Origin of the sequence: uncultured Brachybacterium sp. (assembly GCF_947500705.1) — a bacterium.
Taxonomy (GTDB): Bacteria; Actinomycetota; Actinomycetes; order Actinomycetales; family Dermabacteraceae; genus Brachybacterium.
The window spans coordinates 398,432-512,235 of the sequence record NZ_CANMSY010000003.1 but is presented as its reverse complement, the minus strand read 5'-3'; the positions used below and the strand labels follow the sequence as shown (position 1 = coordinate 512,235).

99 protein-coding genes, 1 tRNA gene and 4 pseudogenes (1 of these 104 cut by a window edge) are annotated in these 113,804 nt (G+C 70.6%); 51 read left to right on the top strand and 53 right to left on the bottom strand.

Annotated elements, in window-relative coordinates:
• The 3 genes from Q0937_RS08415 to Q0937_RS08405 form a co-directional block, all read right to left on the bottom strand.
• Positions 1-1,278: the 5' portion of an ABC transporter substrate-binding protein gene (locus Q0937_RS08415; RefSeq protein WP_299302246.1), read on the bottom strand. 117 nt of this gene lie to the left of the window's left edge; 1,278 of the gene's 1,395 nt are visible here — the first part of the coding sequence; the start codon lies at positions 1,276-1,278; the stop codon falls past the left edge of the window.
• A gap of 253 nt (positions 1,279-1,531) precedes the next feature.
• The gene (locus tag Q0937_RS08410) at positions 1,532-2,437 is read right to left on the bottom strand and encodes a carbohydrate ABC transporter permease (protein WP_299302243.1); all 906 of its coding nucleotides are present in this window, start codon (positions 2,435-2,437) and stop codon (positions 1,532-1,534) included.
• On the bottom strand, positions 2,434-3,459 hold the full coding sequence (locus tag Q0937_RS08405) for a carbohydrate ABC transporter permease (RefSeq protein ID WP_299302240.1): 1,026 nt from the start codon (positions 3,457-3,459) through the stop codon (positions 2,434-2,436). Before Q0937_RS08405 ends, Q0937_RS08410 begins: the two co-directional genes overlap by 4 nt.
• A 557-nt stretch (positions 3,460-4,016) precedes the next feature.
• Between Q0937_RS08405 and Q0937_RS08400 the strand changes: the two genes are divergently transcribed.
• Both Q0937_RS08400 and Q0937_RS08395 read left to right on the top strand, forming a co-directional pair.
• Positions 4,017-5,120: a LacI family DNA-binding transcriptional regulator gene (locus Q0937_RS08400; protein WP_299302237.1), complete on the top strand. Its 1,104-nt coding sequence runs from the start codon at positions 4,017-4,019 to the stop codon at positions 5,118-5,120.
• 150 nt (positions 5,121-5,270) lie between these two features.
• Complete coding sequence (locus Q0937_RS08395) at positions 5,271-5,792, top strand: ferritin (protein WP_299302235.1); 522 nt, start codon at positions 5,271-5,273, stop codon at positions 5,790-5,792.
• Positions 5,793-5,832: 40 nt separating this feature from the next.
• Here Q0937_RS08395 and Q0937_RS08390 read toward each other — a convergent pair whose 3' ends face one another.
• Positions 5,833-7,449 (bottom strand): BCCT family transporter, encoded by a 1,617-nt coding sequence (locus tag Q0937_RS08390; RefSeq protein ID WP_299302232.1) that lies wholly within the window; start codon positions 7,447-7,449, stop codon positions 5,833-5,835.
• A 268-nt stretch (positions 7,450-7,717) separates the two neighbouring features.
• On the opposite strand from Q0937_RS08390, the gene Q0937_RS08385 reads away from it, so the two are divergent.
• The 6 genes from Q0937_RS08385 to Q0937_RS08360 all read left to right on the top strand — a co-directional run bounded on the left by Q0937_RS08385 (position 7,718) and on the right by Q0937_RS08360 (position 16,204).
• Entirely contained in the window at positions 7,718-8,785 is a 1,068-nt protein-coding gene (locus tag Q0937_RS08385) for an LLM class flavin-dependent oxidoreductase (protein ID WP_299302229.1), read from the top strand.
• A 40-nt stretch (positions 8,786-8,825) separates the two neighbouring features.
• Positions 8,826-9,806: an exodeoxyribonuclease III gene (locus Q0937_RS08380; protein ID WP_299302226.1), complete on the top strand. Its 981-nt coding sequence runs from the start codon at positions 8,826-8,828 to the stop codon at positions 9,804-9,806.
• Positions 9,807-9,936: 130 nt separating this feature from the next.
• Positions 9,937-10,902 carry a hypothetical protein gene (locus Q0937_RS08375; protein ID WP_299302223.1) on the top strand — a complete coding sequence of 322 codons (966 nt, stop codon included), beginning with the start codon at positions 9,937-9,939 and terminating at the stop codon, positions 10,900-10,902.
• Positions 10,903-11,045: 143 nt separating this feature from the next.
• Positions 11,046-11,825, top strand: a complete 780-nt coding sequence (locus tag Q0937_RS08370) for an S-layer homology domain-containing protein (protein WP_299302220.1) — start codon at positions 11,046-11,048, stop codon at positions 11,823-11,825.
• A 95-nt stretch (positions 11,826-11,920) separates the two neighbouring features.
• Positions 11,921-15,490 carry a S41 family peptidase gene (locus tag Q0937_RS08365; RefSeq protein ID WP_299302217.1) on the top strand — a complete coding sequence of 1,190 codons (3,570 nt, stop codon included), beginning with the start codon at positions 11,921-11,923 and terminating at the stop codon, positions 15,488-15,490.
• A 189-nt stretch (positions 15,491-15,679) separates the two neighbouring features.
• Positions 15,680-16,204, top strand: a complete 525-nt coding sequence (locus Q0937_RS08360; RefSeq protein ID WP_299302214.1) for a hypothetical protein — start codon at positions 15,680-15,682, stop codon at positions 16,202-16,204.
• A 58-nt stretch (positions 16,205-16,262) separates the two neighbouring features.
• On the opposite strand, the gene Q0937_RS08355 is transcribed toward Q0937_RS08360, so the two are convergent.
• Positions 16,263-16,553, bottom strand: a complete 291-nt coding sequence (locus Q0937_RS08355) for a DUF1905 domain-containing protein (protein ID WP_299302211.1) — start codon at positions 16,551-16,553, stop codon at positions 16,263-16,265.
• 144 nt (positions 16,554-16,697) lie between these two features.
• Here Q0937_RS08355 and Q0937_RS08350 point away from each other — a divergent pair, with 144 nt between their 5' ends.
• The 7 genes from Q0937_RS08350 to Q0937_RS08320 all read left to right on the top strand — a co-directional run bounded on the left by Q0937_RS08350 (position 16,698) and on the right by Q0937_RS08320 (position 23,727).
• Positions 16,698-17,702 (top strand): universal stress protein, encoded by a 1,005-nt coding sequence (locus Q0937_RS08350; RefSeq protein WP_299302208.1) that lies wholly within the window; start codon positions 16,698-16,700, stop codon positions 17,700-17,702.
• A gap of 155 nt (positions 17,703-17,857) precedes the next feature.
• The gene (locus tag Q0937_RS08345; protein ID WP_299302206.1) at positions 17,858-19,348 is read left to right on the top strand and encodes a gluconokinase; all 1,491 of its coding nucleotides are present in this window, start codon (positions 17,858-17,860) and stop codon (positions 19,346-19,348) included.
• Positions 19,349-19,408: 60 nt separating this feature from the next.
• Positions 19,409-19,579 (top strand): hypothetical protein, encoded by a 171-nt coding sequence (locus Q0937_RS08340; protein ID WP_299302203.1) that lies wholly within the window; start codon positions 19,409-19,411, stop codon positions 19,577-19,579.
• 99 nt (positions 19,580-19,678) lie between these two features.
• Complete coding sequence (locus tag Q0937_RS08335; protein ID WP_299302200.1) at positions 19,679-20,671, top strand: CPBP family intramembrane glutamic endopeptidase; 993 nt, start codon at positions 19,679-19,681, stop codon at positions 20,669-20,671.
• Positions 20,668-22,029: a sensor histidine kinase gene (locus tag Q0937_RS08330; RefSeq protein WP_299302197.1), complete on the top strand. Its 1,362-nt coding sequence runs from the start codon at positions 20,668-20,670 to the stop codon at positions 22,027-22,029. Before Q0937_RS08335 ends, Q0937_RS08330 begins: the two co-directional genes overlap by 4 nt.
• Entirely contained in the window at positions 22,026-22,691 is a 666-nt protein-coding gene (locus Q0937_RS08325) for a response regulator transcription factor (RefSeq protein WP_299302193.1), read from the top strand. The genes Q0937_RS08330 and Q0937_RS08325 overlap by 4 nt, the downstream gene beginning before the upstream one ends.
• Before the next feature lie 502 nt (positions 22,692-23,193).
• The gene (locus Q0937_RS08320; protein WP_299302190.1) at positions 23,194-23,727 is read left to right on the top strand and encodes a DUF559 domain-containing protein; all 534 of its coding nucleotides are present in this window, start codon (positions 23,194-23,196) and stop codon (positions 23,725-23,727) included.
• A gap of 338 nt (positions 23,728-24,065) precedes the next feature.
• On the opposite strand, the gene Q0937_RS08315 is transcribed toward Q0937_RS08320, so the two are convergent.
• The 12 genes from Q0937_RS08315 to Q0937_RS08260 all read right to left on the bottom strand — a co-directional run bounded on the left by Q0937_RS08315 (position 24,066) and on the right by Q0937_RS08260 (position 35,605).
• Complete coding sequence (locus Q0937_RS08315; protein WP_299302188.1) at positions 24,066-25,337, bottom strand: mannitol dehydrogenase family protein; 1,272 nt, start codon at positions 25,335-25,337, stop codon at positions 24,066-24,068.
• The gene (gene uxaC / locus Q0937_RS08310) at positions 25,337-26,773 is read right to left on the bottom strand and encodes a glucuronate isomerase (RefSeq protein WP_299302185.1); all 1,437 of its coding nucleotides are present in this window, start codon (positions 26,771-26,773) and stop codon (positions 25,337-25,339) included. Before uxaC ends, Q0937_RS08315 begins: the two co-directional genes overlap by 1 nt.
• A 79-nt stretch (positions 26,774-26,852) precedes the next feature.
• Positions 26,853-27,848 carry a LacI family DNA-binding transcriptional regulator gene (locus Q0937_RS08305; protein ID WP_299302182.1) on the bottom strand — a complete coding sequence of 332 codons (996 nt, stop codon included), beginning with the start codon at positions 27,846-27,848 and terminating at the stop codon, positions 26,853-26,855.
• 196 nt (positions 27,849-28,044) lie between these two features.
• Positions 28,045-29,232 carry a hypothetical protein gene (locus Q0937_RS08300; RefSeq protein WP_299302180.1) on the bottom strand — a complete coding sequence of 396 codons (1,188 nt, stop codon included), beginning with the start codon at positions 29,230-29,232 and terminating at the stop codon, positions 28,045-28,047.
• Positions 29,229-30,053, bottom strand: coding sequence for a cytochrome c biogenesis CcdA family protein (locus tag Q0937_RS08295; RefSeq protein ID WP_299302177.1), 825 nt, complete (start codon positions 30,051-30,053; stop codon positions 29,229-29,231). Before Q0937_RS08295 ends, Q0937_RS08300 begins: the two co-directional genes overlap by 4 nt.
• A 1-nt stretch (position 30,054) precedes the next feature.
• Positions 30,055-30,837 (bottom strand): thioredoxin domain-containing protein, encoded by a 783-nt coding sequence (locus Q0937_RS08290; RefSeq protein WP_299302174.1) that lies wholly within the window; start codon positions 30,835-30,837, stop codon positions 30,055-30,057.
• A gap of 211 nt (positions 30,838-31,048) precedes the next feature.
• Positions 31,049-31,804 carry a nickel pincer cofactor biosynthesis protein LarB gene (gene larB / locus Q0937_RS08285; RefSeq protein ID WP_299302171.1) on the bottom strand — a complete coding sequence of 252 codons (756 nt, stop codon included), beginning with the start codon at positions 31,802-31,804 and terminating at the stop codon, positions 31,049-31,051.
• Entirely contained in the window at positions 31,797-32,747 is a 951-nt protein-coding gene (gene larE, locus Q0937_RS08280) for an ATP-dependent sacrificial sulfur transferase LarE (protein WP_299302168.1), read from the bottom strand. The genes larB and larE overlap by 8 nt, the downstream gene beginning before the upstream one ends.
• The gene (locus Q0937_RS08275; protein ID WP_299302166.1) at positions 32,744-34,096 is read right to left on the bottom strand and encodes a lactate racemase domain-containing protein; all 1,353 of its coding nucleotides are present in this window, start codon (positions 34,094-34,096) and stop codon (positions 32,744-32,746) included. Before Q0937_RS08275 ends, larE begins: the two co-directional genes overlap by 4 nt.
• Positions 34,097-34,163: 67 nt before the next feature.
• Entirely contained in the window at positions 34,164-34,832 is a 669-nt protein-coding gene (locus tag Q0937_RS08270; RefSeq protein ID WP_299302165.1) for an MFS transporter, read from the bottom strand.
• A gap of 5 nt (positions 34,833-34,837) precedes the next feature.
• Positions 34,838-35,215, bottom strand: a complete 378-nt coding sequence (locus tag Q0937_RS08265; protein WP_299302163.1) for an MFS transporter — start codon at positions 35,213-35,215, stop codon at positions 34,838-34,840.
• 81 nt (positions 35,216-35,296) lie between these two features.
• Complete coding sequence (locus Q0937_RS08260) at positions 35,297-35,605, bottom strand: helix-turn-helix transcriptional regulator (RefSeq protein WP_299302162.1); 309 nt, start codon at positions 35,603-35,605, stop codon at positions 35,297-35,299.
• A gap of 100 nt (positions 35,606-35,705) precedes the next feature.
• Between Q0937_RS08260 and Q0937_RS08255 the strand changes: the two genes are divergently transcribed.
• The 3 genes from Q0937_RS08255 to Q0937_RS08245 all read left to right on the top strand — a co-directional run bounded on the left by Q0937_RS08255 (position 35,706) and on the right by Q0937_RS08245 (position 38,650).
• Positions 35,706-36,797 carry an NADH:flavin oxidoreductase/NADH oxidase gene (locus tag Q0937_RS08255; protein WP_299302160.1) on the top strand — a complete coding sequence of 364 codons (1,092 nt, stop codon included), beginning with the start codon at positions 35,706-35,708 and terminating at the stop codon, positions 36,795-36,797.
• Between the two features lie 13 nt (positions 36,798-36,810).
• Entirely contained in the window at positions 36,811-37,065 is a 255-nt protein-coding gene (locus Q0937_RS18005) for a hypothetical protein (RefSeq protein WP_363323214.1), read from the top strand.
• A gap of 196 nt (positions 37,066-37,261) precedes the next feature.
• Complete coding sequence (locus tag Q0937_RS08245) at positions 37,262-38,650, top strand: amino acid permease (RefSeq protein WP_299302158.1); 1,389 nt, start codon at positions 37,262-37,264, stop codon at positions 38,648-38,650.
• 169 nt (positions 38,651-38,819) lie between these two features.
• On the opposite strand, the gene Q0937_RS08240 is transcribed toward Q0937_RS08245, so the two are convergent.
• Positions 38,820-39,461, bottom strand: coding sequence for an NADPH-dependent F420 reductase (locus tag Q0937_RS08240; RefSeq protein WP_299302156.1), 642 nt, complete (start codon positions 39,459-39,461; stop codon positions 38,820-38,822).
• Entirely contained in the window at positions 39,458-40,060 is a 603-nt protein-coding gene (locus tag Q0937_RS08235) for a GNAT family N-acetyltransferase (protein ID WP_299302154.1), read from the bottom strand. Before Q0937_RS08235 ends, Q0937_RS08240 begins: the two co-directional genes overlap by 4 nt.
• Before the next feature lie 115 nt (positions 40,061-40,175).
• Here Q0937_RS08235 and Q0937_RS18000 point away from each other — a divergent pair.
• Positions 40,176-40,805, top strand: a pseudogene (locus Q0937_RS18000) (DNA alkylation repair protein); the annotation flags it as partial.
• A 243-nt stretch (positions 40,806-41,048) separates the two neighbouring features.
• Here the strand turns inward: Q0937_RS18000 and Q0937_RS08225 are convergent.
• Positions 41,049-41,210, bottom strand: a pseudogene (locus Q0937_RS08225) (NAD(P)-binding domain-containing protein); the annotation flags it as partial.
• 114 nt (positions 41,211-41,324) lie between these two features.
• Between Q0937_RS08225 and aqpZ the strand changes: the two are divergent.
• From aqpZ to Q0937_RS08210, 3 genes and pseudogenes are all read left to right on the top strand, one after another.
• Positions 41,325-42,125 (top strand): aquaporin Z, encoded by an 801-nt coding sequence (gene aqpZ, locus Q0937_RS08220; RefSeq protein ID WP_299302153.1) that lies wholly within the window; start codon positions 41,325-41,327, stop codon positions 42,123-42,125.
• A 242-nt stretch (positions 42,126-42,367) separates the two neighbouring features.
• Positions 42,368-43,330, top strand: a pseudogene (locus tag Q0937_RS08215) (aldo/keto reductase).
• Between the two features lie 69 nt (positions 43,331-43,399).
• Positions 43,400-43,570, top strand: coding sequence for a hypothetical protein (locus Q0937_RS08210; protein ID WP_299302151.1), 171 nt, complete (start codon positions 43,400-43,402; stop codon positions 43,568-43,570).
• A 119-nt stretch (positions 43,571-43,689) separates the two neighbouring features.
• Here Q0937_RS08210 and Q0937_RS08205 read toward each other — a convergent pair whose 3' ends face one another.
• On the bottom strand, positions 43,690-44,103 hold the full coding sequence (locus Q0937_RS08205; RefSeq protein ID WP_299302149.1) for a VOC family protein: 414 nt from the start codon (positions 44,101-44,103) through the stop codon (positions 43,690-43,692).
• Positions 44,104-44,249: 146 nt separating this feature from the next.
• Here Q0937_RS08205 and Q0937_RS08200 point away from each other — a divergent pair, with 146 nt between their 5' ends.
• Both Q0937_RS08200 and Q0937_RS08195 read left to right on the top strand, forming a co-directional pair.
• Complete coding sequence (locus Q0937_RS08200; RefSeq protein WP_299302147.1) at positions 44,250-44,681, top strand: VOC family protein; 432 nt, start codon at positions 44,250-44,252, stop codon at positions 44,679-44,681.
• A gap of 147 nt (positions 44,682-44,828) precedes the next feature.
• Positions 44,829-45,491: a carbonic anhydrase gene (locus Q0937_RS08195; protein WP_299302144.1), complete on the top strand. Its 663-nt coding sequence runs from the start codon at positions 44,829-44,831 to the stop codon at positions 45,489-45,491.
• A gap of 12 nt (positions 45,492-45,503) precedes the next feature.
• On the opposite strand, the gene Q0937_RS08190 is transcribed toward Q0937_RS08195, so the two are convergent.
• A complete protein-coding gene (locus tag Q0937_RS08190; protein WP_299302143.1) occupies positions 45,504-46,997 on the bottom strand; it encodes a glycoside hydrolase family 32 protein in 1,494 nt (497 codons plus the stop codon).
• Positions 46,998-47,100: 103 nt separating this feature from the next.
• On the opposite strand from Q0937_RS08190, the gene Q0937_RS08185 reads away from it, so the two are divergent.
• Entirely contained in the window at positions 47,101-47,949 is an 849-nt protein-coding gene (locus Q0937_RS08185) for an aldo/keto reductase (RefSeq protein ID WP_299302141.1), read from the top strand.
• 12 nt (positions 47,950-47,961) lie between these two features.
• On the opposite strand, the gene Q0937_RS08180 is transcribed toward Q0937_RS08185, so the two are convergent.
• The 5 genes from Q0937_RS08180 to pabB are packed head-to-tail and all read right to left on the bottom strand — an operon-like array spanning position 47,962 to position 53,407.
• Positions 47,962-48,822 carry a sugar phosphate isomerase/epimerase gene (locus Q0937_RS08180; RefSeq protein WP_299302139.1) on the bottom strand — a complete coding sequence of 287 codons (861 nt, stop codon included), beginning with the start codon at positions 48,820-48,822 and terminating at the stop codon, positions 47,962-47,964.
• Positions 48,823-48,851: 29 nt separating this feature from the next.
• A complete protein-coding gene (locus Q0937_RS08175; RefSeq protein ID WP_299302137.1) occupies positions 48,852-49,286 on the bottom strand; it encodes a hypothetical protein in 435 nt (144 codons plus the stop codon).
• A gap of 22 nt (positions 49,287-49,308) precedes the next feature.
• Positions 49,309-50,754: a hypothetical protein gene (locus Q0937_RS08170; protein ID WP_299302135.1), complete on the bottom strand. Its 1,446-nt coding sequence runs from the start codon at positions 50,752-50,754 to the stop codon at positions 49,309-49,311.
• Positions 50,754-51,527 (bottom strand): hypothetical protein, encoded by a 774-nt coding sequence (locus tag Q0937_RS08165; RefSeq protein WP_299302134.1) that lies wholly within the window; start codon positions 51,525-51,527, stop codon positions 50,754-50,756. The genes Q0937_RS08170 and Q0937_RS08165 overlap by 1 nt, the downstream gene beginning before the upstream one ends.
• 47 nt (positions 51,528-51,574) lie before the next feature.
• Positions 51,575-53,407: an aminodeoxychorismate synthase component I gene (gene pabB, locus Q0937_RS08160; RefSeq protein ID WP_299302132.1), complete on the bottom strand. Its 1,833-nt coding sequence runs from the start codon at positions 53,405-53,407 to the stop codon at positions 51,575-51,577.
• Positions 53,408-53,452: 45 nt separating this feature from the next.
• On the opposite strand from pabB, the gene Q0937_RS08155 reads away from it, so the two are divergent.
• Both Q0937_RS08155 and Q0937_RS08150 read left to right on the top strand, forming a co-directional pair.
• Complete coding sequence (locus Q0937_RS08155; protein WP_299302130.1) at positions 53,453-54,901, top strand: LarC family nickel insertion protein; 1,449 nt, start codon at positions 53,453-53,455, stop codon at positions 54,899-54,901.
• A gap of 44 nt (positions 54,902-54,945) precedes the next feature.
• A complete protein-coding gene (locus Q0937_RS08150) occupies positions 54,946-55,380 on the top strand; it encodes a hypothetical protein (protein WP_299302128.1) in 435 nt (144 codons plus the stop codon).
• On the opposite strand, the gene ppsA is transcribed toward Q0937_RS08150, so the two are convergent.
• The 7 genes from ppsA to Q0937_RS08115 all read right to left on the bottom strand — a co-directional run bounded on the left by ppsA (position 55,381) and on the right by Q0937_RS08115 (position 64,987).
• Positions 55,381-57,780 carry a phosphoenolpyruvate synthase gene (gene ppsA, locus Q0937_RS08145; RefSeq protein WP_299302126.1) on the bottom strand — a complete coding sequence of 800 codons (2,400 nt, stop codon included), beginning with the start codon at positions 57,778-57,780 and terminating at the stop codon, positions 55,381-55,383. It lies immediately after the preceding gene.
• Positions 57,781-57,794: 14 nt separating this feature from the next.
• On the bottom strand, positions 57,795-58,706 hold the full coding sequence (locus tag Q0937_RS08140) for a pyruvate, water dikinase regulatory protein (protein WP_299302123.1): 912 nt from the start codon (positions 58,704-58,706) through the stop codon (positions 57,795-57,797).
• A gap of 190 nt (positions 58,707-58,896) precedes the next feature.
• Positions 58,897-60,219, bottom strand: coding sequence for a hypothetical protein (locus Q0937_RS08135; RefSeq protein WP_299302121.1), 1,323 nt, complete (start codon positions 60,217-60,219; stop codon positions 58,897-58,899).
• A 37-nt stretch (positions 60,220-60,256) separates the two neighbouring features.
• Positions 60,257-61,477 carry an MFS transporter gene (locus Q0937_RS08130; protein ID WP_299302118.1) on the bottom strand — a complete coding sequence of 407 codons (1,221 nt, stop codon included), beginning with the start codon at positions 61,475-61,477 and terminating at the stop codon, positions 60,257-60,259.
• 244 nt (positions 61,478-61,721) lie between these two features.
• A complete protein-coding gene (locus Q0937_RS08125) occupies positions 61,722-62,762 on the bottom strand; it encodes a hemolysin family protein (protein WP_299302115.1) in 1,041 nt (346 codons plus the stop codon).
• Positions 62,759-64,132, bottom strand: a complete 1,374-nt coding sequence (locus Q0937_RS08120) for a hemolysin family protein (protein WP_299302112.1) — start codon at positions 64,130-64,132, stop codon at positions 62,759-62,761. Before Q0937_RS08120 ends, Q0937_RS08125 begins: the two co-directional genes overlap by 4 nt.
• Positions 64,133-64,315: 183 nt before the next feature.
• Entirely contained in the window at positions 64,316-64,987 is a 672-nt protein-coding gene (locus Q0937_RS08115; protein ID WP_299302107.1) for an alpha/beta hydrolase, read from the bottom strand.
• Positions 64,988-65,656: 669 nt separating this feature from the next.
• Between Q0937_RS08115 and Q0937_RS17995 the strand changes: the two are divergent.
• Together Q0937_RS17995 and Q0937_RS08105 are read left to right on the top strand one after the other, a co-directional pair.
• Positions 65,657-66,894, top strand: a pseudogene (locus Q0937_RS17995) (DUF4091 domain-containing protein); the annotation flags it as partial.
• A 30-nt stretch (positions 66,895-66,924) separates the two neighbouring features.
• Positions 66,925-67,101, top strand: a complete 177-nt coding sequence (locus tag Q0937_RS08105) for a hypothetical protein (RefSeq protein WP_299302512.1) — start codon at positions 66,925-66,927, stop codon at positions 67,099-67,101.
• Positions 67,102-67,104: 3 nt separating this feature from the next.
• Here the strand turns inward: Q0937_RS08105 and Q0937_RS08100 are convergent, their stop codons facing one another.
• The 3 genes from Q0937_RS08100 to Q0937_RS08090 form a co-directional block, all read right to left on the bottom strand.
• Positions 67,105-67,398, bottom strand: coding sequence for a hypothetical protein (locus Q0937_RS08100; RefSeq protein ID WP_299302104.1), 294 nt, complete (start codon positions 67,396-67,398; stop codon positions 67,105-67,107).
• 21 nt (positions 67,399-67,419) lie between these two features.
• Positions 67,420-67,974 (bottom strand): type 1 glutamine amidotransferase domain-containing protein, encoded by a 555-nt coding sequence (locus Q0937_RS08095; protein WP_299302102.1) that lies wholly within the window; start codon positions 67,972-67,974, stop codon positions 67,420-67,422.
• 80 nt (positions 67,975-68,054) lie between these two features.
• The gene (locus Q0937_RS08090; RefSeq protein ID WP_299302099.1) at positions 68,055-69,458 is read right to left on the bottom strand and encodes a YdiU family protein; all 1,404 of its coding nucleotides are present in this window, start codon (positions 69,456-69,458) and stop codon (positions 68,055-68,057) included.
• 104 nt (positions 69,459-69,562) lie between these two features.
• Here Q0937_RS08090 and Q0937_RS08085 point away from each other — a divergent pair, with 104 nt between their 5' ends.
• From Q0937_RS08085 to fdhA, 12 genes are all read left to right on the top strand, one after another.
• Complete coding sequence (locus Q0937_RS08085) at positions 69,563-71,008, top strand: sodium:alanine symporter family protein (RefSeq protein WP_299302096.1); 1,446 nt, start codon at positions 69,563-69,565, stop codon at positions 71,006-71,008.
• Between the two features lie 17 nt (positions 71,009-71,025).
• Positions 71,026-72,027 carry a proline racemase family protein gene (locus Q0937_RS08080; RefSeq protein WP_299302093.1) on the top strand — a complete coding sequence of 334 codons (1,002 nt, stop codon included), beginning with the start codon at positions 71,026-71,028 and terminating at the stop codon, positions 72,025-72,027.
• A 59-nt stretch (positions 72,028-72,086) separates the two neighbouring features.
• The gene (locus Q0937_RS08075) at positions 72,087-72,800 is read left to right on the top strand and encodes a GntR family transcriptional regulator (protein ID WP_299302091.1); all 714 of its coding nucleotides are present in this window, start codon (positions 72,087-72,089) and stop codon (positions 72,798-72,800) included.
• Complete coding sequence (locus Q0937_RS08070; RefSeq protein ID WP_299302088.1) at positions 72,797-73,966, top strand: FAD-binding oxidoreductase; 1,170 nt, start codon at positions 72,797-72,799, stop codon at positions 73,964-73,966. The genes Q0937_RS08075 and Q0937_RS08070 overlap by 4 nt, the downstream gene beginning before the upstream one ends.
• The gene (locus Q0937_RS08065) at positions 73,963-74,244 is read left to right on the top strand and encodes a (2Fe-2S)-binding protein (protein WP_299302084.1); all 282 of its coding nucleotides are present in this window, start codon (positions 73,963-73,965) and stop codon (positions 74,242-74,244) included. Before Q0937_RS08070 ends, Q0937_RS08065 begins: the two co-directional genes overlap by 4 nt.
• The gene (locus Q0937_RS08060; protein WP_299302081.1) at positions 74,237-75,661 is read left to right on the top strand and encodes an FAD-dependent oxidoreductase; all 1,425 of its coding nucleotides are present in this window, start codon (positions 74,237-74,239) and stop codon (positions 75,659-75,661) included. The genes Q0937_RS08065 and Q0937_RS08060 overlap by 8 nt, the downstream gene beginning before the upstream one ends.
• Positions 75,662-75,762: 101 nt before the next feature.
• A complete protein-coding gene (locus tag Q0937_RS08055; protein WP_299302078.1) occupies positions 75,763-77,238 on the top strand; it encodes an aldehyde dehydrogenase in 1,476 nt (491 codons plus the stop codon).
• A gap of 28 nt (positions 77,239-77,266) precedes the next feature.
• Positions 77,267-78,151 (top strand): dihydrodipicolinate synthase family protein, encoded by an 885-nt coding sequence (locus Q0937_RS08050; protein WP_299302075.1) that lies wholly within the window; start codon positions 77,267-77,269, stop codon positions 78,149-78,151.
• A gap of 116 nt (positions 78,152-78,267) precedes the next feature.
• Positions 78,268-79,380, top strand: a complete 1,113-nt coding sequence (locus tag Q0937_RS08045) for an ROK family protein (protein ID WP_299302072.1) — start codon at positions 78,268-78,270, stop codon at positions 79,378-79,380.
• A gap of 34 nt (positions 79,381-79,414) precedes the next feature.
• A complete protein-coding gene (locus tag Q0937_RS08040) occupies positions 79,415-80,296 on the top strand; it encodes a sugar phosphate isomerase/epimerase (protein WP_299302069.1) in 882 nt (293 codons plus the stop codon).
• 52 nt (positions 80,297-80,348) lie between these two features.
• Positions 80,349-81,410, top strand: a complete 1,062-nt coding sequence (locus Q0937_RS08035; protein ID WP_299302066.1) for a Gfo/Idh/MocA family protein — start codon at positions 80,349-80,351, stop codon at positions 81,408-81,410.
• 275 nt (positions 81,411-81,685) lie between these two features.
• Positions 81,686-82,912, top strand: a complete 1,227-nt coding sequence (gene fdhA, locus Q0937_RS08030) for a formaldehyde dehydrogenase, glutathione-independent (protein WP_299302063.1) — start codon at positions 81,686-81,688, stop codon at positions 82,910-82,912.
• Between the two features lie 58 nt (positions 82,913-82,970).
• Here the strand turns inward: fdhA and Q0937_RS08025 are convergent, their stop codons facing one another.
• A complete protein-coding gene (locus Q0937_RS08025; RefSeq protein ID WP_299302060.1) occupies positions 82,971-84,722 on the bottom strand; it encodes an HNH endonuclease signature motif containing protein in 1,752 nt (583 codons plus the stop codon).
• A 581-nt stretch (positions 84,723-85,303) separates the two neighbouring features.
• Here Q0937_RS08025 and Q0937_RS08020 point away from each other — a divergent pair.
• Positions 85,304-85,855 (top strand): NYN domain-containing protein, encoded by a 552-nt coding sequence (locus tag Q0937_RS08020; RefSeq protein WP_299302057.1) that lies wholly within the window; start codon positions 85,304-85,306, stop codon positions 85,853-85,855.
• A 22-nt stretch (positions 85,856-85,877) separates the two neighbouring features.
• Here the strand turns inward: Q0937_RS08020 and Q0937_RS08015 are convergent, their stop codons facing one another.
• Together Q0937_RS08015 and Q0937_RS08010 are read right to left on the bottom strand one after the other, a co-directional pair.
• The gene (locus tag Q0937_RS08015) at positions 85,878-86,993 is read right to left on the bottom strand and encodes a magnesium and cobalt transport protein CorA (RefSeq protein WP_299302054.1); all 1,116 of its coding nucleotides are present in this window, start codon (positions 86,991-86,993) and stop codon (positions 85,878-85,880) included.
• 41 nt (positions 86,994-87,034) lie between these two features.
• Positions 87,035-87,859: an alpha/beta hydrolase gene (locus Q0937_RS08010; RefSeq protein ID WP_299302051.1), complete on the bottom strand. Its 825-nt coding sequence runs from the start codon at positions 87,857-87,859 to the stop codon at positions 87,035-87,037.
• 204 nt (positions 87,860-88,063) lie between these two features.
• Between Q0937_RS08010 and Q0937_RS08005 the strand changes: the two genes are divergently transcribed.
• Positions 88,064-88,678, top strand: coding sequence for a cytidylate kinase-like family protein (locus tag Q0937_RS08005; protein ID WP_299302048.1), 615 nt, complete (start codon positions 88,064-88,066; stop codon positions 88,676-88,678).
• Between the two features lie 49 nt (positions 88,679-88,727).
• Here the strand turns inward: Q0937_RS08005 and Q0937_RS08000 are convergent.
• The 3 genes from Q0937_RS08000 to Q0937_RS07990 form a co-directional block, all read right to left on the bottom strand.
• A tRNA-Leu gene (locus Q0937_RS08000) sits at positions 88,728-88,811 on the bottom strand.
• A gap of 131 nt (positions 88,812-88,942) precedes the next feature.
• Positions 88,943-90,376, bottom strand: a complete 1,434-nt coding sequence (locus Q0937_RS07995; protein ID WP_299302045.1) for an amino acid permease — start codon at positions 90,374-90,376, stop codon at positions 88,943-88,945.
• A gap of 70 nt (positions 90,377-90,446) precedes the next feature.
• Positions 90,447-90,725: a hypothetical protein gene (locus Q0937_RS07990; RefSeq protein ID WP_087486148.1), complete on the bottom strand. Its 279-nt coding sequence runs from the start codon at positions 90,723-90,725 to the stop codon at positions 90,447-90,449.
• 66 nt (positions 90,726-90,791) lie between these two features.
• On the opposite strand from Q0937_RS07990, the gene Q0937_RS07985 reads away from it, so the two are divergent.
• Positions 90,792-90,923, top strand: coding sequence for a hypothetical protein (locus Q0937_RS07985; RefSeq protein WP_299302035.1), 132 nt, complete (start codon positions 90,792-90,794; stop codon positions 90,921-90,923).
• Positions 90,924-90,932: 9 nt separating this feature from the next.
• Here the strand turns inward: Q0937_RS07985 and Q0937_RS07980 are convergent, their stop codons facing one another.
• The 6 genes from Q0937_RS07980 to Q0937_RS07955 form a co-directional block, all read right to left on the bottom strand.
• Complete coding sequence (locus Q0937_RS07980) at positions 90,933-91,715, bottom strand: hypothetical protein (RefSeq protein WP_299302032.1); 783 nt, start codon at positions 91,713-91,715, stop codon at positions 90,933-90,935.
• A gap of 137 nt (positions 91,716-91,852) precedes the next feature.
• Entirely contained in the window at positions 91,853-92,326 is a 474-nt protein-coding gene (gene rplI, locus Q0937_RS07975) for a 50S ribosomal protein L9 (RefSeq protein ID WP_299302029.1), read from the bottom strand.
• A 17-nt stretch (positions 92,327-92,343) separates the two neighbouring features.
• Positions 92,344-92,580 carry a 30S ribosomal protein S18 gene (rpsR, locus tag Q0937_RS07970; protein ID WP_299302026.1) on the bottom strand — a complete coding sequence of 79 codons (237 nt, stop codon included), beginning with the start codon at positions 92,578-92,580 and terminating at the stop codon, positions 92,344-92,346.
• Positions 92,581-92,664: 84 nt separating this feature from the next.
• Positions 92,665-93,234 (bottom strand): single-stranded DNA-binding protein, encoded by a 570-nt coding sequence (locus tag Q0937_RS07965; RefSeq protein WP_299302023.1) that lies wholly within the window; start codon positions 93,232-93,234, stop codon positions 92,665-92,667.
• Between the two features lie 56 nt (positions 93,235-93,290).
• On the bottom strand, positions 93,291-93,644 hold the full coding sequence (gene rpsF, locus Q0937_RS07960) for a 30S ribosomal protein S6 (protein ID WP_299302021.1): 354 nt from the start codon (positions 93,642-93,644) through the stop codon (positions 93,291-93,293).
• A 176-nt stretch (positions 93,645-93,820) separates the two neighbouring features.
• Positions 93,821-94,024, bottom strand: coding sequence for a TFIIB-type zinc finger domain-containing protein (locus Q0937_RS07955; RefSeq protein ID WP_299302018.1), 204 nt, complete (start codon positions 94,022-94,024; stop codon positions 93,821-93,823).
• An 80-nt stretch (positions 94,025-94,104) separates the two neighbouring features.
• On the opposite strand from Q0937_RS07955, the gene Q0937_RS07950 reads away from it, so the two are divergent.
• Positions 94,105-95,436 carry an APC family permease gene (locus tag Q0937_RS07950; protein WP_299302015.1) on the top strand — a complete coding sequence of 444 codons (1,332 nt, stop codon included), beginning with the start codon at positions 94,105-94,107 and terminating at the stop codon, positions 95,434-95,436.
• 12 nt (positions 95,437-95,448) lie between these two features.
• Here Q0937_RS07950 and Q0937_RS07945 read toward each other — a convergent pair whose 3' ends face one another.
• The gene (locus Q0937_RS07945) at positions 95,449-97,668 is read right to left on the bottom strand and encodes a catalase (RefSeq protein WP_299302012.1); all 2,220 of its coding nucleotides are present in this window, start codon (positions 97,666-97,668) and stop codon (positions 95,449-95,451) included.
• A gap of 206 nt (positions 97,669-97,874) precedes the next feature.
• On the opposite strand from Q0937_RS07945, the gene Q0937_RS07940 reads away from it, so the two are divergent.
• On the top strand, positions 97,875-98,948 hold the full coding sequence (locus Q0937_RS07940) for a hypothetical protein (RefSeq protein ID WP_299302009.1): 1,074 nt from the start codon (positions 97,875-97,877) through the stop codon (positions 98,946-98,948).
• Here the strand turns inward: Q0937_RS07940 and Q0937_RS07935 are convergent.
• The 3 genes from Q0937_RS07935 to Q0937_RS07925 all read right to left on the bottom strand — a co-directional run bounded on the left by Q0937_RS07935 (position 98,887) and on the right by Q0937_RS07925 (position 104,092).
• Positions 98,887-99,798 (bottom strand): MBL fold metallo-hydrolase, encoded by a 912-nt coding sequence (locus Q0937_RS07935; RefSeq protein WP_299302006.1) that lies wholly within the window; start codon positions 99,796-99,798, stop codon positions 98,887-98,889. The two genes, Q0937_RS07940 and Q0937_RS07935, sit on opposite strands and share 62 nt — an antisense overlap.
• 114 nt (positions 99,799-99,912) lie before the next feature.
• Positions 99,913-102,537, bottom strand: a complete 2,625-nt coding sequence (locus tag Q0937_RS07930) for a transglycosylase domain-containing protein (RefSeq protein ID WP_299302004.1) — start codon at positions 102,535-102,537, stop codon at positions 99,913-99,915.
• A gap of 142 nt (positions 102,538-102,679) precedes the next feature.
• Positions 102,680-104,092 carry a CCA tRNA nucleotidyltransferase gene (locus Q0937_RS07925; RefSeq protein WP_299302503.1) on the bottom strand — a complete coding sequence of 471 codons (1,413 nt, stop codon included), beginning with the start codon at positions 104,090-104,092 and terminating at the stop codon, positions 102,680-102,682.
• A 193-nt stretch (positions 104,093-104,285) separates the two neighbouring features.
• Between Q0937_RS07925 and Q0937_RS07920 the strand changes: the two genes are divergently transcribed.
• The 5 genes from Q0937_RS07920 (at position 104,286) to trxB (ending at position 112,973) form a co-directional block, all read left to right on the top strand.
• A complete protein-coding gene (locus tag Q0937_RS07920; RefSeq protein ID WP_299302001.1) occupies positions 104,286-106,652 on the top strand; it encodes a DUF6049 family protein in 2,367 nt (788 codons plus the stop codon).
• Positions 106,649-108,388 carry a murein biosynthesis integral membrane protein MurJ gene (locus Q0937_RS07915; protein WP_299301998.1) on the top strand — a complete coding sequence of 580 codons (1,740 nt, stop codon included), beginning with the start codon at positions 106,649-106,651 and terminating at the stop codon, positions 108,386-108,388. Before Q0937_RS07920 ends, Q0937_RS07915 begins: the two co-directional genes overlap by 4 nt.
• A gap of 55 nt (positions 108,389-108,443) precedes the next feature.
• Positions 108,444-111,245 carry a hypothetical protein gene (locus Q0937_RS07910; protein ID WP_299301995.1) on the top strand — a complete coding sequence of 934 codons (2,802 nt, stop codon included), beginning with the start codon at positions 108,444-108,446 and terminating at the stop codon, positions 111,243-111,245.
• On the top strand, positions 111,242-111,808 hold the full coding sequence (locus tag Q0937_RS07905) for a hypothetical protein (RefSeq protein WP_299301992.1): 567 nt from the start codon (positions 111,242-111,244) through the stop codon (positions 111,806-111,808). The genes Q0937_RS07910 and Q0937_RS07905 overlap by 4 nt, the downstream gene beginning before the upstream one ends.
• Positions 111,809-111,905: 97 nt before the next feature.
• Positions 111,906-112,973, top strand: a complete 1,068-nt coding sequence (trxB, locus tag Q0937_RS07900; protein WP_299301989.1) for a thioredoxin-disulfide reductase — start codon at positions 111,906-111,908, stop codon at positions 112,971-112,973.
• Positions 112,974-113,804 lie beyond the last annotated feature (831 nt).

The window sequence follows — 113,804 nt, the reverse complement described above, 5'->3', positions numbered from 1 at the left end:
TACCTGGCCCATGGCGGCGCCGATCTCGGTGACCGCACCCGCGTTCCAGTTGGTGTAGTCGGCGGTGCGCGCGTTCTCGAGCTGGTTCAGGGCGACCAGGTAGTTCGGGTTCTCGGCGACCAGATCCTTGACGCCCTGGGTCTCCTGCGCGGCCTGGACGATCGGCACATAGCCGGTGCCGATGTGCCAGTCGGCGGACATCTCCGGCTGTGCGAGGAAGCGAAACAGCTCGGCGCAGGCATCCTGACGCTCCTGCGACTCGGTGCGCACCATCTGCAGCCCGGACCCGCCGGTGGGGACCTGCTTCTGCTCGCCCTCCTTGGACAGCATGTAGGCGGTGCCGATCTCGAAGAGCCCCTCGGTGGCCTTGGTCTGACCGGTCAGCGAGGCGGTGGAGCCGCGCCAGCCGGCGGCGAGGCCGGAGGCGAAGTCGGTGCCGGAGGCCTGGGCGAGGTAGCCGTAGCCGTCCTCGTGGATGAACTTGCGCATCCACTCGAGCCACTCCACGCCCTTCTCATCATTGATGGTGACCTCGAAGTCCCGGCTGGCGTTCGCGCCGCCGAAGCCCCAGATGTCGGCCTGGCCGTGCCAGGCGTCGGGGCCGAAGGCGATCGCGGACAGCGGACGGCCCTCGACCTCGATCTTCGCGAGCTCGGGCGCGAAGGCCGCGAGATCCTCCCAGGTCTCGGGGCCCTCCTCGGGCAGGCCGGCCTCGATGTAGCGGGTCTTGTTGTAGTAGAACAGCGGGGTCGAGCGAGCGAAGGGGACGGTGAAGGTCTCCCCGGCCGCCCTGCCCTCAGCGACATAGTTCTGGATGTAGACGTCCAGGTTCCACTCGTCGTCGAAGTAGCCGTCCAGCGGGGCCAGGGCGTCGGACTGGTAGAACTGCAGCCACTGCATCTCGGGGAAGCACACGATGTCCGGCACGGTGCGGGCCTGGAGGGAGGCGGTGAACTTCTGGGTCAGATCGGCGTAGGAGCCGACAGACTCCGCGATCGCGACGATCTCGTCCTGGGACTCGTTGAACGCGGTGAACTGCGCCGAGAGCACCTCGTAGTTGTTGCCGGTGAAGGGCGCCCAGAACAGGATCGGGGTGCGGCCCTCGTACTCGGCGGGGACGGTGAGGTCCGCCTGGGCGAAGCCGCCACGGAGGTTGCTCTCCGCGGCGTCGCCGCCGCCGGCGGGGGCGCCGCAGGCGGCGAGGCCGGCCGCGCCGGCACCGAGGCCCATGGCGGTCAGCAGGCCGCGACGGGAGAGGCTGAAGGGGCTGCGAGACATGCGAATCGCTCCTTGGGAGTGGTGCGGTGGGGTCACCGGGTGGGGTCGGTCTGGGGGTCGGTCGGGGTCTGGCGAGGGGTCTGGCGAGGGGTCTGGCGGGTCTCGTCCCGCGGGACGAGGTGCGGGCCGCGTGCGGGATGCGCACGCCGGCACCCGCCCGGGCCGGGGCCCGGAGCTGGTGGGGTCCGGCCTGCGGGGCAGGGGGACCGGGTGGGGTGCGAGGCTGCGGGATGACTGCCCCGCACCGTCGGGCTCACTTCATGGCGCCGGCGGCGAGGCCGCCGATGATGCGCTTCTGGGCGAGGAAGAAGAGGATCAGCATCGGCAGGGAGACGAACACGGCGCCAGCCATGATCACGCCCCAGTTGCTGTAGCCCTCCTGGCTGCGCAGGAAGAGCAGGCCGATGGGCAGGGTGCGCATGTCCGCGGTGGAGGTGACGATCAGCGGCCAGACGTATTCGTTCCACTTGCCGACCATCACGATCAGCGTGGCGGTGAGGATCATCGGACTGGACAGCGGCGTCACGATGGTCAGCATCCGGCGGAGGTGCCCGGCGCCGTCGATCTCCGCGGCCTGCAGGATGTCCTTGTCGATGGTCCGCATGTACTGGAAGAGCAGGAACATCGCGAAGGCGCTGGCGATGCCCGGCAGGATCAGGCCGGCGTAGGTGTTCAGCCAGCCCAGGTTCGCCACGGTGATGTAGTTGACGATCAGGGTGACGTGACCCGGCAGCATCAGCGAGCCGATGATCAGCACGAACGCGATCTTCTTGAACTTGAAGTCGACGAACACGAAGGCGTAGGCGCACAGGATCGCGAGCGTGATCTCCAGGAAGGTGCCCACGCCGGTGGTGATGATCGAGTTGAGGAAGAAGCGGTCGAAGGGAGCGCTGTTCCAGGCCTCGGCGAAGTTCGAGAAGGTCAGCTCGCGCGGGATCCAGGTCAGCGGCCAGGTGTATATGTCCTGGTGCGGCTTCAGCGCGGAGGAGAACAGCCAGTACAGCGGGACGAAGAAGACGGCGATGGTGGCGAGGACGCCGGCGAACAGCAGGCCGGTCTTCCACGCCGGACGGCGGGGTCCGCGGTTCCGCCCCTTGTTGCGCGGGGTGGAGCTGCCAGCCTCGGCGATCTGGTCCTTGTCGACGGTCAGAGTGCTCATGAGTCGTAGTTCACCTTCTTGTCGCCGTAGCGGACCTGCACGTACGTGATGATCAGCAGCAGCACCAGCAGCACGGTGGCGGCGGCCGAGGCGTTGCCGATGTCGAACTTCTGGAAGGCCTCCTCGTAGACCATCCAGCTCAGGGTGCTCGAGGAGGTTCCGGGGCCGCCGCTGGTCATGATCGAGATGATGTCGAAGGCCTGAGCGGCGGAGATGATGCCCGTGATCGAGAGGAAGAACGTGATCGGGCTCAGCAGCGGCAGCGTGAGGTGGCGGAACAGCTTCCAGCCGTGCGCACCGTCCAGAGCTGCGGCCTCGTAGAGGTCCTTGGGCAGGTCGAGGATCGCGGTGTAGCAGATGACGGTGACGAATCCGAGCCGTTGCCAGGTGTAGGCGATGGTGATCGCCCACAGCGACCAGTCCGAGGTGGTGGTCCAGGCCGGGGAGTCGGCGCCGAACAGGGAGAACGCCCAGCGCGAGAGGCCGTAGTTCGGATCGAACATGAACAGCCACAGGATGCCCACGGCCGCGCCGGGGAGCATGTGCGGGGCGAAGGCCATGGTCTGCGCGAACCCGGTCAGCGGCAGCTTCGTGGCCAGCAGGCTTCCAAGCAGCAGGCCCAGGACGAGCGAGCCGATCACGCTCACCCCGGTGAAGATCGCCGTGTTCTTCATGATCTGGCCGAAGCTCGGATCGGTGAACAGGCTGGTGTAGTTCTCCACCCCCACCCACTCGGGGGCCGGGGCCACGAAGTCCCACTCGAAGAAGCTCAGCCCGATGTTGTAGAGCGCCGGGTAGTAGGAGAAGACGATGATCGCGATGAGGTTCGGGGCGATCAGGGCGCCGAAGAGCAGGGCATCTCGGCGCACCCGGCGGCGACGCTGTGGTGAGCGCCGGCGCTGCTCGCTGCGCGCCAGCGGCGCACGGCCGACGGACCCAGCGGGGTCCGCAGGCGCACCCTGCGTGTCGTCCTCGGCCGTGGCCTGCTGGCCCGGGCGAGATGAGCGGACGATGGTTGTCATGGGAGCGCTCCCAGCTTCCTGATCGAGGGGCGGCCCGGGGGCCGACGCGGTGCGGATGGCAGTCTCGGCGGCGCTCCGCAAAGCGGCGGCCGACAGTCGGACCGAGCGGTCCGGGGTGCCGTCCACGGTGGGAACACGGACGGCAGAACGTGACGCGGCAGGCGGCTGGCTGCCGCTCCGGCGTCATCGACAGCACTGACGCTAGGCATCGCCCGCCGATCTCGCCAGATGGCATCGGCGCAGGTGAACCGCATATGAACAGGGGCTGTCACCGCAGGTGGGAGCGCTCCCACGAGGCGCTGGCAGCTGGCTTCCCACCCCCTCCGCCCGATTCGCAGGGCCGGGTCCATCCGATGTTCATCCGGCCGTCGGCAAGTGTTCCCCGGTGGCGGGTTCTGGTCGATCGACCACGAACTCGGACTTCACCGGCCCGTCATCCACTCGACCTGGTGGGCGTCATCCGCTGGTCTATCGTGCGCCCAAGCCTCCCGCACCGCTCGCGCGAGCTCGTGCGAACAGCTCGGAACCACCGCCCCACTGTCAAGGGAGCATCGCAGATGCCTCGACCACCCACGATGGAAGACGTCGCGCGCACCGCCGGCGTCTCCCGCTCGACCGTCTCCCGGGTGTTCCAGAACGGCGGGGAACGGGTGTCCGCCGACGCGATGATCCAGGTGCATGACGCGGCCCGACGGCTGGGCTATGTGCACAACCTCGTCGCCAGTGGGCTCGCGATGCGTCACGGGAGGCAGCTCGGGCTGCTGATCCGCGACGCTACCAACCCCGCCTACGGCCACCTCCATGCGGAGATGAATCGCGCGGTCGAAGCCGTCGGCCGCACCCTGATCTCGGTCACCGCCTTCCGGCACGACTACGGCACGGCGGAGGTCGAGGGCCTGAACCGGCTGATCGGTCAGCGGGTCGCCGGAGCCTTCGTGGGCACGGGGGTGACCGCGGCGGAGGATCTCGTCGAGACCGTCACTGCGACGCCGATGATGATCCTCGGCCGCCCCAATGATCACCCGCAGATCGAGTCGGTGAGCTACGACGAGCGTGTGCACGGCCGGGTGATGGCAGAGCAGATCGGTGCCCTCGGTCACCGTCGGATCGCTGTGCTCACCGCGCCGCTGCTCTACTCGCGGGTGTTCGACCTGCGCATACGCAGCCTGGTCCAGCGCGGCGGGGAACTGGGCATCATCACGGTCCCGGTCGATCTTCTCCCGGTGGAGAAGGGTGTGGCCCGCGCACTGGACATGGCCCGGGACGAGGCGCTCAGCTGCATCGTCTGCCCGGTGGACTACGTCGCCCTGGAGCTGATGCGCGCCGCCGCCGCCCGGGGTGTGCGGATCCCCGAGGAGGTCAGCACCGTGGGCTTCGACGGGCTCGGCGACGGGCTGGACCTGCTGGGGCTGGCGACGATGCGCCTGCCGGTCGAGGACCTCGCCCGGCAGGCGGTGGCCCGGATGGAGGAGCTGCTGGCGCGGGCTCAGGACAATCCGGAAGGCCCGCCGCCAGGCCTCCCAGGGGGCGGCGACCAGGACGTCGATGGCGACGGTGAGCGGCCGGACCTCGGGCGCCCAGCACCCCGGCACACGGTCGTGGCGGGAGATTTCGTGCCCGGCCGCACCCTGTCAGCGGTGCCCGAGCAGCTGCGCGGCTGACCGCGTCCCGGACGGTCCCGCGCCGGATGCGAGGAGCCCGGCGCGGTGCCTCACCGTTGGTCAGACACGCCGCCGCGAACTCCATCTCTGCAGTTCAGGCTAGCCTTTCCATGTGTGACAAGCGGGATCGAGGGGGCTACTGTCGAGGCCATGAAGATGAGCGATGACCTAGAGAAGAAGTTCCAGGACCAGATCACCCTCGAGTTCGCGGCCTCGATCACCTACCGCCAGCTCGCCATCGAGGCGGATGAGCAGGACCTCTCCGGCATCGCCGCGTGGCTGCGCCACCAGGCGGACGAGGAGATCGTCCACGCCAACAAGTTCATCCAGCACGTCTCGGACCGCGGCAACCACGCCGCGATCGGCGCCATCGCAGCCCCCGCAGTGGCACCCGGGCTCTCGGTGCATGAGATCTTCGAGGCCGCGCTCGCCCACGAGCAGAAGGTCTCCGAGTCGATCCGCGAGCTGTACCGCAGCGCAGACAAGGAGGGCGACTACGACTCCCGCCCGCTGCTGAACTGGTTCGTGGACGAGCAGATCGAGGAGGAGGCGACCGTCTCCGAGATCATCGGGCGCTTGAGGCGGAGCGGCGCCGACGGCTCCGGCCTGCTGCGGCTGGACTCCGAGCTCGGCCGGCGCCCCGCCGAGTCCACCGAGGCCGACGAGAGCTGACGGGACGCCCGAGCTTCCCGAGCGCCATGAGCGAGTTCGCTCAGGGCGCTCCTTGCGTGATCAGCGGATCGCGCCGCAGCATCATCACCAGCGAGACGCCCAGCGCCAGGATGACGATGATGAACGGGGCGGCCGAGAGCATCACGGCGGTCTGCAGCGCCTCGAGGCCACCGGCGTACATCAGCACAACGGCGGTCGCACCGGTCAGCAGGCCCCACATGAGCATCACGGGGCGTCCTGGTTCCATGCGGCCGTCCGAGGAGATGACCCCGAGCACGTAGGTGTTCGAGTCCGCGCCGGTGATGAAGTAGAGCACCACCAGGATCACGGCCACCACCGAGGTGATACCGGTCAGCGGCAGCTCTTCGAGCAGGGCGAAGAACGCGGTGTTGACGTCCTCCGAGGCGGCCTGGCCGATGGCGGTTCCGCGCTCGAGGTCCATGAACATCGCCGACCCGCCGAACGCCGTGAACCAGAGGGAGAACACCAGGCTCGGCACGCCGAGGACGACCAGGACGAACTGTCGGATGGTGCGGCCCCGGGAGATGCGGGCCAGGAAGACGCCGACGAAGGCGCCCCAGGAGATCCACCACGCCATCATGAAGTAGGTCCATCCCTGCATCCACTCGAGGTCCCCGCCCTCCAGCGGCAGCAGCAGGCTGATCTCGACGAAGTCGCCGAGGTAGCCGCCCAGCGAGCGCAGGAACAGCGAGATGAGCCAGCTCGTCGGACCCGTGAGCAGCACGAAGACCAGCAGGGCCGCAGCGATCACCATCGTCGCCTGGCTCAGGTGGCGGATGCCGCGGCCGATGCCGCTCAGGGCGGAGGCGGTGAACAGCACGGTGAGCAGTGCGATCACGATGATCTGCACTCCGGTGGAGGTCAGATCGGTCCCGGTGATGAGGCTCAGACCCTGACTGATCTGCGCCGCGCCGAGGCCGAGGGAGGTCGTGGTGCCGAACAGCGTGGACAGGACCACCAGCACGTCGACGGTCTTGCCGATTCCGCCGTCGGCATGGCGACCGATCAGCGGCCGCAGGATCGGTGAGACCAGGCCCTTGTTCCCGAGCCGATGGGTGGAATAGCCGATGGCGAGACCGAAGATGGCGAAGACGGCCCAGGCCTGCAGGCCCCAGTCCAGGAAGGTGAAGCGCATCGCGTCCACGACCGCCTCGCGGCTGCCCGCCTCGGTGAGGCCGTGCGGCGGCCGGACCAGGTGGGATACCGGTTCGGCGACGCCGTAGGTGATCATCCCGATGCCCATCACCGCGCCCAGGAGCATCGCGATCCAGGCCAGGGTGGGGTACTCGGGCCGGGAGTCGTCGGGCCCCAGACGGATGCGCCCGAACGGGCTCAGCGCGATCACGAGCAGCAGGCCGATGAGCCCCAGCGGGATCATCAGCAGGGACCAGCCGCTGGTGGCGGTCACCCAGCGCATCGCTGCGCCGGCGGCGGCGTTCATCTGCACCGGGAAGACGGCACCCGCCGCGAGGATGGCGACGATGAGCGTCACCGATACCCAGAACACGCTGTTCAGGCGGCGTCCGGGCAGATGCGGGCCGGTCGCGAAGCGCTCGGCCTCACGGCGAGCACGGCGCGCGGCGGAGGAGTCGGAGGTGTGCTCCGGGCGCAGTTCGGCAGGGTCGTCCAGCGTCATGGCGCGGTCCGTTCGTCGAGGATCTGGGGGCGGCGGCGTGAGCCACGGGGCGTCGAGTGGTCGGCATCGCCAGGTCCCCAGACGTCAGGCGCAACGCCCGGGACGGCAGGGAGGAGCCCGTGCGCGCAGAGCGGTTCACAGTACGCGGCCGACGGGCGCAACCCCTCCACGGGGGCGAGATGTGGGGTGCAGATCTCGTGCGGGGCACGAGGCCGCAGCACCGAGTGAGGCGCTAGTTAAATACTCAACCATCTAGTATGGTGGGGCCATGCGTGCCTTCGGATTCCTCAGTTTCGGCCATTACGGCGGCAACCCCGCCCAGGGCGGCCTCAGCGCCCGCCAGATGCTCCACGATGCGATCGACATCTCCGTCGGCGCGGACGAGATGGGCGTCAACGGCGCGTACTTCCGCGTGCACCACTACGCCAGGCAATCCGCCTCGCCGATGCCGCTGCTCGGGGCGGTCGCAGCGCGCACCCAGCGCATCGAGGTGGGCACCGGCGTGATCGACATGCGCTATGAGAACCCTCTGTACCTCGCGGAGGAGGCCGCAGCTCTGGACCTCCTCGCCGATGGCCGGGTGGCGCTCGGCATCTCCCGCGGCGCCCCCGAGGCGGCGGACCGCGGCTGGGAGTCCTTCGGCTACACCGGCTCCACGGATCCACGCGGCGCTGACATCGCCATGTCGAAGTTCGAGGTGTTCCTGCAGGCCATCCAGGGCCACCCGATGACCCGGGCGGCTGCGCAGCCCTATATGTCCGATGCCGCACCGCATGCCCCGCTGCGCATCGAGCCGCAGTCCCCGGACCTCTTCCAGCACATCTGGTGGGGCGCAGGTTCCCGCGGGACGGCCGAGCGCACCGGCACCCAGGGACTGAACCTCATGAGCTCGACCCTGCTCACCGAAGCCACGGGCGCCTCCTTCGGCGATCTCCAGGCGGAGCAGATCGACGTCTACCGCGAGGCCTTCAAGGAGGCCGGACACGCGCACACCCCGCGGGTCTCCGTCTCCCGCAGCGTCTTCCCGATCGTCACCGAGCAGGACCGGCAGCTCTTCGGCATGCGGCCGGGCGAGGACTCCGACCAGATCGGCATCATCGACGGCACCCGCTCGACCTTCGGCCGCTCCTACACGGGCGAGCCGGATCAGCTGATCGAGCAGCTGAAAGCCGACGCCGCCGTGCAGTCCGCGGACACCCTGCTGCTCACCATTCCCTCGCAGGCAGGGGTCGAGCTGAACCTCCACATCCTCGAGAGCTTCGCGACGCACGTCGCTCCTGCGCTCGGCTGGAAGCCCAATACGGAGGGACCGGTGCAGGGCGACCAGATCGTCTGAGGGCGCGCAGTCGCTCTGACCAGCACGTAGCCTCGAGGGCATGCTCCGCATCGCCACGGCCAACATCAACGGGATCCGCGCCGCACAGCGACGGGGGTTCGAGGACTGGCTGGCCGTGCGGGGATGCGACGTGGTCGCGCTGCAGGAGGTCCGGGCACAGGCCGACAAGATCCCCGCGGGCGCCTTCGGCGACTATCACGTCGCCCTCGACACCGGCACGCTCCCGGGACGCAACGGGGTCGCCGTGCTGACCCGTCGGCCTCCGGCGGCGATCCGCACCTGGAGCGGGACCGCGCTGGCGGGCACGCCGTCAGCGATGTCGGCCGGCGGCGCCGCGGTGAGCGGGATGCCGGCCGCCGCAAGCTCCCCTGCCGCAGCTGCCCTCATCGCCGTCCCCGCTCCCGACCGGGTCCCCCTCGCACGGGGCCTGGGGCGCTTCGCGGCCGAGGGCCGCTATCTCGAGGTGGATCTCGCGGACGCACCGCTGACGATCGCCTGCCTCTACCTGCCCAAGGGCGGCCTGCCCGCCGATCTGCAGCGGCCCGAGCGGATGCGCGAGGCGCCCGACGGCGGTGCACGCTATGCCCGGAAGATGGGCTTCATGGCGGCGTTCTCCCGCTACCTGGTGCGTACCCGGCGCGCGGCCGCGGCGACCGGTCGCGAGTACCTGCTGATGGGCGATCTGAACATCGCCCACACTCGGCAGGACCTCGCGGCGTGGCGCCGCAATCAGCACAGCGACGGGTTCCTCCCCGAGGAGCGCGAGTGGTTCGGGCAGCAGCTCTCCCCGCGCACGCTCATGGACGTGGTCCGGCATCTGCACCCGGAACAGGACGGCCCCTATTCGTGGTGGTCATGGCTCGGACAGTCGTTCGCGAAGGATGCGGGCTGGCGCCTGGACTACCACCTCGCCACGCCCCGCCTCGCACGTTCCGCCCACCGCGCGGAGGTGGACCGGGACCATCACGGCATCCGGCTCTCGGACCACTCACCGGTGGTCGTCGACTACGACTGGCCGTGATCGCGGGTCGCCCCGCAGACCACTGCAGATCACCTCCCCCGCCCCTGTTCGGCGCACCCAGGTTCCCGTAGGGTAGGGAGCCGTGGGCGCCGGACGGTGCGCTCGTTCAGCACCACCGTGAAGGACCACGATGCCCTCGCCGCAGTTCGCCGCCGTCCTGGCCGCACCTGCCGCACCCGTCCCCGCAGAAGCCACCTCGGCCGTCACCGGCACGGAGGCCTCACGGCGTCTGCTCGCCCCCGAGCTGGATGCCCGGCCGCTGACCCTGTGGGGCTCCTCCTCGATGAGCTCGGAGGGCGGGAGCGCCGACACTCCGCTGGCGGTGCGCATCCATGAGCATCTCGCCCTCGCGGCGACCCCTGCGGTGGTGCACGCCTACGGTGTGGGTGCCACCCGCTCCGCCCACACCCTGCTGATGCGGGGCCTGGACACTCCGCAGCTGCGCCCTCTCGGCGAGCCTGCCAGGGGCACCGGCGCAGTCATCGTCGCGCTCGACTCCGGGCTGGGTCCGGTGGGCCCGCTCACGATCCCCGGTGACGTGGACGGGGTGCCCGGACTGCTCGACGGCACCGGTGGCAGCTGGATCTTCCTGCCCGATCAGCCCGGCAGCACCACCGGTCGCGGCGTCTTCCGCTCCGCCCTCGCCGCGGTCGCGGAGGGATCCCGGCAGGTGCTGTGGATGGGCAAGAACAACATTCTGAATGTGACGGACGTGCTCGAGGACACCCAGCGGATGTGGGATGCCGCGACGGACCCCGAGCAGGACACGCTGGTGCTCGGGCAGTGGCCGACCTCCTTCGATCCGGTCGGCTCCGCGACCGCGGACGCGGTCGCCCAGGTCAACGCGGAGCAGCAGCGCCGCTATGGCGCACACTTCCTGGACCTCGGGGGCCTGCTCACCTCCGAGGAAGGGCTCAGCTGCCCGCCGCTGGCCCCGTTGCGCCTGCGCGAACAGGCCACCACCCAGGGCGCGCTCGAGCAGCAGATCGTGACGTCGGACCTGTGCGCTCCGGACGGGATCCACCTCAACGGCTGGGGGAACCTGGCTGTGAGCTGGGCGATCATCCGACGGATGCGGGAGCTGAGATGGCTCTGAGACGACCGTCTCCGCCGCGCCTGCAGGCCGGGCGTCCCGGAGCGGCCCCGCCACTGGCACCTGCGCAACCCGTGCCGTCGCAGCCTGTCCCGACGCAACCCGTCCCGACGCAACCCGTCCCGCCGCCGGGGGCGAGCACCCCGGTGCTCATTATCCCCGTCGGCCCGGAGGCTGCGGATCCGCGCCCGAACCGTCGGGCCGGGCGCCGCCTCGTGCTGCTGGCCGGCGCGGCGGCGGCCGTCGTGGTGCCTGTGACCGCAGGGACGCTGCTGCGCCGTGAGGACTCGGAGGCGCTGTCTGCCGGGCCCGCGCAGAGCGTTCCCGGCACCGGAACCGACGAGGAGCCCGTGTTCGAGGACGTCGCCGCCGGTGCCCCCGGGGCCGAGGCGATCCACTGGGCGCACCGGACCGGGGTGCAGCCGTCCCTGTCCCCGACCGAGTACGCCCCCGACACCGAGGTCACGCGGGGGGACGTCGCGGTCGCCCTGCATCGCCTCGCCGGCTCTCCGGCGGTGGATCTCGGCACCGTCCCGACCCTCTTCACGGACCTGGGCGAGGATCCGGCGCGGATCTCCGCGGTGCTGTGGCTCCATGGCCGCGGCGCGCTGTGGGGCGATGCGGAGCTGCGGGCGCATCCTGACGAGCCCGCCACCCGGGATTGCGCGGCGATGATGCTCGCGGCGCTGATGCGCCCGGCGCTGGCCGGGATGGGGGTCAGCTGGGACGCCTCGGCGGAGGTCTCGCTGCCGCTGCCGGAGGAGCCGGGCTCGGCACTGCCGGACGTGGCCTGGCTCGCCGCCGCCGGGATGGCTCCGGACTTCCTCGCCCCCCAGGACTGGGCCGGCGAAGAAGGCGTGACCCGGGCGGAGCTCGCCGTCTCCCTGCACCGGGCGGACTCCGTCATCACGAGCGCCCTGGGCTGACCGCAGGTTCGGACCCTCCCCTGCCCGGCCCTCCCCTGCCCTGCCCTGCCGGAATTCCTGTACGTGATGTCCGGCGTCGGACATAGGGTTGACGCATGTCGACGACGCCTGCTCATGCCGCTTATCTCCGCCACCCCGATGTCCGAGGCGACATCGTCACCTTCACCGCCGCGAACGACGTGTGGCTGGCCCCGCTGGCCGGGGGTCGCGCCTGGCGGCTGACGGACGAGGGTGCGCCGGTCGGCTACCCCCGCTTCTCGCCCAGCGGCGAGCACATCGCCTACACCTCCCGCACCTCCGGTGGGCCCGAGGTGTGGGTGATCGGCGTCGAGGGCGACACCGCTCCGCGCCGGCTGACCCACTGGGGCCGGCCCAGCACCAAGGTCGTCGGCTGGCTTCCGGATGGCCGGATCATCGCCACCACCAGCTACGGCGCCCCGATCGCCCGCGACGCGCAGCTGTGGGCGATCGACCTCGAGGGCGGGACCGAGCTGCTGCCCCTGGGGCGCAGCGGCGAGGTCGCGATCCACCCCTCCGGCGCCACCGTGGTCGCCACCCCGTGGCGCCGTGACCAGGCCTCCTGGAAGCACTACCAGGGCGGCACCGCGGTGAAGCTGTGGCTCTCCCGCGAGGATGTCCCGCTGGACGGCCCTGCCGACGCCCGCGCCGCGGACCATGCAGGCCGGTCCTGGGAGCCGCTGCTGGACGAGATCCTCGCCTCGAAGCTGCGGATCGCCTGGTACGGGGACCGGCTGCTGTTCGCCTCCGACACCCCCGGCCCCGGTGCGGCCCTCACCGACCGCGCCTCCGCGAACCTCTGGTCGGTCGCCCTCGACGGCTCCGACCTGCGCGCACACACCTCGCTGAGCTCTGCCGAGGGCTACCTGCGCGAACCGGCGACCGACGGCTCCACCATCGTGTTCAGCTCCCGCGGCCGGCTCTTCGCGATGGACTCCCTGGACGCCGAGCCTCGGGAGATCGAGATCCTGGCCTCCGGGGTCGGCGCCTCCCGACTGCCGCGGCCCGCCTCCGCGAGCGAGAACCTGCTGGCCATGCGCCCGCTCCACGACGCCCGTGCGAGCGTGGTCGAGTGGCGGGGCAGCGCCCACGCGCTCACCCACCGCGGCGGGCCCTCCCGCCTGCTGGCCGGGACCTGCGGGCTGCGGCTGCGCGAGGTGCGCCCGCTGGGCCGCTCCCCCTTCGCCCTGTTCGTCTCCGACGCGGAGGCGCTCTCGGATCGGGAGGACGGCGGCGTCGGCTCCGACGTGCTGGCCCTCGCGCGGCTGGACGGCGGCGGCGCGGAGATCCGGCTCGACCTCGGCGAGGTGGGCCGCATCCTGCACGCGATCCCCTCCCCGGACGGCTCGAAGGTCGCGATCTCCTCCCACGACAATGTGGTGCGCCTGGTGACGCTGCGCGGGATCGAGGATCCGGCGAAGGTGTCCTCCCCGGCGGCGTCCTCTCCCGCGGCGAAGGATCCGTCGGCCTCCGCCTGGGAGCAGGACGCCGAGACGGCGGTGGAGGTCCCGCACCTGGATCACGTGCGGGAGGTCGGCCGCTCCGTCGGCGGCGAGGTGAGCGATCTGGCCTGGTCGCCCGATGGGCGCTGGCTGGTGTGGGCCGAGCCGAACTCCTGGGAGCTCAGCCGGCTGATGCTCTCGGACACCGAGGATCAGGAGCCGACGGGCCGGGCGCTGACCTCCGGGAAGTACCAGGACGCCTGCCCCGCCTTCAGCGCCGACGGGAAGCACCTCGCGCTGCTGAGCCTGCGCACCTTCGAGACGGTGTACGACGACATGGTCTTCGACCTCGGCTTCGTCAACGCCGAACGGCCATTCCTGCTGCCGCTGGAGCGGACCACCCCCGACCCCTTCGGACCGCACCCCGACGGCTGGGGTCCGGCCGGGCCCGACCAGGACGCCAAGGACGGCCCCGCCGGCCCCGGCGGGAAGAACGCCGCACGCAGCGACGGTGCCGAGACCGACAGCGCCGCAGGCACCAGCGCCGACAAGAGCGCAGCGGCCGCAGCCTCCTCCCAGCCGGCCACGTCCCACAGCGCCGCCGGCGCCGAGGAGGCCGGTCGCCCGCCCCGCACCCGCGTCGAGCTCGACGACATCGAGTCGCGCCTGGTCCCGTTCCCGGTGATCTCCGGCTACTACTCCCATCTCACCGCCGTGAGCGACGGCTTCGTCTGGCTGCGCCATCCCCAGCAGGGGGTGCTCGGCAGCACCCGGGCCGGGGTCGAGGGCGACGCCCCGACGCCGACGCTCGAGCGCTGGAGCCTCACCGACCGCAAGCTCACCGTGCTCGCCGAGGGCGTCACCGATCTCTCCGCCTCGGGTGATGGGGAGACCCTCGTCGTCAAGCAGGGCGAGAGCTGGGTGCAGATCCCCGCCACCCGCAAGGCCGAGGACGAGGACCCCGCCCGGGTGGTGATCGACACCGGGCGGATGCGCCTGACCGTCGATCCGGTCAAGGAGCGTCGCGGCATGCTCTGGGACAACTACCGGATCATGGCCCAGCAGTACTGGCGTGCGGACATGGACGGCATGGACTGGCATGCGATGACCTCCTGGTACGACCCGGTGATCGAGCGCCTGGTCACCGAGGACGACTTCCAGGACATGATGTGGGAGGTCCAGGGTGAGCTGGGCACCTCGCACGCCTATGTGCAGGGCGGGGTCTACCAGGCCGATCCGCCGATGCTCCCCGCCTACCTGGGCGCCGACTTCGCGCTCCGGGACGGGCGCTGGGTGATCACCCGGATCCTGCCGGGCGACTCCTCCGACCCGGATGCCCGCTCTCCGCTGCTGGCCCCCGGGGTGGGCGCCGAGGTGGGCGATGCGGTGCTCCGCGTCGACGGCCGTCCGGTGCACTCCGAGGGGGTCGAGGCCGCTCTGGTCGGTGCGGCGAACAAGCCCACCGAGCTGGTGCTGCTGCGGGACGGCGCCGAGCATCGGGTGGCGGTCACGCCGCTGGCCGATGACTCCGCGCTGCGCTACCAGGCCTGGGTCGCGGCCCGGCGGGCGCTGGTCGAGGAGCGCTCGGGGGGCCGGCTCGGCTACCTGCACATCCCCGACATGGTCTCCTCCGGCTGGGCGCAGATGCACCGTGACCTGCGCGAGGCCTCCACCAAGGAGGGTCTCGTGGTGGACGTGCGCTACAACAGCGGCGGCCACACCTCGCAGCTGGTCACCGACCGGATCGCCCGCCGGGTGCTGTCCTGGGGCTACCCGCGCCACCAGCGGCCCGGCACCTACCCGGCGTTCGCGCCGCGCGGTGCGGTGGTGCTGGTGACGAACCAGGAGGCGGGTTCCGACGGCGACATCGTGGGCGCCGTCTCGCGCGCCCTGGAGATCGGGCCGATCATCGGCACCCGCACCTGGGGCGGGGTGATCGGCATCGACGGCCGCTTCGACCTGGTCGACGGCACCGGGGTGACCCAGCCGAAGTACGCCAGCTGGTTCGAGGGCGAGGACTGGGCGATCGAGAACTACGGCGTGGAGCCCGACATCGAGGTGCCGCTGCCGCCGAACGCCTGGGTCGGCGGGGAGGACCCGCAGCTCGAGCGCGGCATCACCGAGGCGCTCGCGCTGCTCACGCAGAAGCCCGCCGCCTCCGCGCCCCCGCTGCCCGCACCGCGCTTCGGCCACCGGGAGGGCTGAGCCGGCCCCCGGCCAGCGTCCGGAATCGGTCGGTTCCGAGCCAGATCAAGCACCGAAATGGCTCGGAATCGACCGCTCCGCGTACACCCGGGCTCAGCAGGGCGGCGCGGGCCGGGACCTGCGGGTGGACAATGGCGGGACGACGTCTGCGCCGCCGCTCCTGCCGCGGCGCCCGGAAGGAGCACCACTGTGAACGCATCCGCCATCGACCAGCGCATCGCCGACCTCCCCGTCGCGGTGGACCTCACCGAGGACGCCGTGATCCTCGAGGTCGACCTCTCCGGCACCGGCGCACAGATCTGGGCGCTCCACACCGATCCCGAGCTGCTGGCGACCTGGTCGCCGATCGTCCCCGAGCGGCCGCTCACCGAGGTGGGGCCGGTGCTCTCGCGGGAGACCCCCGAGTCCGATCCGGTCGCCACCGATGTGCTCGCGACCGCCGGCGATCACGCGCTGAGCCACCGCTGGGGCGATGACGTCCTGGAGTGGCTGATCGACGAAGCCCGGCTGACGCTGCTGATGAAGCTCTCCGCCCCGCAGCACGCCCCCACCCACCTGGCCGGCTGGCAGGTGTGCCTCGCCGTGCTCGATGCCCGCCTGGAGGGCCTGGACCAGGAACGGATCGTGGGGTACGACGCCCTCGAACACGGCTGGACGCAGCTGCGGGACCGCTACGCGCAGGAGCTCGACCTGCCGGACCAGCCCGAGGTCTGAGGACGTTACGGGGAACCTGCATCAGCACCCGCGCCGGCGGGGGCTCAGCGCGCTGCACTCAACGCACGTCGAGACGCAGCGCCACCTCGATGCGGTCTCCCACCCCGACCTGCTCGGCACGCTGAACGGCGGCCTTGACCGGCACCAGGTAGCCGCCGTCGCGAGGGAACAGCGAGGTGGTGAAGTCGGTCCCCCCGATGCGGACGGACACCGGGATGCAGCCCCAGCCGTAGGTCGCCGAGCGTGCGATCGCGGCGATCGCGTCGGCCTCTTCGTCGGGAACCGCGGCGAAGACGAAGGGCGCCGGGCCACGCCATTCCACGGTGATCGCGGTGAAGGACAGGTCCATGCCCAGAGCGTAGACCCCCTGCGGATCCGGACCTTCGCCCCTCCCTGCGCCCTCGTGGCGGGCCTACGATGAGATCACCGGTGACGGACTCATCGACGGGGGCACCGTCGTCGGCCGCTGAAGCCCCCGGCCCAGGAGGTCACGATGCACAACGACGGCGTCACCTCGCAGTCCTCACCCGCCACTGATCCCGGTGCACACCCCCTCGGGGTGCTCCTCGGCTTCGACGCCTCGGACCACTCCGTGCGGGCTCTCCACTATGCAGCGCGCGCCGCCCAGCGCATGGGCTGCCCCCTCACGGTGGTCACCGCCTACACGGTCCCCACGATGGCGTACGCGGATGCCGCCCTGGTGCCCAGCGTGCCTGCCGAGGTCGCCCGTCTCGCCGCCGCCCAACAGCTGCTCGACATCGCACAGGAGCACCTGCGCGGCTATCCGGGCGTGCTCGATCTGCGCACCGAGCACGGCGACGCGGCCGGGGTTCTGGTGGGATTGTCCGCGCAGGCGCAGCTCGCGGTCGTCGGTGCCCGTGGCCAGGGCGGATTCTTCGGTCGGCTGCTGGGCTCGGTGTCCTCCGCCCTCCCTGCCCACGCCCACTGCCCCACCGTGGTGGTGCCGGAGCAGTACGAGATCGGCTCCGGCACCGGCGCCGAGCGCTTCGCGCCGCTGCAGCTCGATGCCCCGGTCGTGGCAGGGGTGGATCTGTACCAGCTCAATCAGCCCGCGCTGGAGCACGCGGTGGTGGCGGCACGCCTGCGGAAGGCACCGCTCGAGCTGCTCGCGGTGATGCCGCGCCCCGACGCCTGGGGCACGGCCTATATGGCCTGGCTCCCCGACGCCAACATCTTGGAGAAGCATCAGCAGGAACTTGCGAAGGAGCTCGAGGTCATCGTCGAGTCGCTGCGCACGGCCCATCCGGACCTCACGATCAGCGGGACAGCGCTCGTGGCCGATCCGGCACCGTCCCTGCTCGCCGCCACGAAGACGGCGCAGCTCACCGTGCTCGGCACCCGGGGGCATGGACGCGTGGTCTCCAGCCTGCTCGGCTCGGTCTCCCGAGCGGTCCTGTCCAGGGCGCAGGGCCCGGTGATGGTGGTGCCGCCCACGGCACCGGAGCACAGCGGGAAGGATCCGAAGCACTCCCGCTGATCCCGGACCCGCGAGAGACGGGCGGTTCGCCATGGCAACCTGTGGCGAACCGGCCGTCTCACGCGGGTCCCCTCGTATGCTGGCCGGACGACCGCCGCGTCGCCGCATCGATGCAGTGCGAGCGGAGGTGGCCCCGACGAGCGCAGGAGATCCCCATGCCCCGCTTCAACATCCCGGCCGAAGACGCCCAGGGACCGCTCGTCGTCGGGATCGACATCGGCTCCGGCGGCACCCGTGCCGCGGTCTACGACGTCTCCGGCCGCGAGCTCGGAAAGCTGAACCACAAGGAAGCGCACGAGTTCACCGTCGCGGATGACGGCACCAGCACCATCGACGCGGACCAGATCGTCGAGGAGATCCGCGCCTCCCTCGCCGCCGTGCTCACCGCCGAGCCGCTGCCCGGCGAGGTGACGGCGATCGGCTTCGACACCTTCGCCTCCTCGCTGGTCGCGGTCGACGCCGCCGGCAATGCGCTGACCCCCTGCATCACCTACGCGGACACCCGCTGCCACACCCAGGTCGACGCGCTCGCCGGCACCCTCGACGTGGAGGGCCTGCACGAGCGCACCGGCGCACGCCTGCACTCCTCCTACACCGGGCCGCGGCTCGCGTGGCTGCGCGAGACCCAGCCGGACGTCTTCGCGCGCGCCACCCGCTTCATGGCGCTGGGCGAATACGCGGCGTTCAAGCTGCTGGGCACCCCGGCGCTCGGCACCGCCTCGGCTGCCTGGTCAGGCATGATCGACCGCCGCAGCGGCGACTACGTGCCCGAACTGCTCGAGGCCGTCGGCGTCGACGCCTCCGCGATGGGCGCGGCGCTGGACCCCTCCGAGGCGATCCCCGTCGGCGGCACCCCGCTGGCAGCGGAGTTCCCGCAGCTGCAGAACGCGGTGTGGCTGCCGGTGATCGGCGACGGCCTGGCCGCGAACCTCGGCATCGGTGCGCTCGGCGAGGGCACCTGGGGCATCTCGACCGCCACCTCGGGCGCGATCCGCCAGCTGCTCTCCACGGAGATCCCCACCCTGCCCAGCGGGCTGTGGGCCTACCGCGTGGACCAGCAGCGCACCCTCATCGGCTCCGCCATGAGCGACTGCGGGCGGGTGCTGGACTGGTGCCGCAACGAGCTGGCGATGCCCTTCGAGGTGTCCGAGACGGACACCGCCTCCCTCTTCTCCGCCCCGGTCTCCGCCGGCACCCCGCTGGTGGTGCCCTTCTTCTCCGGGGAGCGCGGCACCAAGTGGCGTGGCAGCTCACGGGCGATGTTCGCGAACGTCGGCGCGTCCACCACCTGGGAGGACATGCTGCGCGGAGCGATGGAGGGCGTGGCCCTGTCGTTCCTGCGGATCGCCGACCAGATGCGCGAGGCCGGCGGTGAGCCGGAGCGGATCGTGCTCTCCGGTGGCATGACCGGCGCGATCCCCGGCTGGCTGCACCTGCTCTCCGACGCCCTCGGCGCCCCGATCGACCACGTCGCCGTCTCCCGTTCGACCATGCGCGGCGCCGCCGTGATGGCGCTCGAGCAGGCCGCTCCCGGCATCCCCGTCGCCGAGGTGCCGGTGCTGACCCGGGTGGAGCCCGTCGCCGCCCATCAGGACTACTACCGCGAGCGCCTCGAGCGCTTCGAGAAGCTCGCCGACCTGGCCTGAGACCCCGACGCGGGTCGCCGATCCGAACGATCTGGCCGGATCCCGCTGCAGGCTGTCCTCGTGGGCCCGCTCGCGTTCCGCCCGGCACGCCGGGTCGAGGGGAACGCGCCCCTGGTGGCGACCCTGCTCCAGATGCTGGCGTTCTGGACGCTGTTCATGGTGGTGCTGCCGATGATCTGGCTGGAGCGGCACAGCGCGCGCGTGCGCTGCTGGGTGCCGCGCCTGCGCTGATCTCCACCTTCCGTCGGCCGCTTGCACCTTTCGGAGGAGGCCGCCCCGTTCATCCCTCCTGATCTAGCTCCGACCTGCATCGATGCCTAGTTTTGAGGCATGCCCATCCCGGGCATCGTCTCGACGAAAGGCATTCCCGTGACCGTCATCGACCGGCCCCCGGCCCCGACCGCCTCTGCGAGCGGACGCGGTGGACTGCTGAGCACCGTCCGCCGTCATCCCCTCCTGACCTTCTTCCTCCTCGCCAACAGCCTGAGCTGGCTGGCCTGGCTGCCGTACATCCTGTCGCTGAACGGGCTGGGCCTGTGGGGCGTCGAGTTCCCGGCGCTGCTCGGCAGCAGCCAGCTGCTGGGCGTGCTGCCCGGCGCGTATCTCGGCCCGATCGGCTCCGCCCTGCTGGTCACCACGATCGTCGACGGCCGCGCGGGCCTGCGGCGCTGGGTCGGACGTCTGCTGCGCTGGAACGTGAACTGGCGCTGGTACGCCATCGCCCTGCTCGCGGTGCCGACCGGTGCGCTCGTGGCGGGGCTCCTCTTCTCCGGTGGCGCGATCCAGGCGCCCTCGATGACCATGCTCGCCGTCTACCTCCCGGTGCTCGTGCTGCAGATGGTCACCACGGGCCTCGCGGAGGAGCCGGGCTGGCGCGACTTCGCCCTCGCACGGATGCAGCACTCGATGGGCCCGCTGCGTTCAGCGCTGGTGCTCGGACCGCTGTGGGGCCTGTGGCACCTGCCGCTGTTCCTCACCGACTGGGGAGGCTGGCCGGAGGCGACCTGGACCCGTCCCGTGGTGTTCGTGATCTTCTGCATGGCCTTCAACGTGGTCATGAGCTGGGTGTTCAACCGCACCGGCCAGTCCCTGCCGTTGTCGATGCTGATGCATGCGGGCCTGAACACCTTCGCCTCCACGCTCGGCGCCGAGATGTTCCCGACCCTGGATGTGGAGTCCTCGCTGCTGTCCATGACCGTTGCCGCGGTGATCGCTGCGATCGCCCTGCTGGTGACCACGCGCGGGCAGCTCGGCTTCCCCGGTCCCGGACCGGCTCCCGCCGTCCGGGATGGCCGCACGGCCGCACTAGGCTCTCGCCCATGACACCCGCTGACGGAGCGCCCAGGGCAGTCGCGATCGCGGCCGCCCTGGGCTGCTGGGTGGTCACGATCGCGCTCCTGCTGGCGATCCCGGCGCTGGTCATCGCCGAGGGCACCGACATGGCAGCCCTCACCCCGCTGGGCTCGGGCCTCTGGTGGGCCACCGCCGCGGTGCTCACCCTCCAGTCCGGGGCGCTGCTGGGCACCCGCGCCGCGCCGCGCACGGTCCTGCTGGTCCTCACCGCGCTGACCCTCGGCCTGGGCGCTCTGGCCCCCGGAGCCGCCTACACCCTGTCGCATCTCCCCGTGGTGGTCGCCGTGTTCCTCGCGGTGCCCCGCCGCACCTGGCCCCAGCTGCGCGGGGTGCTCGCGCTGACGGCCCTCGCGGTCAGCCTCGGCATCGTCCTCAACGGCCTGCGCAGCGGGATCAGCACCTGGCCGGGCGTGCTCGGCGAGGCCCTCGTGCAGGGCACCGGTGTCGTGGGCCTGCCCGCCTTGATCGCCCTCGCGCTGGCCTCCCTCCATGCGACGCGCGAGGCCCAGCGCAAGGAGCTCGCCGCCCTGACCCGTGAGCGTGAGGCGCTCGAGCGTGAACGCGAGGCGCTGGGCCGCGCCGCAGCCTCCGAGGAGCGCGCCGCGATGGCCCGCGAGCTGCACGACATCGCCGCCCATCACCTCTCGGGGATCGCCCTGGTGGCGGCCGCGGCGGACCGTCAGATCGACACCGATCCCGAGGCCGCCCATGTCTCCGTGCGCCAGGTCCGCAGCCAGACCCGCGCGGTGCTGGAGGACATCCGCCGGGTGGTGGGCCTGCTGCGTGGAGGGGAGCGGGCCGAGCGCTCCGTCGAGAATCTCGCGACGATCCCGGCGCTGATCCGGAGCCGCGCCGAGGCCGGCCTGCCGGTGCGACTCGAACCACACGCCCCGGCCGACGGTCGCGAGCCCGGCGAGGGCCTCGGCCCGCTCGCGCAGCTGGTCGCCTATCGGATGGTCCAGGAGTCCCTGACCAACGCCGCTGAGCATGCACCGAGCGCCGAGTGCCTGGTCACCGTCGACGACACCGCGCGGGAACAGCTCGTGATCACGGTGCGCAACGAGGGTCCCACCGCCGATCGCGCGCCCCGCCGCACGGACTCCGGCGGCTTCGGCCTGATCGGCATGCGCGAGCGCACGACCCTGATCGGCGGGCACCTGGAGCACGGACCGACGGCCGACGGCGGCTGGCGCGTGCAGCTGAGCATCCCCCGCGACCTCACCGGTGCCCGGGCAGGGGCAGGGGTACGCGCCGGGGCCGGGGCCGGGGCTGGGGCCATCGACGCTGCAGGCGAAGCCGCCGCCGCAGCGCAGGAGGACCTTCGATGATCCGTGTGCTCCTCGCCGATGACCAGCCGCTGGTCAGAGCCGGTCTCTCCGGCCTGCTCGGCGCGGAGCCCGACCTCGAGGTGGTCGCCGCGGCGAAGGATGGACAGGAGGCAGTGGATCTGGCCCATGCGCTGCGCCCGGACATCGCCTGCCTCGACATCCGCATGCCAGGGCTCGACGGGATCGAGGCCACCCGGGCGCTGACCGCGCTCGAGCCGGCGATCCCGGTGCTCATCCTGACCACCTTCGATCTCGACGACTATGTGTTCGGGGCGCTTGAGGCGGGGGCGGCGGGCTTCCTGCTCAAGGACGCCGATCCCGAGGTGATCATCGCGGCCGTGCACCAGGTCGCCTCGGGCCAGGGCACTCTGGATCAGTCGCTCACCCGGCGGATCCTGGCCGAGTTCGTGCAGCGACGCAGCCTGCAGCCGGTCACCGCGCAGGGTGCCGACGGCCTGCTCACCGCGCGCGAGCTGGAGATCCTGGGCCTGCTCGCCCGGGGCATGTCCAATGAGGAGATCGCGCGGGAGCTGGTCGTGGAGATCTCCACCGTGAAGTCCCACCTGGCTCGGATGCTTCCCAAGCTCGGGGTGCGCTCCCGCCTGCAGGCCGTGGTGTGGGCGTACCAGAACCGGATCGTGCAGGTTCCTGAGGTTTTCTGACCCGGAGGGAACCGCGTCCCCGCCGCGGGCCAGCGGCGGGGCCGGCTGCGTTCCTCCCCATGCCCTGTCTGTCCACAGTCTCACCGGCGGCACGTCGCAGCGAGTCGCGCGTGTCTACGGTCGCACCATGACGCCCCGATGGTCTCCGAACCCGCACAGCCTTCTGAGCAGACAGACGCTCCTCGCGGAGGGCGTCCATCCGCGCCGTCTCGCTTCGTCGGAGTTCACCGAGGTCATCCCTGGCTTCTGCACTCCGACCGAGGCGCGGGCCGGCCTCCACCTGATCGCCAGGGTGCTGCAGCGCGAGGCGGGCCCCGGCACGGTCATCAGCCACGTCACCGCCGCCGAGCTGCTCGTACTGCCGCTCCCGTTCGCGCAACGCTACGAAGTGCTCAAGACGCTCCATTGCACCGTTCCCCCGTCGCTTCGGCGGAGGCTGGGCCCGCGCGTCACGGTGCACGCCAGAGAACCTGCACCGACCCGACGCTGGCGAGGTCTGACGATGAGCGCCCCGGTCAGGCTGCTGAGCGACCTCGCCGGTGTGCTCACACCGCTCGAGCTGGTCCAGGTGTGCGACACGCTCGTCGGACCTCGGGCGGAGCGCCCTCGTGTCTCCCTGCGCGAGCTGCAGATTCTCGTGGATCGCGCCTCTGGGACCCCCGGGATCAAGAAGGTCCGGCAGGCCGTCACCCAGGCACGAGAGCTGGTGGACTCGCCGAAGGAGACGGAGCTGCGTCTCCTTCTGCTGCGAGAGGGTTTCCGAGAGCCCCAGGTCAATGTGTGGGTGCGTGCGCCGAGGACCGCCGAGAACTTCCGCCTCGACCTGTGCTACCCCTGGCTGAAGATCGCCATCGAGTACGACGGAGACTGGCATCGCACTGACAGAGCACGGTTCCGGAAGGATCGCCGCAAGGACGACGTGCTGCACGAGCTGGGGTGGCGGGTCGTGCGCGCCACCGAGGACGACCTGACCTCGCCCAGCGCCTTCCTCGGCCGGCTCCATCACCTGGGTAATCCCCAGCTCCGCCGGCCCTAACCCCCTGCCTCCCCTTCGCCCGCCATCCCCATCGCCTCATCTCCCCGTCCCCCGTCCCCCCGCACCCCGTCCCCCGCACCCCGCCGCGCCACAGACCCGCCCCGCCATTGCGCGCTGAGCTTCCAAAGATGGAAGCTCAGCGCACAATCGCGTCACGGGATCGCCGACCCGGAGCTGTGCGTGTGGACGGCTCAAGCCGGGAACGCCGCGATGACACACACCTCTCGATGACGGACGAAAGACGCCATTGCGCACCTGGCTTCCACAAACGGAAGTGGGGTGCGCAATGGCGTCAGGATCGTCCGGGTCCGGTCGGGATCGGCCGCGGCCGGGTGCCGTCAGGGGCGCGGCAGGCGCTTCTCCTCGGCGACGACCGCGGCGACCAGGGGGTCGCCGGCGGGCACATCGATCAGGGCCAGCAGGGCGGTGACCCGCTCGGTCGCGTCCTCGATCGCTGCAGCGGTCGCGATCTCGGCAGCCTTCGGATCCTGGACCTCATGGCCGCCGCGCACGCGGTCGGTGACCCAGGCGGTCCAGGCGGCGACCGCAGCGACCTCGCCGGGGGCCTTGTCCGGGCCGCCGCGCTCGGCGATCACGGGCAGGGCGCGCACGGGCAGCTTCACGGAGCCGTCCGCCGCGATGCGGATCAGATTGTCCGCGAGGCGCGGGTTGCGGAAGCGCTCCTCGAGGGCGGAGGTGTAGGCGTCGAGCTCGTGATCCGGTAGCGGCAGGGTCGAACGGGCCTCGGCCCACAGCTGCTCGACCAGCGCCCGCACCTCGCGGTGGCCGATGGCCTCGTCCACGCGCGTGACCCCCGCGACCTGACCGGCATAGGCCATCAGGGTGTGGGCACCGTTGAGCAGGCGCAGCTTGCGCAGCTCGTGCACACCGATGTCGTCGGTGAACTGCACGCCGGCCTTCTCCCACTCGGGGCGACGGCCGCGGAAGCGGTCCTCGATGACCCACTCGGTGAAGGGCTCGGTGACCACCGGGACGCTGTCGGCGAGGCCGGTCTGGGCGCGCACGGTCTCGGAGGCGTTGTCGTCCGCGGACGGGGTGATCCGGTCGACCATCGAGGAGATGACGTCGACGTGGTCCGGGAACCAGGCCTTGGTCTCCTCGTCGAGCTCGGCGAGCACCGCCTGGCCCAGCACCTCGCCGTTGCCGGTGAGGTTGTCGCAGGAGACCAGGGCGATGGGCTCGGTGACCCCGGCCTCGCGGCGGGCCTTCAGGCCGAGCGCGATGCGGGCGGGGGCGGAGGTGGCGGGGTCGCTGCCTGCCGCGTAGCCCTTCTCGGTGATGGTCAGGGTGACCACCGCGGTGAAGGGGTCGGCGAGCAGGCGCACCAGGGCGTCGACGTCGGAGGCGGGGAACACCTCGTCGATGACGTCGACGATGCTCACCTCGTCCTGCTCCGGGCCGCGCACGATCAGGCCGTACCTGCCGCCCTGGGCGTTGAGCGCATCAGCCATCGTGGCCGAGCGGCCGGTGAAGGCCACCACGGACCAGCCACCGGCCACGTCGGTGCTGTGCAGGGTGTGGGAGCGGGCGAAGTTGCCGATGCCGAGGTGGACCAGACGGCCCACGTCCGAGGGGCTGGGAGTGCTCATCAGTTCTTCTCTCCTGCAGCGCCGAGGCGGAAGACCTCGCGCGGCTGCTGATCGGGCAGGGTGGCCACGAGCTCCTGAGCGTCCTCGAGACGCATCCGGTGCTCGGCGACCAGCCCTGCGAGGTGCGATGCATCGATGCGGCGGGACATGTCATGCCGTGCCGGGATCGAGCAGAACGCGCGGGTGTCGTCGATGAAGCCGCTGGTCCGCGTGTAGCCGAGGGTCTCGGAGACGGAGCGGCGGTAGCGGAGGATCGCGTCGGGCGAGTCGATGAACCACCACGGCGCACCGGCGAACACGGAGGGGTACACGCCGGCCAGCGGGGCGATCTCGCGGGAGAGCACCGTCTCGTCGATCGTGAACAGCACGACGCGGAAGTTCGGGTGATGGCCCACATCGTTGAGCATCGGGCGGATGTGGTGGACGTAGTCCACCGCGACCGGGATGTCGAAGCCGACGTCCGCACCGAACTTCTCGAACATCGCATCGCTGTGATTGCGGAGCACGGCCGGGTGGATCGTCATGACCAGTCCGTCCTCGGCGGCCAGGCGGGCCTGGTCGCTGAGCAGGTGGCGGCGCAGGGCCACGGCGTCGTCGGCGCCGATGTCGCCGGCGCGGGCGGCGGTGTAGAGGCGGCGGGCGTCCTCCTCGCCGAGGCGGGCGGTGCCCGGGTCGATGTGGGCGTGGTCGGAGGAGACCGCGCCGTGGTCGCGGAAGTAGAGGCGGCGGGCGCGCATTGCCTCGTGGTAGCCGTCGTAGGTGGCGACGTCGACCCCGGCGGCCTCGCCGAGGGCATCGGTGAGCGCGGGGAAATCGGGACGGCCGGCCTCGAGGTACTTGTCCGGGCGGAAGGTGGGGATGACCCGGCCGGCGAAGTCCTCGTCCGCAGCGAGTGCGGCGTGGGGGGCGAGGTCGTCGATGGGGTCGTCGGTGGTCGCCAGGACCGTGATCTTGAACTGCTCGAACAGGGCGCGGGGACGGAACTCCGGGCGGGTGAGCTTCTCGGCGATCTCGTCGTACATCGCCTCGGCGGTGCGCGGGTTCAGCACCGTCTCGAGGCCGAACACCTCGTAGAAGACGTGCTCCATCCAGTAGCGCGAGGGCGTGCCGGCGTAGGCGTGCCAGTGCTCGGCCAGCAGGCTCCAGGCCTTGCGGGAGGCGGCCTCGTCCAGCGGGCCCTGGCCCACACCGAGGTCCGCGAGGTCCACGCCGCGGGCGTGCATCAGGCGATTGACGTAGTGGTCCGGGGTGATGAACAGCGAGGTCGGGTCGCGCCACGGCTCGTTGTCCAGGAGCATCTGGGGGTCGACGTGCCCGTGGGGCGAGACGATCGGCTGGTCCTTCGCGAGCTCGTAGAGCCCGCGCGCGATCTCACGCACAGCGGGGTCGGCGGGGAAGAGTCTGTCAGGGTGGGGCACATAGGCGTCGTTGCTCATGTGGTCATCCTCGCAAGGCGTCGCAAGTCCTGCTGGACGTTGTCATCGGTTGCCGCTGGTCGCAGGAACCCCAGCTGCCCTATTCGCGGGGCCCGGTGGTGCCGCGCGGCACCAGCCGCACCGGCAGGGAGCCCTCGACCGGGGTGCGGTGGGCCGAGGGGTTCTCGATCCGGCGCACCAGGCGCTCGACGGCAGCCCGGCCCTGCGCCCGCTTGGGGCTGACCACGGTCGTGAGGCCGCCGCCGACCAGTCGCGAGAGCTGGATGTCGTCATGGCCCATCACCGACAGCTGCCCGGGCACCCGGATCCCGGCGCGCAGCGCGGAGACCAGGAATCCGAAGGCGACCAGGTCGTTGTAGCAGATGACCGCGTGGGGAAGGGAGTCGCGCAGCTCCTCGAAGGCCTGCTCCCCGCCCGTGGTGGTGGGGGCGAAGGGGCCGTGGCGCTGCACCTGCAGCCCGTGCTGACGGGCGGCGACGCGAGCGGTCCGCCAGCGCTCCCCGTCGGACCAGGAGTTCACGGGGCCGGCCACATAGGTGACGGTGCGGGCCCCGTTCTCGGCGAGGTGGGTCATGGCCTGGCCCATCCCGTGCTCGTAGTCCGGGGTGACCGAGTCGAGGCCGGCGACGCGGCGGTTCAGCACCACCACGGGGATGCGCTTGGTGAGGTGGTTGAGGGTGGCGTCGGAGAGGCGGGTGCCGGCGAGCACGATCCCGTCGACCACGTTCACGGCGCTCTCGAGGCTGGTGCGTTCGCGCGCCTCGTCCTCCACGGTGTCGAGCAGGAGCAGCAGGAACTCCTGCTCATGGGCGGCTTCCTGCATGCCGGAGACGAGCTCTGCGAAGTAGGGGTTGGTGAGGTCGGGGACCTCGATGCCGAGGCGGTGGTGGCGGTGGCCGCGCTCCTGCGCGGCGGGGGCGCTGGTGCGATAGCCGAGCTCTTTGGCAGCGGTCATCACGGTGGCGTGGGTGGCGGCGCTGACCCTGCCTGGCCTGGAGAAAGCACGGGAGACCGTGGACGGGGCGACGCCTGCGGTTTTCGCGACGTCGTAGATCGTCACACGCTTGTCCGCCACCTGGCCGGCTCCGTCCTCGCCTGCTCGGCGTTGCCCATCTGCTGCGGTGCATCCCGACCCCGACCGTGCTCCGGACGAGGCGTCTGGGCCTGCTCTCTGACGGATGATCCTACCCCGACCAGGGGCAACCCGCGGCAACCCGACGGTGGGCGGGACGGCCCCGAGACCGGGTTCTGCCTGCCTCCGCGCGGACCGCTCACTCTCGCATGCCGTAGGCCTGGTCAAGGGTGGTCGTCACGAGATGCCGCTTCTGCTCGACACGGACCGAGGTGGCGGCATCGGCGGAGAAGAGCTCGGGCACCGCGAGCGGGCCGGAGAGATCGGCGTCGTAGGGGTTGACCATGAGCCCCTGGGAGGTGTCGAGCACCACCAGAGTGCCCTCCTCGGGACGCTGGGCGTAGGCGAGCCGCTCCCCCGCGGTGAGGAGCACCAGCTCCTCGGGGTCCTCGTGGCGCCATCTCTCCTGGCCATCCTGGTCCAGGCCCCGCACGGTGTGCCCGCCTACGACCACGGTGACGTCCAGGCCGTGGTCGTAGGCGGCGGCGGTGACCCCCTCGGCCACCTTCCGGCCCTCGTCGAGATCGAGCAGGATCCCCGGCTGCTCGCCGTCGCCGAGCACCGCGAGGCCGGTGGTGGTCCCGATCCCACCCAGGATCCGGGCGGCCGACGCCTCGAGGCCCTCCGGGAGGGGCGTGCGCCAGAGCTCGGCGAGCGCCGTGCCCTGGCGTGCCACCAGCTCACGGCCCTCGGTGAGCAGCACCGTGCCGAGGTGCTCGGCCAGCAGATGCCCGCTCTCGACGTCCTCCTCGCTCCGCAGCACCTCCCCGGTCCCGGCGGACAGCACCACGCGCCGCCCCGCGGACGAGGTGAAGAGCAGCCCGGGCCCGTGCAGCGGCCCCGGCACCTCGCGCGGGCCCCACAGGCGTTCAGCGGTGTACAGGTCGTAGCCGGTCGCGGTGGGTCCGCTCTCCTGGTCCGGGGCCGGCTCGGTGAGCACGGCGACGTCGCGCCCCTCGGCCGTGCGGGAAAGGGCGAAGTCGGCATGACCATGGGGGCGCTGCGCGGTCCACAGGGCGGTGCCGTCCTCGTCGACGGCGGTGAAGCGGAGAGCCTCGCCGCTGTCGTCGAGGCCCAGGAAGATCCCGTCCAGCTCCTGGGGCGCGGTGTTCCACCCGGGATCGACCACGATCATCACGTCCATCTCGAGGGTGAGTCGGAGCGTGGTGGGATCCACCGTCTCGGCGGGCCGGTGGAGCGTACGGGGGGTGGGGTCGACCCGGAGCCTCGGGGAGGGCGGCGGCGCGCTGGTGGGCTCAGGCGCCTTCACCTCGCAGGCGGCGAGGGCACCCACCGGGAGGCCGAGCAGAAGGGTGCGGCGTCTCATCGGCGTCGCTCCGTCCGCCACCACAGGGCCAGCGCGAGGGCGCCGGCGAGCAGGATCAGAGCGATCTGCACCCCGGTGCCGTTGAGCACGCCGAGGGTCTCCTGCCAGCGCGCCAGGATGCCGGTGGGGACCGGTGAAGGCATGGTGACCAGTCCGTTCGTGGCCCAGAACAGGATTCCGACGGTGATGATCAGCGCTCCGGTGAGCACGGTGGTGGTGTGGAGGCGGCGGCCGACGACCGTGAACTCGCGTCCCCTCAGCAGAGCCCGGGATCGGGCGCCGAGCCGCCGCCAGAGCGCGGCGAGCAGCATCAGCGGCACCACCATCCCCGCACCGTAGACGGCCAGCAGCACGGCAGAGAGGATCACGGTCCCCTGCCCCACCGCGAGGGTGAGCACCGCGCCGAGAATCGGCCCGGCGCAGAATCCTGCGACTCCGCCGACGGCGCCGAGCAGCAGTGTGCGGGGCAGTCCGCTGCCACGGGCGGAGGCTTGCTGCGCGCGGTGGACCCCTGGCAGGAGACGTCCCAGGTCAAGACCGATGCCGAGACCGTGCAGCACGCCGAGCACGATCAGCAGCAGCGAGGTCACCACGATCAGGGTGCCGCGGTGGGCCACGAACAGGGTCCCGACCATGCCGGCGCCGACGCCGAGGGGGACGAGCGTGAGCACGAGACCGAGGAAGAACACCGCACCGTGCAGCAGCAGACCGGCGCGGGTGGTGACGGAGGAGGCGAAGTAGCCGGGCAGCAGCAGCGCTCCGCAGGGGCTGAGCAGGGCGAGGGAGCCGCCGAGGAACGCCGCGAGAACGGAGATCTCCATGTCAGGGGCCCGCCTTCTCGAGGGCCTCGTCGACGGCGGTCACGAAGTACGCAGTGGGCTGGGCTCCCACGCTCGGGGTGCCGCCGATGACGAACGACGGGGTGGTGACGGCACCCAGCTCGATGCCCTGAGCGGCGTGCTCGGTGATGGTGCGAGCGACCTGCTCGGAGCGCAGATCGGTGGTGAACTGCTCGGTGTCCAGGCCCAGCTCCTCGGCGAGCGCGATCAGAGCCTGCTCGTCGAGCTGGGCGGAGGAGCGTATCTCGCCGCCGTCGAACAGGGCCTGCTGGTACTCGGTGTGGCGTCCCTGCATCGCCGCAGCGAGGGCGGCGCGGGCCGCCCGCTCGGAGTCCTCGCCGTAGACGTTCACGTCCCGCCATTCGATGCGGAGCTCCCCTCGCTCCACGTATTCGCGCAGGGCAGGGAGGGTGTCGTGGCTCCAGCGGGCGCAGTAGGGGCACTGGTAGTCGGTGAAGACGACCATCACCACGAGCGCATCCACCGGCCCCTCGGCCAGCAGATCGCCCGCCTCTCGGGATTCCGCGGTCGTGAGGTCGGGCAGCGCCACCTCGGAGGGGTGCGGGAGGGTCGGCGCCGCCTCGACGTCAGCCGACGGGGCCGACGGGTCGGTGGCGACCTCATCCTGGCCATCCCCCGGCGGGAGCCAGAGCACCGCGGCGATCAGCAGCGCGGTCACGGCGACGATCGCGACCGGCACCACAGGGCGCCGGTGCGTCGCATGCGGCCGTCCTCCGCCGGGGTCGGGCATCGTCGTCTCGTCCATCCCGCGCCTCCCCCTGCCCTGCCTCTCCCCTGTGGAGCCCGCCTCGCTGATCACTGTGCCAGAACGGCCGGACCGATGGCGCTCAGCCCGCGCCGCCGAGCTCGACCAGCAGCAGCCAGGCGATCATGCCTCACCGCCCAGCAGCTCAGCGGCGAGGGCGTGGAGGGACGCTGCCTCCGTGGCAGTGGTCGCGAGTCCGAGGATCTCGCCGTCACTCCCCCGCGCCCGGGGCCCAGCGGGCGATCTGGGCGGCGAGGTGCCCGGCGCCGTAGCCGTTGTCGATGTTGACCACGCCGATGCCGGGCGCGCAGGCCGAGAGCATCGTGAGCGCGGCGGTGACCCCGCCGCAGGCGACCCCGTAGCCGACAGAGGTGGGCAGGGCGACCACGGGCGCGCCGATCTGCCCGGCGACCACGGTGGGCAGCGCCCCGTCCATGCCCGCGGCGACGACCACGCAGGCCGCCTCGCGCAGCTCCGGCAGGCGGGACTGCAGGCGGTGCAGGCCCGCGATGCCGATGTCGGCGATGAGCTGCGTGGGGCGGCCGAGGTAGCGGGCGGTCAGCTCCGCTTCGCGAGCGACCGGCAGGTCGCTGGTGCCCGCGCAGGCGACGATGACCAGGCCTCCCGTCGGTTCCGGAGCCGCGGCGGGCCAGGCCAGCAGTCGTGCCTCGGCGTCGTGGAAAGCCCCGGGCAGTGCGGCGAGGATCGCTTCGGCGCGCGCGGCATCGGCGCGGGTGAAGAGCACCGGTCCGAGCCCCTCATGGCCCTCGGCGTCCAGCCGCGCGTACTCCGCCGCGATCGCGGCGACCTGCGGGATGCTCTTGGCGTCGCACAGCACCGCCTCCGGGGCACCGCGGCGCCGGGCACGGTCGAGGTCGAGGTGGAGGAAGCCGTCGATCTTCCCGTCGGCCCCGTTCTTCCCGTCGGCCGCCGCCGGGTCGCGCGGACCCGCCGGAGCCTCAGCCACGCCCGCCCTTGCCCACGATCTGGAGCGAGAACAGGCCTGAGCGGATGCCGTCGAGATCGATCGTGACGTGCTGGAAGCCAGTCTCCTTGCCGGCGGCCACGAGGGCCGCGCGGATGCCCGGCTCCATGGCGCGCGCGAGCTCACCGGTGGGCAGCTCGATGCGGCCGACGGCGCCGTGGTGGCGCACCCGGCAGTCGCTGAAGCCCTGCTCGTAGACGGCATCCTCGAGGTCGTCGATCTGGCGCAGCTTCTCGGGGGTGACCTCCTGCCCGAAGGGGATCCGGGAGGCGAGGCAGGGCGCGGCGGGCTTGTCCGCGACCGGCAGCGAGAAGCCGCGCGCAACGTCCCTGACCTGCTGCTTCGTCATGCCGACGGTGGACAGCGGGCGCAGCACCTGGTGGCGGGTGGCGGCGCCGGCGCCGGGGCGGTCGTGGCGGGTGGCGTCATCGGCGTTCTCGCCGTAGGCGACGGCGTCCAGCTGCTGCGCGCCGACGACGTTATCGCCGATGCGGGTGAACAGCTCGTTCTTGCAGTGGAAGCAGCGGGTGCCGTCGTTCTTCTGGTACTCGGGGTTCTCGCCCTCGTGGGTGTGGACCTCGACCACCTGGGCCCCGATCACAGAAGCGACCTGGTGGGCGAGGCGTCGCTCGCGGCGGGCGAGAGAGGGGGAGACGCCGAGCAGCGCGACGACGTTCTCGGCCCCGAGCGCCCGGACCGCGAGCGCGAGCAGGGTCGCGGAGTCCACGCCCCCGGAATAGGCGACGCCGAGCCGGCCCACGCCCTCGAGCTCGACCGAGACCGCGTCGGCGAGGGCGAGCGCCTCACCGGTGAGGCCGTCCGGGGTCATGGCGGTGACCTCGAAGCCGGGGTGGCCGGGGGAGAACAGCGAGCGGGGGGCCTTCGGTGCGGTCTCGTGGGGGCTGCGCTGGTGGGTGGTGGTCACTTGCCCTGCCCTGCGGCGCCGTCGCGCTCGGAGGCGAGGCGGAAGAGCACCTCGCCGGCGTGGTCGATCACGAGGGTGTCGGGATCGTTCCGCAGCGCCCCGATGTCCAGGGAGGCGGGGTCCATGTGCAGGACGTTGTACTCCTCGCACTCCTCCTGGGAGATCGAGGTGGCGAAGTAGCGGTTCACGCGCTGCTTCTCCTCGCCCGTGGCGGGGTCGTAGGTGCCCAGCCCCGTGACGTGCGTGGAGTGCGCGAGCTCGCCCCAGGGGTGGTCCTTGAACCGGTCCCACTGCTTGGTGAAGTACTCGATGTTGTGATAGCCGATATCGCGGATCCCGGGGTGCATCGCGGCGACCTCGGTGATGTGCGGGGCATAGATGATCACGTCGCCGCCGTCGGCGCAGACGGGCTCGGACTTGTAGAAGCCCTTGGCACCGGTCCACATGTCGTCGTACATCTCCGGGACCAGCGCGACGATCCGCTTGTAGGGCTTCTCGACGTAGGTGATGTGGGTCTGTGCGGAGATCTTCGCCATCGCGGCCCAGGCGGCCTGCGGGTCGCCGAAGGCGATCGCGTTGAGGTCCTGGCCGCCGGAGAGGACGTCCATGGTGAAGGCGAGCTTCTCGGCCTGGATGAGGTCGCTCGCGGCATCGATCAGCTGGCGCACCGGGGTGATGCCGAGGGTGCCGATGATGCGGCTGGCGGTGATGAGCGCCCCGACCCAGTGGGAGATGTCGATGACGTCATGCACCGAGCAGCCGGGGAAGAAGTACTTGTTGCCGCCGGAGAAGCCGACCACCTCGTGCGGGAAGACGGGGCCGACGATGAGGTTGACGTCCGACTCGACGACCAGCTTGTTGATCTGCACGCGCATGGGGATGTCGGCGAGCAGGCCGCCGGTGAGCTCGGCGATCTGCTCGGCGGAGATCTCACCGAGGTCGGCGATCTGGGTGGGGTCGTCCCAGGCGTGGTTGACGACGGTCCACTCCGGGTAGGTGGCAGCGGCGCCGCGCTCGGTGGCGCCGAGCAGGGTGTCGATCGCCGCCTCGCTCATCGCCGCATGGGTGCCCAGCGCGATCAGCACGGTGACGGAGCTGGCGCGGCCGGCGAGCGCATCATGGATCGCGGGCAGCACCTTGGGCAGGGGGACGGAGCGGGTGCCGTCCGGGATGATGAGGCAGACGCTCCTGCCTTCGAGATCCTGGCCGGCGAGCTGCTCGGCGACGAAGCCAGTGATCTGTTCGTCGGTGAGGACTCCATCGGGGCCGCCGAGCAGGGCGGCGCGTTCTGCGAGCCCCAGGGGGATCGGGTGGATCGTGGGCTGCGTCGTCGCATTCGGCTCGCTCATGGCTCCATGATGCGCCGTCGGGCCTGACCAGGACAAGGACGGCCCGACTGTTGCCACCACCGGGAGATCACCGCGCGTCGGCCCGGCGCTCCTCAGTCCGGCGCTCTGCGAGCAAAGCCACGTTCTCCTGGACCCGCCGCCTGGACAGCGGGTACCACAGGGCGAGGATCAGGCCCGCGAGGCCCATCAGCAGGGCCGGGACGAGGGTGGAGAGGGCATAGATCCCGTCCAGCACGGCTGCGCTCTGCCCAGCACCTCCCCCGGAGGTCGATGCGTAGCCGATCCAGCCGAGCGCCCACCCGGAGAGCGCCTGGCCGAGCTTCCGGGCCCACGAGTACATGCCGTAGACGGTGCCGTCGTTCCGCTCCCCGGTGCGGACCTCGTGGAAGTCGATCACGTCGGTGACGACGGCCCAGACCAGGGACTCGAAGCCCGCGACCCCGAGCATGAAGACCGCATATCCGACCATGAAGAGGTACGGGCTGTCGGTGCCGAGGAGGAACAGGGTGAGGCCGGCGGCGGTGGCCACCGCGATACCGGGGACCCCGAGCTCCCGCTTGCCGAACCGGCCGGCCAACGCCGTGGCGAAGGGGATGAACAGCAGGATCGGCGCGACGCCGACGATGTTGACCAGCGACAGCAGCTGACCGTTGCCGAAGTACTCGGTGAACAGGTACGGCAGCATCACCGCGAGCATCATCGTCCCGGTGAGCATGACCACCGATCCGGCGATCATCCCGGTCAATGCCCGGTTCGCGACGAGAGCTCCCAGGAGCCTCCCAACATCAGGACGCTCGAGGCGGCAGCCGGGACCATGAACCGCAGCAGCCAGGGCTTGAACCGGCCCGACCTGCCGGGTCTGGCCACGTCGATCAATCGCCCGGCCGCGAAGTCCGAGAACGCCCCGAGGATGCGGGCGCCGAACAGCAGCGTGCCCACGTGCGCCGCCTGGATCCCCATCACATTGGTGTAGAAGATCAGGAAGAACGCGGTCTGCAGGTAGAACGTCAGGTTGTTGGCGACGTCGCCGGAGAGGTAGCCGACCTTGTCGCGCCAGCCGAAGGCCCGGATCCGCTGCACCGGGCGCGATTCACCAGCAGGTGACCCAGCGGTGCTCATCCGTCGTGCTCCTCTGACCGTTCGCCAGGGCACCGTCGCGATGCTCGCACGGCCGACCTTACGGCACCGTGCGTCGAGGCCTCATCGAGTCTCAGCGCCGAGCACCGCCTCCAGCAGCCCCGGGAACCGCTCGGCCAGCTCCTCGTCGCGGAGGCAGTTGAGGATGGCGGTGCCGCGGTAGCGCTGCGAGATGATGCCCGCCTCGCGCAGCACTCGGAAGTGGTGAGTGGAGGTCGACTTGGTGACCGGAAGATCGAAGGCGATGCATGCCTGGTCGTCATGCCCGCCGGCGAGCTGGGTGACGATTCGGCGGCGGATCGGGTCCGCCAGCGCAGAGAGCACCTGGTCCAAGGCGATGTCCTGGACGTCGGGGTGGGAAAGTGTGCGCATCGTCGCCTCCTGGCCTCGCGGGACGCCCCCCAAGAGTACTATCGTTCTCGTAGTACGGCATTCTTCGTACTTACCCTCGATCTCTCCGGAGGCTTCTCCCGTGACGACCCTTTTCACCCCGCTCCAGCTCCGCGGCCTCGAGATCCCGAACCGGGCCTGGATGTCGCCCATGTGCACCTACAGCGCCGACGCCTCCCCCGCGACCGCGGGCCGCCCCACCGACTTCCACCTCGCCCACTACTCAGCCCGTGCCGCCGGCGGTGCCGGGCTCGTCATGGTCGAAGCCACCGGCGTCGCCGCCGAGGGACGGATCTCCCCCTTCGACCTCGGGCTGTGGGAGGACGCGCAGGTCCCGGACTTCACCCGCATCGCCTCCGCGATCCGTGCCCAGGGCGCAGTGGCCGGTGTCCAGCTGGCGCATGCAGGGCGCAAGGCCTCGACCGGCCGCCCCTGGGAGGGCGGCGACTGGCTCGGCGCCGACGAGTACGGCTGGATGCCCTACGGTGCGAGCCCCGTCGCCTTCCCCGGCGGCCCCGTCCCCCACGAGATGAGCCGGGAGGACCTCACCGCCGTCGTCGCCTCGTTCGCCGATGCCGCCCGCCGCGCCCTCGAGGCCGGCTTCCAGGTCGCCGAGATCCATGCCGCCCACGGCTACCTGCTGCACTCCTTCCTCTCGCCCCTGACCAACCACCGCACCGATGAGTACGGCGGCGACCTCACCGGTCGCGCCCGCCTGGTGCTCGAGGTCATCGATGCGGTCCGCGCCGTGTGGCCGCAGGACCTGCCGGTGCTGATGCGCATCTCCACCACCGACTGGATCGAGGAGAATCCCGAGGACGCCCGGGAGAGCTGGACCTACGAGCAGTCCGCTCAGCTGACCGCCTGGGCCGGCGAGCACGGCGTGGACCTGGTCGACGCCTCCTCGGGTGGGAACGACATCGTGCCCATCCCCCATGACGTCGACTACCAGACGCGCTATGCGGCGAAGCTCCACCGCGACACCACCCTCGCCGTCGCCGCCGTCGGCCGCGTGAAGGAGGCGGCACAGGCCGAGGAGCTGCTCCGCTCCGGCCAGGCCGACGCCGTGTTCGTGGGCCGCGAGATGCTGCGGGACCCCTCCTGGGCCAACCACGCCTCCCGTGAGCTCGGCGCGACTCCGCGCTTCCTCGAGCAGTACGCCTACGCGCTGTGACGCCGAGCCCGACATGAGCTTCGCGACGATCACGGCCTGCGCCGATGACAACCTGCCCGGCACCTCTGAGATGGTCGAGCTCTACGACGCGGTGGGTTGGAGCGCGTACACCCAGGACCCCGAGTCGCTGATGGCCGGCCTGCGCGGCTCGCTGCGGGTCGTCACCGCCCGGGCCGAGGGTCGGCTCGTCGGCCTGGCGCGGATCGTCGGTGACGGCGCGACCATCCCCGGGCGCACCTTCGTGCGGTTCTCGTGGAGGACGCGGTAGGTCGCGAGGAGCTCGGTGGTCGTCCCGGTGCGCACCTGGCCGGGGCCCACGCCGTTCACGGCGATGACGGCGCCCGCCGCCCGCCGGGGTGAGGAGTGAGAGTGGCCGCACGCACCTCCCCTCCAGACCCTCACAGCCGTACCGTGTCAGAAGCACAAGAAGTGTCTCCCTCCCCAGCCCCGGAGCATTCCTCACGATGAGCACGACCACGCAGCCCGCCCCCTCCCCCGCCGCGACCCGGCGCCGACCGGGTCTGAAGGCGCGCCACATCCACTTCATCGCGCTCGGCTCCGCGATCGGGACCGGCCTGTTCTACGGCTCGGCCGGCGCGATCCAGGCGGCCGGGCCCTCGGTGCTGCTGGTCTATCTGCTCGGCGGCGCGGTCGTGTACTTCATGCTGCGCGCGCTCGGCGAGATGGCGGTGCGGATGCCGATCTCCGGCTCCTTCGCCGAGTACACCCGCCGCTTCCTGGGCCCCTGGGCCGGGTACATCACCGGCTGGATGTTCGCCTTCGAGATGCTCATCGTGTGTCTCGCCGATCTCACCGCGATTGCGATCTACATGCGGTTCTGGTTCCCGGACACCGCGCAGTGGATCTGGGTGGCGCTCACGCTGCTGATCGTGGGCGCCGCGAACCTCGCCAGCGTGCGCTGGTTCGGCGAGCTCGAGTTCGTGTTCACGCTCATCAAGGTCACCGCCGTGATCGGGATGATCGTGGGCGGCGCGGCGATCCTGGTGTTCGGCCTGGGCTCGGCGGGCGGCGGGAACCCGCTCGAGAACCTCACGGCCGACGGCGGCTTCTTCCCGCATGGCGCGGGCGGCATGATCAGCGCCTTCATCCTGGTGCTCTTCGCCTTCGGCGGCACCGAGATCATCGGTGTGGCCGGCACCGAGGCGGAAGATCCCGGCACCGCGATCCCGAAGGCGGTGAACACCGTGCCCGTGCGGATCCTGCTGTTCTACGTGCTCGCGATCGGGGTGATCCTGCTGATCAACCCCTGGCGCACGATCACCGGCGAGGAATCGCCCTTCGTGCAGATCTTCGACACCCTCGGTGTGAACTGGGCGGCGGCGCTGCTGAACCTCGTGGTGATCACCGCGGCGCTCTCGGCGATCAACGCGGACCTGTTCGGCGCCGGCCGGGTGGTGGCCGGGATGGCCCGGCAGAAGCTCGCCCCCCTGGCGCTCTCCCGCACCGTCCGGGGCGTCCCCGTGGTCACCACGGTCGCGATGCTCGGGGTGCTGCTCGTCGGCGTGATCCTCAACGCCGCACTGCCCGAGGCGGTGTTCACGATCGTGGCCTCGCTCGCGACCTTCGCGACGATCTTCGTGTGGCTGATGATCCTGCTCGCGCAGGTCGCCTCACGCCGCGGCATGTCTCGCAGCGAACGCGACGCAATCCAGTTCCCGGTGCCGCTGTGGCCCTTCGGCCAGATCTTCGCGATCGCGTTCATCGCCTTCACCTTCGGCATCATGGTCTGGCAGAGCGACTACCACACGGCCCTGCTGGTGGGCCTGGGCTTCCTCGCCGTGATGTCGCTGCTGTACGTGCTGACCGGGCGCCATCGGATGGGTCAGGACTGACCCCGCCCCAAGGGTGCTCAGGTCTCCGCCGACGGGATCCACGCGGCCGACCACTCGCTGACCGGTTCTCTCTTCCGGCTCTCTGTCCAGCGCCGTCCCGGCGTCGTAGATCGACCTTCCGAGGCAGTTCTCTCGTCCTGCTCTGCGGCACCCTCGGTCGCGTCGCCGCTCAGGGCAGGCGGTTCGCCTTCGCAAGATTCTCGCGCAGCTCGGCGGCCGTCTGCCGGACCACGTAGGCGGGACGGTCGCGCTCCACCCGCCAGGATTCCCGCAGCGGGCTCACGGCGACCGCGTCGAAGCCGAGCTCGTCGTAGAACGCCTCCACGAACTCCGCCGCATCGGGGTGGTCGCTCGAGAGGGCGAGCGCGCGCCGCCCGGGGGCGCCCGCGGGGGCGGTGTCCGTCGTGATGTCCGCAGACCGGATGTGGTTGAACGCCTTGACGACCTTCGAGGTGGGCAGGTGCTCCTGCAGCATCTGCGAGGTGGTGGTCTCGCCCTGGTCCAGGGCGTCGATGTGCCCGTCGCGCTCGAAGTAGTAGTTGTTCGTGTCCAGCACGATCTTGCCGGCGAGCGGTTCGACCGGGATCTTGTCGAGGGCGTGCAGCGGCACCGTCACCACCACGACGTCACCGGCCGCGCCGGCCTCCTCCGCCGTCGCGGCGCGGGCCTTCGGACCGAGTTCCGCCACGAGGTCGGAGAGCGTCTCCGGTCCCCGCGAATTGGCGATGACCACGTCGTATCCCGCCGTCAGGGCGGCCCGTGCGATCTGGCTGCCGATGTGTCCTGCGCCGATGATTCCCAGAGTTGTCATGCCCGGGGCAACGTCACCGGAGCCGTCCTGATTCCCGATGACTCGCCCTGGATGGCGGCCGACGGGCCAGCCGCCCCTCCCGGCTCGAGGATCAGCTGCAGGAACGCCAGGTCCAGCCAGTCACCGAACTTGGTGCCCACCTCGCGGAGCAGGCCGGTCTGCTCGAAGCCCAGTCGCTCGTGCAGGCGCACCGACCCCTCGTTGCTCGCATCGACCCCCGCGATCATCACGTGGATGCCCTGCGCCCGCGCCCGGTCGACGAGGGCGCCGAGCAGGGCGGTGCCGGTGCCGCGGCCCTGCAGGCCCTCGCGCACGTAGACGGAGTGCTCGACCGTGTGGCGGTAGCCGTCGTGCGGGCGCCAGGGGCCGTAGGTGGCGTATCCCAGCACGTCGTCGGCCCCCTCGCCCGTTCCTCCATCGGCCCGGTCGACCGCGACCAGCACGGGGAATCCGTGATCGTGACGGTCCGCGATCCAGGCCCGACGGTCGCAGGCATCCACCGTTCTCTCGTTCCAGATGGCGGTGGTGTGCTGCACCGCGTGGTTGTAGATCACGGTGATGCCCGGGGCGTGCGCCGCGGTCGCGTCGAGGATCTGCATGTGCGCCTCCCGAGGGTGCTGAGAACCCGGAGAGCCTACGCCGGGGCCGCCCCGGGCGCTGTCCCCTGCGCCGACTAGTCTCCTCCCATGGATCGGACCGCGCCCCCGGAGCCTCATGCCCTTCGCTGACGAGATGATCCATCGCGGCACCGCCGTGGATCTCGCCGATGCCCTGGAGACAGCCGCTCCCGGCGTCCCAGCCGCCCGCCTCCGCGAAGCCGCCGAGACCCTCGCGCCGCTCAGCCTGCGCGAACGGGTCGACGTGCTCCGTGAGGCGATGCTGCTGGATCTCGGGGGGTCCTTCACGGAACTCGCCGCCGTGGTCCGTACCGCGATCCGCGTCGCGCCGGGCTTCACCGGCTGGATGATCTGGCCCGTCTCGACCGCGGTCTCGGACTCCGCGGCGGCCGACGGCAGCCCGTCGGCGACGGATGACGCCCTCGATCTGCTGGCCGAGCTCACCGGCCTGCTGACCTCCGAGTTCGCCCTGCGAACCCTCCTGCGCCACGACCTCGACCGCACCCTGGCGAAGGCGCTGGAGTGGACGACCGCGGACGACGAGCACGTGCGTCGCCTCGCCTCCGAGGGCACACGCCCCTACCTGCCCTGGGCGGTGCGCGTGCCGGGCCTGACCGCCGAGCCCGGACGAACCCTCCCGATCCTCGATCGTCTCCATGGTGACCCGTCAGACTACGTGCGGCGCTCCGTCGCCAATCACCTCAACGACCTCAGCCGCGATCACCCGGAGCTCGTGGTGAGCACGGCCGCCGGCTGGCTCGGTGCGTCGGGCGGAGGATCCGGCACGACGACCGGCACGACGGACAGGCTGGTTCGCCACGCACTGCGCACCCTGCTCAAGCGTGGGGACCCCGCCGCCCTCGCACTGCTCGGCTATCCCGACCCCGGCGACGCCCTCAAGGTGGACGGCCCCCACCTCGATCGCGACCGCGTCGAGAGGGGCGGGTCCATCGAGCTGCGAGCGACCGTGCGCAAGACTGGCGGCGCGCGCCATCGGGCCGAGCTCCGCGACGAGGCTCTCGAGGGTCTCCGGACCCCGCGAGCTCGCGATCACCACGTCGTACCCCGCCGCGATCGCGGCCCGGGCGACCTGGCTGCCGATGTTGCCTGCTGGTACTACGAGCGCTCGAATCCGACCATGGCGGCGCTCGGCCCTCGCGTTCACCACGCCTTGTCACGCACAGAGACTTGGGTCACTATGCTTCCGACATGTCGGCGCACTTCTCCCCCTTTGCATTGAGGCCCCATGAACTCCCGCCAAGAATCCTCCGCTGACCCGCTTCCCACAGAGCTCTCCCCCGAGCTCGACAACAAGGAACCGTCGGCGATCTCCGCACTGGTCGCCGAGGTCCTGGGCACATTCCTCCTCGTGTTCGGCGGCGTGGGAACCGCCTTGTTCGCCTCCGACTTCGGCACCGGCGACAACGGCTCCTCGCTCGGGGTCGGCTTCGTGGGCGTCGCCCTCGCCTTCGGCCTGACGGTCGTCGTCGGCGCCTATGCCTTCGGCCCGATCTCGGGCGGTCACTTCAACCCCGCCGTCACCATCGGTCTCGCCACCGCGGGCAGCTTCGAGTGGGGCAAGGTCCCCGGCTACATCGTGGCCCAGGTGATCGGCGGCGTCCTCGGCTCCTCGCTGCTCGCCCTGATCGGCGCCTTCGGTCCCGACGGGTGGCTCTCGGCCGCGCGGGCCGGCGGATTCGCCAGCAACGGCTTCGGCGAGCTCTCGCCGGGCGGGTTCGGACTCGGCGCAGCGATCCTGATCGAGGTCATCCTCACCACCGTCTTCCTGCTCGTGATCCTCGGCGTCACCCACCCGGAGCGAGGAACGACGTTCGCCGGCCTCGCGATCGGTCTGACGCTGACGCTGATCCATCTGATCTCGATCCCGGTCGACAACACCTCCGTGAACCCGGCCCGATCGATCGCGGCAGCGGTCTTCGGTGGCGGTGGTCCGCTCCTGCAGCTGTGGGTGTTCATCGTCTTCCCGATCCTCGGCGGTGTGATCGCCGGCCTGCTCCACAAGCACGTCCTGGCTGGTCGCCGCTGACTCCGAGCCGACGGCCCCACTGACGCGAGGTGCTTCTCACCTGCAAGGGCTTCCAGAGACCGACGAAGGGGCCCGCATCTGCGGGCCCCTTCTCCCGTTCCCGGTGCCGTGCGGCACCACGGCGCTCGAGCGATCAGCCATCGAGCCTCCCTGGTCACGGCCCACCGCTGGACGTACGCTTTCCCGCGGCGGGCCCCGGGTCTCCTGACGCGAGGCCGCCCCGACACGAGGAGCACACCACGATGCAGTAGGCCCAGCTCGGTCGCAGCGGTGCGACCGTCTCCCGGCTCGTCCTCGGGACGATGAACTTCGGCCCGCACACCGCCGAGGAGGATGCCTTCGCGATCATGGACCGCGCGCTCGATGCGGGAGTGACCTTCTTCGACACCGCCAACGGCTACGGCGGCGCGGAGAGGCGCGGCTGGACCGAGGAGATCATCGGCCGCTGGATCGCTTCTCGCGGCCGACGCGAGGAGATCGTGCTGGCCACGAAGGTGTTCGGCGAGATGGGCCCCGGGAAGAACGATCGCGGGCTCTCGGCGCTGAACATCCGCCGAGCGGTCGATGCCTCGCTGCGCCGTCTGCAGACCGACCACATCGACCTCTACCAGATGCACCACGTGGACCGCACGGCGCCCTGGGAGGAGATCTGGCAGGCGATGGACGTGCTGGTCGCGCAGGGGAAGATCAGCTACGTCGGCTCTTCGAACTTCGCCGGCTGGCATCTCGCCCAGGCGAACGAGGCGGCCCGCGCCCGCCAGTCGCTGGGTCTGGTCTCCGAGCAGTCGCTCTACAACCTGTTCACCCGCGACATCGAGCTCGAAGTGATCCCGGCCGCGGAGCACTACGGACTCGGGGTCATCGCCTGGTCACCGCTCGCGGGCGGGAAGCTCGGCGGTCGCTCCGAGACGGGCGTCCGGCGCGGCACCGCCGACCGTCGTCACGACCCCGCGGACCTCACCCAGCAGCTCGATCGCTGGGAGGCCTTCTGCGCGGAGCGCGATCTGGCACCCGGCCAGGCGGCGCTCGCGTGGCTCCTGCACCGTCCCGGCGTGCTCGGTCCGATCATCGGCCCGCGCACCCTGGACCAGCTGGACTCCGCGATCGGTGCCGTGGACATCACCCTGAGCGACGACGACCTCACCGCGCTGGACGAGATCTTCCCCGGCCCGGGCGGTCCGGCCCCCGAGGCGTATGCCTGGTAGGCCGCGCACCGATCACCCTCGCGGCGTCGAGGAACATCGCGGGCAGGGCCCCGGCGGTGCCGTGACGTCATGCTGAGCTCCGGACTGTCCATGCTGTGGGAGTCCGAAGACGCGGAGCTCGCGCTGCACGAACGCTTCGGCCTCGACGGGCGGGAGGGCGCTGCCCGCTGGCTCGGGGAGGTGCTGGCCGAGCACTGGGGCCTCGTCCTGCGGGCCCTGCCGCGCCTGACCGTGGTGTGAGACCCCAGTTGCGGTCACGCTGGCTCGAGGCGCTCACGCTGTGGATGGGTATCGCGGCGATCCCGTCGCTCGAGGACGGTCGCTGGGCGGCGGCGGTCGACCGGCTGGGCTGAACCACCTCACCCCACGAGCAGGCAGAACGGATGATCTTCCGGGTCTGCCATGACGTACAGCGGTTCCTCGGTGTCCTCGGAGCGGTCCAGCAGCAGACGGGCACCGAGCTGTTCTGCCCTCTCGCGCTGCACCTCGAGCTGCTGTGCGTCCGGCACCCGGAAGTCCATATGCAACTGCATCGGGATCTCCTCGCTGGGCCAGGTCGAGGAGCGAAGCTCCTTCTTCTCCTGGACGGCGAGGATGCGCTGCCCATCGGCGTCCAGCAGCACGATCCAGTCGGTGTCGTCGTCGGGAGCAGGAGGCGGTGGAGGCTCATCGTCCGGCCGCGGATGCAGTCCCAGCAGGGCGCAGTAGAAGTCGGCGAGTGCACGTGGCTCTCGCGCATCGATCGCGGTGCAGCTGAGCACGGGATACGTCATCGGTCCTCCTCGTGGCAGTTCCACAATAGCCCTCGGGCCCGACGAGTACGACGGTGGCACCGCGGGCTGTTCCCCTCGTCGGCCGTGCGGTCTACGCTCGCACCGAGCGCCCGGCGATGGGTCGGGCCAGCGACGAGGAGGCCCCGATGCCCGCAGCACTCCACCCCTACCTGAACTTCGCCGGGAACTCCCGGGAGGCCTTCGAGTTCTACGGCCGCTCGCTCGGCGCGATCCCTCAGTTCGTCACCTTCGGGGAGGCCGGCGCGCTCCCGGCCGAGGATGCGAACGCCGACAAGGTCATGCACGGCTCCCTGGAGGTCACCGAGCTGATCCGGCTCTACGTCAGCGATGTCATCGAGGGAATGTCCCCCGAGGGTTTCCTCGTGGGCAACAACGTCACCCTCTCGCTGATGGGGGACGACGAGACCCTTCTGCGCAGCGCATATCAGAAGCTCTCCGAAGGCGGCAGCATCACGATGGCTCTGGAGAAGCAGATGTGGGGCGACGTCTACGGATCGTTCACCGATCGCTTCGGCGTCGTGTGGCAGGTGAACATCAGCGTTCCTGAGCAGAGCTGAGGCGCACCGGTCGCCGACCCAGTCGCCCCCTCGGAACCGGGGTTCCTGGGTCATGCCTCGACGCGAGTATCCTGCGACAGGGCCGTTCGCCGGCTCTGTCTCCCGCGTGCCCTGCCTGCCGCGACTCCTCTCCCGAAGGGATCCCTCATGACTTCTCCCCGCGTCACCGTCCAGCAGGCCTGGGATGCACTGGTCGAGGGGAACGAGCGCTTCATGGCCGGGGACCTGGACCACCCCCAGCAGAATGCAGCCCGGCGCAGCGAGCTGCGCGGCAGCCAGGCGCCGAATGCCGCGTTCCTCGGCTGCTCGGACTCCCGGGTGGCGGCGGAGATCCTCTTCGACTGCGGCCTGGGAGACCTGTTCGTGGTGCGGAACATCGGCCAGATCGCGAACGCGAACACCACCGCGACCATGGAGTTCGCCGTGGCGGAGCTGGGCGTCGCCGTGATCGTGGTGCTCGCGCACGGCTCCTGCGGCGCGGTCAAAGCGGCGATCGACCAGACCACGGCCGCGCCGAGCGAGGTCACCCCGGCGATCCGCAAGGAGCTCGAGGCCATCCAGCCCGCGGTCCAGCAGGAGTGGTTCACGACTCAGCAGGTCAGCCCTTATGTGGATCCCGAGCTGATCGATGCGGATGCAGTGGGCCGGCGTCATCTCGACGAGACCATCAATGCCCTGATGCGCCAGTCGAAGGTCATCTCCGACGCGGTCGCCGCGGGCGAGCTCGGCATCGTGGGCTGCCAGTACCAGCTCGAGGAGGGCCGGGTCTCCCCGATCTCCTGGGTGGGCCGGGTCGACACCACCCGCTGATCACCACCCGGCTCACCGGTCGGGCGACTCCCAGATCGGGGCCAGCCGGTGCACCCGCAACGACTGCACCGCGATGGTCCCGGCGACCGCGGTGAGCGCGAGCGAACGGGGGCCCTCCGCCGGGAAGCTCAGCGAGGTCAGGTTCTCCTCTCCTTCCCCGACGAACACCTCCACGCTGCCGCGGTCCACGAGCACCCGCAGTAGGAGGTGATCACCGCCGTCGTGCGGGGCCGAGCGGTAGCCGCGGTCGCCCGGTCCGCCGGCGCTGCTGCGCCGGTCCAGCACCACGCGGCCGCTCTGGTCGTCGTAGGCCACCCAGGTGCACAGCCCCTCTCCGGTGCGATGCACCTGAAGACCCACCTGCTCGGAGGTGGTGCGTGAGAGGTCGACCTCGAGCTCGACCTCAAAGGCCTCCGCATCCTCGAGCAGCACCGTGGACCCGTCGGCCGCGAGGTCGAAGGACCCGTGATCGTGCGTCTCCCGGCGCAGCGCAGCGATCTCCGCCACCGGCAACGAGCGCAGCCGCAGGTCCTCGCCGAGGCTCAGCTCGCGCGGCACAGTCAGCTGGCCGCTCCACCCGTCGGCCCGCTGGGAGGCGACCGGGAGGGTGAAGGCGCCCATCCAGGCCAGCAGCAGACGGCGGCCGTCGGGCGCCTCGAAGGTCTGCGGGGCATAGAAGGTATGACCCCAGTCCGCCGGGCGATACGAGGTGGTCGGGGTGAAGTCCTCGCCCGGTGCCCAGCTGCCCACCAGGTAGCCGGCGTTGTGGCCGTTGCGCCCGCCGTGCCCGGAGGGACGGGCGGTGGTCATCGGGCTGTAGAGCAGCACCCAGTGCTCCCCGAGGGGGAACAGATCGGGGCACTCGATCATGAAGACGTCCGGGTCCGGGTCCTCGAAGAGCACCCGGTCGAACTCCCAGCTGAGCAGGTCCAGTGAGCGGTACAGCCATACCCGGCCGCGGCGCTCGGCGGACTGCACGCCGAAGATCATGTACCAGGTCTCCCCTGCCCGCCACACCTTGGGATCACGGAAGTCCAGCACCCCCGCAGGCGGCTCGACCACCCCGCCGAGCTTGGTGAAGCTGACGCCGTCCACGGACTGTGCGAGGCACTGCACCTGGAGGTTCCCCTCCGCGTCGTCCACGCCGTTGATCCAGCGGTGCCCGGTGTAGAAGACCTTCAGGGTGCCGTCGTCCCCGGTCACGGCGGAGCCGGAGAAGACTCCGTCGCGGTCCTCCTCGAGGCTGGGAGCCAGCGCGATCGGCTCCCGTCGCCAGGTCACCAGATCCTCGCTCGAGACATGGCCCCAGTGCATCGGGCCCCAGTCGGTGCCGGCGGGGTGGTGCTGGAAGAACACCTGGTAGCGGCCCTGGAAATGGCTGAGGCCGTTGGGGTCGTTGATCCATCCGGCGGGGGCCGCGACGTGGAAGGTGGGGTACCAGCGATCGTCACGGGTGGCGAGCAGGTCGGTGTTGGCCTGTGCGGCGCGGTGCAGCGCGTCCTGCATGATGCTCCTCAGGTCTGGGGTGGTGAGGACAGGGTCTCAGGCTGGGGTCCCGCGTAGGGTGAGACTCGACGGCGCGGCACCAGCATCGGCCAGGAAGTCCCCCATGAGCACCCCCGCATACCCCGAAGTTCCCACCACGACGTTCGCCGACGGGACGAGCATCCCGCTGATCGGCTTCGGCACCGGAGGGGCTCGGGGCCCCGCCGGGGTCGACGTCATCGCCTCGGCCTTGCGCACCGGGTACCGGCTGCTCGACACCGCCGCTCAGTACGGCAACGAGACGGCCGTCGGCGAAGGGCTGCGCCGCAGCGGGGTCGACCCCTCCGAGGTGCTCGTGACCACCAAGGTGGCCGGCGGGGACCACGGCCGCAAGGCCGCCCGCACCGGGATCCTCGAATCGCTGCGCCGGCTGGGGCTGGAGCGGGTGGGGATCGCGCTGATCCACTGGCCGAACCCGTCCCGGGGGCTCGCCGTGGACACCTGGCGCACCCTGCTGGATCTGCGGGAGGAGGGCCTGGTGCTCCACGCCGGAGTCTCGAACTTCCGGCCCGAGCAGCTCCAGGAGCTCTTCGATGCGACGGGGCACTGGCCCGAGATCAATCAGATCCAGCTCTCCTTGGCGCGGCCCCACGAGGAGCCGCACGCCTTCCACCAGCAGCACGGCATCCTCACCCAGGCCTGGGGGCCGCTCGGCACCCGCGAGGGTCTCTCGGAGCAGTTCGCGATCCGCAAGGTCGCGGCGAAGCACGAGGTCACCATCGCGCAGGTCGCGCTGCGCTGGGCCGTGGACCGGGAGATCGTGGTGATCCCACGCTCTTCCGACCCGGGTCGGCAGCGACGGAACCTCGACCTGGCCGCGCTCCGCCTGGATGACGAGGACCGCGCGCTGCTGGCGAGCCTCGACCTCGGCGAGGAGAGTGCCTGGGACTCCCGCACGCACGAGGAGTGGTGAGCAGGCCCGGCGTCAGCCGGTGACGGTGCGGGCGATCTCGTGCATCTGCTCGAGCCGGCCCCATTCGTCGTCGTCCGTGCCGGCGTAGACGAGCGAGAGCCGCCCGGTGTATCCGGCCTCGCGCAGCGTTTCGAGCGAGCGGGTGAGGTCCTCGGCATCGAGCACACCCGGGGCCGATTCGCGGGCCTTGACCTGTGAGCACTCCGCGTCCCCGGCCACCGCCGCGATCTGCTCGTACTTGTCCTCGCCGTCCCAGTTGCCGGTGTCGATCAGCAGACCGACCTCGCCGTCGAGCTGGTCCAGCAGCGCCTGGGTGGTGGGCGCATCCACCAGCAGCGACTTCCAGTTCTCAGTGAGCACTCGGATCCCCGGATGCGCCGCGGCGAGGGCCCGCAGCCGGCGGGCGCTGAGCGCGAGCGTCTCCGGCGTCGGCACTTGATCCCCCGCGGGCACCCGCACCCTCGGCACGCCCAGCTGCTCGGCGACCTCGATCCAGCCCGAGACCCAGCGCTGCTGCTCCTCACCGCGCTCGGGATGGACCAGATCCCCGTCATCCAGCAGGAAGCACTCGAGGTCCACTCCCGCGGTGTCGAACCCGTCGCGCAGCTCGGAGAGATAGGCGGGCTCGGTGCGCGGCAGGTAGAAGTGGCACAGCTGGGCGCTGGTGAATCCGTGCGCGGCGAGCTGCCCGGGCAGCTCGAGCAGGTCCAGGCCGCCTCCGGCGCCGTTCTCGGTGAGAGCGCCCGACGGCGCGGAGCCGGGGGCCACGAAGCGGCCCATCGTCCGGAACAGGGACCAGGTGTGCAGAGCCTTGGTGGGATCGAGGGCGGGGCTGGGATCGAGCGCGGGGCGGGGGTCGAGGGCAGGGGTCATGACGTCTCCTGTGATCGATGGGGCGGGGTTCATCCCGCGAAGTGCGCTGCGAGGTCCTCGGTGGAGGCATTCGCGCCGGAGCTCGGCGAGACCACGTCGGCCGTCATCACGCGGGTGCCGCGATCTCCCTCGCGGTGCGCCTCGAGCCGCACGAAGGCCGTGCGCACCCCCGGCTGCTGGTCATAGGTGTCGCTGACCGTCTCCAGGACGGTGAGCAGCGACTGCTCGATCTGCGCACGATCCCGCCCGGCGAGCACCAGGACCCCGCTGATGGTGGTGCCGGCGGAGGTCGAGTCCTGGAACTGCACCTTCCCGTCGAGGTGCTCCGGCAGCGCCTCGACGGCGACGCGCAGCGCATCCTGGACGGCGGTGACGTCGCTGCTCCCGCCCAGTCCGCAGGCGGTGAGCAGGCTGCCGATGATCCCCACGAGCACTCCCCTGCGGCCGATGGCACTGCCTGACATCGGCCCATCATTCACCATCGGGTCAGTTCTCGCGATGCACGCCGGAGATGAAGTGCTGGACGCTGTCGGGGTCGCCGGTGAGGAAGGGCAGAAGACTCGGATCCTGCGAGTACTGCGAGAGCGGCGAGTTCGGGTCCTGCAGCTGCCTCTCCACCGAGTTCTGGTACTCGGCGCCGCCGTGATTGGTCAGCGGGTTCCAGCTGGGGCTGTCCAGGGTGACGGTGGTGGTGCTCCCGGAGCCGATGTTCTGGTTCGCCAGCAGCTCTCCGGGATTCGGGATCGGTACGGGCAGGGGGATGCCGTGCGGTCCGGGCACCACCGGGCCCAGGTATGAGCCCTCGGCGTCGATCCTCGGCACCAGGTCGCCCCCGTGCTGGATGTTCAGCTGGTTCACGCCTGCGGGCACGTCGTAGTTGTCCACCGGGGAGCCATAGGTCATCACGTTGGTGAGGTGGTACTGGGAGGCGAACTCCGGATTCGCGGCGAGGCTGGCAGCGATCATCCCGCCCTGGGAATGCCCGTTGAGCATCAGCGGGACGCCCTCCAGGTCCGGGTTCTCCCGATAGAGCTGCGCGATCGCGTCGGCCGTGGCCTGCGAGCCCGCGGACCAGCCGTCGGAACCGGCCTGCTCGGCGTTGCCGGTGAGGTCCAGCGGGTTGTCCCCGGCCATCGGCCACCACTGCTCGGTGCCGGGGATGTTCACGATCACCCCGGTGGGCGGGTTGCCGACCACGCTCATCGAGACCTCCCCGGTCTCCTCGGGCCCATAGGTCTGGTTGGTGTTGGCGATGATCTGGGAGAGGTCACCGGGAGGGACCAGGCCCGAGTCCTCAGGGGTGACCGCGACCGGGGCATCGGCGTAGCCGATGCCGTCGTCGGCGAGCTCGAGGTCGATGCCGGTGAGCGCCTCGAAGACATCGCCCGTCCCGCGGAGCAGGCCCGCTGCGCCGTCGACCACCACCTCGGTGAAGCGCGGCCATTCGAAGTCCCGGACCGCGTCGAGGGCAGTGCTGATCAGATCGCGACCGTCCTGGAACCGGTCGCCGAGCCATTCCATCCCCTCGGAGACCCGGTCGCCGAGCCAGTCCGTGCCGTCCGCTCCCCGGTCTCCGAGCCAGCCGATCCCCTCGCGGATTCCGTCCACGATGTCCCCGCCGGTGTCCCGCAGCCAGTCCATCGCGTCCTCGAACCAGCCACCCCCTTCGGCCGAGGAGGCGCGATCCTGCTCCTCGACGTGCTGCCGCAGCTCCCGGGAGCGCTCCCCCAGGCCCGGCAGCACGATGCACTCGCCCTGCCGATGGGTGGCATCCCATTGCTCGCGGAACGCTTCGGCGTCGGGACCGACCCAGGTCACGGCCTGCACGCTCGACTGCAACCCGCCCATCACCTCCTCGAGGCGGCGCGCGGCGAGCTCGAGGGCGTCGGCTTCGCCGAGCACCTGCTCGGTGTCCATCCCGTAGAAGGTCATCAGGCGGCGCTCCCGGCGGCATGGGCGGTGACATGGCCGATCGCCGCGATCACCTTGGCGCGCATCGCCGAGGTGAGGGAGCCGGGCTCGAGCTCGCGGGCCTCGGTGCCGTCCTCGCCGGGCACCAGCACCGCGAGCTGCTCGCCCTCCTGCCCGTAGGCGTACCAGGAGCCGCCGCTGACGACGGTCTGCTCCGGGGCCGGGGAGGCGATCACGAGCATCTGCACCTCCGCGACGGCGGGGGCGTCGACCAGCTCGGCCGGAGCCGGGGCGGGGTCGGCGGCGGTGAAGGCGGGGCGCTGCGGCACGAGCGCCTCGAAGGTCTCGCTGAGGTGCTCGATCGTGCTCAGGCCGAGGATGACGGCGTCCGCCCGGCGCCCGAGCTGCATCGTCTCGGCATCGGCGGTGACCTCCCGAGACTGATCGATGATCACCACCACGCGACCGGCGATGCGGAGCCGGGTGGTCCAGGCCCGGTCGCCGTCGACGCACACCAGCTCGACGCCGACGGGGGAGGTCAGGGCGGAGCGCAGGAACTGCTGCCAGTGCGGGTCGATCACCAGACCGTCGTCCTCACCGGGCGCGTCGACCAGCAGGCCCACGAGCTCGAGCTCGACGATCTGCTCCTCGGTGATCTCTGCCGGCGGCTCCTGCTCGAGCGCGATCGCCCGCACCCAGGCCCAGGAGGGCTCCGAGATCCGCACCAGCTTCGCGTCCCCGGGCAGCGAGGTGATCCGCGGTCGCTGCTCCACCGTCGTGTCGTCGACTGTCATGCTCGGCCTTCCGCTGCAGCTGCGGGCACGCTGCGGTGCGGCCCTGGTCAGGAGCGTATGGCGGGAGACGGAGGAGAGGAATGGGGAGTTCTCCCCATCGAGGGCGGCCGGAGCTGCGTCACGTCGACTCCGTCCCCCTCCAGCACCGCGCGCCGCCACCCACGGGCCGAGCTGAGCACGGCGAGCGCCTCCGCATCGCGCAGCGCCTCGACGCTCAGCGGGCGCTGGACCAGTTCACCCCGCTCGAGCGCGAGCCGGCGGCCCACCCCGGCGAGGCCTCCGTCGGCCAGCGGCGGGGTGCACCAGACGCCGTCGATCCGGGCGGCGAGGGTCGCGATGGTGGTCTCGACGACACGGCCGTGGTCTCCCCGCAGCACCACATCCTCTGCCCCCGGATGACGCTCCCGGGCAGCTGCGAAGTGCTCCCTCACCGTGGTCTTGTGTGCGCTGAGCCCGGTCGGGAACGAGGTGCGCACCGTGTCCAGGGCGAGCCGCACCGGCTCGGGCGCCGCCACCAGCGGACGCGTGGTGATCTCGAGCGACCCGTCCCGGCGCAGCGCCAGCCGCAGCAGCACATCGCCCTCCGAGCGCGCCGCAGCCTCGACCGCCGCGGCCTCGAGCACCTCCCGCCGCGCGGGGATGCCGAAGTGCGCCGCCGACTCAAGCATCCGCTCGAGGTGCTCCCCAAGATGCTGCGCCTGCCCGCCGAGAACCGCGAGGGTCTCCAGCAGGGCGAAGGGCTCCCGCCTGCCTGTCGGCAGCACGGCGGCTTTGACCAGCAGCTCCGCGTACTCGCCGGCCGCGGTCGAGTCCCAGGTGATCCCACCGCCCGCGCCATAGACCGCAGAGCCGTCGGCTCCGTCGATCACCGCCGTGCGGATCGCGACGCTGAACCTCGCCCGCGGCGAGGGGCCGGGGGCGAGATACCCGATCGCCCCGCAGTACACCCCGCGCGGGGTGTCCTCGAGCGCGGCGATCAGCTCCATGGTGGACAGCTTCGGGGCACCCGTGATCGAGCCGCAGGGGAACAGCGCCTCGAACACCTCCGCGAGCCCGATCTCCTCACGCACGCGGCCCTGGATGCGCGAGGTCAGCTGCCACAGCGTCGGATACTCCTCAGCGGTCATGAGCTCGGTGACCTGCACACTTCCCGCTTCGCAGACCTTGGCGAGGTCGTTGCGCAGCAGGTCGACGATCATGACATTCTCGGCGCGGTCCTTCTCGCTCGCAAGCAGCGCCTCCCGCCCGGCAGCATCCGCCTCCGGGGTCCGGCCCCGAGCGGCGGTGCCCTTCATCGGGGCGGTGCGCAGCAGACCGTCCTCCCAGTGGAGGAACGATTCCGGGCTGGCGCTGACCACGGTGTTCCTGCCCAGGTCGAGGAAGGCGTGGTGCCCGCCGCGCTGGCGGTGGGCGAGTTCCCCGTAGAGCCCGAAGGCGTCACCGCAGAAGGTCGAGCGCAGGCGCGTGGTGAGGTTGCACTGGTAGGTCTCACCCTCGGCGATCGCGGCCCGCACCGCCTCCACCCGCTGCGCATGCTCCGCTGCGGACCAGTCCGGGACCCAGGGGGCGACCTCGAAGCCCTCCCCCGTGGTCAGCGGCAGCGCCTCCGCATCCGGGGCGTCGGCGATCCCGAACCACACCAGCGGCAGGCCCTCCTGCGGCGCCCGGACGCGAGCATCCGGATCCAGCCCCGCGGCTGCCTCATAGGCCACCATCCCGAAGGCCCAGCTCCCGCCGGTGACCGCCTCCTGCACGGCGGCGAGCGCGGGCCGCACCTCCTCGGGCCGGTCGGCGCTGATCACTCGTTCGGCCCGGCCGAACTGCAGGCTGCGGCCCGCGGCGACGTCGTCGAAGCGGGCGACGGGGGCGGGGACGGTCATGAGGGGAATCATGCCCGATGCGGAGGTCCGACTAGCATCGTGGCCATGGAGTCCTTCTCGCCGTCCTCGTCTCGTCTCGCCTACATCGACGCGACCGCCGGGATCGCCGGCGACATGCTGCTGGCCGCTCTGATCGACGCCGGCGCCGACCTCGACGGCGTGCAGCGGGTGCTGGACGCCCTGGCCCCGGGCTCGGTCCGCTTCGTCCGCTCCGCCGTGGACCGTGGCGGGCAGCGCGCGGTGAAGATCGACGTGGAGGTGCTGGTCGAGGATCCGCCGCACCGCACCTGGGCCTCGATCCGGGAGCTGCTGGAACGTTCCCGCGGGGACGCCTCCGTGCCCGAGCGCACGATCGACCTGGCGCTCACGGTCTTCGGTCGTCTCGCCGAGGCCGAGGGTGCGACCCACGGCGTCCCGGCCGACGAGGTCCACTTCCACGAGGTCGGGGCGCTGGACTCCCTGGCCGACGTGATCGGCGCCTGCGAGGCCTGGCGCCAGCTCGGCATCACCGAGGGTGCCGGCAGCGTGATCGCGGTGGGCTCCGGCCGGATCCGCGCAGCCCACGGTGACATCCCGGTGCCGGTCCCGGCGGTGGCCCGCCTCGCGCTCGGCTGGCCGACGGTCGCCGGCGAGCTGCTCCCGCCCCGCGGTCACGCCCCCGCGCATTCCCACGACCACGGGCACTCCCACCCGCATGATCACTCCCACGATCACCCCGTCGAGGTCCCCGACTCCGATGCGGCCCTGCCCGCCCACGCCCAGGGCGGCCCCCATGAGCACGGCGGTCGACGGGTCCCGGCAGGGGTCGCCCCCGGCATCGGCGAGCTCGCCACCCCCACCGGCGTCGCCCTGCTGCGCGGGCTCGCGAGCACCGCCGGCCCACAGCCCTCGCTGGTCACCGAGGCCCTCGGCGTCGGCGCCGGCACCAAGGACACCCCGGGCCGCCCGAACGTCGTGCGCGTGCTGGTGGGAAGGGTGCCCGACCGCACTGCCCCCGGGGCCGGGCCTGCATCCGGCAACGGCGACGCCCACGACACCCCCGCGGCCGCGCTCCAGCTCGAGGCGAATGTCGACGACCTCGATCCTCGGCTCTGGCCCGGAGTGGTCGACGAGCTGCTCGAGAGCGGCGCGCTCGACGCCTGGCTGACCCCGATCATCATGAAGCGCGGTCGTCCTGCAGTGACGATCCACGCCCTGGTCCGCGAGGGCGACGAGGTCGAGGTCTCCGCGCTGCTGATGGACCGCACCGGCACCCTTGGAGTGCGGATGCACCGGGTGGATCGGCTCATCCGCACCCGTGAGTTCACCGAGGTGGAGGTGCAGGGCCAGCGGATCTCCGTGAAGATCGCCCGCGACGCCGAGGGGTCTGTGGTGCGCCGCGAACCCGAGTTCCGCGATGTCATCGCGGCCGCCCGGGTGCTCGGGGTCAGCGAGCGGGCGATGCTCGATCTCGCGAAGGAATCCGCTGCGGGACTGACGGATCCGTCCTCCTGACGGATACTGGTAAGGAACCGACGACGCTCACCAGGAGGTTTCCGATGGTTGCTCTGACCGATGCGATGACCAAGGCGATCGACATCGCCCGCGAGGCGCCGAACGGCCGCCATGCCGAGCTGCTGATCCACGACGGGCCCCTGCGTCAGACGGTGATCGCCCTGAAAGCGGGCGCGCAGCTGCCCGAGCACAACTCCCCGCCGGCCGCCTCGATCCAGGTGATGCACGGCAGCCTCCGCGTCACCGCGCAGGAGCCGGTGGTGCTCCAGACCGGCCAGATCGAGGCGCTCACGCACTTCCGCCACTCGGTGGAGGCCCTCGAGGACACCGTGTTCCTGCTGACCACGGTCACCTCCCAGCACGACACCGACAGCCACGCCACCCGCACCGGGGAGATGCCCGTGCTCAGCAAGGAGGCGCAGGCCGCCGAATACGCGGAGATGGACCACGAATCCGGCGGCGGCCGCACCGACCGCTGATCAGCGCACCTCTCCCCCGCCCCGCGCGGCGAGGCGCAGCCAGGTGTCCACCACGGTGTCCGGGTTCAGGGACATCGAGGCGATGCCCTGCTCCAGCAGCCACTCGGCCAGATCAGGGTGGTCGCTCGGCCCCTGCCCGCAGATCCCGACGTACTTCCCCGCGGCCCGGCAGGCCTCGATCGCCCGGGCGAGCATGAACTTCACCGCCGGATCCCGCTCGTCGAAGGCGTCGGCGACCAGCGCCGAGTCACGATCCAGGCCCAGGGTCAGCTGGGTCATGTCGTTCGAGCCGATCGAGAAGCCGTCGAAGTGCTCGAGGAACAGCTCCGGGGTCGCGGCATTCGAGGGGATCTCGCACATCATGATGACCTGCAGGTCCCTCTCGCCCCGCACCAGGCCGTGGCTGGCCATCAGGTCGATGACCCCCTTGCCCTCGGCGGGCGTGCGCACGAAGGGGATCATGACCTTGACGTTGCTCAGTCCCATCTCCTCGCGCACGAAGCGCAGCGCCTCGCATTCCATCGCGAAGCACTCCGCGAAGTCCTCCGAGAGGTAGCGGGAGGCGCCGCGGTACCCGATCATCGGGTTCTCCTCGTGCGGCTCGAACAGCGTCCCGGCCAGGAGGTTCGCGTACTCGTTGGACTTGAAGTCGCTCATCCTCACGATCACCGGCTCCGGCGCGAAGGCGGCGGCGATCGTCGCCACCCCCTCGACGACGCGCTGGACGAAGTAGTCCCGCGGGGAGTCGTAGGCGGCGATCCTGGAGCGCACCGTCGCGGCGATCTCCGGCTCGTCACGCTCGAGCCGGTCCAGCTCGAGCAGGGCGCGGGGGTGGATGCCGACCTGCCGGTTGATGATGAACTCCAGGCGGGCCAGGCCCACTCCGGCGTTCGGCAGCCGCGAGAAGCTGAAGGCCTGCTCGGGGTTGCCCACATTCATCATGATCTTCGTGCCCACCGGCGGCATCGAGTCCACCTCGGAGGAGGAGACGGTGAAGTCCAGCAGCCCCTCGTAGACGAATCCGGTGTCGCCCTCGGCGGCGGAGACGGTGACCTCGTCACCGTCCTTCAGCTCCGCGGTCGCGGAGCCGGTGCCCACCACGGCGGGGATCCCGAGCTCGCGGGCGATGATCGCCGCATGACAGGTGCGGCCGCCACGGTTGGTGACGATGGCGCTCGCACGCTTCATGATCGGCTCCCAGTCGGGGTCGGTCATGTCGGCGACCAGCACCTCGCCGGGCTGGAACTCGTGCATGCGGTCGATGGTGTCCAGCACCCGCACGGGGCCGGCGCCGATCTTCGCGCCGATCGCCCGTCCCTCGGCGCGGACCGGACCGCGGGAGGCGAGGATGTACTTCTCCACGGTGTTCCCCGCCCGGGACTGCACGGTCTCGGGGCGGGCCTGCAGGATGTACAGGGAACCGTCGGCCCCGTCGAGCCCCCACTCGATGTCCATCGGCCGCCCGTAGTGCTCCTCGATGATCAGCGCCTGCTTCGCCAGGTCGGTGACCTGCTGATCGGTGAGCGAGAGCCGGCTGCGCGCGGCGGGGTCCACCTCGATGAACTCCACGGTGCGGCCGACGGTGGTGGCTCCCTCCCCGTGGGCATAGACCATCTTGGTGGCCTTCTCGCCGATCTGGCGCTTGAGGATCGCGGGGCGGTCCTCGCGCAGGCCGGGCTTGAAGACGTAGAACTCGTCGGGGTTCACCGCGCCCTGGACCACCCCTTCACCGAGCCCGTAGGCGGAGGTGATGAAGATGGCCTGGTCGAACCCTGATTCGGTGTCGACCGTGAACATGACGCCGCTGGATCCCAGATCGGAGCGGACCATCTTCTGCACCCCGGCCGAGAGCGCCACCGCGGCGTGCTCGAAGTCGTGGTGGACGCGGTAGGCGATCGCGCGGTCGTTGTACAGGGAGGCGAACACCTCGCGGATCGCGAGCAGCACGCCCTCGATGCCGCGCACGTTCAGGAAGGTCTCCTGCTGGCCTGCGAAGGAGGCGTCCGGCAGGTCCTCGGCGGTGGCCGAGGAGCGCACCGCGAAGGATGCCTCCTCACCGCTGCCGGCGGAGAGCTGCTCGTAGGCGGCGCGGATGTCCGTCTCGAGGGTCGCGGGGAAGGGCTGGGCGATCACCAGCTCCCGGATCTCGCGGCCGGTCTCGGCCAGCGCGATGGTGTCGTCGGTGTCCAGGCCCTGCAGCCGCTCGTCGATCCGCTCCGCGAGCCCGGTCGCGCCGAGGAACTCGCGATACGCCTCCGAGGTGGTGGCGAAGCCGTCGGGCACCTGCACCCCGAGGCGGGTCAGGTTCGAGACCATCTCGCCGAGGGAGGCGTTCTTGCCGCCCACCTGCTCGAGGTCGTTCATGCCGAGCTCGGAGAACCAACGGATGCTCTGGGTCATGGCGTGCTCCTTCATTATGTGCGGGAGGTGGTTCCGCGGCGGGCGAGCGATTGGAGGATCAGGGTGGACATCTCCTCGACGGACTTGTTCGAGGAGTCGACGAAGGGGATCCCATGCATGTCATAGACGCGGCGGGCCCGGGACAGCTCCCAGCGCGTCTGCTCGAGGGAGGCGTAGCGGGAGTCGGCACGGCGCTCGCTGCGCACGGCGCTGAGCCGCTGCGGGGAGGTGAGCAGCCCGAAGCAGCGATCGGCGATCCGGGCGATCGACTCCGGCAGCACCTCGCCACCGAGGTCCTCATCGACCAGCGGATAGTTCGCCACGAAGATCCCGTGCATGAGCGCGAGGTACATGCTGGTGGGGGTCTTGCCGCAGCGGGAGGGCGCGATGAGCACCACATCCGCCTTCTCGATCGCGCGCACGGACTGGCCGTCGTCGTGCTCGATCGCGAATTCGACCGCCTGCATCCGACGGTTGTAGCGCCGGGAGTCGCCCACTCCGTGCAGCCGGGCCGGGGCGTGGTCGCCGGTGACCCCGAGGCGATCCTCGAGCTGGGCGAGGTGGCCGCTGACGAAGTCGATGACCGGTGCCTTGGTGGCCCTCAGCTCCTCGCGCACCGCCTCGTCGACCACGGTGAGGAACACCAGCGGCTGCACCTCGCCGTCCATCGCCGCATCGAGGTCGGCACGCACCTCGCGCGCCTCCTCGACGGTGCGCACGAAGGGGATCAGGCGTCGTTCGAAGGGGACCGAGGGGAACTGCAGCAGCAGAGCGTTGCCCATGGTCTCGGCGCTGATGCCGGTGGAGTCGGAGATGAAGAACACCGGGACGGCAGAGTCCTCGAGCTTCTGGGACTTCTGGGCACCCTGGCCCTGGCGCCGCGCGGCGGGAGGCAGCGGCGGCGGGATCGGAAGAGCTGCATTCACAAGCGCCCCTTGCTCTGGGCCCGGTGGCGGAGCACCGGGGACACGACGATGTGCTGGGCTCACCGTAACCGGGAAGAAGAGGACGGGGCGTCTTCGCCCAGGAAGATGGCATGGCTCACGTCAGCCCTGCGCGAGTTCGCCGACGTGCGCGCTCACTCGAGCCCGATCGCGCATCGTGCGGGGGCTGGGGCTACTCGGATCCCTCGGACGGCTCTGCAGGCCGCACCGGCCAGCGCTGCACCAGCTCGTCCCGCAGAATCCGGTCCCGTGCATCGAGCAGGCTACCCACCACGATCCCCAGCCCCATCAGACCCAGCGCCCCGAGCAAGATCCAGGGTCCCAGCGGCGCCGCCGCCCGCAGCTGCGGACCGGCGGCCGCGTAGAAGTCCCAGTCCGGCAGCTCCGCCACCAGGTCGACGAACCAGAGCGCGACGCCGAGCGCTGCCGTCGCGCCCGCGAGAGCGAAGACCACCTTCAGCACCGGCAGGGAGGTGCGGGACATGGCGCGGCTGAGCAGGGCGTGCTGCGGCGACGCTCCCGTCGGGTCCCCGAGCGCGCGGCGCAGCTCCCTGTGCTCGAGGCGCCGCAGGATGATGGCGCAGCCCACCATCCCGGCGAAGGCCAGGACACCGATCGCCGCCACGATCCCCTCCGCCATCGTCAGCAGGTCCACCAGGCGCTCCCCGGCGGGATCGAGCTCCGCCCGCTCCCCCAGCTGCCGGCTGGCCGTGCGGGTGGCGTCCGGATAGGCGACGGCGACCACCAGCTGGAAGGCCACGAACCAGGCCATGGTGGCGAGGACCGCGACGGTGGCCAGCGCATTGCTGAGCATCCGCACCCCACGTCCGGGCAGCGGCGCGGAGCTCCCCGCCTCGGTCAGCTCCCGCCCGGCGGCGATGATCCGATGCGGCTGGGTCCATCGCTCGGGCAGCTCGTCCGCGAACCCGCGCTGCCAGCGCGTGAAGACCTTTCCGGTGAGCGGGATCCCCGCCCAGATCGCCGCGAGCAGCACCGCGCCGCCGCCGACGACCGCCAGGCCCACCACGTCCACGCTCTCCAGCATGGCGAAGACGGCGATCACGTAGAGCAGCCCCAGGATCGCCAGCATCGCGATCGCGATGCCCTTGTATGCCGTGGCGCTGCTCTCCCGCGCCGCCTTCCATTGGGTCGGGAACGGGACCTCGGTGGCCGGGGTGCCCCGCCGCACAGCCGCAGCCAGGGCACGGGCCATGAGCGGGCCCTCGAGAGACCCGAGCAGTCCCAGCAGGAGCAGGCCGATCACCCCGAGCACCAGGACACCTACCAGCGAGGCGCGGCTGACCAGGTCAATGGTGGTCCCTGCCTCGGACTCGGCAAACAGCTCCTCGACGACGAGCCCGCTGATCACGGCGACCCCGAAGAGCCCCAGCAGGCCGATGAGACCGTAGAACAGCGCCTCCATCGCAGTCCTCTGGAGCGTCACGGCGCGGCCGACCGGGAGCACCCGCCAGCGGGAGTCGGCGATGTTCTGCATCAGCCCATCCTGCCCGACGGGCTCCGCCGCGGCGGCGTCATCCCTCGAGCGTCCCCGCGCTCGCCCGGGGCTGCGGCGCGTCCGCTGCACGCACCCGCGGGGCCGACGCCGGGCTGAGGGCCACGGCCACCAGCACCACCGCGAGCGGCACCACCAGGGCGCCGCGCAGTCCGACCTCCTCGCCGAGCAGGCCGAGGGTGGGCGGGCCCACCAGGAAGGCGAGGTAGCCGATCGTCGAGGCCAGGGCCACGCGGCCGGCGGGGTTCGGGCCGGAGTCCCCGGCGGCGGAGAGGGCGAGCGGGAAGCCGAGCGAGGCGCCGAGGCCCCACAGCACCACGGCGGCGACGGCGACCGGCTGACTGTCCACGAAGGAGATCAGCGCGAGGCCGAGAGCCGCGAAGAGCGCGCTGACCATGAGCACCCGGGCGCGTCCCGCCCGGGCCACGATCGGCCCGCCGCAGAAGCGGCCGATGGTCATGGCGGCGGCGAAGAGAGCGAACACGGTCGAGCCCATAGTGGCTCCGAAGCCGTGCCCGTCCACCATGATCAGCGGCAGCCAGTCGTTGGCGGTGCCCTCGGCGAGCGCCATCGCGAGCACGATCCCGCCGATGAGCACCAGGCGGGTGTCCTTCCAGAGCGCCGGCCCGGGGCTCGCGGCTGCCTCGGCGCGCTCCGCGGCGGTGACCAGGCCGGTCCCGGCGGGGATCGCGCGCAGCGCCCAGAGTAGCAGCCCGGCGCCGAGCACGGCGATCAGCACCAGATGGGTGACCACCGAGAATCCGGTCGCATTGGCGAGGATTCCCAGGCCTGCGCCGATCACCGTGCCGAGGCTGAAGCAGCCGTGCAGGGCGGGCAGGAAGGGGCGGCCGCCCTGCGTCTCGACGTCGGCCCCTTCGACGTTCATCGCGACCTCGCCGCCGCCCATGCCGGCCCCGAACAGGGCCAGGCCCAGCGCGGTCAGCAGCGGCATGCCGCTGGCGGCGCCGACGGCGATGACCGGCATGGCCAGCACGATCAGCGAGGAGCCGCCCGCGACCACCGGGCGGGTCCCCCATCGCATCACCAGCGGACCGGACGAGAGGATCCCGGCCATGGAGCCGACGGAGAGGCCGAAGAGCACCAGCCCCATCTGCGCGGTGGACGCTTCGAGCAGGTCGCGCACGGCCGGCGTGCGGGTGACCCATGCGGACATGCTCAGTCCGGGCAGCAGGAACAGCGCATACAGCGCCCAGCGGCGACGGCGCAACGAGACGGGCACAGGGGCTCCTTGAGGGGGCTCAGGCGGTCAAGCCGGGGTCAGCACTCCCACCAGGAAGTCGGCTGCCGCGGGTCGGAGGTCCCAGGTGGAGAAGCGCTGTGCGAGGCGCAGCCCTCCGGCGTCGGCGTCGGCCGTGAAGTCGTCGAGATCGTACCCACGATCCAGCCCGAAGCCGACGACCAGCCGCCCCTCGGGAGCGAGGTGCTCCGCGAGCCCCTGCGGGCCGGGGATGTTCGTTATGGCGTCAGGCGGCGATGCGGGAGTCGTCGCGGATCTGACCCACCAGCTCCTCGAGCATGTCCTCGAGGGTGACGATGCCGATCACGGTGCCGTCCTCGTCGGTGGCGGCGCCCAGGTGGGCTCCCGAGTCCTGCATCGCGGTGAGCGCCTGGCGCAGCGGTTCGTCGGACCTGATCACGGGCAGGGTGCGGACGCGCTCGGCGGGGATCGGGTGCTCACGCTGCTCCTGCACGGAGTCCAGCAGGTCCTTGATGTGGACGTAGCCGATCAGCATGCCGTCGGCCGCCTTGACCGGGAACCGGGAGTACCCCTCGACGGCGGCGGCCTCGGCCTCCGCAGCGGTGACCCCCTGGGGCAGGCTCGAGACCTGGTCCAGCGGGATCACGAGGTTGGCGACGCTGCGGGCCTCGAAACGGAGCGCCCCCAGCAGGAGCGCCTCGTCGTTGTGCTCGAGCAGGCCGCCCTCGCGGGACTCGCTGACCATCGCCGCGACTTCGTTTCGAGTGAAGACGCTGGTCACCTCGGCCTTGGGGGTGACTCCGAGCATGCGCAGCACGAGGTTGCCGCAGGAGTTGAGCAGCCAGAGCACGGGCTTGATCAGGGTGACCACGCCCATCAGCATGGGCGCCAGGATCAGCGCCATCCGCTCGGGCCCGGCCAGGGCGATGTTCTTGGGCACCATCTCGCCGAAGACGACGTGGAGGTAGGTGACCAGGCCCAGGGCGATCACGAAGGAGATCGGGTGCACCAGCGCGGTCGGCACGCCGATGGCCTCGAAGGGCACCTCGAGCAGGTGGGCGATCGCAGGCTCGCTGATCGCACCGAGCGCGAGAGAGCACACGGTGATGCCCATCTGCGCGCCGGCCATCATCAGCGAGACCTGCTCCATCGCGGAGATGGTGACCTTCGCGGCCCACTTCCCCTCGAGGGCCTTGGGCTCGATGATCGAGCGGCGGGCGGAGATCAGGGCGAACTCGGCCCCGACGAAGAAGGCGTTGAGGATCAGCAGGACCAGGGTCAGGGTGAGTCCGGTGGTGGTGCTCATCTGCGCTCCTCCTCGTCGTCGGCGTCCTCATCGGAGGTCGCGGCAGGCTCGACCTTGACGTGCACGGTCTCGATGCGTCGTCCGTCCACCTCGGTGACCTGGATCCGCAGGCGGGCGGGGTCCTCGCCGGGGACGGGGTCGGTGTCCACCAGGACCTCGTCGCCGACCTCGGCGAGCCGGCCCAGCTCCATCGTGATCAGCCCGCCGAGGGTGTCGTAGTCCTCGTGCTCGGGCACGGTGACGCCGAGCCTGTCGGTGGCTTCGTCGGGTCGCATCCGGGCGTCGAGGTCCCAGGAGCCGTCGGCCTCCGGGGTGTCGTCCATCTCCTCGTCGTGCTCGTCGCGCACCTCGCCGACGATCTCCTCGACCAGGTCCTCGAGGGTGATCAGCCCGGCGTGGTCGCCGAACTCGTCGACCACCACCGCCATCTGCAGGCCTCCACCGCGCAGGGTGTCCATCAGGTCGTCCAGCGGCACGGTGTCGGGCACGAAGGTCGCGGTGCCCATCACGGAATCCACGCGGGTGGCGGGACGCTCCTCGAAGGGGATGGCGAGGCCGTGGCGGATGTGGGCCACGCCGGCGATCTCGTTCTCGTCGTCCAGCACCGGGAAGCGCGAGTGGCCGGTGATGCGGGCGAGCTCGAGCAGGTCCGCGACGGAATGGTCGGCCTCCAGGGAGTCCATCCGGCCGCGCGGGACCATCGCGTCGTGCGCGCGGCGGTCGCCGAAGGCGAGCGTGCGCTGGACCAGCGAGGCGGTCTCCTCTGCGAGGGCGCCTTCATCGGCCGAGCGCTTGACCAGCACGGAGAGCTCATCGGCGCTGCGGGCGGAGCTGAGCTCCTCCTGCGGCTCGACCCCGAGCGCACGCACCACGGCATTGGCGTTGCCGTTGAACAGGCGGATCGGGAGGCGGAAGATCGTGGTGAACAGCCGCTGGAAGCCGACCACATAGCGGGCGGTGCGCAGCGGCTCGGCAATCGCGAGGTTCTTGGGCACCAGCTCGCCGAAGATCATGGTGACGCCGGTGGCCAGCACCAGCGCGATGATCACCGAGACGGAGCGGGCGGCGACCGTTCCCAGGCCCATGTCCAGCAGGACCGGGCCGATCAGGGCGGCGATCGCCGGTTCGGCGAGGAAGCCGATGCCGAGGTTGGTCACCGTGATCCCCAGCTGCGCCCCGGAGAGCTGCGTGGAGAGGGTCTTCATCCCCTGCAGGACGCCGACGGCGCGCTTGTCGCCGGAGGCGGCGGCCGCCTCCACCTCATTGCGGTTGGCGGTGATCAGGGAGAACTCGGCGGCGACGAAGCCGCCGCAGGCGGCGACCAGCACGAGGCCGATCGCCAGGGATATGAGGGGACCGATCAGGTCCATGGACGGATCCCCCCGTGGGAAGTGTCTGTGCTCAGGCCCGAAGGCCTGGGACTGTCACTGGGGGCGTCGCTGGCGGCGCTCATGGTCTCCTGGTGCTCCTCATGCCCCGCTCCGGCTCTCGAAGGGGGATGACGGAATGCTACAACCCGATCCCTGGGGGTGGGGGAAGGTGTGCAGGACCACTCAGCGCTCGTCGGCCCGCCGCTGCAGGAAGGCGGAGATCGCCCGCAGCTCGACCTCGTCCACGGCGTGGGCGAGGTACGGCCGGCGCTCCTCCTCGAGCCGAGTGTGGGAGCTCATGAACTCCCGGACCTGCTGCTCCCGCTCGGCATCGAAATGCGGGTCCATGCCGCCGTGGCCCCACAGCGCGGGCGGCGCGGTCTCGGCGAGCGCGGCATCGCCGGGCATCGGGGCGGGGAACGGGAACCCGGAGAGGTTTACGACGAAGTCCAGCGACCGCGGATCGCGCCGCAGCAGCTGCAGGGCGAGTGCTCCGCCCTGGGAGAAGCCGATCGCGCCGACGACGGGGGCGCTCTGCGCGGCGATCCAGCTCTCTACCGCAGCGGCCGAGGTCTGCAGCGATTCCGGATGCTCCGGATCCACCGGCATCTCGCACCAGGCGTAGCCCTGCGCATAGGAGTAGATCCCTCGGAGGGAGATATAGGTGAAGCTCGGCGGGAGGAACGGGGCCAGTCCCGCGAGGTCGCCCTCGTGGCTGCCCAGACCGTGGAGCAGCAGCACGATCGGCGCCTCGACGGGGCTGTCGGCGTCGTCCCCGCTCGCGCGCACCACGGAGTCCTCGTCGATGTGCGGGGAGATCAGCTCGATCGGTGCGTACTGAGGTGCGTTCGTCATGACAGCAGGCTAGCGGGGCGGGGCAGCGCGGGAGCGGACCGGGCAGCGCGGGAGCGGGTCGAGCAACGTGCGGGCGGAGCAACGTGCGAACGGGCAGGGGAAGACCCCCAGGTTGCGCGGTGCGCTGGTCGGAGGGACGAGTTCCGACCCCTGGGGGTCCCGGCAGCTCGGTGGTATTCGCTGCGCGTCCGGATGAACGGTCGCCTCAGCGGCGAGCCACCTCACAAGTCCGATAAGAATTCACTTCTCGGATCACCTCCTTCCGTGTGTCCGACCACCGTAGGACGTCCCGTCGGCGGGCGCAACGGATTATTCGCAGACATCACCGTCGGCGGGCCTCCCGCCTGGGCGTGATGCGCTCGCTGCTGGTCCAGGCCACGACGCTGCGCGCGGAGGGGGACCTGCTGGAGGAGCGTCCAGCGTGTGAGGATGGTGGGCGGCCCGCAGCCCCGCGCTCGATGAGGAGTCCCCGTGCAGTCCGTCCTGACCGATTCCCTGGAGAAGGTGCTCGGCGAGACCGCGCCGCGCCCCGCTGAGCTGATCGGCGGCGCCCACGCCTCCGGCTTCCTCGGGGAGGTGCTGTCCGTGCAGGTCGCCCTCCGGCTCGACGAAGGCTCCCCCGGCGCGACCCGCGTCCACCTGGGCGGTCCGCTCGCGGAGCTGGCCCGGATGCACGCCGTGCGGCGGGTCCCCGTCTCCGCCCCGGCTCCCGAGAACGCCGACGAGCACTACCTGAGCACCGCCCCTGGCGAGTACCCGGACCTGCTCGAACCGCTCGGAGGCGACCGCGTGCACCTGACCCCCGGGATCTGGGAGTCGCTCTGGATCGACGTCATCGGTGCACAGGAGTCCGACGCCGGCGATCACACCCTCACGATCAGCCTCTGCGACGAGACCGGAGAGCAGATCCTCGCCGAGCAGACCGCGCAGCTGCGCCTCCACCCGCACCGCCTGCCCCCGCTGTCGATCACCAACACCCACTGGTTCCACGCCGACAGCCTCTCCACCTACTACGACGTCGAGGTGTTCTCCGAACGCCATTGGGAGCTGATCGAGGCCTTCCTCGCCTCGGCGCGCGCGATGGACGTGACCTCGGTGCTCACCCCCACCTGGACACCGCCGCTGGACACCGCCGAAGGACACACCCGCCCGTTCGTGCAGCTGATCGGGATCCGCGAGCATGACGGCACCTACGCGCTGGACTTCTCCCGCATGGACCGCTGGCTGGGGATCTGCCGCACGCTCGGATTCACCGGCATCGAGATCGCGCACCTGTTCACCCAGTGGGGCGCCCAGCACACCCCCGCGATCCAGGTGGAGACGGCCGACGGGCTCGAGCACCGCTTCGGCTGGCACGTCGCGGCGACCTCGCCCGATTACCGCCGCCTCCTGGAGACGCTGATCCCAGCCCTGCGCGCCCATCTGGACGAGCACTGGGAGGGGGAGGCCCTCTGGCACATCTCCGATGAACCGCACCAGGACCAGCTCGAGCAGTACCAGGCCGCGAAGGCCCAGGTCGTGGACCTGCTCGAGGGCGCACAGGTGGTCGATGCGCTCAGCTCGCTCGCCTTCGCCGAGCAGGGCGTGGTGGACACCCCGATCGTGGCCTCGGACCACGTCGGCCCCTTCCTCGAGGCGGGCCGGCAGCCGTGGGTGTACTACTGCGTCTCCCAGGGCCGCGACGTCGCCAACCGCTTCATCGCCCAGCCTTCGGTGCGCAACCGGGTGCTGGGCCGTCAGCTCTTCGCCTTCGATGCCCCCGGCTTCCTGCACTGGGGTACAACTTCTGGTGGGCGCAGTTCTCGCTGCGGCCGATCGACCCCTTCGAGGACACCTGCGCCGGTGGACCCTTCTTCGGCGGCGACGCCTTCGCCGTCTACCCCGGGCCCGACGGCACCCCCTGGCTCTCCCTCCGGCACCGCGTCTTCGCGCAGGCCATGGCGGATCACCGGGCTCTGACCTGGCTCGCCGAGCTCACCGACCGGCCCGGTGCGAAGGCCCTGATCGACGAGGGTGAGACGCTCACCTACTCGTCCTTCTCCTATGACGTCGGTGCGCACCTGCAGGCGCGGCAGACTGTCGACGAGAGGATCCTCGCGGCCCTGCGTGCCTGAGCCTCAGAGCTCGGGCAGCTCCTGCTCGCCGGTCTCGGCCTCCATGCGGTCCTCGTCGCGGTTGCCCTGTTCCGCAGCGGTGGAATCGTCACCGCCGCGGTCGCGGTCCGAGTCGAAGCCGTAGCCGTCGGCGTTGCGGGACTCCGGCCCCTCGGCGACGACCCGGTCGGTCTCCAGGGCATCGTCGATGCTCATCTCGCCCGGCTCGTCGTCGGCTCCACGGGCATACTCATCCTGGCTCGTTGCGGCCATCTGATCGAGCTCCGGGTCTTCGGCGGGGTTCTGCGGCTGTGTCATGGGGTTCCTCCTGGAGGTAGGTCAGCTGAGAGCGTCGATGATCGCCGTGTTGAAGGCGTCGAGGTCATCGGGGGTGCGCGAGGTGATGAGGCGGAAACCGGTGGAGTCGTCGACCACGACCTCCTCATCGGCCCATCGTCCGCCCGCGTTGGTGAGGTCGGTGCGGATGGTGGGGACCGAGGTGAGCTCGCGGCCGTCGGCCAGTCCGGTCTCGACCAGCAGCCAGGGCGCGTGGCAGATCGCGGCCACCGGCTTGCCGTCGGCCGCGAAGGAGCGCACCAGGAACTGGGCGGTCTCGTCGGCGCGCAGGGTGTCGGCGTTCAGAGTGCCGCCGGGCAGCACCAGGGCGTCGAAGTCCGCGGCTCTGACGGTGTCGTGGACGGCGTCGACCGGGACCTCGGGACCGAGCTCACGGTCGCGCACGAGGGTCTGGACCGAGCCCTCCTCGGGGGCGACGACGGTGACTGTCGCACCGGCCTCGCGCAGGGCGGCAAGCGGGCCCTGGATCTCGTCAGTCTCCGTGCCGAAGTTGCTGGTCAGCAGGAGGATCGTGCGGTTCTCGAGCGTGCTGTTCATGGGCTTCTCCTCATGTCGGATCGTCCGTGCGGCGACCGTATCACCGCGCCCTCCCACTGCGCCGACCGATCGGACAGAGCTCAGGTCCCGCAGAAGGTCATGAAGCCGTCACCGCCGTCACCGGGCCCTTCGAGATGCTCGAGCCCCTCCTGGCGTTCGAAGGGCGCGGACACCGCGTCGAGCAGCTCACGCACAGGCTCCAGATCACCGAGGTGCGAGGCACGCAGCGCGGACTCGAGGTGGACGTTGCGGGGGATGTACAGCGGGTTGGCGCGCCCCATCGGCTCCTCCGCGCGGGGCAGCGCGTCCCGTCGGCCCGCCCAGAGCGCGTAGGGCTCCAGCTCGAAGAACAGCCCCGCAGCCTCCCCCTCCCCGAGCATCCGGAAGAATCCCGTGTGGTCGACCTGCTCCTGCTCGAGCAGCGCGAACAGCTCCTCCCCGAGCGCGAGCACCGTTCCACGGTCCCCGACGACCCCCAGCTTCCTCGACAGCCCGCGCGCATAGGCGTCCAGGTACCACCCCTCGAACTGCTCGAGCACCGCCGTGGCCTGATCGATCGCGAGGTTCGGATCCCCGCCGATCAGCGGCACCAGCGTCTCGGCGAAGCGGGAGAGGTTCCACAGGGCGATGCCGGGCTGGTTGCCATAGGCGTAGCGGCCGCCTCGGTCGATCGAGCTGAACACCGCGCCCCGGCGGTGGACATCGAGCACGGCGCAGGGCCCGTAGTCGATGCCCTCACCGGAGAGCGCCATGTTGTCGGTGTTCATCACGCCGTGCACGAATCCGGCCAGCATCCACTGCGCCACCAGTTCGGCCTGCGATCGGGTCACCGCCTCGAGCAGCCCGAGCGGTCCGTCGGCCCCGGGATGATGACGCCGGATCGTGTACTCCACGAGCCGTTCGCGCACCTCGGGATCCAGATTCCAGGTGGCATGCTCGAAGGTCCCCACGCGCAGATGACTGGCTGCGACCCGCACCAGCAGCGCACCCGGCTCCGGGGTCACGCCCTGGCGCGGGGCGATCCGCTCCCCGGTGCTGAGAACGGCGAGAGCCCGGGTGGTCGGGACCCCGAGGGCGTGGAGCCATTCACCGATGACGGCCTCGCGGAGCATCGGCCCCAGCGGCGCCTTCCCATCGCCGCCGCGCGCGAAGGGGGTGCGTCCGGCCCCCTTGAGATGCAGGTCCCGTCGGCGTCCCCGGGTATCGACGAGATCGCCGAGCAGCACTGCCCGGCCATCTCCCAGCTGAGGGTTCGGGCTGCCGAACTGGTGCCCTGCGTAGACCTGCGCCGTCGTGCCCTCGATCTGCCCGGTGAGCAGCGAGAGGCCCTCCTCCCCACGCAGCCAGGCCGGGGAATACCCGAGCTCACGCGCCAGCTCCTCGTTCAGCCACACCAGCTCGGGCCGAGGGGGCACCTCGGCGCGCCAGGGAACCGACAGCTCGGGGAGCGCAGCGGCGTAGGACTGCTCCAGGGAGATCTCCATCCCTCGATCCTCCCACTTCCGTTCTGTGCAATGTCACAGTTGACATAGTGTGACCCGCGTCCTACTGTCGTCGCACTGGATCACGACGACGTGAGGCGACACCCATGGACCTGCTCGGCACCATCAATGACTGGATCTGGAATCCGATGGCGTACTTCGCCCTCGCCGTCGGACTCTTCTTCACCGTGCTCACGTTCGGTGTGCAGTTCCGGCGCATCCCCGACATGCTCCGCCAGATCGTGGCGAAGCCTCTGGACGACGACGGCGTCGCCCCGCTGCAGGCGCTGCTGCTCACCCTCGCCAGCCGCGTGGGCGTCGGCAACATCGCCGGCGTCGGCACCGCGATCGCGGCCGGTGGGCCCGGCGCCCTGTTCTGGATGGTGGTGGTGGCCCTCGTCGGCTCCGCCAGCTCCTTCGCCGAGACGGTCCTGTCCCAGGTCTTCAAGCGCCGCATCGACGGCGAGCATCGCGGCGGCGCCCCCTTCTACGTCGAGCACGGGCTGAAGCTGAAGTGGCTGGCCGTCATCCTCGCATTCGCCTACCTGGTCTGCTACGGATTCATCTTCTCCGGTGTGCAGGCCACGAACATCGCCGACAGCCTCGACGTCGCCTTCGGGGTGCCGAACTGGCTCACCGCGATCCTGCTCACCGGCCTACTCGGCTTCACCATCCTCGGCGGCACCCAGCGCATCATCCGCGCCGCCCAGCTGATGGTGCCGGTGATGGCGGTCGGCTACATCCTGGTCACCGTGGTCATCATCCTGATGAACGTCGATCAGGTGCTGCCCACCATCGAACTGGTGCTCGCCTCCGCCTTCGGCCGTGATCAAATCTTCGGCGGCATGGCCGGCGCCGCGATCGCCTGGGGCGTGCGCCGCGCGGTGTTCTCCAACGTCGCCGGCGTCGGCGAGGGCACCTTCGGCTCCGCCGCGGCCTCCACCAGCCACCCCGCGAAACAGGGCCTGGTCCAGGCGCTGTCGATCTTCATCGACACCGTCATCGTCTGCCAGGCCACCGGCATCATGATCCTGCTGACCGGCTCCTACAACGTCACCCATCAGGGCAGCACCGTGGTCGAGAATCTGCCCGGTGTCGACGCGGGCGTCGCCTACACGCAGACGGCGATCGACTCCTCCGTGGGCGGGTTCGGGCCGAGCTTCGTCGCCATCGCCCTGTTCTTCTTCGCGTTCACCACGATGATCGCCTTCTACTACATCGCCGAGACCAACCTCGGCTACCTGCGCGGCCGCACCGACGGCTGGCCCAGCTGGGCGCTGAAGATCGGGGCGATGGCCATCACCGCCTTCGGATCGGTGGTCTCGGCCGACGCCATGTGGATGATCGGGGACATCGGGTACGGGCTGCTGGGCTGGGCCAACATGCTGGTGATCCTCGCCCTGAGCCCGGTGGTGTACAAGGTGATCAAGGATTACGACCGACAGCGGAAGCAGGGTCTGGACCCCAGCTTCGACCCCGTGCCGCTCGGCATCCGCAATGCTGACTTCTGGACCGCCCCGGCGCCCGACCGCACCCCCACCGACGCCCGCTGATCCCCGAGGAGACCCCGATGCGCACCTCGCACATCTATCACGCCGTCGATTCCCATACGGAGGGCATGCCCACCCGGGTGATCACCGGCGGCGTGCCCCCGATCCCCGGGGCGAGCATGGCCGAGCGCCGGCTGTGGTTCATGGAGAACCGCGACGGCCTGCGGAAGCTGCTGATGCGGGAGCCGCGCGGCCATGGCGCCATGAGCGGCGTGATTCTGCAGCCGCCCACCCGTCCCGATGCGGACTGGGGCGTGCTCTACATCGAGGTCTCCGGCCTGCTGCCGATGTGCGGCCACGGCACCATCGGCGCCGCGACGGTGCTGGTCGAGACCGGGATGGTCGAGGTGACCGAGCCGGTGACGACCATCCGCCTGGACACCCCCGCGGGCCTGGTGGTCGCTGAGGTCGCGGTGAGCGACGGCCATGCCGAGTCGGTGACGATCCGCAACGTCGCCTCCTTCCTGATGCGCCGGGACGCGAGCGTCGAGGTGCCGGATCACGGCACCGTCCGCTACGACCTGGGCTTCGGCGGGAACTTCTACGCGATCGTCGAGCTGGAGCAGCTCGGTCTGCCCTTCGACCGGGCCGAGAAGGACCGCCTGCTGGCGGCGGGGCTCGCGATCATGGAGGCGATCAACGCCGCCGACGAACCCGTCCATCCCGAGCGGGAGGACATACGCGGGGTCCACCACGTCTACCTCGCCGCCCCCGGATCGACCGCCCAGCACTCCCGCCACGCGATGGCCATCCATCCCGGCTGGTTCGACCGCTCCCCCTGTGGCACCGGCACCAGCGCCCGGATGGCCCAGTTGCACGCCCGCGGCGAGCTGGCGCTCGGCGCCGATTTCCTGAACGAGTCGTTCATCGGCTCCCGCTTCACCGGCCGCCTGGTGGAGACCACCCGCGTGGGCGAGCACGCAGCAGTGGTCCCCACCGTCACCGGCCGCGCCTGGGTGACCGGCACCGCCCAGTACATGCTCGACCCCACGGACCCGTATCCGGAGGGTTTCGAGCTGTGAACTTCCTGGCGACAACTACCGTGGGAGCCGACCAGGAGCCGGCCCGACAGGAGCACCCCATGCCCGTGAGCGACATCCCTCTGGGAGAGATCCAGCAGTACAAGAGCCTGCGGGACTCGGTGACCGATGCGCTGCGCACCGCCATCATCATCGGCGACCTGCAGGAGGGGACCCTCTACTCCGCCCCGGCCCTGGCCGCACCGCTCGGGGTCTCCGCGACCCCGGTGCGCGAGGCGATGATGGATCTGGCCCGCGAGGGTCTGGTGATCACCGTGAAGAACAAGGGCTTCCGGATCACGGTGATGACCGGCGCGGATCTCGAAGAGCAGACCCAGGTGCGTCAGCTGCTGGAGGGTCCCGCGATGCGAGCGCTCGCGGGCCGTCTGCCCGCCGAGGAGCTCACCGCGCTGCGCGAGCTCGCCGACCGCATCGCCGAGGGTGCCCGCGAGGGTGACCTGAACGCCTACCTGCACGAGGACCGCGAATTCCATGCACGCCTGCTCGAACACACAGGCAATCGCCACCTGGTCGAGCTGACCACCCGCCTGCGCGGCCAGACCCGCCTGAAGGCGCTGCGCAAGCTCGCGGACAGCGGGCGCCTGGTCGACTCCGCCCAGGAGCATCACCAGATGCTGGACCTGCTGGCTGCCGGCGACGGCGCAGGCGCCTTCGACCTGATCATCCGGCACATCGGCCACGCCTCCCGGCTGTGGTCAACAGGTGACGAGGAGACCGACGAGGCTCCCTCGACCCTGCTGGACCTGGTGCCATGACCGCTCGCGGCACCGACGTGCTGGTGATCGGTGCCGGCGCGGTGGGCGCGGCGGTGGCCCACTACTGCACGCTGCAGGGCCTGTCGGTGCGGGTGGTGGACCGCGGCGCCCCCGGCGGCGGCACCAGCTCGCGCTGCGAGGGCAACATCCTGGTCTCCGACAAGGAGCGCGGCCCCGAGCTCGACCTCGCCAACTACTCCCTGGCCCTGTGGCACGGCGAGCTCGCCGAGCACGCCGAGAGCTGGGAGCTCGAGCGGAAGGGCGGCATCATCGTCGCCTCCCGCGAGACCAGCCTGGTCTCGCTGCGCCGCGCACTCACCGCGCAGCGGGAACACGGCATCGAGGTCCAGGAGATCGATGCCGAGGCGCTCCTCGCGCTCGAGCCCCATGTCTCCCCCGGCGCCGTCGGCGCCGCGTTCTATCCCGATGACTCCCAGGTGATGCCGATGCAGGTGGTCGCCCACCTGCTCGCCCTGGCCCGGGGACGCGGCGCGGAGGTGCTCCCGTACTGCGAGGTCACGGGCCTGATGCGCGAGGGCGAGCGCATCATCGGGGCCCGTACCACGCGCGGGGACCTGCCCGCCGGCGCCGTCGTCGACGCCGCCGGCCCCTGGGCTGCCCGGTTCTCCGCCCTCGCCGGGGTCCACCTGCCGATCGCCCCCCGTCGTGGCTACGTGATGGTCACCGAGCCGCTGCCGCCGCGCGTCTTCCACAAGGTCTACGCGGCCGAGTACATCGATGACGTCGGCACCTCCGACACCTCCCTGCAGTCCTCGCCGGTGGTGGAGAGCACCCCGGCCGGCAGCATCCTGATCGGCTCCTCCCGCGAACAGGTCGGCTTCTCCGACGCGATCAGTCGTGAGGCGCTCCAGCGCATCGCCGCGAACGCGACGGCGCTGTTCCCCTTCCTCCGGGATGTCCACGTGCTGCGGCACTACCACGGCTTCCGCCCCTACTCCCCGGATCACCTCCCCGCGATCGGCGCCGACGCCCGCGCCACCGGCCTCTGGCATGCCACCGGCCACGAGGGCGCGGGGATCGGGATGAGCGTGGGCACCGGCAAGCTGCTGGCTCAGGCCCTCGCCGGCCACCGCCCCGATCTCGACCTCGACCCCTTCGACCCAGCGCGCTTCGGCGATGCCGCCCCTGCAGGAGGCCCCCGGTGACCAGTTCGCCCGCTCCCGACGACCACGTGCGGATCACCGTCGACGACGTCCCGCTCAGCGTCCCCGTCCGACGCACGGTCGCCGCCGCCCTGATGCTCGAGGGCCGGCAGGCCGGCTGGCGCGTCACCCGTCGCGCGGGTGCGGAGCGCGGTCTGTTCTGCGGCATCGGCGTCTGCTACGACTGCCTGGCCACGGTCGACGGCCGTCCGGGCCTGCGCACCTGCCTGGTCCAGGTGGCCGACGGGATGGATGTGCGGACGGGGACCGTCGATGTCTGAGATCGCAGCGGTGGTGGTCATCGGCGCCGGCCCGGCCGGGCTCGCGGCCGCCGCCGAGGCGGCGCGCGGCAGCGACCGGGTGCTGCTGGTCGACGCCGGTCCGCGTCTGGGAGGCCAGTTCTGGCGCCACGGCGCGAAGGACGACCTCCCCCAGGCACCCGCCCCCCGCTGGCACCACGGCTGGGACACCTATCTCGAGCTCCGCACCGACCTCGAGCGGGCCGAGGCCGCAGGTCGCCTCGAGCACCTCGCCTCCACCCATGTCGCCGCCCTCGACGTCCGGGAGGACGGCCTCCTCGCCCTCCACCTCGCCCTCTCGCCGACCGGTGAGCAGCTCACCACGCTCCTCGCCGAGACCGTCGTGCTGTGCCCGGGCGCCTACGACCGTCAGCTGCCGGTGGCGGGCTGGACCCTGCCCGGGGTGATGGCCGCCGGCGGTGTGCAAGCCTTCGTCAAGGTGCAGGAGCAGGTTCCCGGTCGTCGGGTGCTGCTCGCCGGGACCGGACCGTTCCTGCTGGCCGCGGCCGCGTCGGTGCTGCAGGCCGGCGGGGAGGTCGCCGCGATCTGCGAGTCCGGGGACCTCACCGGCTGGGTGCCGCGCGGCGCCTCCGCCGCGCTAGTGCCCGGCAAGGGGCGCGAGGGCGCGCAGTACGCCGCTCTGCTGGTCCGTCACCGGGTGCCCTATCTGCGCCGCCGGGTGGTGTCCCGGATCCACGGCACCGACCGCGTCGAATCGGTGGAGATCTCCCGGGCCGACGACCGCGGCGCTCAGGTCCCCGGCACCGCCCAGGTCCTCGAGGACATCGACGTGGTGGGCCTGGGCTGGGGCTTCGTCCCCCAGGCAGAGCTGCTGCTGCAGGCCGGCGCTGCCTCCCGCCTGGACGTGGACGGCTCCCTGGTGGGGGTCGTCGACGGGGAGCAGGCCTCCTCCGTGCCGGGCCTGTTCCTGGCTGGGGAGATCACCGGGGTCACCGGCGCGAGCGGCGCCGTGGCGGAGGGTCGGATCGCCGGCCGTGCCGCGGCGGGCCGGGTATCCGGTCGCGCCGCCGAGAGCTCCCGGAAGGACGCCTCGGCCCGTTCACGCCATCGCCTCTTCGCGAGCGCCATGCACCGCGCTCACCCGGCCCCTGCGGGCTGGGCGGACTCCCTGGACGAGGGCACGGTGGTGTGCCGCTGCGAAGAGGTGACCCTCGCGGAGATCACCGCGGCCCGCGACGAGCTCGGCGCCCGGGATCCCCGCTCGCTCAAGGGCGTCACCCGCGCGGGGATGGGCATGTGCCAGGGCCGGATCTGCGCCGCCGCGATGACGTGCTTCGGGACCGACCCCCTCGAGGCCGCACGCACCACCGCGAAGCGCCCCTTCGCCCTGCCGCTGACGCTCGGCACCCTCGCATCCGCAGAAGAAGGCACCGAATAACCGTCCTGACCAGACCATTCGCCAGTACAATTGCACATGGCATACACTGAGCCGACGGCCCAGGGGCTCCTGCCCCGCACTCGACGACGAGAGGACCACACGTGACCACCACGCTCCCCGAGCCCGTTCGCACGCTCGCCTACCTCGACGGCGCCTTCGTGCCCGCCGCCTCCGGCGCGACCTTCGAATCCCTCGACCCCGCGACCGGCAGGAAGCTCGCCGACATCGCCGCCTGCGACGCGGCGGACGTCGACCGGGCGGTGGCCTCCGCCCGCGCCGCCTTCGACTCCGGCGTGTGGAGCCGCAGACACCCCTCCGAACGCCGCGAGGTGCTGATGCGCCTGGTCGCCCTGCTCGAGGAGAACCTCGAGGACCTCGCCCTCACCGAGGCGATCGACGCCGGCAAGCCGATCACCGACTGCCGCGACTTCGACATCCCCGACACCATCAACTCGATCCGCTGGTACGCCGAGGCGGCGGACAAGGTTTTCGGCACGACCACCCCCGCCGGCGACGGCGCGCTCGGCATGGTCGTCCACGAGCCGATCGGCGTGGTCGGCGCGGTGCTGCCCTGGAACTTCCCGCTCGCGATGCTGGCCTGGAAGCTCGGCCCGGCGCTCGCCTCCGGCAACTCCGTCGTCGTGAAGCCGCCGGAGCTGACCACCCTGTCCACCCTGCGCTTCGCCGAGCTCGCCACCGAGGCGGGTCTGCCGGACGGCGTCCTGAACGTCGTCCCCGGCCTGGGGCATGTCACCGGCATGGCGCTCGGCCTCCACGGGGACGTCGATGCCATCTCCTTCACCGGCTCCAACGAGGTGGGCCGCGAGTTCCTGCGCTACTCGGCCGATTCGAACCTCAAGAAGATCGTGCTCGAGCTGGGCGGCAAGGCCCCGCAGATCGTCACCGCGGACAATGCCGACCGCCTGGAGCTGGTCGCCGGCGACCTCACCGAGGCGGCCTTCGGCAACATGGGCCAGAACTGCACCGCGGGCTCCCGGATCCTGGTCCACGAGTCGATCCTCGAGGATTTCGTCGCGCAGCTGGTCACGGCCACCGAGCAGAACGTCGTCGGCGACCCCCTGGACCCGGCCACCACCATCGGCTCCCTCATCGAGGAGTCCGCCCTGCAGCGCATCGCACGCTATGTCGACGACGCCGTCGCGGAGGGTGCCACTGTGCGCACCGGTGGGAAGCGGGTGCTCGAGGAGACCGGCGGCTGGTTCTACCCGCCCACCGTGGTCACCGACGTGCGCGAGGACATGGCCATCGCCCGCGAGGAGATCTTCGGCCCGGTCGTGGTGGTGCTGCCCTTCACCGACCTGGATGATGCGATCCGGATCGCGAACGACACCCCCTTCGGCCTCGCCGCCACCGTCTGGTCCCGCGACATCGACGACGCCCTCACCGCCGCCCGCGCGATCCGGGCCGGGACCATCTCCGTCAACGGCTATTCCGAGGGAGACATCACCACCCCCTTCGGCGGCTACAAGGAGTCCGGCTTCGGTGGCCGGGACAACGGCCTCGAAGCTTTCGCGCAGTACACCGAGACCAAGACCATCTGGATCACCCTGCGCTGAGCCGGCGCCCCTCGAAAGGACCCCCTTCATGACCGACAGCCCGCTGCGCGGAGTCTTCGCCGTCTCCACCACCCCGTTCGCCGCCGACGGCTCCCAGGACCTCTCCCTCCTCGCCCCGGGTGTCACCCGGGTGCTCGAGGCCGGGGTCGACGGCATCCTCGCCCTCGGCGCCACCGGAGAGGCGCTCGCCCTCGACCCTGCCGAGCGCGAGGCCCAGATCAAAGAGCTCATCCGCATCGTCGATGGCCGCGTGCCGGTGGTGGTGGGCTGCATGGCCTACCGCCCCCAGGACGTCTCCGCGATGATCGCCGACGCGAAGGCCTGCGGGGCCTCTGCGGCAATGGTCACTCCCTCCTTCTACGGCGGGCTCGCACCGCAGGACGCGATCGCCGCGCTGTCCCCGGTGCTCGCGAACTCGGAGCTGCCGGTGATGGTCTACAACAACCCCCACTCCACCGGCGTCGACCTGCTCCCCGAGCTCCTCGCCCCGCTGCGCGAGCACGAAGCCTTCTGGAGCGTCAAGGAGACCTCCGGCGAGGCGACCCGGGTGAGGGAGCTGCGCTCGGCGCTCGGCGCGGACGTCGAGGTGTTCGTGGGGGCCGACGGTCTCGCCCTCGAGGGTTTCACCCAGGGCGCGAGCGGCTGGATCGCCGCCTCCGCCTGGCTCACTCCGACGCGCTGCGTTCAGCTGTGGCGTGCGGCCCATGACAGGGATTGGGCCACCGCGGTGCAGGTCTGGGACCGGCTCGCCGGCCCGCTGGGCCAGATCGAGGCCGATCCCGCCTTCATCTCGCTGATCAAGCGCTCCCTCGGCGAGCTGGGTCTCGAGCAGGGCGCGGTGCGCACCCCACTGCCCACCGCCTCCGACGAGGCCGTCGCCTCGCTGCTCGAGGCGCTGGGCGGCGAACGCTGAGACGGTGACCCACGGCAGTTGACGCCCCGGGGCGAAGCCGACACACTGGGCACGCACATTGTGCAACCCGGTTTCTGAATCGTTCCGGGGCGGCGACCACGAGGGCGGGTGATCCGATGGCCACGACCTCCGCCGTGCGCGCCGCCAACACCCGCGACTGCCTGGTGACGCTGCGCGAGGCGAGCTCCGCCCTCACCGTCGGCGAGATCGCCGCCGCGACCAGCCTGTCACGCCCCACCGTCGATGCGGTGCTGCTGGACCTGGTCGCGACCGGGGTCGTCACCGCCGCTCCCCTCGCCGTCTCAGGGAGCGCCGGCCGCCCGGCGCGCCGCTTCGCCTTCGACCCGTCTGCCGGGACGGTCGCCGCCCTCGACATCGGCGCCCGCTCGGTGCGCTGCCTGGTCACCGACCTCTCCGGCCGGACGCTCTCCCACACGGAGACGGCCCTGTCGACCACGTCTCCGCTGGGCACCCTCGAGAGCATCCTGCGCGAGACCGGCCGGACCCCGAATGCCGTCGGCCTCGCAGTCCCCGGCATCCTGTCCCCCGAGGGCCACCTCGCCCAGAGCCTCGCCGTGCCCGCCCTGGTCGGCCTCGACCTCGCCGGCGAGCTCTCGCGCCGCCTGGACTGCCCGGTCCACGCCGACAACGACATCAAGCTCGCGGCCCTTGCAGAGCACCAGCTCGGTGGGGATGCCGACAGCATCGTGCTCATCGAGCTCGGGCACCGCATCTCCCTCGCCGTGATCCTCGACGGAAAGATCCTGCAAGGCGCGCACCACCTCGCTGGCGAGCTCGGCAGCCAGCGCGGCATGCGCTGGACGGACACCTCGGTGCGCGGACGGCTGACCTGGTCCACCGGCGAGGATGCGAAGCCGCTGCTCGAGCGGGCCGTCACCGGGGACCCTGCCGCGCAGCGCGAGATCGAGGGGTTCTGCGAGCAGATCGCGCCGCGACTGGCGACTGTGCTGCTCACGGTCGATCCGGAGCGGGTCGTCATCGGCGGCGGTCTCGCGCGGGCCGGCGAGACGCTGCTGGGACCGCTGCGCCGGTCGCTCGAGCGCCTGCTCATGACCGAGCACTCGCCCGAGGTGGTCGCCGCCCGAATCACCACCGACGGCGCCCTGGTCGGCGCTCTCGGCCTCGCTTTCACCCATGGCTCCGCACAGATCTTCGGACTCCCCGACGTCCCTGCCCCCTGGTCGCGCCTGCTGGACGCCCGTGCCTGACCCCCACAAACGCCCCGACCACGAAGGATCCTCCATGACCTCCGACATCACCTTCGGTTTCAGCTCCTACAGCTTCCACTCCAAGCTCTCCACGGGAGAGATGACGCTTCCGCAGGTCATCGAGTGGGTCGCCGCGAGCGAGGGAGAGCATCTCGAGCTCGCCGTCCTCGGCGATGATGCCGACTCCCCGATCCCGAACATCTCCTCCGACCCCACCTACGTCGACCAGATCCGCGCCGCCGCAGAGACCGCCGGGGTGCCCCTGACGAGCCTTGCCATCGGCGCGGATCTCTCCACCGGCGACCCGCAGCAGATCGAGCGGGTGACGCAATATGTGGATCTCGCCGAGCGGCTCGGGATCACCCGGATGCGCCATGACGTGGTGCCCCATGCCGGACACGAAGGCGATGACACCCCGCTGTTCGAGCAGGTCCTGCCCTCGATCGTCGCCGCCAGCAAGGAGATCGCCCAGTACGCCGCGGCGAAGGGCATCACCACCAGCCTCGAGAACCATGGCTTCTTCGTGCAGTCCGCGGAGCGGGTGCGTCGGATCATCCACGCGGTCGACGAGCCGAACTTCCTCACCACCCTCGACGTCGGCAACTTCGTGTGCGTGGACGAGTCGCCCGAGGTCTCGGTCGCCCAGAACCTCCCGTACGCGATGGTCGTCCACTTCAAGGACTTCTATCTCCGTCCGGCCGACGCCGCTCCGGGCGCCGGCTGGTTCCGCAGCCGCGGCGGGAAGCACCTGCGCGGGGCGGTGGTCGGCAACGGCGACATCGACCTGCGCGCGGTGGCCCGAGCGATCAAGGAGTCCGACTTCACGGGCTTCGCCGCGATCGAGTTCGAGGGCTGGGAGGACTGCCTGCTCGGCTGCGAGCGCGGGATCTCCTACGCCAAGAGCCTGTTCGCCTGAACCCTGCCCAATCCCCGTGCTGTCCGATCCCCCTGTCACGAAAGAGATCCCCATGTCGAAGTTCCGAGTCGGCGTCATCGGCGCCGGCAGCATTGCCCAGTCCCACCTGACCGCATATTCGAAGAATCCCGAGGTCGAGCTGGTCGCCGTCGCTGATATGAATCTCGAGCGAGCGCAGTCCGCGGCCGACGAGTTCGGTGCCCGGCGTGCCTACGCCGATCCGCAGGACCTGCTCGCCGACCCCGAGATCGACGGGGTCTCGATCTGCACCTGGAACAACTCCCACGCCTCCTGGGCGATCGCCGCGATCGAGGCGGGCAAGCATGTGCTGGTGGAGAAGCCGATCGCGCGCACCCTCGCGGAGGCCGAGCAGCTCCAGCAGGTGGTCGAGGCGAGCGACCGGGTGGTGCAGGTCGGCTTCGTACGTCGCCATTCCCCGAACTGTCAGGTGCTGAAGTCGTTCATCGACGCGGAGGAGCTGGGCGAGATCTACTACGCCAAGGCCAGCTGCATGCGCCGCGTGGGCAACCCCGGCGGCTGGTTCGCGGACAAGGAGATCTCCGGCGGTGGCCCGCTGCTGGACATCGGCATCCACGTGCTGGACCTGTGCTGGTACCTCATGGGATCCCCCAAGGTGGCCTCGGTCAGCGGCAACACCTACGACAAGCTGGGCAGCCGCGGGAACGTCACCACGATGCCCCGCTACAAGGCTGCGGACTACGACCCCAGCAGGAACACCGTCGAGGATCTCGCCAATGCTGTGATCCGTTTCGAGAACGGTGCGTCGCTGCTGCTGGACTGCTCGTACTCGCTGCATGCCACCGAGGACTCGATCGATGTCTCGGTCTACGGCGAGAAGGGCGGCGCGGTGCTCGAGCCCGCTCTCCATATCGCCACCGAGATGCACGACTCGGTGGTGAACATCGAGCCGCAGATCGCCTCGCGCAGCTTCGAGTTCGGGATCGGCTTCGCCAACGAGATCCAGAACTTCGTGGATGCATCGCTGGGCCGGGCGGAGTCGATCGCCCCGGCATGGCACGGGGTCGAGATCGTGCGGATCCTCGAGGCGATCTACGAGTCGGCGGCCGAGGGGCGGGAGATCTCTCTGGTCTGAGGCCGGCCTGCGCGGCTGCCATCGATGTGAGGCACTGCGAGGAATGCGTGCTGCTCACGTCGACGAGCTACTGACATCGTGAACACCCAGCTCAGCCCTGCATTCAACGCATGACTGACATCGGTGTGAGGCAGCAGAGACGTCCGGCCTCGGGGCTGCTCCCGACGTCACAGAACCTGTTGACTTCACCCACCGCGACATCCAGGCTGGGGCCGTGCGGCCCGTCCACAGATGCGAAGGCGCTTCGAGGGCCGCGCGGGCGAGGAGGCTCATCGATGTCCAGCAACCGTGCGATCGCATACAAGGGACCGGGCGAGGTCGAAGTCATCGACATCGACTATCCGACCTACGAGCTGAAGGACGGCCCGGGCGTGAACCCGGCGAATGTGGGCCGCCAGCTCCCGCACGCGGCAATCCTCAAGGTCGTGACCACGAATATCTGCGGCTCGGACCAGCACATGGTGCGTGGCCGGACCACAGCTCCCGTGGACATGGTGCTCGGGCACGAGATCACCGGTGAGGTGATCGAGACCGGGCCGGGCGTGGAGTTCATCAAGAAGGGTGACCTGGTGTCCGTGCCCTTCAACATCTCCTGCGGCCGCTGCGAGATGTGCAAGAACCGCCGCACCGAGATCTGCCTGAATGTGAACCCGGATCGTCCTGGCAGCGCCTACGGCTATGTGGACATGGGCGGCTGGGTGGGTGGCCAGGCGGAGTATGTGCTGGTCCCTTACGCGGATTGGAATCTGCTGAAGTTCCCGGACAAGGACCAGGCCATGGAGAAGATCCTGGACCTGACCATGCTCTCGGACATCTTCCCCACCGGCTTCCACGGAGCAGTCTCGGCCGGCGTCGGCCCGGGATCCTCGGTTTATATCGCGGGAGCGGGACCGGTGGGGACGGCTGCGGCCGTGGGCGCGCAGCTGCTGGGCGCCTCGGTGGTGATCATGGCCGATATGAACGCGGATCGGCTGGCCAACGCCGCGAAGTTCGGCTGCGAGACGATCGACGTGTCGAAGGAAGATTCCCGCGAGGGCATCGCCCGGATCCTGGGACGCGAGGAGGTCGATGCCGGAGTGGACGCCGTCGGCTTCGAGGCACGCGGTCATGGCAAGGACGCGAAGGAGGCACCGGCGACGGTGCTGAACACCCTGATGGACGTGACGCGGGCCGGTGGCGCGATGGGCATCCCCGGGCTGTACGTCACTGGCGATCCGGGCGGCGTCGATGAGGCCGCACAGCAGGGATCGCTCTCGCTGCGGCTCGGATTGGGCTGGGCGAAGGCGCTCTCGTTCACCACCGGCCAGTGCCCGGTGATGAAATACCACCGTCAGCTGATGGAAGCGATCCTGCATGACAAGGTGCAGATCGCCGATGCCGTCAACGCGGTGGCGATCTCCCTCGACGACGCTCCTGCCGGCTACCAGAAGTTCGATGCCGGAGTCGCCACGAAGTACGTCATCGATCCGCACGGCATGACCGGCAAGGTGCAGCCGGTCTGAGGATGCTTCGCACGCCCGCTCCCGGTCAGCCCGGGGGCGGGCGTGCGTCGTCGTGCGGTCAGAAGGGTGGTTCGGTCTCGTCGTGGGTGGGGCCGGGTGGGATGATGCGGCGGCCGCGGTGTCTGGCCCACGCGGCACGGCGCTGCTCGGCGGCGCGTTCCTCGCGGGGTCTGGTCTTCTCTTCGGCGTGGAGGCGTAGCGCGTCCTCGTGGGCGCGTTGGTAGGTCCGCCAGTCCCGTTCGAGGGTCCGGGCCAGGCGTGGGGTGACCAGGTCGGTGTCCTCCCTGGCCCGTATCCGGATGTCCCGGCCGATGTCCCACACCGTCTCCAGCGGCCCGGCTGTCGTGGTCCCGTCACCGTGGGCGGGGTCATCGGCCGGGTCTCGTTCGGGGTCGATCAATCCCGCGGTCTTCTGCTTATGGTGCAGCCAGCACAGCCGGTGCAGATTCCATAGCGAGGTCTGTCCGCCCTGGCCTGGGTGGTCGTGGTCGTATTCGATGATGTGGTCATCCTCGGCCGCGATCACCGTGGCCCGGTGACAGCCCGGCACGGCACAGACGGGGTGGCGCAGCCGCAGCTGCAGCCGCATCTGGGCGGTGGGATGGTAGGTCTGCGCGGTCACGGGCAGGTACGCGCCGGTGATCGGATCGGTGAGGATCCGCTGCCACGTGCTCTCTCCCGCAGCGAGTTCGCGGGCGAGCTGCGCGGGCAGGGGCGTCATCCCGTCCAGCATCGCGGGTGCGTCACTGTGACCCATCAGGGTCAGGGCCGGGACGGTGACCAGGATCTTGTAGGGCCGTGCCGTTTCCTGGACCGGATCGATATCCAGGACCGAGTGGGTCAAGATCGCATATCTGAGGGTCCGCAACGATAGGGCAGTGCCGCGTTCGGCGAGGTCACGATCGATATCGAACGGCAGCGGCCCCTCGACCCCGGCTTCCAGCGCGGTGCGCTGGGCGGTCTGGACCGTGCGGGCTGCGATATCGAGGCGGTGGGCGAGGGCCTGGATCTCCGGGATCGGACCCGTCACCATCAGTGACGCGGTCCCTGTCTCGGTATCGACCCCCACGATCTCCACATTCCGTGACTGCGACGGCGGGGCCGGGAGGGTCCCGGAGGTCGCGAGAGCGACCGCGAGCCGGACCTGCTTCTCGAACGTGTCCTGCGAGATCGACGGGATCTCGATGCCGGCCATGTGCGCATCCACGTCCCTCGCCTGGTCCTCTGTGAGCCGGCGGGTGTGGCGGATCAGGTAGTGATGCCAGTCCTCGGGCAGATCCCCGCGGCGCAGATATGTGAATGTCACCGGCATCCACTGAACCGCCAGATACGCGTCACGCACCAGCGCATGGGCCTGGAGGTAAGTGCACCGCAGCCCGGCGGCGATCTTCAATGCGGTGATGTCAGCATCATCGAGCACGCCCTGCACCTCGGGATCCTCCCGGAAGAACGTGGAGAGCTGCCGGAGCTGATGCGCCCGCAGACTCGCCCGGGACCGCATCGTGCGATGCAGACCCATCACCCGCCCCGCATCAAGACTCCCCGGCACCGCCTCGGCAAGGATGGACTCCTCATCCAACACCCGCCGCGCCCGCACCGTCCACGCAGGCAGACCCTCCGGCGCGACACCGGGCTCGGGCTCGGCAGGGACACCGGGAGCCGGCGGGGCATCGGTGGGGGTATCAGACGCACCAGGCTCGGGTGCAACGGCATCACCGTCGGCGCGGCTGTCAACACCGGTAGGGACCCCGACCGGCTGCTGACCCGCATCCTCATCGGACGCGAACTGGTCCTCCTCGAACTCACCCACCGAAACCCCTCCTCCCCGCCCGTCCATCGATTCCGCGGTACCCCTCAATACTAATTCCCCACCACCCCTTACTGAAGGGTCAGTAACAAATGGGGATGAATCTGTGGATAACCCCTAGGTGTGGAGGAACCGTCGCGCGAAGGGGCCGCAGCCGAGGTGTCATAGGGGCACAGCCAAGGCGTCACCTAGGCGTCGATAAGACGTCCATGGGGACGTCCACAGGGGGCCGGGACTGCTTGAAACTCCAGGTAGGTCAGACGAAACCCGCTGAGAGTGTCGGCGGTGACGGGTTCTGCGGGAGATGCGCTGTGCAAAAGATGACAATGCCGACGACGCCAACGTCGGGCACACATTCAAGGGAAATACACAATTGTCAACACCCGCCCCGGGAATGTGGATAACTCGCACTGGGGAGGAACGGAATGTCGCTTTCCGCAGGCACTTCCCTCGCGGCCCTCACCACCCTGTCGAGAGGCACCCTCGGACCGCCGCACCGCGACCTGCCCGCCATGACGTCACCCCCGATCCCTCCTGCGCTCCCCTGGGTCTCCGTACACGCCAGGACGGCGTAAGGTCGACCCATGACGGAAGAACGCACCACGTACCTCCTGGTGGACGGCGAGAACATCGACGCCACGCTCGGGGTCTCGGTCCTCGGCCGACGCCCCCAGCCCGACGAGCGTCCGCGATGGAACAAGCTCCTCCATCATGCGGAGATGTCGTGGCAGCAGTCGGTGAAGGGCCTCTTCTTCCTCGCCGTGGAGGACAGCCTGCCCTCGGGCTTCGTCCAGGCGCTGATCGCCATGGGCTACAAGCCCGTCCCCCTGCGCGGCGAGGGCAAGGTCGTGGACATCGCGATCCAGCGCACCGCAGAGGCGCTGCTGACCCGCCCGGCAGACGTCATGCTGGTCAGCCACGACAAGGACTTCGTCCCCCAGATGGAGGACCTGGCCGCGACGGCTGGGAGACGCACCGCGCTCGTCGGCTTCCGGGAGTTCATGGCCGCAGATCTCCAGGACATCCCGGGGATCGAGTTCCACGACCTCGAGTACGACGTCGCCGCGTTCACGAGCCGTCTGCCGCGGGTGCGGATCATCAACATCGACGAGTTCGATCCGCTCGAGTTCATCTGAGGCCCAGCAGCGACGTCCGGACTCACATCCACCTGCTGCGCTTGAAGATCACGAAGAGCAGCACGCCGAGCGCGATCATCATCCCGATCGCCATCGGATAGCCGTACGCCCAGTGCAGCTCGGGCACGTCGTCGAAGTTCATGCCGTAGACGGCACCGATCAGGGTCGGGGCGAACAGGATGGCGGCCCAGCCGGAGATCTTCTTCATGTCCTCGTTCTGGCGCTGCGCGACCAGGGTCGCGTTGACGTCGAGGATCTGGGAGAGGGCATCACGCAGATCCCGCACGCGCGATGCGGCCCGCTCCAGGTGGTCGCCGACGTCGTCCAGGTAGGCCTGCAGCTCGCCGGGGATCGCGTACTTCCCGAAGCCGGCCTGGAGATCGTCGATCACGTCGCGCAGCGAGGTGATCACCTGCTGCATGTCGATGACCTCCTGGCTGAGCCGGTAGATCCGCTCGGCGACCGCAGCATCCCCGCTGAACACCTGCCGCTCGATCTGCTCCTGGTCGACCCGGAGGCCCTTCAGCACGGGGTCGTAGCCGTCGACGATCGTATCGAGCACCCGGTAGAGCACGGCCTCCGGGCCGAGCTCCAGGAGATTGACGTCCTCGAGCACCGTGCGCTCCCGACGGGTCGAGGTCAGCGGATGCTCCTCGTCCAGCTGCGGCCCCGGGGTGCCGTCGATCCAGGTCCCGTCCTGGCACAGCACCGCCACGGCGCCGGGTCGCAGCAGCAGGTGGAACTCCGCGAAGTCGACCTCCTCCTGGGCGTCGACGTAGCGGGCCGCGCGCACCACCAGGAACAGGACATCGCCGTACCGTTCGAGCTTCGGTCGCTGATGCGCGTTGAGCAGGTCCTCGAGCAGCAGCGGGTGCAGGTCCCAGGCGTCGCTGAGCTCCATCACCTGCTCGCGGTCGGGCCGCGGGTAGAAGAACATCGCCATCCGGTCCGAGGCCGCGCGCGAGAATGCCAGGGCATCACCCATCGAGTCCCCGTCGGGCTGGCGGCTGGGGATTCCTCCGGCGACGTAGCGGGTCGTCGGCGCCGCACCACCGCTGTGCGGAGTGCGCCCCGCTGCCTGCACCCGGGCGCGATCAGCGCGCCGGTTCCGTGCCGTTTCGTGTCGTCGCGTCGACATCTCCCGCTCCTCGTTCTTCCCTCGCCTGGGCTTCTCGTGCGTCAGTTCGGCAGCGCGAGCACGCCCTCCACGAAGCCGATCACGTCTGCGATCACCTCATCGCGGTGGGTCTCGTGGAAGATCTCATGCTGGGCACCGGGGTAGGTCTTCACGAAGGTCCGCGAGCCCCGCAGCGAGTTCAGCCCTTCCCAGCTGGCGGGGAGCGGTACCAGGCGGTCCGCTTCGCCGTGCAGGTAGAGCAGGGGGTGCTCGCCCACGCTGCCGGCCTCGTCGATCGTGCGCATCGCCCGCTGCAGGCCCTCGAGGGTGGGGCGGGCGAAGTCGCCATGCCACACCAGCGGGTCTGAGGCATAGGCCTCGCCGACGGCAGGGTCACGGGAGAGGGTGCCGGGGTCGATCGGGGTCGACGGGATGACGTCGAGCGCAAGCAGCTCGTCCACGGTGGCCCAGGAGCCGAGCACCGGACCGGAGAGCACGGTCGCCGCCAGGGAGTCCGCGTGCAGCTGCGTGAAGCGGGCGGCGATCATCCCGCCCATGGAGTGGCCGATCAGCACGACCGGCACTCCGGGATGCCGGGAGGCGGCGTGCTGGACCACCAGGAGGAGATCGTCGACCACCGGCTCGAAGTCACTGATCAGGGCCCTCTGTCCGTCGCTGCGGCCATGGCCGAGGTGGTCGGCGGCGTAGACCACGGCGTCGGCGTCATTGCACCGGGCGGCGACCCCTTCGTAGCGGCCCACGTGCTCGCCGTAGCCGTGGGAGAGCACGGCGATCCAGCGCGGTGCGGGGAGGGTCCAGGCGCGACCTGCGAGAGTGCCGCCGTGTCCCGCGAGGGTGAAGTCAGTGCTGGGGACGCCATTGCTCATGGAACCATGATGCCCCGTCGTCGCGAGAAGTTCCGCCTCAGGACGCGCCCCGAGTCCTTCCGTCCTGACAATTGGGGACTCTTCTGCCATATCCGCCGTATGCTGTGGCTCACATCTCTCACGGAGGTCACCATGAGCACGCATGCAGCTGGACCGTCCAGCACTCCAGGTTCCGCTCCCGGTCAGGATGGATCTCATCGGCCCGTGGTGACGATCTGGGAGGAGTACGGCTCGGGGGCGGAGGCGGTCGGTCGCGCCGTCGCCGAGCGGCTGGGGCTTCCGTATCACGTGCAGGCATTCAGCTCGGAGGACATCGAGGCGGAGGGCGCACCGCAGGACGAGTCCGCCACCGCGCAGTCGATCCAGAGCCGGGTCAACCTCTCACAGGTGCTCGCTGCGATGGGAGGCGCCTTCGGCGGCGGAGACGGGATGGAGTACATCGACGCGCAGCGCGACAAGCGAGAGCTCATCGACGACAACAACGCCACGGTGCGCCGCTACGGCGAGGAGGGTGGCGTGATCGTCGGCCGCAACGCGACGAAGATCCTCGCGAACCGGCCCCGCATCCTGCATGTCCTGCTCACGGGTGACGCCGAGAGCCGGGTCGCGCGTGCTGCTGAGCTGGCGGGGATCTCCCTGCAGCAGGCGGAGAAGCGCCGCAGGCAGGAGGACAGGATCCGCACCGACATGTCCACCTCGCTCTACGGCTGGGATCCGCGGGAGCCGGTGCACTACGACCTGATGATCAACACCGGTCGGATCCCCCAGGCCGCTGCGGTCGAGGCGATCGCCCACGCCGTGATGCGCGCCGCCATCTGAGACGCGAAGAACCCCGGTTCATCTCGATGAACCGGGGCAATTCCTGCGGTGCGCAAGGGGGGACTTGAACCCCCACGCCGTTTCCGGCACACGGACCTGAACCGTGCGCGTCTACCAATTCCGCCACTTGCGCATTCCTTCAGCACCGGGACTCGCGTCACCAAGACCGAAGATTCCACTAGGTTACCCCCGCGCCACCTCCAGCCCAAACCGACGCCCCGCACAGTAACGAACGCCACGTCGAGGCGGATATGCTCCCCCGATTCAGCGCATCGATTCCGCCTCGGCGAAAGCATCCTCGATGGCCGACGGGTCGATGCGGCGGCGGACGGCGACGACGTACAGCACCGTCGCCACGAGCACCGCAGGGACGCCGACCATCGCCGCGACCTGCATGCTGGGCCGCACCGTGACGGTCGCGAACACCGCGGCAAGACCCACCAGTCCGACGATTGCACTCGCGACGCCGCCCGGCATGCGGAAGGTGGCCCCGCTGACGTGGCGCCGCCGGTAGGCGATGAAGGTGCACAGGATGAGTGCCCAGACCAGGATGACGGCGAACACCACCAGGCTCATCATGTAGCTGAAGACCCCGCCCACACCGCTGAAGTTGAGCAGCGCCGCTCCGAGCAGGCCCAGCGAGCTCAGGGCGATGCCGACCACCGGGACCCGATGCTTCGTGGTGCGGGCGGCGAAGCGGGGTGCCAGGCGATCCACGGCCAGGGAGTGGATCATCCGGCTGCCGGCGTAGAGATTGGCGTTCGCGGCCGACAGCGCCGCGATCAGCACCAGCAGGTTGGTGATGTGGGCGGCGCCAGGGATCCCGAGCTGGTCGAAGACCATCACGAACGGGGAGGTGGCGACGTCGTCGCCGGTGCCGGCGGCGGTGCGCCACGGCACCAGGCACAGCACGATCGTGATGCAGAAGACGTAGAAGAAGGCCAGGCGGACCACCGTGGTGCGGGCGGCGGTCCTGATCGAGCGGGCCGGATCCTTGGCCTCCGCAGCGGTGATGGACAGCAGCTCGATGCCGCCGAAGGAGAACATCACGACGGACAGGGCGACCCATACCGCCGCCCAGCCGTTCGGGGCGAAGCCCCCGTCGGGCGTGAGCTGGGCGAGGCCGGGGGCGGGGGTGTCCGGCAGGCCGAAGAGCACCAGCACCGCGCCGACCAGGATGAAGGCGAAGACGGCGATCACCTTGATGGAGGACAGGAAGAACTCGACGATGCCGAAGGAGCCGACGCTCGCGAGGTTGATGGCGATGATCAGGGCGGCGAACAGCAGGATCCCGGCCCAGACCGGGATCGCCGGCACCCAGTAGGTGAGGTAGAAGGCGCAGGCCACCAGCTCGGCGCCGGTCACGCACACCGTGACGATCCAGTACAGCCACCGGGTGAGATAGCCCCAGAACGGGGAGAGGTAGTGGGCGGCGAGAGTGCCGAAGCCACCGCGCACGGGATGGCGGGAGGCCATCTCCCCCATCGCCAGTGCGATGGTGGCAGCGATCAGGGAACCGAGCGCGAAGGAGACGATCACGGCGGGCCCGGCGATGCCGATCGCTTCCCCCGAGCCGAGGAACAGGCCGGTGCCCAGCGCGGAGCCCATGGCGATCATGGCCATCTGGCCATGGCCGAGGGAGCGGGCGAGGGGGCCGCCGTGGTGGGGAGCGGCGGTGTCACGGGGTCGAGAAGTCACCGCTCGAGCGTAGCGCCCGCGGATCGCGCCTTCACTCAGGACCGAGCCGAGTCACCTCACCTCGGAGAGATCACGCGCCCCGGTACTGGTCGATGGCATCCTTGGCCTCCTTGAGGCCCGCGCCGGTGTGCTCGCGGTACACCTTGATCGCCTGGATCACCTTGCCCTCGGCGACCAGTCGGCGGGACTCCTCGGGGATCTGCGGGCCCACCTGGTCGCGAAGGCTGAGCAGCTCCGCGTCGCTCACTCCGGCTCGCGCGGCGAGCTCCCCCGCGAGATTCTCGAGGCGACGGATATGCGCCTGGAGGGTCTCGAGCTGCTTCTGCTGCCGTGCTGCACGTCCGAACATGTCCGCAACCTATCCCGCGACCGGCGCTCGCGGGGCCGACGTCCGCACCGCAATGGTCACTGCGGCGTGGCGCTGGACCCCGGATCGCTGTTCTCGCCACGGGGCACAGGCTGGCCCCATGCCCTGCGACTCCCCTTCAGCGGTCACCCTGCGCCGCTGCGCCAGGCCCTCGAGGTGCTCGCCGAGATCGAGGGCTGAACCCCGCTCCTACTGCAACGGTCGATGGATCAGGGCGAAGGTGACGGGGTCTCCGCTCGCGGAGAGCGTGGGGTAGAACTGCGCCTCGAAAGGTGCCGGGCTGTCGTCCTGGGTCCCGGTGCAGCGCACGCCGGTATGGCCGGTGCTCTCGCCGACGATGCCTTCGCAGGTCTCGAGCGTGTCGCTCAGGCCCAGGCTCTCGAGCTCGGCCTGGACGCGTCCGACCAACCCCTCCTGCTCGAGCAGCGCCGGATCGTCGAAGAACAGCGCGGTCGGGCCATAGTGGACGCTGACCTCCTCGTCCATCACCATCTCGGCCTGGACCGAGGCGAGCTCCCCAGCGACCACCAGGGAGTGGTCCTCCGTGCCGGCGGGGCCGCTGAGCACCGGGTATGCCGTGACCACGTCCTGCGTGGAGGCGACGGCGCAGCCCACCGGGATCCTGCTGCCGCCCATGAGGGTGCCCTCGCAGGTGACGTCCGTCGGCTCGGTTCCCGCGACGCCGGCAGAGATCTCGGCGAGCCGGTCCGGAGCGACCTCGCTCGAGGGGGAGTCGTCCGTGCCCATCGGGGCGAGGCTCAGCACCGGGAATTGGCCCACCGGGGCGTAACCCTCCGAGCGACCCTCCTCCGCGGTGGTGGGCTCGACATCCACCGACGCCGCCTCTGTGCTGGTCGCTGCCGGTGTCGTCGTGCCGTCGTCGGCTGTATCGCCGCTGCAGCTGGGCAGTGCGAGGGCGAGCGCGGCTGCTCCGATCGCCAGTGCCATGGACGGTCGTCGGGTCGTGCGCATGCGTCCCCCTGCTGCTCGTGCGGTGCGGCGTACCGGGCCGGTCAGATCTCCTGCAGAACGTACCTCATCACAGAGAAGCGTCCCGCACCATGGTTGGTGCGGGACGCTTCTGGCCGGCTCGAGGGCCGAGTGGCTGATCAGGCCTGTGCTGCAGCACCCTTCGCCGCGATGACCTGCACGAGCAGGTTCGCGAAGATGTCCTCGTGGAGACGGACGGTGGCCTTGTGCTCGCCGAGCGAGCGGATCGGAGCCACGAACTCGACCGTGCGACGGTCGATGTCCTTGTCGAAGATCGCCTTGACGCCCTCGGCGACCTCCTTGGAGGAGACCGCACCGAAGAGACGGCCGTTCTGGCCGGCGCGCTCGGAGATGACGACGGGCTTGGACTCGAGCGAGGCCTTCAGGGCCTGCGCCTCTTCGATGCTGGCGATCGCACGCTTGCCGCGGGCCGCGCGGATCTGGTCGAGCTGACGCTGACCGCCCTTGGTCCACGGGGTCGCGAGACCGCGGGGCATGAGGAAGTTCCGGGCGTAGCCGTCCTTGACGTCGACGATATCGCCGGCGGCGCCGAGACCCGAGACCTCATTGGTGAGGATGAGCTTGGTGGTCATGTGTTTCCCTTCCTCGCTCAGCGACCGGAGGTCGAGTACGGCAGGAGAGCGATCTCGCGGGCGTTCTTCACGGCCCGTGCGATCTTGCGCTGCTCCTGGACGGACACGCCGGTGACGCGGCGGGCGCGGATCTTTCCGCGGTCGGAGACGAACTTGCGCAGCAGCGCAGCGTCCTTGTAGTCGACGGTGTCGACTCCCGCGGCCTTCAGCGGGTTCTGCTTCTTCTTCGGGGGACGAAGTGAGGGCTTGGCCATCGTGGTGCTCCTTCTTTCTGAGGGGAGCCCGGGCATGCACCCGGGATGGAATGGATCAATATCGTGCGTCGATCGCCGAGGCGATCAGAAGGGAGGGTCGTCGTACCCGCCCTGGTTCCCGCCGCCGGCCCAGGGGTCGGCTGCCGGGGCGCCCTGCGGCGCACCCTGCGGGGCATTGCTGTAGCCGCCCTGACCACCCTGATTGCCACCGTAGCCACCCTGGCCACCGCCCTGCGGGGCACCGCCGCCGCCGAAGCCGCCACGGCCGCCGCCTCCACCGCCGCCGCCGCGCTGGACCTTGTTGGCCTTCGCGGTGGCGTACTTGAGGGAGGGACCGATCTCGTCGACGTCCAGCTCGATGCTGGTGCGGTTGTTGCCCTCACGGTCGGTGAAGGAGCGCTGCTTGAGACGCCCCTGCGCGACGACGCGGGAGCCCTTCTCGAGCGATTCCGCCACATTCTCTGCGGCGTCGCGCCAGATGGAGCAGCGCATGAACAGCGCCTCGCCGTCCTTCCACTCATTCGACTGACGGTCGAAGGTGCGGGGGGTGGACGCGATGGTGAACGACGCGACCGCTACGCCGGACTGCGTGAAACGCAGCTCGGGGTCGGCGGTCAGGTTGCCGATCACCGTGATGACGGTGTCATTCGCCATGGGGGCTCCTCTGCTCCAGGATGGGGTGGGGTCGTGCGGGGATCAGCGACCGCAGGTCACTTGGCGTCGTCGGACGGGGCCTTGTCCTCGCGTGCAGCCTTGTCGGCGCGCGGGGCCTTGACCTTGTCGTCGAGACGCATGACCTTGGTGCGCATGACCGACTCGTTGAGCCCGAGCTGACGGTCCAGCTCCTGAGCGGTCGACGCCTTGGCGGTGAAGTTCAGGACGATGTAGATGCCCTCGGACTTCTTGTCGATCTCGTAGGCGAACTTCCGCTTGCCCCAGACGTCGACGTTGTCGATGGTGCCGCCCTCGGCCGGAACGACCTGGACGAGCTTCTCGAAAGTTGCGGTGACAGTCCGTTCATCGACGGACGGGTCGAGGATCACGACCATTTCGTACTTACGCATGTTCTTGTACCCACCTCCTGTGGTCTCTACGGCCACGGTCTCTCCGTGGCAGGAGGGTTCATGCCGCCCGCTGGTGCATCGGCGATGCACATCACGGACCGGCCCAGCGTACCCGCGCGCTCGGCCATCGGCCAGAGGGGGCCGACGGGTGCGCGGCGCATCACAGATCTGACGCCTCAGCTGCGCGGCGGCCGACCCATCGCCTTCCTGACCCGGGCGTACCAGCCCCCGGTGCTGATCCCGCCGGCGATCCCGCCGCCGGCGACCACTCCGGCGGTGCGGCCCTGCAGCTGCGTCCCGCAGCGGTCGCAGAGCTTGCGGCCGGTGATCGAGGTATAGGCCCTGCCGCGGATCTTCCTGCTGCACTGTTCGCATCGCATGACCCGATGGTGCCATCCGGGCCATCCACAGGCGACCGATCGGTCCGGCCCCCTCGGCTCCGGCCCTCTACCGTGGGCCCATGACCAGCACCGATGAGCGCACCACGCTGCGCCGCACCGTCACCACCACGGGGCTCTTCCTGTTCATCCTCGGCGATGTGCTCGGCGCGGGCGTCTACGTGCTGGCCGGGGAGATCGCCGGAATCGCGGGCGGCGCGCTGTGGGTGCCGCTGGTGGTCGCCCTGCTGCTGGCCCTGCTCACCGCCGGGTCCTATGCAGAGCTGGCGACCAAATACCCCCGGGCCGGCGGCTCCTCCCACTACGCGACCCGTGCGTTCGGGCCCTTCGCCGGATTCCTGGTGGGCTTCTGCATGCTCTCGGCAGGAGTCGTCTCGGTGGGTACCCTGGCGCTCGGCTTCGCCGGGGACTACCTCGGGGCGTTCGTGAGCCTGCCCTCGGTCCTGGTGGTGATCGTCTTCCTCGGCCTGCTGGCGGCGCTGAACACCCGCGGCATCTCCGAATCGCTCGGCGCGAACCGGGTCGCCACCGTGATCGAGGTGGGTGGGCTGCTGATGGTGATCGTGCTGGGCGCGATCGTGATCGGTCGCGGCGAGGGGGATCTGGGGCGGCTGACCGAGCTCGGCACGCCCGAGAACAGCCCGGTCGCCGCGGTGCTGGCCGGTACCGTGCTCGCCTTCTACTCCTATGTCGGCTTCGAGACCAGCGTGAACATCGCCGAGGAGACGAAGGACCCGGCCCGCTCCTACCCCCGGGCGCTGTTCGGGGCGCTGATCGTCACGGGCATCGTCTATGCCCTGATCGGTGTGGTCGCCGCCGCGGTGGTGCCCACCGAGGAGCTCGCGGGCTCCTCGGCGCCGCTCGCCCTGGTGGTGGAGGCCGCGGGGATCGTGCCGCCGGTCGTGTTCAGCGTGGTCGCCCTGATCGCGGTGGCCAACGGGGCGCTGCTGACCGGGATCATGTCCTCGCGCCTGGCCTATGGGATGGCGTCCGACGGACTGCTGCCGCGGGTCCTCACCCGGCTCCTGCCCGCGCGGCGCACGCCGTGGGTGGCGATCCTGGCGACGACAGCCCTGTCGATCGTGCTCGCGCTGACCGGCACCATCGATGTGCTCGCCGGCACCATGGTGCTGCTCCTGCTGGTCGTCTTCCTCTCGGTGAACGCGGCCGTCCTGGTGCTGCGCCGTGACCGTCCCGGGCACCGCCACTTCCGCACCCCGCTCGCACTGCCGATCGGTGGTCTGGCCTCCTGCCTGCTGCTGATGACGCAGGTCGAGTGGGCGGTGTGGCGGCTCGGGCTGCCGTTCCTGGCGGTGGCCGCGGTGCTGGCGGGGATCGCCGCGTGGCGGCGGCGCCGGGCCGGTGCGGACACCGGGGCCGACGCCGCCGCCTGAGGTCTTGCGCGCTCAGGGCGCGGCGGGGAACCGCTCCCAGACCCGGTGAGCTTCCATCAGCGCGGTGATCTCGCCGAGCACGGTCTGCCCGTCGTCGCCGAGGACGAGACCCGCACCACCGGCAACGGTGTGCGCCTCGAGCGCCGCGCGGCCGGGGCCCCAGGCACCGATCGCCTTGGCATGTCGCCAGCACTCGTCGATCAGCTTGCCGACCCGAGGCTCCACCACCCCGGATCCCGGTGCCCCGGCCTTCGGGTCCACCGAGGGGCGGGAGTCCGGAGCCGTCAGCGGGCAGCCGGCGAGCAGCAGCGCGTCGAACTCGACGGAGGCGGCGGTGCCGAAGGTGCGACCCACCGGGACCCCGGCGACCTCGCCGCCGCGCGGGGCGATGACCACCGGGGTCATCGACGCGGCGACGATCGCCTCGTGGAGCGCGAGCAGCTCGTCGTTGTCGGCGTCCGGGTCGACCACGATCCCGATCGTGCGGCCGTCCAGCGGCCAGCTGCCGCCCAGCTGGGACAGCGGCCCGCTGGTGATCACCTGGCCGTCGCCCTCGTCCGCGGCGGGGACCGTCGGGGCCGGGGCGGGCATCCCGAGCGCTGCGGCGACCCGAGCGCACAGCTCCGTATCGATGTTCGCGAGGCTCTGCAGCTGGCGCTCCCGGATCGTGTTCTCGTAGCACTTGCCGAGCTCGAAGGAGTAGGCGTCGACGATGTGATCCTGCTCGACCGGGGTCATGCTGCGCCAGAACAGGCGGGCCTGGCTGAAGTGGTCCTCGAAGGTCGCCGAGAGCTCCCGTTCCTTCACGCCCTCGGGAACCCGGACCGGGAGATCCTCGACGGCACCGTCCATCTCGCCCGCCATGAAGGGGCAGCCGCCGTCCAGGGAGTTCGGGTGATAGGGGGCCACGCCCGCATGATCTCCCTGCTGGCCGTAGCCGTCGCGCAGCATGTCGTTGATCGGCGCGTGGGCGCGGTTGATCGGCAGCTGGGCGAAGTTCGGGCCGCCCAGCCGGGTGAGCTGGGTGTCGACGTAGGAGAAGAGTCGCACCTGCAGCAGCGGGTCGTCGGTGACGTCGATCCCGGGCACCAGATGACCGGGGTTGAAGGCCACCTGCTCGGTCTCGGCGAAGTAGTTGCTGGGATTGCGATCCAGCGTCAGCCGCCCGATGGGCTGCACGGGGGCCAGCTCCTCGGGGACGAACTTGGTGGGATCCAGCAGGTCGATGCCCTCGAAGGACTGCTCCTCGTTGTCGGGGAACACCTGGATGCCGAGCTCCCAGGAGGGATGGGCACCGGACTCGATCGCGTCGGCCAGGTCGCGGCGGTGGAAGTCGGGATCCGCGCCGCCGAGGATCTGCGCCTCCTCCCAGGTCAGCGAGTGCACACCGAGCGTCGGCTTCCAATGGAACTTCACCAGCGAGGTCTCGCCGTCGGCGTTCGACAGCCGGAAGGTGTGGACGCCGAAGCCCTCCATCATCCGGAAGGAGCGCGGGATGCCGCGGTCGCCCATGAACCACAGGGTGTGGTGCTGCGCCTCGGTGTGCAGGGAGACGAAGTCCCAGAAGGTGTCGTGGGCGCTCTGCGCCTGAGGGATCTCCCGGTCGGGGTGGGGCTTCGCGGCGTGGACCACATCGGGGAACTTGATGCCGTCCTGGATGAAGAAGACCGGGATGTTATTGGCGACCAGGTCGAAGGTGCCCTCGTCGGTGTAGAACTTCGTGGCGAAGCCGCGGGTGTCGCGGGCGGTGTCCATCGAACCGCGGGAGCCGACGACGGTCGAGAAGCGGGTGAACACCTCGGTGCGCTTCCCCTTCGCGAGGAAGCCGGCCCGGCACACGGGCTCCGCGGTCCCATAGCCCTCGAAGACGCCGTGGGCGGCGGCGCCGCGGGCATGCACGACCCGCTCCGGGATCCGTTCGTGGTCGAAGTGGGTGATCTTCTCGCGCAGGTGATGGTCCTGCAGCAGCACCGGCCCGCGCCGGCCCGCCTTCAGGGAATGGTCGGTGTCCCGCAGTCGGGCACCCTGCGAGGTCGTGAGGAACTCACCCTGCTGTGCGTTCGTGGTCCGCTCGGGGCCGGGCTCCGCGCCGGTCGCGGTGCGGGGCTGGGCGCCCTGCTGGTCCGGCTTCGGGGGCAGCGGGCCGACGGGATCCGTCGGCTCCTCGAGCGCGGGCGGCCGGCTGGCGGGGCGACCGGGAGCCGGCGTGGGGGTGGGCTTCGCAGGTGTCATGGCGTGCTCCTCCTCGAGGGGGTCGAACAGATCGTCGGTGACCGCCACCACCGTAGATCTCACCGCAGGTCGCGGCACAGGGCACGCGGTCTCTGCGCAGGGCAGAGGAAGAGACCGATCGGTCTGTCGGATGCTCAGGGGGGATCTCGCGGCTACCGTGGTCCCGATCGGCCTGATCGAGGAGTACCGAGGGAGGGAGTGCGGAGATGGAAGAACCCTCCGACGCACGCAACGGGGTCACCGTCCTGGTGCTGAGCGATCCCGGCCTGTGCACGGTGCGCGCCCGTTCCGTGGCGGAGCGCTTCGAGCAGGAGCTCACCCACCTCTATGGCGCCGCCACGGTCCACGTGCGCACCCAGTTCCTCGGGATCAGCGACGCCGACACCCTCGAGTTCGGCACGATCGCCACGCTGCGCGAGGACTACGAGAGCGTCGATGTGGTGCTGATCCTCACCGAGATGCCGCGTCGTTCGCATGGGAAGCCCGAGATGGCGAGGATCTTCCCGGACGAATCCGCGGCAGCGCTGTCCTATCCGACGCTCGGTGTGCACGCCGGACGGCGACGGCTGCTCGCGCTGTTCATGTCCTGCGTGCTGCGGCTGGTCGACGGCGCCCCGCCAGAGGCCCGGGAACGCTACGAGCCGCGCTGGAACCGATGGCAGGAACCCCGTGGCGACGAGCCCGGCTACCTGCTCGCGCACACCATCACCGGAGTGCCACGCACCGTGCTGGGGATGGTCGCCACCAATGCACCCTGGCGGACCGCTCCGCATCTGTCCACCGCGCTGGCCGCCGCCGCGGCGACCGGCGCATTCGGAGTCTTCTACCAATCGATCTGGCAGATGTCCGCGGCGCTCTCTCCCAGTCGCCTGCTGATGATCGGCGTGCTCGCGATCACGCTGATGGTGCTGTGGCTGATTCTGAGCAACGGCCTCTGGGAGCGCGCGGAGCACACCGACCCCACCGAGGTGTTCCTCTACTACAACCTCTCCACGGTCCTGACCCTGTCCCTCGTCGTCCTCGGCCTGTACCTGGCGCTGTTCGTCGTGATCCTCGCAGCGAGCCTGGTGGTGATCGATCCGGACTTCATGACCCAGATCATGGGCAGCCCGGTGGACTTCTCGAACTATGTGGACATCGCCTGGCTGAGCGCTGCGCTGGGGGTCGTCGCGGGCGGACTGGGCACGAGCTTCGACGAGACGGCAGACCTCCGCCAGCTCACTCAGGGCCGCCGGGAGATGCAGCGACGCCCGGAGCCGGAACAGCACGGAGGTCGCTGAGCGCCGGGCCCTCGAGCCGGGTGCCGTCGGGCGCGAAGCGCGAGCCGTGCAGCGGGCAGTCCCAGGAGCGCTCCGCGTCATTCCAGCGCAGCACGCCGCCGAGGTGAGGGCACACCGCGGAGAGCGCGCAGGTCCTTCCCTCGACGGTCGAGATCGCGACCGGTCGGCCCTCGCTGCGGCCCACCGACCCGGTGCCCTCAGGCGGAGGGGACGACGGCAGCTCGTGCAGCTCAGCCTGTGCCCAGCCCCCGGCGAGCTGGGCTGCGACGTTCGCGCCCATCGCCGCCCCGGAGGCCAGGGCTCGGAGACCTGACCCCTCCTGCAGGGCGGGATGCCAGGTAGGGGCCTTCCCCTCGAGGAGTCCGGTCATAGCGAGCGCCGCGGCGACGCCGTTCGTCATCCCCCACACATCGAGTTCGGAGCCGGTCATCAGCGGCACCGTGCGATCGATCCCCCGCACCCTGGCCGCTCCGGCGAGGAGCATCGATCCCAGCACCGGCAGGGCCCGCGGATGCCGCAGCGGGTACACGGATCGGGGATTCTCGTGCGCGTAACGGTACGGGTGCGCGGCCAGCTCGGCATCCTGCGGATGCAGATGGACGGGCACTCCGAGGCGCTGCACCAGCCGTCGCGAGGTGCCGACATGGTCGAAGTGCGCGTGGGTGAGCACGAGAGCCCGCAGATCCTCGGGGCGATGGCCGAGCGTCCGCAGAGCGGTGCCGAGCTCATGCCAGACACCGGGCAGGCCCGAGTCCACGAGGGTGAGCCCGGACTGCCCTTCGATCAGATAGCAGTTGACGTGCGCGTACTCGATCAGGTGGACACCGGGAACCACATCGATGGTGAGCATGTCTCCTCCTCGCTGGATGTGCGAGGAGGCTACGCGGAGCACCGCCACGGGGTCACGAGCCGAGCGGTCGGCAGCGGCAGCGGCAGCGGAGGCAGCAGCGACTGAACCGGCAGTTCAGTCCCCCGGCGGACCCTCGTCGCCGTCGCCCTCGACGCGTCCGGCGCTGGTGTCCGCGCCGCCCTCCGTCTCGCTGGTGGGCTCCTCGGTGGGCTGCGTGTTCTCGCCGCCGTTGCCGGGCTTGGTGGTCGGATCCGCCGGCTTCTCGCTGGGCTCCTCCGACGGCTCCTCGCTGGGCTCCTCGGAGGGTTCCTCGCTCGGCTCCTCAGAGGGCTCCTCAGAGGGCTCCTCGGAGGGCTCCTCCGACGGCTCCTCCGAGGGCTCCTCAGAGGGTTCCGGCGCCTCGGTGGTGGGCGGAGGGGGCGGCGGCGTGTAGCTCCGCTCACGGGTCTCGTTGTCCAGCGTGACCTCTTCGGGGAAGTCGATCATCTCCTGGCCTTCGAGAGAGGGCGCCATGATGTCGCCCCAGATGTCGGTGGGGAAGGCACCGCCGGTCATGTTCCTGGCGCCGCCGAAGGTGGTGAGGGTCTCCTCGGAGCCGTCCTCGCCGGGCTGGAACATGCCCACCGCGGTCACCAGCTGCGGGGTGAAGCCCACGAACCAGGCGGAGCGGAAGCTCTCCGAGGTGCCGGTCTTGCCCGCGACCGGGCGACCGTCCATGACGTCCAGCAGCGATCGGGCGGAGCCCACCTTCGGCGGACCCTGCAGGGCGACGGTCGCGTTGATCGCCACCTGCTCGTCCATCGCCTGGGTCTCCGTGGCCTCGTGCTGGTAGCGCGAGGAGCCGTCGGGCCGGGTCACGGACTCGACGATGAAGGCGTCCCGGTGCACGCCACCGGCGGCGATGGTCGCGTAGACCTCGGCCATCTCGACGACGGTCGGCGAGGCGGAGCCCAGCACGTTGGAGGGCTCGGCGTTCAGGCCGGGGGTGCTCTCGGGCAGGCCCAGCGCGATCGCCGTGTCCATGGTCCGCTGCGGACCGATCTCGATGTTCGCCTCGGCATAGGCGGTGTTGATCGAGTTGGCGGTGGCCTTCTCCAGGCTCACCCGGCCGTAGTCGGTGTCGTTGAAGTTGCTGACCTCCCAGCCGCCGGGGACATCGGGGAAGTCCTTCGGGGAGTTGCCGTCCCAGCGGGAGTCCAGCGGGAAGCCGTCCTCGAGCGCGGCGATCAGGGTGAAGGTCTTGAAGATCGAGCCGGCCTGCATCCGTGACTGGGTGGCGTCGTTCTGCGCCTGGGCGACGTAGTCCGGACCGCCGTACATGCCACGGATCGCTCCGGTCGACGGGTCGAGGGTCACGGTGCCGACGCGGTTGTTCTCGGGACGGTCGTCCGGCAGGTTGTCGACCGCCTGGACGGTGTTGTTCTGGATCGTCGGGTCGATCGTGGAGATGATCGTGAACCCGCCGGTGTTGATCTCGTCCTCGGTGAAGCCCGCCTCGATCAGCTCGCCCCGCACCTGGGCCAGGAGGTAGCCCTTGGTGCCGCCGAGCGAGTTCTCGTTGCGCGGCTCGATGGTCTCGGGGAAGGTGAGCGCGTCACCCTCCGCGGCGGTCATCTGCCCCTCGTTCACCTGCCGGGTGATCACGCGATCCCACAGCTGCGTGGACTGCTCGACGTCATTCGCGGGGTCATAGGTCGACGGAGCGGGGATCACGGCCACCAGCAGCGCCGCCTCCGCCTCGGTGAGGTCCGCGGCGTCCTTGTCGAAGTAGGCCTGCGAGGCCTCCTGCACGCCGTAGGCGCCGCGGCCGAAGTAGATGGTGTTGAGGTAGCGGGAGAGGATCTCGTCCTTCGACAGCTCCTGGTCGATCTTCAAGGCCATGATCGCTTCCTTGGCCTTGCCCACATAGGACGTCTCGGTACCGGTGTAGTACCGCTCGACGTACTGCATGGTGATGGTCGAGCCGCCCTGGCGGGCGCCGCCCTGGAGGTTGTTGACCATGGCGCGCACAATGCCGCGCGGCGAGACGCCGCGGTTCTCGTAGAAGCTCGAATCCTCGCTGGCCACCACCGCCTGCTTGACGCTGTCCGGGATCTCGTCGGCCGGCAGCTCGGTGCGATTCACCTCGCTGAACTGGCCCATCTCGGTCTCACCGTCTGCGAAGTAGACGCGGGAGGTCTGGGCCAGTGCGAAGTCCGAGGGCTCGGGGACCTCGGTGTCGTTGTACAGCCAGACGGCGAAGCCGAGCCCGGCCAGCACCATCAGCGCCATCGCACCGACGATCATGCGCAGCGAGGGGATCCAGCGCCAGGGGTTCTTCGCCCCGGCCCGCGGATAGTTCAGGAAGTTCGTGGCCGCGGCCTTCTTCGGGCGGCCCTTGGCGGAGCCCTTGCCGGCGGCGGCAGAAGCAGCTGCGGACGTTCCGGCATGGCGCGCGTTGACCGAGGTGCGGCGGGTCGCTGCGCCGCCCTCGGCGCCTGCGCCGACCTTCGCGCCTGCGCCGGTCTTCGCCGATGCGGTGCGGGAACTGCCCTTGGCGGCGGCCCCGGAGGTGGAGCTGCGGCCGGTGCGGCTGGCGCCCTTGGCGTCGGAGCTCTTCGCAGAGGCTGCCTTGGCGGGCTTGGCCGACTTGGCACCGGACGTCGAGGAGGATGCGCGGCGCACACCGGCGGCGCGACGTGCACCACCGCCCGCCGAGTTCTTCGACGAGCCGCGGGACGAGCGTCGGGAATCGCTCATGACTGCTCCTGGTCCTACGAGGGGACGGACGGTTGCGCGCGCACCGCTGGTGCACGGCCTCCCAGTATGAGCACGACGCCACGGCCGACGGAACTCTCTGGCGTCGAAGCACACAGGGTGTGCACGTCCGGTGCGGCCCTGCTCACACCTCGCGGGCGGCCCACCAGGTACGCAGCTCCTCGATGGCGCGCTCCTCGCCCAGGGGTCCGTGCTCCATCCGCAGCTCGAGCAGGTGCTGGTAGGCCTCTCCCACCACCCGACCGGGCGGGAGGTCCAGGATCTGCATGATCCGGTTGCCGTCCAGGTCAGGTCGGATCTTGCCGATCTCCTCCTGCGTGGCGAGCTGGTCGATGCGCGCCTCGAGCTCGTCATAGGCGAGCGCGAGGGAACGGGCCTTGCGACGGTTGCGGGTGGTGACATCGGCGCGGGTGAGGCGGTTCAGCTGCGGCAGCAGGTCCCCGGCGTCGGTGACATAGCGGCGCACCGCCGAGTCGGTCCAGGGAGACTCGACATAGCCGTGGAAGCGCAGGTGCAGCTCGACCAGGCGGGCGACCTTCTTGGTGGTGTCCTTGTCGAAGGTCAGCGTGCGCATCCGCTTCGACGTCATCTTCGCGCCCACCGTCTCGTGGAAGCGGAAGGTGACCACGCCCCCCTCCTCGAAGCGCCGGGTGGCGGGCTTGCCCACGTCATGCATCAGCGCGGCCAGGCGCAGCACCAGATCCGGGCGCTCGCTGGGGCCGCCGGAGCCGGCCGGGGACTCGAGGTCGATCGCCTGGTCGAGCACCGTGAGCGTGTGCTGGTAGACGTCCTTGTGATGGTGGTGCTCGTCGATCTCGAGCTGGAGGGCGGGCAGCTCCGGGAGCACGTGAGCGGCCAGACCCAGCTCGGTCAGCAGCTCGAGCCCGCCGCGCGGGTGGGCGCCCAGCATGAGCTTGACCAGCTCCTCGCGCACCCGCTCGGCGGAGACGATCGTGATCCGCTCGGCGAGCTGCTCGATCGCGTCGGCCGTCGCGTCCTCGATCCGGAATCCGAGCTGGGAGACGAAGCGCACCGCGCGCATCATCCGCAGCGGGTCGTCGCTGAAGGACTGTGCGGGCGCGACCGGAGTGCGCAGCAGGGTGCGGGCGAGGTCGCCGAGGCCGTCGAAGGGATCCACCAGCTCGAGCGAGGGGAGCCTCACCGCCATCGCGTTGACGGTGAAGTCCCGGCGCGACAGGTCGCCCTCGAGGGTGTCGCCGTACTCGACCTGCGGCTTGCGGCTGGTGGGGTCGTAGGACTCGGTGCGGTAGGTGGTGATCTCGACCTTCACCCCATCGCGCACTCCGCCGAGGGTCCCGAAGTCGCGGCCCATGTCCCAGATCGCGCCTTCGCCCGTCCATCCGCGCAGGATCGCCTCGGTCTCGTCGGGCCGGGCGGAGGTCGTGAAGTCCAGATCGGCGCTCGAGCGGCCCAGCACCGCGTCCCGCACCGGTCCACCCACCAGCGCGAGCTCGTGCCCGGCCGCCTCGAACAGCCGTCCCAGCTCGTGGATCTCCTCGGGCAGCGCCCGGAACATGGAGGCCGCTCGGGTGCGGGCGATGTCGAGGCGCGCGGCGGTCTCGTCGGCGGGGTCGGTCACGGGAGGTCCTGTCCTGGTGCGGGCGGTCGGCGCCGCAGGGTGGCGGCGCAGGTACTGCGGTGCAGCTGTCTCATGCGGTGGCGGCGTGCACCTGCAGGCCCCTACGGTAGCGGCCGCTTACAGTGTCACCATGCCGTCGTTCCCGCCGTCCGTGCGCCCGGTGCTCGCGGCGCTGCTGACGGCACTGGTCATGGCCTCATCAGTGCTGGTGAGCGGCCCGGCGACCCTGATTCCTGCCGCCCACGCGGCGCCGCCGGCACCGAGCGCGGACGCTGAGGTGAGCATGGATCTCGTCTCCCTCACCCCCACCTCGCTCGCGCCGGGCGGGACTCTCGAGGCGCAGGTCGAGGTGACCAACACCTCCTCCGAGCCGCTGTCCGCCCTCTCCCTCGATCTGCGCACCCGCAGCGCTCGGGTGACGGATCGCGGCATGCTCGCCGAGTGGCAGTCCGATACCTCCCCGGACACCTCCGGGGCGGTGCTCGCCAGCTCGCCCGCTCATCCGCAGCTGGCTCCCGGGGAGTCGGCCCTGCTCACCGTGCAGATCGGTGCTGAGAAGCTGGGCTACTCCGAAGAACCCTATTTCTGGGGCACCCGGCGGCTCTCGCTCACCGTCACCGCTGAGGAGCAGCCGCTCGGCACCCTGCGCACCTTCGTGGTGTGGCGACCCGCGGATGCCACCGACACCATCACCCAGTCGGTGCTGCTGCCACTCGCCGCCGAGGATGCCTCCGCCCCGGTGATCGATCCGGAGGCCTTCGCCCGGTCCTCCGAGTCGGGCCGGCTGGCCTCGGTGCGTGGACTCGCCCAGCGCGAGGACGTGGACTGGTGGATCGATCCCGCACTGCTGGACCCGCCGCAGATGCCGGTGGAGAACGGTGCCGACGAGCCGACGGGCGACGGCGCGGACGAGGAGTCCCCCCTCGGTCCGGTGCGCGAGTACGCGCCCGATCCGCGCTCCGCCGAGCTCGCCGCCCTGCTCGCGGAGTCCGTCGGCGAGCGGACCGTGCTGGCCATGCCCTATGCCCAGGCGGACCCGGTCAGCCTGCAGCAGGCCGGAGCCGACCGGCTCGCCGGGGTGGCTCTCGACCGGGGCGATCAGGTCTGGGAGGAGAGCGGGATCACGCCCCGTGCGGCGGCCCTTCCGCTGGACGGCACGGTCGCCGAACCCGAGCAGCTCGATTCCGTGCTCGCCGCGGGAGGCACGGCCGCCGTCGTCCCCTCCAGCTCGCTGCGGGAGTCCCCGAGCTCCACGGTCACCCCGAGCTCGGTCGGGATCTTCGACTCGACGAGCACCGCCGGGGCCCAGCTCCAGCTGCTGGCCCCCGATCCCGAGCTCTCTGCTGAGTTCTCGCTGCTCACCGAGGGCTCTGATGTGGAGCAGACCCAGCAGCGGCTGCTCGCGGAGACCGCGACCATCGCGTCCGAGTTCGCCAGCGCGCCCCGCCATCTGCTGATCTCTCCCTCGGCGGATTCGGTGCTGGACCCGGCCGCGGCCGGCGCCGCGCTGGATGCCCTGGCGGAGGCGCCCTGGATCGAGCCCGGTCGTACCGGCGACCTGCTCGATGCCGCGGACCGCCAGGACTGGACCACGGACCCGCGCAGCGAGGGTGAGGAGCTGTACGCCCACGGACGCGTCACCCCGGAGGAGGTGCACCCCAGCGGGCCCGCCGACAACGGGCGCTGGGGCACGCTGGCGCAGGCGGGTGAGCCGCAGCTGCTCGATCCCACTGCTCTCAGAGAGCTCGATGCCGCCTGGGAGCAGGTCGACACGCTCGCCGCGGCGATGGATGACGACTCCCCGCTGGATGCGCCGCGGCTCGAGATCCTGGCGGGCACCTCGATGCGCTGGCGCGGTGAGCCCGAGATCCCGGCGGCCCGCGCCGAGGATGCCTCCGCTCGCGCCGCACAGCTCCAGGACCGCATCGAGGTGGTCCCCGCCTCGGGGTACAACGTGATCTCCGATGCCGTGAGCGTCCCGATCACCATCAGCAACGGCCTGGACACCCCGATCACGGTGCGCATCCAGGTCACCTCCGACCGCCCGCTGGTGAAGATCGGTGAGTCGAAGGTCGTGGAGGTCCCCGCCCGGGGCCAGATCGACGCGGCCGTGCAGGTCGAGGCGATCGCGAACGGCACCGTCACCCTCACCACCGTGCTCACGACGGAGGATGGCCGCCCCCTCACCGCCCCGGTGGACGTCCCCCTCACGGTCAACCCCTCCTGGGAGAACTGGACCACTCTGCTGCTGGTGATCGCGATGGGTCTGCTGGTCGTCGTGGGAGTCGCCCGGGCCCGCCGGATCGGGTCCTCGACCCGTGCACCGGCCATCCGCGGCCCCGAGGATCCGGTGGAGCTCGCCCGCTCCGGCCGCTCCACGCTCGACACCAGCTCCACCGAGCGGCTCTGGTCGCGCAGAGCGGACGCCGACGCCGGACCCGACCCAGCCACAGACCCAGACCCAGACCCAGACCCGAGTGAGGAGGACCACCGATGAGCAGCACCCGCCGCGTTCAGCACGTCCCTCGCCATCGCCGCCACGGCACCCCCTCCAGCCGCTCGACCCTGCTGCGCGCCAGCGTGCTGATGGCCGCGGGGTCGATGGTCTCGCGCCTGCTCGGCTTCGTGCGGAACTTCCTGTTCGGCATGATCCTGAGCGGTTCGATGTCCGCCGCCGCCAACGCCTTCAGCGCCGCGAACACGCTGCCCAACACCATCTGGCTGCTGGTGGGCGGCGGCACGCTGAACGCGATCCTGGTGCCCGCGATCGTGCGCGCGGTGAAACGTCCGGACCGCGGCAGCGACTACATCTCGCGCCTGATGACCCTGGTCGCCGTGGCGTCTCTCGGCATCACCGCCGTCTGCCTGGTCGCGGTCCCGCTGCTGCTGACCCTGACCAGCGGCCTGCTGCCCCCTGCGACATACGCGCTCGCGGTGCAGATGGGCTACTGGATGATGCCGCAGATCTTCTTCTCGGCGCTGTACGTGATGTGCGGCCAGCTGCTCAACGCCCACGACTCCTTCGGGCCGTACCAGTGGGCGCCGGTGGTCAACAACCTCATCGGCATCCTCGGAGCCGCACTGTTCCTGGGGCTGTGGGGCTCCGTCGGCGACCCCGGCCAGTGGACGATGTCGATGATCGTGGCGATCGCCGTGATCAACGTGGGCGGCTCGGCGGCGCAGGTGCTGTTCCTGTTCTGGTACGTCAAGAAGCTCGACCTGCGCCTTCGCCCGAAGTGGGGTCTGCGCGGGCTGGGCCTGGGAAAGCTCAGCCGGATCGGGCTGTGGTCGCTCGGGATGCTGGGGCTCGGACAGCTCGGCATCTGGGCCTCCCGCTGGGCCACCGGCGGTGCGGTGCGGATGACGGAGCGGTATCAGGATCAGCCGGAGCTCGCCGCCCGCTATCCGGCACTGCTCACCATGGAGTGGGCCTACCTGGCGTTCATGATCCCGCAGGGCATCATCGCGGTCACCCTGGTCACCGCCGCATTCCCCGCGATCTCCCGCAGCGCCGCGGAGGCGGACCACGCCGGCGCGCTGGCCCGCTACACCGAGACCAACCGGATGCTCGCAGTCCCGATGATGCTGTGCACCGCGGTGTTCATCGCCCTGGCCGGACCGATCATGTGGGTGATCGGCGGCGGCACCGGCGAGATCGGGGCCCGGGCCAACGGCACCGTGCTGGTCGCCTACATGCTCGGGCTGGTGCCCTTCGCGTCCCTCTATCTCATCAAGCGCGTGTTCTACGCCTACGAGGATGCCCGCACCCCGTTCATCGCCCAGATCCCGATCGCCCTGGTCACGGTGCTCTCGGTGCCGATCATCCTGACCATGGTCGATCCGGCCTATGCCGCGATGGCTGCGGCCGGTTCCACCAGCCTCGGCAGCCTGCTGGCCTGGCTGCTGGGCATCTGGCAGCTGCGCCGCCTCGCGGCCCGGCACGAGACGCTCCCACCGAGCGCGGCCGCCGGAGCGCTGATGTTCGGGAAGCTCGCGGCAGCCGCCCTGGTGAGCTGGGCCCTCGGCACCGCACTGGTGCAGCTGGCAGACGATCTGTTCTGGACCCACCGCGCACTCGCTGTGCTGCTGGGTGCGCTGGTCGCAGGGGTGATGGTGGTGGTCTTCGCCGCGGTCGCCTACCTGCTGCGGGTACCGGAGGTGCGCCACCTGATCGACGCCGTGCGGCGTCGGCTGCGCCGGTTCACCCAGCGCCGCAGGACGGTGGGCTCGTAACATGGTCGATGCACCTGATGGGCACACCCCCGCCGGACGACGAGAAGGACGGGCCTTGAACACGAATACGGAACCGGACGCACTGCGGTCCCGGTGGACGCTGGAGGGCACGATCCCTCTGTCCGGCGTCGCCGACGGCGCCTCCTGGCGTCGTGCCCGATCGGTGGCGACCGGTCAGGACGTGGTCCTGTTCATCGTGCGCGGTGACACCGCGCTGGAGGCCGCTGACGCGGTGCGCCGTGCCTATCTCGTCGAGGATCCGCATCTGCTGCCCGTCCGGGACATCGTGGTGCTCGATGATCCGCGCGAGGCCTCCCCGGAGGAGCCCGCCACCGAGGGTGCACAGGGGCCGACGACGGTCGTGGAGTATCTGCTGCCCCCCGCGCCCCCGCTCGCGGCGCTGCTGGCCCGGGGTCCGCTGCATCCGGAGACCGCCCGCGCGATCATCGGCGAGGCCGCGACCGGACTCGAGGTCGCGCGGCGGCGCGGGGTGCGTCATCAGCTGCTCGACTCCAACCGGGTGTTCGTCGACACCCGCTCGGGCGCCGTCTCGATCCTCGGGATCGGAGTGGAGGCCGCGACCCATCCGGATCTCGATCGGTCCCGCGAGGTGGCCTCCTTCCAGGACACCGCCGCCCTGGTCGCGCTGCTCTACCGGGCGCTCACCGGCCGCAGCCCGCAGCACGACGCCCAGGGGACTGTGCCCCGGCCCTCGACCGTGGTGGACACCGAGATCCCCCAGGACCTGGACCTGCTGTGCGACCTGGTCCTGAATGAGTCGGCCGACGAGATCCCCGAGACCACCCGAGGACTGATCGAGGCGCTCGAGCCGTGGCAGTCCATCCCAGTGACCCTCGAGGCATACCCCCGCCGGGCACCGCAGGAGCCCGCTGCCGCCGCGGAAGACGCTGCGGACGGCTCAGCGACGTCGCCGTCGGATGCCCCCGAGCCGTCTCCGCCGGATGCCCCGTCACCGATGGAGACCCCGCCCCCTGCCGCGCCTGCGGAGGACGGTGACGACGGTGATGAGGAGCAGCTGGAGAGCACCGCTCTGATGCAGACCGTGCCTGCCCAGGAGCCGCCCGAGGAGGACACCCTCGCGCGAACCCCCTCTGCGCGCTCTGACGGCGCGACGGGTGCTGGTCTCGCAGGGGTGGCTGGGACCGCGGGCGCCCCGGGCGCCGCCGGTACGGCGGGCGTCGCGGGAGCGGCAGGCATCGCGGCGGCAATCGCCGGGCCGACGGAATCAGCCTCCGGCCGGAGGGACTCCCACCACGGAGCCGCAGACTCCGAGGACTCCCACGCCGTGGCCGACAGCTCGGGACCCGACAGCTCCGCGCCCAAGAGCTCCGCGCCCGACGGCGGAGAGTCGCCCGCCGCGTCAGCTGGTGAAGATCAGGCTGAGGAGGCGGCACAGCGGGCCGAGGAGTCCCGGCGCACCTCCTCCGAGGCGAAAGCTCTCGTGACAGACCTACATCTCGACGAGAAGCGGATCAGCAGCCCCTTCCCGGGCCATCTGGAGATCACCCTCCCGACGCGGCCGCACCCCATCTCGGACCAGACTGCCGCGACCGCCGCGAACGGAGCGGCGGTGCAGGACGCGCCGTCGTCCGGGGATCGGTCGTCCGCAGCCCCGTCGGCCGCAACCCCGTCGGCCCCCGGGGCTGGTGCCCTCGCCGCCGGTGCCACCCTTGCCGGTGCCCCTGCAGCCAGCAGTGCTGCTGGCGACTCCACCGCAGCCGGTGGAGCGACGGCAGCCGATCTGCCCTCACGCTCCTCCGGCACGCACTGGCCGCTGGCCCGTGACGCGGAGCAGGATGATGCCGCGACGCTCGCCCCGGCGCAGCCCCCGGAGGGTTCCGACGTGCGAGCGCAGCAGCCCTCCGCAGAGCGCTCGGACAGCAGCCTCGCAGTCACTCCGGACCACTCGGCGCCGACCCCCGCGCAGCCTGTCCTCCGTAATGCTGACGACCAGTCGACCATTTCGGGCCCGGTCTCCGGCCGCACCGCACCTCTCGCACCGGTCCGGGAGGACGGTCCGATCGTGGTCCATGGCAGGGAGCGCTCTCGGTTCGATGACGCTCCTGACGAGAGCACCGCGCCGTTCGCCCGCAGCTCGCTCCTGCGAGATGTGGTCGGAGTGGCGGTGGACGCCGACGCGCCGGAGACGTTCACCATGGGTCCCCGCGATGAGGAGAAGCGCTCCCTGCAATCGCAGTGGATCATCATCGGCGGCGCCATCGTGGTGATGGTCGCTCTGGTCATCGCGCTCACCTCGATCACTCGAGACCTCAGCGGGATCCTGGAGGACCCCCTGGCCACCTCGGCTCCCGCTGCAGAGACCCCGAGCGCGGAGGAGACCGGGGAAGCCCCGGTCGAGCCGACCGCCGAGGCGACCGAGGATCCCGCCCTGCCCGCCCCCGAGGTCGCCGGCGTCGAGCTGTTCGCCGAGGGGAGCGATCGGGAGCCGGACCACACCGACCAGCAGGAGAGGCTGACCGACGACGACCCCGCGACGTTCTGGTCCACGAAGCACTACGGAAGCCCCGACTACGGGGGGCTGAAGGACGGCGTCGGCATCCGATTGGACTTCGCCGAGCCCTCCACCCTCACCGCGGTGAACCTCACCACCGCTCGCAACAACGGCGGCACGATCGAGCTGCGGGCCGTGAACGAGGACGGCTCCCTCGGTGAGGTGCTCTCGACCGGCGAGCTCGCCGGGGACGGAGAGGTCCGACTCGAGGCTCCCGAACCCTTCGACGCCGAACGCGTCGCTCTGTGGATCACAGAACTGCCACCGGACAGCAACGAACCCGGACGGTTCCGCGCCCGTATCGCAGAGATCCAGGTCGAATGACCTCGCGCACACCCCGTCGTCCTTCCCCCTTCACGGGGAAGGAGAGAGAGCCGCGCCTGGTCACCGCGCTGGGCATCCCGATCCCTCTGCTGCTCGTCGCACTGCTGGTGGCGGGCCTGCTGGGAGCCCAGCTCGCCGGAGCGCTCGAGCGAGCCACCACCAGCACTTCCGATTCGGCATCGACGTCGGTCGACTCGCTCTCCGGCGGCGGGAAGAATTCGGCGGGCGTTCCCGTTATCACGGAGACGACGCTCGGCACGGAGGTGCAACGTCTGATCGATACCGGCACCATCCAACCCCTGACGAGCTTCGATGCGGCGCAGTGCCTGCGCGAGCAGGGGATCCCGGATTCGATCCTGATCATGGAGGAGGTGGCATGGGGCGGAGAGGAGTCGCCCAGCTGGCTTCTCGTCCACGGACCGATGGACCGCGAGACGCTGCGCGCCAACGGCGGAACCGTCTCGGCCACCGTGGTGCTGCCCTCCTGCGGCACTTCCGGTGACGACGTCCCCTCTCAGGAGAACCGGCTCTGGTCCGGTGACGTGATGATCGGCCCCCTCTGACCTCCGTTCCGGACGGTCCACGACCCACCTACTGCGCACTACTCGACGGCGGGCCTCCCGCCCACCACCCACGACCGTTCCCATGGAAGGACACCCCATGACGCAGCCCATCCAGGCCCTCAACATCCTCGGCGGCTCCCCGCTGGCCACGCAGCCGGCCACCGTCCCCGCCGCTGCCACCGTGCAGGACGACACGGTCCACGAAGTCGTCATCGTCGGCTCCGGTCCGGCCGGCTACACCGCAGCCATCTACACCGCGCGCGCCGAGATGAAGCCGATCGTGATCGCCGGTGCCCTCGACGCGGGCGGCGCGCTGATGACCACCACGGACGTGGAGAACTTCCCTGGCTTCCCGACCGGTGTCCAGGGCCCCGAGCTGATGACGAACCTGCAGGAGCAGGCCGAGCGCTTCGGTGCCGAGGTGATCTACGACGATGCCGTACAGCTGGAGCTGGAGGGCGAGATCAAGACCGTCACCCTTGATGATGGGACGGTCTACCGCGCGAAGGCCCTGATCATCACCACCGGCTCCGAGTATCGGAAGCTTGGGGTCGACGGTGAAGAAGCGCTTTCCGGCAAGGGCGTCAGCTGGTGCGCGACCTGCGATGGATTCTTCTTCAAGGATCAGGAGATCATGGTCGTCGGCGGAGGCGACAGCGCCGTGGAGGAAGCCACCTTCCTCACCCGTTTCGGCAAGTCCGTCACCCTGGTGCACCGCCGTGACGAGCTGCGCGCCTCGAAGATCATGGCCCGCCGGGCGGAGGCCGATCCGAAGCTGAGCTTCGCGTGGAACAGCGAGCTGGTGAGCATCAACGGGGCAGACAAGGTCGAGTCCGTGACGCTGCGGGATACCGTCACCGGCCTGGAGCGGGTGGTCGAGACCTCTGCCGTGTTCGAGGCCATCGGGCACCTTCCCCGCACGTCGCTGGTGCGTGGAAAGCTCGAGCTCGACGACGAGGGGTACATCGTCTGCCAGGGCCGCAGCACCTTCACCTCCATCCCCGGCGTCTTCGCTGCGGGAGATGTCGTGGACCACACCTACCGTCAGGCGATCACTGCCGCCGGAACCGGCTGCCAGGCGGCCCTGGACGCGGAGCGCTGGCTCGCGGACACAGCAGCCAACGCCCACGCCGAGGAGGCGCTGGCAGCCGCTGCCGGCCAGTGACCTCGCGTACTCCGCGAACCACCACCGGCAGTCCCGCTGTGCCGGTGGTGGTCCTCGTGAGCGCTTCCTGGGCCGCGCCATCCCTCCCGGCGCCCACGGTGCTCAGGGAACTCAGCACGCGATGGGGATCGAGAATCCTCACACTCCTCGTCGAGGATCCCAAGGATGAGGTTCTCGAGCAATGGAACGTGGACGTGCTGCCCACCTGGATGAGATTCCGACCCGGCGTTCCTCAGGCCCCCCTGGATGAGGCGCAGGAGGAGAGGCTCAGTGTTGCGGCCTTGAGCGGTCTCGCACCGACGGGGGCGCGGGTGGTGCTGGAGGGCCCTTGGACGTTGACCCGCCGTCGCACCGGCGCTCTCGCCAAACATGTGGCGGAGACAGAGTTCGGGCCGAACGCGCCCCTCTGATCTCGACCTGCAGTCACTCCTTCACTGCTGTCCAGCCGCTGAGGACGCTGCTGTCAAATCACCGAGGACGGCGCGCGCTGACGTGCACTGATCACGTTGTGCACAGAGTTATCCACAAGTGCATCCACACCCTGGAGCGTGTGCATCCACATGGTTATCCACAATAGGGTGTGGATGGTCCGCGGGTGGCCAGATACCAGGGAATACGCCTCTGAAAGGTCTCTGACCTGCAGCGATAGTCGGCCTGGGCTCGATCGCAGCTCTTGCCGTTCCCCGTGAGTTTGCACATGCATGTCTGCCCTCGCCGCATTCTTACATCTGTCTACTTCTTCTTGTCCACAGAGTTGCGCACACTGTGCACAAGCGCATCTGCCCCGCCGGGCGCACCAGGTGGCCTTCATGTCGCCAGCTTCCATGTCCG

Bases quoted from the DNA above. Each gene is read 5' to 3' on its own strand.
- Q0937_RS07915 (WP_299301998.1), top strand. From the start codon at position 106,649: ATGAGCAGCACCCGCCGCGTTCAGCACGTCCCTCGCCATCGCCGCCAC.
- Q0937_RS08410 (WP_299302243.1), bottom strand. From the start codon at position 2,437: ATGAGCACTCTGACCGTCGACAAGGACCAGATCGCCGAGGCTGGCAGC.
- Q0937_RS07955 (WP_299302018.1), bottom strand. From the start codon at position 94,024: ATGCGATGCGAACAGTGCAGCAGGAAGATCCGCGGCAGGGCCTATACC.
- fdhA (WP_299302063.1), top strand. From the start codon at position 81,686: ATGTCCAGCAACCGTGCGATCGCATACAAGGGACCGGGCGAGGTCGAA.
- Q0937_RS08375 (WP_299302223.1), top strand. From the start codon at position 9,937: ATGCCCTCGCCGCAGTTCGCCGCCGTCCTGGCCGCACCTGCCGCACCC.
- Q0937_RS08400 (WP_299302237.1), top strand. From the start codon at position 4,017: ATGCCTCGACCACCCACGATGGAAGACGTCGCGCGCACCGCCGGCGTC.
- Q0937_RS18005 (WP_363323214.1), top strand. From the start codon at position 36,811: ATGAGCTTCGCGACGATCACGGCCTGCGCCGATGACAACCTGCCCGGC.
- Q0937_RS08045 (WP_299302072.1), top strand. From the start codon at position 78,268: ATGGCCACGACCTCCGCCGTGCGCGCCGCCAACACCCGCGACTGCCTG.
- Q0937_RS08385 (WP_299302229.1), top strand. From the start codon at position 7,718: ATGCGTGCCTTCGGATTCCTCAGTTTCGGCCATTACGGCGGCAACCCC.
- Q0937_RS08085 (WP_299302096.1), top strand. From the start codon at position 69,563: ATGGACCTGCTCGGCACCATCAATGACTGGATCTGGAATCCGATGGCG.
- Q0937_RS08180 (WP_299302139.1), bottom strand. From the start codon at position 48,822: ATGACCCCTGCCCTCGACCCCCGCCCCGCGCTCGATCCCAGCCCCGCC.
- Q0937_RS08245 (WP_299302158.1), top strand. From the start codon at position 37,262: ATGAGCACGACCACGCAGCCCGCCCCCTCCCCCGCCGCGACCCGGCGC.
- Q0937_RS08330 (WP_299302197.1), top strand. From the start codon at position 20,668: ATGACACCCGCTGACGGAGCGCCCAGGGCAGTCGCGATCGCGGCCGCC.
- Q0937_RS07930 (WP_299302004.1), bottom strand. From the start codon at position 102,537: ATGAGCGATTCCCGACGCTCGTCCCGCGGCTCGTCGAAGAACTCGGCG.
- Q0937_RS08125 (WP_299302115.1), bottom strand. From the start codon at position 62,762: ATGAGCACCACCACCGGACTCACCCTGACCCTGGTCCTGCTGATCCTC.
- Q0937_RS08020 (WP_299302057.1), top strand. From the start codon at position 85,304: ATGACGGAAGAACGCACCACGTACCTCCTGGTGGACGGCGAGAACATC.
- Q0937_RS08185 (WP_299302141.1), top strand. From the start codon at position 47,101: ATGAGCACCCCCGCATACCCCGAAGTTCCCACCACGACGTTCGCCGAC.
- rpsF (WP_299302021.1), bottom strand. From the start codon at position 93,644: ATGCGTAAGTACGAAATGGTCGTGATCCTCGACCCGTCCGTCGATGAA.
- pabB (WP_299302132.1), bottom strand. From the start codon at position 53,407: ATGACCGTCCCCGCCCCCGTCGCCCGCTTCGACGACGTCGCCGCGGGC.
- Q0937_RS08355 (WP_299302211.1), bottom strand. From the start codon at position 16,553: ATGGACCTGTCCTTCACCGCGATCACCGTGGAATGGCGTGGCCCGGCG.
- Q0937_RS08300 (WP_299302180.1), bottom strand. From the start codon at position 29,232: ATGAGACGCCGCACCCTTCTGCTCGGCCTCCCGGTGGGTGCCCTCGCC.
- Q0937_RS08040 (WP_299302069.1), top strand. From the start codon at position 79,415: ATGACCTCCGACATCACCTTCGGTTTCAGCTCCTACAGCTTCCACTCC.
- Q0937_RS08165 (WP_299302134.1), bottom strand. From the start codon at position 51,527: ATGACAGTCGACGACACGACGGTGGAGCAGCGACCGCGGATCACCTCG.
- Q0937_RS08295 (WP_299302177.1), bottom strand. From the start codon at position 30,053: ATGGAGATCTCCGTTCTCGCGGCGTTCCTCGGCGGCTCCCTCGCCCTG.
- Q0937_RS08060 (WP_299302081.1), top strand. From the start codon at position 74,237: ATGTCTGAGATCGCAGCGGTGGTGGTCATCGGCGCCGGCCCGGCCGGG.
- Q0937_RS08275 (WP_299302166.1), bottom strand. From the start codon at position 34,096: ATGAGCGAGCCGAATGCGACGACGCAGCCCACGATCCACCCGATCCCC.
- Q0937_RS08050 (WP_299302075.1), top strand. From the start codon at position 77,267: ATGACCGACAGCCCGCTGCGCGGAGTCTTCGCCGTCTCCACCACCCCG.
- Q0937_RS07945 (WP_299302012.1), bottom strand. From the start codon at position 97,668: ATGACACCTGCGAAGCCCACCCCCACGCCGGCTCCCGGTCGCCCCGCC.
- Q0937_RS07940 (WP_299302009.1), top strand. From the start codon at position 97,875: ATGGAAGAACCCTCCGACGCACGCAACGGGGTCACCGTCCTGGTGCTG.
- Q0937_RS08260 (WP_299302162.1), bottom strand. From the start codon at position 35,605: ATGCGCACACTTTCCCACCCCGACGTCCAGGACATCGCCTTGGACCAG.
- Q0937_RS07965 (WP_299302023.1), bottom strand. From the start codon at position 93,234: ATGGCGAATGACACCGTCATCACGGTGATCGGCAACCTGACCGCCGAC.
- Q0937_RS08120 (WP_299302112.1), bottom strand. From the start codon at position 64,132: ATGGACCTGATCGGTCCCCTCATATCCCTGGCGATCGGCCTCGTGCTG.
- Q0937_RS08210 (WP_299302151.1), top strand. From the start codon at position 43,400: ATGCTGAGCTCCGGACTGTCCATGCTGTGGGAGTCCGAAGACGCGGAG.
- Q0937_RS08075 (WP_299302091.1), top strand. From the start codon at position 72,087: ATGCCCGTGAGCGACATCCCTCTGGGAGAGATCCAGCAGTACAAGAGC.
- Q0937_RS08290 (WP_299302174.1), bottom strand. From the start codon at position 30,837: ATGGACGAGACGACGATGCCCGACCCCGGCGGAGGACGGCCGCATGCG.
- Q0937_RS08390 (WP_299302232.1), bottom strand. From the start codon at position 7,449: ATGACGCTGGACGACCCTGCCGAACTGCGCCCGGAGCACACCTCCGAC.
- rplI (WP_299302029.1), bottom strand. From the start codon at position 92,326: ATGACCACCAAGCTCATCCTCACCAATGAGGTCTCGGGTCTCGGCGCC.
- Q0937_RS08190 (WP_299302143.1), bottom strand. From the start codon at position 46,997: ATGCAGGACGCGCTGCACCGCGCCGCACAGGCCAACACCGACCTGCTC.
- Q0937_RS08265 (WP_299302163.1), bottom strand. From the start codon at position 35,215: ATGAGCACCGCTGGGTCACCTGCTGGTGAATCGCGCCCGGTGCAGCGG.
- Q0937_RS08200 (WP_299302147.1), top strand. From the start codon at position 44,250: ATGCCCGCAGCACTCCACCCCTACCTGAACTTCGCCGGGAACTCCCGG.
- trxB (WP_299301989.1), top strand. From the start codon at position 111,906: ATGACGCAGCCCATCCAGGCCCTCAACATCCTCGGCGGCTCCCCGCTG.
- Q0937_RS08240 (WP_299302156.1), bottom strand. From the start codon at position 39,461: ATGACAACTCTGGGAATCATCGGCGCAGGACACATCGGCAGCCAGATC.
- Q0937_RS07935 (WP_299302006.1), bottom strand. From the start codon at position 99,798: ATGCTCACCATCGATGTGGTTCCCGGTGTCCACCTGATCGAGTACGCG.
- Q0937_RS08170 (WP_299302135.1), bottom strand. From the start codon at position 50,754: ATGACCTTCTACGGGATGGACACCGAGCAGGTGCTCGGCGAAGCCGAC.
- Q0937_RS07905 (WP_299301992.1), top strand. From the start codon at position 111,242: ATGACCTCGCGCACACCCCGTCGTCCTTCCCCCTTCACGGGGAAGGAG.
- Q0937_RS08080 (WP_299302093.1), top strand. From the start codon at position 71,026: ATGCGCACCTCGCACATCTATCACGCCGTCGATTCCCATACGGAGGGC.
- Q0937_RS08335 (WP_299302200.1), top strand. From the start codon at position 19,679: ATGCCCATCCCGGGCATCGTCTCGACGAAAGGCATTCCCGTGACCGTC.
- Q0937_RS07950 (WP_299302015.1), top strand. From the start codon at position 94,105: ATGACCAGCACCGATGAGCGCACCACGCTGCGCCGCACCGTCACCACC.
- Q0937_RS08405 (WP_299302240.1), bottom strand. From the start codon at position 3,459: ATGACAACCATCGTCCGCTCATCTCGCCCGGGCCAGCAGGCCACGGCC.
- Q0937_RS08395 (WP_299302235.1), top strand. From the start codon at position 5,271: ATGAAGATGAGCGATGACCTAGAGAAGAAGTTCCAGGACCAGATCACC.
- Q0937_RS07925 (WP_299302503.1), bottom strand. From the start codon at position 104,092: ATGTTCCGGGCGCTGCCCGAGGAGATCCACGAGCTGGGACGGCTGTTC.
- Q0937_RS08095 (WP_299302102.1), bottom strand. From the start codon at position 67,974: ATGAACAGCACGCTCGAGAACCGCACGATCCTCCTGCTGACCAGCAAC.
- Q0937_RS08175 (WP_299302137.1), bottom strand. From the start codon at position 49,286: ATGTCAGGCAGTGCCATCGGCCGCAGGGGAGTGCTCGTGGGGATCATC.
- rpsR (WP_299302026.1), bottom strand. From the start codon at position 92,580: ATGGCCAAGCCCTCACTTCGTCCCCCGAAGAAGAAGCAGAACCCGCTG.
- aqpZ (WP_299302153.1), top strand. From the start codon at position 41,325: ATGAACTCCCGCCAAGAATCCTCCGCTGACCCGCTTCCCACAGAGCTC.
- Q0937_RS08270 (WP_299302165.1), bottom strand. From the start codon at position 34,832: ATGATCGCCGGATCGGTGGTCATGCTCACCGGGACGATGATGCTCGCG.
- Q0937_RS08235 (WP_299302154.1), bottom strand. From the start codon at position 40,060: ATGCAGATCCTCGACGCGACCGCGGCGCACGCCCCGGGCATCACCGTG.
- Q0937_RS08090 (WP_299302099.1), bottom strand. From the start codon at position 69,458: ATGGAGATCTCCCTGGAGCAGTCCTACGCCGCTGCGCTCCCCGAGCTG.
- Q0937_RS08150 (WP_299302128.1), top strand. From the start codon at position 54,946: ATGGTTGCTCTGACCGATGCGATGACCAAGGCGATCGACATCGCCCGC.
- Q0937_RS08135 (WP_299302121.1), bottom strand. From the start codon at position 60,219: ATGCAGAACATCGCCGACTCCCGCTGGCGGGTGCTCCCGGTCGGCCGC.
- Q0937_RS08325 (WP_299302193.1), top strand. From the start codon at position 22,026: ATGATCCGTGTGCTCCTCGCCGATGACCAGCCGCTGGTCAGAGCCGGT.
- Q0937_RS08010 (WP_299302051.1), bottom strand. From the start codon at position 87,859: ATGAGCAATGGCGTCCCCAGCACTGACTTCACCCTCGCGGGACACGGC.
- Q0937_RS08155 (WP_299302130.1), top strand. From the start codon at position 53,453: ATGGAGTCCTTCTCGCCGTCCTCGTCTCGTCTCGCCTACATCGACGCG.
- Q0937_RS07980 (WP_299302032.1), bottom strand. From the start codon at position 91,715: ATGCGCACGACCCGACGACCGTCCATGGCACTGGCGATCGGAGCAGCC.
- Q0937_RS08105 (WP_299302512.1), top strand. From the start codon at position 66,925: ATGGCGGATCACCGGGCTCTGACCTGGCTCGCCGAGCTCACCGACCGG.
- Q0937_RS08115 (WP_299302107.1), bottom strand. From the start codon at position 64,987: ATGACGAACGCACCTCAGTACGCACCGATCGAGCTGATCTCCCCGCAC.
- Q0937_RS08195 (WP_299302144.1), top strand. From the start codon at position 44,829: ATGACTTCTCCCCGCGTCACCGTCCAGCAGGCCTGGGATGCACTGGTC.
- Q0937_RS08380 (WP_299302226.1), top strand. From the start codon at position 8,826: ATGCTCCGCATCGCCACGGCCAACATCAACGGGATCCGCGCCGCACAG.
- Q0937_RS08070 (WP_299302088.1), top strand. From the start codon at position 72,797: ATGACCGCTCGCGGCACCGACGTGCTGGTGATCGGTGCCGGCGCGGTG.
- Q0937_RS08015 (WP_299302054.1), bottom strand. From the start codon at position 86,993: ATGTCGACGCGACGACACGAAACGGCACGGAACCGGCGCGCTGATCGC.
- Q0937_RS08320 (WP_299302190.1), top strand. From the start codon at position 23,194: ATGAGCGCCCCGGTCAGGCTGCTGAGCGACCTCGCCGGTGTGCTCACA.
- Q0937_RS07920 (WP_299302001.1), top strand. From the start codon at position 104,286: ATGCCGTCGTTCCCGCCGTCCGTGCGCCCGGTGCTCGCGGCGCTGCTG.
- Q0937_RS08100 (WP_299302104.1), bottom strand. From the start codon at position 67,398: ATGACACAGCCGCAGAACCCCGCCGAAGACCCGGAGCTCGATCAGATG.
- Q0937_RS07990 (WP_087486148.1), bottom strand. From the start codon at position 90,725: ATGTTCGGACGTGCAGCACGGCAGCAGAAGCAGCTCGAGACCCTCCAG.
- Q0937_RS08315 (WP_299302188.1), bottom strand. From the start codon at position 25,337: ATGAGCACTCCCAGCCCCTCGGACGTGGGCCGTCTGGTCCACCTCGGC.
- Q0937_RS08035 (WP_299302066.1), top strand. From the start codon at position 80,349: ATGTCGAAGTTCCGAGTCGGCGTCATCGGCGCCGGCAGCATTGCCCAG.
- Q0937_RS08345 (WP_299302206.1), top strand. From the start codon at position 17,858: ATGCCCCGCTTCAACATCCCGGCCGAAGACGCCCAGGGACCGCTCGTC.
- Q0937_RS08205 (WP_299302149.1), bottom strand. From the start codon at position 44,103: ATGACGTATCCCGTGCTCAGCTGCACCGCGATCGATGCGCGAGAGCCA.
- Q0937_RS08365 (WP_299302217.1), top strand. From the start codon at position 11,921: ATGTCGACGACGCCTGCTCATGCCGCTTATCTCCGCCACCCCGATGTC.
- ppsA (WP_299302126.1), bottom strand. From the start codon at position 57,780: ATGACCCAGAGCATCCGTTGGTTCTCCGAGCTCGGCATGAACGACCTC.
- Q0937_RS08350 (WP_299302208.1), top strand. From the start codon at position 16,698: ATGCACAACGACGGCGTCACCTCGCAGTCCTCACCCGCCACTGATCCC.
- uxaC (WP_299302185.1), bottom strand. From the start codon at position 26,773: ATGAGCAACGACGCCTATGTGCCCCACCCTGACAGACTCTTCCCCGCC.